Genomic DNA, 113,764 nt, shown 5'->3' on the forward strand with positions numbered 1-113,764 from the left:
TACCGCCAGCGGGTGCTGCACAACCTCAGTCAGCGGGCCAGCAAGCTCGGCATGAAACTCGTCGCAGCAGAACCCGTCTAAAAAACACCTTTGCAAATCAATCACTTGGTTGGTGTTTCTTGAGAGGTGCCAGGCCACTGCAATGGCTGCAACCAAGGCCAGCACCGAAAAGCAGACGGTTGCGACTTCGTTCATAAATGGGGCGATTGAACCAATGAAGCCTCCACACGACGTGCAATCACCGCCGTGTGAGTAGGGCCACGGATAGCCGCGCTCCCACACGCCAACCCAGAAGTAGCGGTCTACCGCATGACTCACGCCGACGGTGAGAAACAAGAACGCCAATGCCTGAGCGCGAACCGCCCGCGCCTTTGCAAAGAAGCAAATAGCGCTTGCCGCCAAAACCAAGGCCGTCGTGCCGAAGTGAAGGGCCAACTCGCTACCCGTGGCCAGAAACACAACCAACACTGCGGCAGCAAGGGCGCCAATGGTCTTGAGCAAGATTAGTAGAGCGCGTGGCACTGGATGGCACCTAACGTAGAGTTAACCGGCGCGCGGCGGCGTGGCACCCTGGCCGTGCGGCCGATGATGAACCAAGGCGGGTGCACGGCCAGGGTGCCATGCCGTTGCGCGTCCGGTTCAACGCCAAGTTAGGCCTCGCCACTCCGATCCGCTGGGTTCACGGTTGGCGCGCTACCGCACCGAGAAGTCGTCAACGGTGAAATCTCTGCTGGATAGATCATTGACGTTGTGAACGAAGCTGGCAGTAAAGTATGGGCGAATCATCGTAGTCAACTGCACTTGCGTCCCGTCTGTGTCTCGCTCGTAGAACCATCCTGAGCCCTCGATCTTCTGGCGGTGCACGAGATAGTCTGATTCGGGTATTGAGATCTTGATCTCGACTCTGCGCAGGTTGTACATACAACTTACGTAGACGTCAGCACCGCCAACCTCACTCGTGGACAAGATGTCAAGGTCTTCAATTCCTTCGGTCACGTCTGCGGATAGTGAGGTTGCATTGGAGAGTGCTGGTGCGCCTGGGGTCAACAACGATTGAAGCTTGGAAATTACTTGTGGCTGAATGCTCTCAAGAAAATTCACACCCTGCTCTTCGACATATTCCCCGAACGACATTTCCGCCCTTGAGTGGTCCAAGGCATGCTCGCTCTTGTCAATGGTCTTGTCGACGAAGTCGAACAGCGAGAGATAGGGCCGAATCACAACGGATGGACACAGTCGATCAATATCCTCTTGGAGGGAGGGATGAAACGCTGGCGTCTTCGAGCTCGGATCATAGAAGTCTGATTTGTTGGCTGATATGAAGACAATCTCGCTACCGGCTGGAAGTCTTGACAAGTGCTCAAGCAATGACAGCCAGATCAAGGTGTCCCTGTAACCCTTCTCATTTTCTTGAAATGGGCGTACTCGCTTTAACGCTCTCTCAACCACGACAGCGTGTGAGATAGATTGATACTCCACCAGCGCAACCGAGTCTAGCTTCAGGCGCAGGGCTTCCAGTAAGTCGTACGGTTCGATGCAAAATGTCGGTTCAGGAGTTGCAACCGGCTGTCCATTTAGCTTTGCAGCTGAGAGGAGATGCTTCTTGACTTCGGAGACGGCGGCGTGCAGATCTCGGTTCCGAATGTTCTCCGCCTCCTGCATGACCGCACGCGAAACGAGAAGTTCGTGGCCCTCGTTATTGATGAAGTGGAACAGATAGCGGAAATTGGCGTTCCGGAGGAACCAGTCCCCATAGAAGACGTTTGTGTCTAGGAAGAACTTCATGGGTGAATGTGAGGCCTAACGGACTAGGTAAGCGGGCCGCCGTAGGCGGATCCGCTTGACCGCCGGGTTAGGTGTGTTAACGGCCACTAAACACCCGATATCCGGCGAAAGTAAAAACGATGCCGACCAATAGCCATAGCAGGCTGCCCAAAAACCCACCAGCGCGAGCACCAAAGAACTGCGTGACCAATAAAGTCAAACCGCAAATGGACTTACAGCTAAGCCCACCGCTCTGCGCCGCACCGCCAAGCAGAAGGTTGGCACTTACCACGAGGGCAAAAATCCCAAGCGCCAGAACGAATGCACCTACCATTTTCGCTTCTCGTCGCATTTGAGCCTAACGTGTTGTATACGGCACCGAGCGACGGATAACACCGGACCGTGCTGCATAAAAACGCAGGGCAAACCTCTGGCAAGTGACTGATGTCATTGAAATTTCCAGCCTGCGCAGGGATGTGGCAGCAGCGTATTCAACCGGCAAAAGCGGCAGTGCGAACGGCGCTGAACCGACGGCTGGTCCGGTGGTGACGCATAACATCGGCCGGCGCCTCATAACAAGCCGGTCCAACATCACGCCAAGTCCCTGTTCCAGCACGTTTTCCTCCCGATTGACTGGGTGTTCACCAGTACTAAATTGACCCCAAAAGCGGCGCCTTGTTGGCTGATTTTGGCGAGGCCCGATGATCTTGCCAAGAGCGACTGGGCATGCACGCCCAAGGGGATTCTCCCCGGGTTGGGGAGGTGCTGAACCGACTCACTGGGACGCACCAGCTGTTGGCCAAGCTGCTCTATGGGCCCAGTTCCTGGTCCGGGGACGGGTCTTTCCCCAGGATGGATCACCCGATCGACCCATGCAGCGGTGGGGGCGCCGACACAAACCCCAAGCACCCGTCAGACATCCCGCCCCTGCCCTGCAAGGCGGCTACCCCTCACGCCAGATCGGTCTCCCCCGCCGGCGGCCAGGCCCGTGCGGGCAGATGGGCCCTCGGCGTGGCGTGCAGGTGCTCGCGGGTGTAGGGGTGCTCCCGGCCGGACAGGGCCAGCGACAGGCGGATCACCAGCGCATGGGTGATGGGCGGCGGGGCCCAGGCCACGCCCACGGCCAGCCACAGGGCCAGGCCCAGCGGGGCCAAGCTCAGGGCCGTTCGCAGGGCTGGGCGGGCGGGCCAGTCCTTGGGCAGCGCGGCCACCACCCAGGCGGAAAGGGCGCCGCCCAGCACAAAGCCGGCAATGGCTTCCGACACCGAATGCGCCCCCACCTCCACCCGGGAGACGGCGATCAGACCGGCCAGCAGGGTGCCCAGCACGGCCCCGGCCCAGCGGCCGCGGCCACTCAGGGCCAGCGCGCAGGTGGCCAGCAGCGGGATCTCCACGCTGGCGGCATACATGGCATGGCCGGAAAAGCCGGTGAAGTCCAGTGTCGCAATGCCCAGGCCCCAGCCCAGGAAGGCCACCTTGCTGGCGGTGGTCACCACCGTGCCCAGCGCCAGCGCCAGCGCCCAGCGCAGCGCGGCGGCGCGGCTGTCCTGGCGCTGGGCCAGCAGCAGCAGGGCCAGCGCGGCAGCCGGCAGCAGGATTTGGGCTTCGCCCAGGCGAGTGATCAGCGGCCAGAGGGTCATCGGGGCAGGGGAGGGATATTGCACCGCATCATAACGACGGGTCTGGCCCGCGTCGGGATGAAAAAAGGCCCCGCCGAAGCGGGGCCGAATCTAGAGGAGTCAGTGGCCCGAAAGCCATTCCCATAACGCGGGGAAAGCGCGATGCGTTGACGGGCTCCCCGGGGTCGCCGGTCGGCCCGCCCGCAGCATGGGGTCAGGCCTTGGCGATGCGCTTGCCGACGATGTGGATCACCTGCACCGGTGCCGTGTCGGTGTCGGCCAGGGCCATCGGCGTGGCGGCGGCCTGGGCCAGTTGCACGTCGCGCACCTGGTGGTCGGCGATGCCGGAGACGCCGCCCAGCAGGGCCAGGCAGGTCACCAACGCCAGGCCCAGCAGGCCAACGCGGGTGGAGGCGGTCGAGGCGGTGAAGGGGGTGTTCATGGTGGGCTCCTGGGGTGGCGGCGGTGCCGTCGTGTTGCGTTGGGATGGACTGTAGGGAGCCCCCTCCGGCGCCACCATGCGCTTGCGACGAAGCGCGCCCCGGCGGTGATGAGCGGCGGCCCGTGTGGATGAACGGCGGCCGCCGGAGCACCCTCAGGGCTGGGCGAGCCAGCCTGTGAGCGCCTGGGCGAGGGCCCACAGCGCGATGGCGCCCAGCAACAGGCCCGAGGCCTGGTTGATGCGCCGCCGCCAGCGGGCGTCCAGCCGGTGGCGCAGCCGGCCCACGGTCCAGGTCAGGCCCCACCACCACAGGGCCGAGCCCAGGCCCACGCCCAGCACCATCCAGCCGGGGGAGGTGGGATGGGCGGCGCTGCCCGCCAGGGCACTGAACACCGCCAGGAACGAGAAGATGGTGGCCGGGTTGGAGAGGGTCAGCAGGAAGGTGCCGCCAAAGTTGCGCAACAGGTCGCCGCCGGTGGCCAGTTCGGCGGCGTGTTCGGCCACCGGCTGGCGCCAGGTGCGCCAGGCCATCCAGCCCAGCACCAGGCCACCCAACAGGGACAGCGGGCCACGCAGGCTGACCAGGGTGCCGATCACCAGTTGCACGCCAAAGGCGCCCAGCGCGCCGTAGCAGGTGTCTGCCGCGGCGGCGCCCAGGCCGGTGGCCAAGCCGGCCCGGGGGCCCTGGGCCAGGGTGCGTTGGATGGTCAACAGCCCGATCGGGCCGACCGGGGCGGCAATCGACAGGCCCACCAGCAGGGCCTGGCCGAAGAGAAGCAGGTTGGAGAAGTCCATGGCGTCATGGTAGAAGCCATGATCGACAGTGCACAGCTTGTTTCAGCGGTAAGTTGGCCAAACAGCTTTCTATTTTTCAGGTGAAACATGAATTCCACGGAAACCCCGGCGGGGCTGCAGCTGGACGAAAAGGCCTGGGCCCTGCTGCAGGCCCTGCAGACCGATGGACGGGCGCCGCTGAAGGTGCTGGCGCAGGCGGCGGGGCTGTCGTTGCCGGCCACGGCGGAGCGGCTGCGCCGGCTGCAGGAGGCAGGGGTGATCCGGGGTGTGCACGCCGTGCTGGAGCCAACGGCGCTGGGTTACGGGGTGCAGGCGGTGGTGGGCATCCAGGTGCCGCAGCCGGGCAAGCGGGCGCTGCTCGACACCTTGCGCAGCCTGCCCGAGGTGTTGGAATGCCACCATGTGAGCGGTGCCGACTCTTACCTGATGACCGTGGTGTCCCGCAACCTGCAGGATCTGGAGCGCTTTCTGGCCCGCATCAACGGCTTTGGCGAGACGCGCACCTCGATCGTCTTTTCCACCCCCATCCCGCGCCGGGGCCTGCAGGCGCCGCGGCAGGGTTGGGAGGATGAGCCCAGCTGATTTGCGCCAGCGCAAAGGGCGGGAATGAACACCGGGATGACCCTGTTGTTCCGCCCTTGCCCGGGGCGTCGCCCTGCGTAGACTGGGTGCACGTGCCACGATCAACCTGACCGCGAGCGCTGCGGGGAGGGGCGCCTTCCCTCGGGCGGTTCTTCAAGATGTTTTTCTGCCTGTCAGCCCCTGCCATGTCCCTGCCTTTTCGACAGCGCCGATCTCGGTGCGTGGAGCGGGCATGAGCCGCGGCGCGTTGTCCAGCCGGATGTGGCCCTGGCACTCCGGCCGTTTTGGGTGGGGCCTGGTGCTGTTCCTGCTGGCCTTGGGCATCCGGTTGGCCTGGTTGCCGCCCGGTCCGCGCGCCAGCTTCGTCACGTTCTATCCGGCCGCCGTGCTGGCCTTCTATGGGTTGGGCACGGGGCCCGGCATTCTGGTGGTGGTCGCCAGTGCGCTGGCGGGGGGCTGGATGCTGTCCCATCCCCACGGGGTGCTGGAGCCGAATGCCGAGGCCCTTTGGTCCACGCTGGCCTTCGCCTTCTTTTCCCTGATGGTCGGTGCGGTGGTGCACGAGTTGCGCAGCACCGGCCAACGCCTGCAGACCACCTTGGGCGCCCTGCGCGCACGGGAGCAGCAGCTCTCCCAGGTGCTGGACAGCCAGGAGGAATTGATCTGCCGCGTGCGGCGCGACCACAGGCTGGTGTTCGTCAACGACGCCTTCTGCCATGCCTTCGGGGCCGACCGCGACCGGCTGTTGGGGCAGGCCTGGTCCCCCAGTGTGCTGGCCGAGGACTGGGCCGAGCTTGTCCTGCGCCTGCGGGCGCTGACACCGGCAACCCCCCGGGTGGGGCTGGACTATCGCTTCCATGGGGCCCAGGGGCGGGTGCGCTGGGGACACTTTGAACACCTGGCCTTTTTCGACGCGGCCGGGCAGCTGACCGAAATCCAGGTGGTCGGGCGCGACATCACCGACCGCAAGGCCCTGCAGATGCAGCTGGCCGAGGCGACTGAGCGCATCCAGGACCTCTATGACAACGCGCCCTGCGGCTACTGTTCGCTCGACAGCGAGGGGCGTTTCGTGCACCTGAATGCGATGGCGCTGTCCTGGCTGGGGGCCCCGCGGGAGGCCCTGGTGGGGCAGCACAGCCTGCACGAGTTCCTGGGCGAGGCCAGCAGCCATTTGTTCCGGCTCTCCTTCCCCTTGCTGCAGGACAGTGGCCAGGTCGGCCCGCTGGAGCTGCGGCTTGAGTCGCGCGATGGCACGGCACGCTGGATCAGCATGACCTCCACCGCGGTGCGCGACGCGGCCGGGCACTATCAGATGAGCCGCTCGGTCATGTACGACATCACCGAGCTGCACGACGCACGCATCCAGCTGCAGCGCCTCAACCGCGAGCAGTCGGCCATGCTCGACAACGAGCTGATCGGCATCGTCAAGGTCAACGGGCGCGAGGTCCAGTGGAAGAACCATGTGCTGGAGCGCATGTTCGGCTACGAGCACGATGAGCTGCTGGGGCAGGACATCCGCGTGCTCTATGCCGACGAGGAGACCTACCGGCGTGTCGGACAGGAGGGCTACCGCGGCCTGCACGAGCAGGGACAGTACCGGACCCAGGTGCGCATGCTGCGCAAGAACGGCGACCCGATGTGGGTGGACCTGAGCGGCACGGTGCTGTCCGAGGACCACGATTCCCTCTGGCTGATGCTGGACATCACCGAGCAGAAGGAGCATGAGGCACAGGTCGAGCACATTGCCTTCCACGACGCGCTCACCGGGCTGCCCAACCGGCTGCTGCTGGTGGACCGTCTGTCGCAGGCGATGGCGGTGGATGCCCGCCTGTCGCGCCACCTGGCGGTGTGCTACCTGGATCTGGACGGCTTCAAGGCGGTGAACGACCAGTATGGGCATGAGGCCGGCGACCGGCTGCTGCAGGACATCGCCCGCCGGCTGGAAACCTGCGTGCGGGCCAACGACACGGTGGCCCGCATCGGCGGGGACGAGTTCGTGCTGCTGCTGTGCTCGCTGGAGGAACCGGCCTCGGCCCAGCCGGTGCTGGAACGGGTCGTCCACGCGGTCTCGCAGCCGGTGGACCTGGGCCACGGCCGGGTGGTGCAGATCTCCACCAGCGTCGGCGTGGCCTTCTTCCCCGGCCATGCCCGCAGCGGTTCGCGTTTGCTGGCGCTGGCCGATGCGGCCCTCTACGAGGCCAAGCACGCCGGGCGCAACTGCATCCGCCAGGCGGTGCAGCCGGAACCGGCGGAAGACCTGGCGGTCCGCTGAACGCCGGCCCCCCCGAACTTCGCAGGCAGGGGGCGGCCCAGGGCTCCTATCATCCGCGGGTTGTTTCAACCGTGATCGCAGATGCTGGGCAGAACCAGAGCATTCATGGGTCTGGGCGCCGTGCTGGCGCTGACCCTGGGCGGCGCCCTGTGGTGGCAAGCCTCCCGCGGTGATGACGGACCGGCCACGAGCCGGCTGCCGGATGCACCGATCCTCCTCCCCGCCCGTGGCGTGCCGCCATCGCCCGATGGCATTGCCCTGGCGCCGGCCCATGCCGGCGCCGTGCGCGAACCGAGCGCCGCGACGGCCTGGGGTGGGCCCCGGCGTGGCGATGAGCCCACGCTGTCCGACCGGGTGGTGCGCTACCAGATCGAGGCCCGGCTGGACCCCGACCGGCACACGGTGGAGGGGCGCCAGCAGCTGACCTGGCGCAACCGCTCGGACCGCCCGGTCCAGTCGGTCTATCTGCATCTCTACCTCAATGCCTTCGAGGGCGAGGGCAGCACCTTCATGACCGAGCAGCGCCAGGGCTTCTCCTTCCGCAGCGGGATGGCGGTGGGCGATGGTGACTGGGGCTACACCACGCTGCGCCAGGTGACACAGGGCGGCCAGGCCGTGCCCTGGCGCTTCGTGCAGCCGGATGGCGGCCCCGTCACCGACCACACCGTGGTGCGGCTGGATCTGCCGCAGGCCGTCGGCCCCGGTGCCAGCACCACGCTGGCCATCGACTTCTTCGACCAGCTGCCCAGGGTGCTGGCGCGCACCGGCTACTTCGGCAGCTTCCACCTGGTGGGCCAGTGGTTCCCCAAGATCGCGGTGCTGGAGCTGCCCGGCGAGCGCGGTGCCAAGGAGGTGCGCTGGAACGCCCACGAGTTCCACCTGAACAGCGAGTTCTACGCCGACTACGGCCTGTACGACGTGAAGATCAACGTGCCCCAGGACATGACGGTGGGCGCCGTGGGCGAACTGCAGGGCGCGCCGGTGGTGCAGGGCGGGCGCAAGACCTACCACTTCATGCAGGGCGACGTGCACGACTTCGCCTGGACGGCCGACCGCCGCTATGCCAAGCCGCTGACCGCGCAGTGGACCGGCCCGGGCAGCCCACCGGTGACGGTGACCGTGCTCTACCCGCCCGAGTACCAGGCCAACGCCCAGCCGGTGCTGCAGGCCACGCTGGATTCGCTGACCTACTTCTCGCGCACGCTGGGGCCCTATCCCTATCGCACCGTCACTGCGGTGATCCCGCCCTACAACGCGGAGGAGGCCGGGGGCATGGAGTACCCCACCTTCTTCACCGCCGAGGGCTATGCGCACGCCGAGCCGGGCACCTGGAATGCGTACAACCTGGACTTCGTGACCATCCACGAGTTCGGCCACGGCTACTTCTATGGCCTGCTGGGCTCCAACGAGTTTGAGGAGCCCATGCTGGACGAGGGTCTCAACGAATACTGGGACCTGCGCATGATCCGCGACCGCGGGCAGCCGATTGCGCTGACCACGCAGCGTCTGCGGCGCCTGGGCTGGGCGCCTCTCATCAGTGCGTTTGACATGGAGCGGCTGATGACGCTGGCGATCGGCGCCACCGATGCGCTGGGCGAGAATTCCTGGGACCGCTACAGCAGCGCGGGCTATGGCAGTGTCTACGGCCGCACGGCCACTGCGCTGCGCGATCTGGAGGCCACGCTGGGCCGGGCCACGGTCGAGAAGGCCTTCCGTGTCTACTACGAACGCTGGAAGTACCGCCACCCCGCCATCGGCGACCTGCAGGCCGTGCTGGCCGAAGTCTCCGGCCGACCCGAGGTGGTCAAGCGCCTGTTCGAGCAGCAGGTGTATGCGGTGCGGGCGGTCGACGACCGGGTCGAATCGCTGCGCAGTGAGGAGCTGCTGCCCGCCGCCGGCTGGCAGCAGGTCCAGGGCCGCTGGCAGCTGCGCAGCCGGGAGGACGTGGACCAGGCGGTGGCGGCACAGCGCCAGGCCTGGCGCCGGGCCCATCCCGGGGCGAAGAGCGGCCTGGGGCCCTTCCCCTGGCAGACCACCGTGATGCTGCGTCGACAGGGCGCGGCCGTGCCGCAGACCGTGCGGGTGCATTTCGCCGATGGCCATGTCGAGCAGCTGACCTGGGATGGCGCCCAGCCCTGGCAGCGTTTCCGCTGGGTCTGGGCGGCGCGCGCCGTGTCGGTCGAGATCGACCCGGAGGGCCGCAACCGTCTGGACAACCGTCTGCTGGACAACAGCCGGCGGCTGGAGGCCGATGGCCAGGCCTCACGCCGCTGGGCGCATGAGATCGCCGTCCTGGCCCAAACCCTGTTTGCCCTGGTGACCACGCTGTGACTGTTTCGCTGACCCTTCATCTGCCCGGGGATCTGCCCCCCTTGCCCCGCACCGGCCTGCTGCGCCAGATGGCACGCGCGATGGGCCACATGGCGCAGTGGCGCCTGCTGCTGGCCTGGTGGCTGGCGCTGGCCGTGCCCACGCTGCTGGTGGCGCTGCCGGTCTGGCAGGGCCTGGCCCGCCAGCTGGACCATTCGCTGCTCGGGCCAACCCTGGCCCAGGGGATGGCGCTGCCACTGCTGGCCGAAGCGCTGGCTGGCCTGTTCCCCTCCCAGGCGGTGGTCGGGCTGGGCACCCTGGGCGTGGCCGGTCTGGCCTGGACCCTGCTCGTGTCGCCCTGGCTGGTGGCCATGGCGGGGGCCGCGGCCCGGCGTTCCGCCCCGCTGGCCTGGAACGAACTGCTGCGCACCGGCTTGGCCGACTATGCGCGCATGGCGCGGCTGCTGGTCTGGAGCTTGTGCCTGTTGGGCCTGGCCCTGGGGCTCGGGGCGGCGCTGATGCACGCGGCCGAGCTGCGGGCCGGGCAGCAGGTGCTGGAGGCCGATACGGTGTGGACGAACCGTCTGGCCGAAGGCGTGACCGCGCTGCTGGTGCTGCTGGCCCAGGTCAGCGTCGAGCAGGCCCGGGCCCGGCTGGTGCTGCAGCCACGCCTGCGCTCGGTGGTGCTGGCCTGGTGGCGCGCGCTGCCCCAGCTGTGGCGTGGCCGCGGCCTGTGGTTGTTCCTGGCCCTGTCGCTGGGGGCGGGGCTGGCGCTGGCCGGGCTGACCGGGTTGCGCCTGGCTTTGGCGGCACCCGGTGTTGGCCATGCGGTCGGGGCCGTGCTGCTCGGTCAGGCCGGGCTGCTGGCCCTGGTGTGGCTGCGCTGTGTGCGTCTGCAAGCCTTGGTGGACGAGGGGCGCCAGCCCGGCCGCTGACCGCGGCACAGGCGGGCGCCATTTCGTCACAGAACGAAGGAGCGCACCAGTTCGTCGAGCTGGGCCGCCTGGTCCTGCAGGGCCTGCGCGGCGGCGGTGCTCTGCTCCACCATCGCCGCATTCTTCTGGGTGGAGTCGTCCATCTGCATGATGGCCACGTTCACCTGTTCGATGCCGGTGCTCTGTTCGCGGCTGGAGCTGCTGATCTCCGAGACCAGCGTACTGACCTGCTGGATGCCGGTGACCACCTGCTGCATGGTGGCGCCCGCGCTGGCCACCATCTTGGCGCCATCGTCCACCTGCGCCACCGAGGTGTCGATCAGGGCCTTGATCTCCTTGGCCGCCTGGGCGCTGCGCTGCGCCAGGGTGCGCACCTCGCCGGCCACCACCGCGAAACCGCGGCCTTGCTCGCCGGCCCGGGCGGCTTCCACCGCGGCGTTCAGCGCCAGGATGTTGGTCTGGAAGGCGATGCCGTCGATGACGCTGGTGATCTCCACGATCCGCTTGGACGAATCGGCAATGTTGTTCATGGTGCTGATGACCTGGCCCACCACCTGGCCGCCCTCGCTGGCCACACCGGAGGCCTGGGCCGCCGATTGATTGGCCTGGCCGGCGCTGTCCGCGCTGAGCTTGATGGCCGAGGTCAGCTGCTCCATTGCCGAGGCGGTTTCCTCCAGCGAGCTGGCCTGCTGCTCGGTGCGGGCGGACAGATCCTGGCTGGCCTGGGCCACCTCGCGGGCGGCCACCGTGATCTGCTGGGCGCCGTTGCGCACCTGGGTCACGATCCGGTGCAGGCCTTCGACCATGCTTTGCAGCGCGTACATCAGCCGGCCGACCTCATCCTGTCCGTGCACCGTCAGCTTGGCGGTCAGGTTGCCCGAAGCGACGGATTCCGCCAGGGCAATGGCCTGCTGGATCGGCCGGGTGATGGAGCGGGTGATGGCGACGGCCACGCCCACGGCCAGCGCCACCGCCAGCAACGCTGCCACGATCATCTGGAGGCGCATGCTGGCCATGCGTTCCTTGGCCTGGGCCACGTCGTCGTTCATGCGCTGCGACTGCATCGCCACCATCTTGTCGATCAGGGCGTAGTAGGCCACTTGAGGCGCCTGCAGCTCGTCGCCATAGACGGCCATGGCCTGTTCACGGTCGCCCGCCTTCTGCAGATCGAAGACCTTGCGCACCACCACGCCGTAGGCCTTGCGGGCCTTGCCCTGCTCGGCAAACAAGGCCTTGGCTTCCGGGTCGGTGAGCATCTTCTCGAAGCGGGCCAGGTTCTCCGTGTTGGTCTTGCGGATGCCGTCGTAGTCGGCCAGCAGCCCCTTGATCTTCTCCGGGTCGGAGGTGAGCAGCAGCTTGGCCAGGGTCTGGGCACCCCGCTCGCCAGCCGATTTGATCTGGCTGCTCAGGGCAATCTGGGCATAGCGGTCCTGGACCATGGTGTCCATGGAGCGGCTGACCTGGCCCAGCACCGAAGCGGACAGGCCCAGGACGACCAGGAGCAGGGCGATCACGGCCGAGAAGGCCAAGCCTAGTCGGGTGCCGATGGAGAGATGGGAGAGCTTCATGCGGATTGTGGAGGCAGAAGAGGGACCACCCGGGCCAGGCCGTCCTGGACAGACTGGGCCGCGGGGCATCACCGGGGCAGCCAGAGCGCGACAGAGATCGCCGCTGGATACGCCGTTTAGCCGGATATCGGCTGGCGTTTCTTGGAGTTAACCCTGATTCAATATGTAAAGAATGCCAAAACACCCCTTGCCGGCATTTAAGACTTTCCCCCAACGGTCGTTTAGCAATCCCCGTGCTCAACGACCCTGTCAGAGTTGACAGGGGGATTTGCACGGGGGGGCGCTCCTATCATGAAAAAAAGCGACCCGCGGCCGGCTTGGTCAGCATGACGGGCGAATGCACAGGAGACACCTGCGCACGGGGATATTCCCGTGCGATCGTTGTTTCACTCGTTGGGGAGAACCGTGTCCACCAAGCCCAAGCAGTACCCGTGGCTTCATCAGAGGAACTTTCTTTTCACGGGCGACCCGCTCAGTGAGTGGCGGGGGCAGCCCCGCGGCACCGCCGACCCGGCCGCGGTGCTGGAATTCGTCGAGGCCCATCGCTGGCATGGGTATCGCTGTGCCAGCCTCGATCCCCTGGGCGCGGCGCTCAGGGCCGATGACGCCCACCTCTCCCCCGAACGCTTTGGCCTGTTCGCCGGGGATGCCCTCCGGGAAGAGGATGTCCAGCGCTTTGGCGTGTCGGACGTGCTGGCCCTGGACCGCTGGGTCAAGGCCACCTACTGCAGCGCCTGGGCCCTGGATTGCAGTGCGCTGCGCGACACGGCGCGCGCGGCCTGGCTGTTCGCCCAGTGGGAAAGCGCCGAGACGACGGCTCCCACCGCGGCCGAGCGCTTGCGGCTGCTGGAGCGGCTCACGCAGGTCCAGGCCTGGGAGGCCCATGCGGCGCAGTGCCATCCCCATGGCAAGCGTTTTTCACTCGAAGGCTGCGAGGCGCTGATCCCGCTGCTGGATCAGCTGGTGGCGCAGGCGGCAGGCCAGGGTGTGCAGGAGGTGGTGCTGGGCATGGCCCACCGTGGGCGCGTCAATGTGCTGGTGAACCTGCTGGGCATGCCGGCGGCCGAGGTCCTGGATTACATCGCCGCCACCCCGGAACATCCGGAGCGCCAGTGCGACCTGATCTATCACCTGGGGCGTGAGCACACCGTGCAGACCGCCGATGGGCCGGTGCACCTGACCCTGGCCTACAACCCGTCCCATCTGCAAAGCGTCTTCCCCGTCGCCGGGGGCATGGCCCATGCTGTGGCCGCCGGCAGGGGGCTGTTCGTCAGCCTGCACGGCGACGCTGCGTTCGCAGGGCAGGGCGTGGTGATGGAGACCCTGATGCTGACCCAGCGCGAGGGCTACGACCTGGGCGGCTCGGTGCATGTCGTGGTCAACAACCAGGTGGGCTTCACCGCGCTCAACCCGATGGACGCCCGGACGCCGCGCTACTGCACGGACATCACCCGCATGATCGATGCCCCCGTGCTGCGGGTGAGCGCGGAGGCCCCCGAGCTGGTGCTGCGCGCGGCCAACCTGGCCCTGGCCTACCGGGCCCGCTTCCACGCCGACGTGGTGATCGATCTGGTGGGTTACCGCCGGGGCGGGCATTCCGAGCATGACGCACAGGCCGTGACCCGGCCGCTGCTGGCCACGCAGGCCCAGAACCAGCCCACCCCGGCGACGGTGTACGCGACCCAGCTGGCCGACGCCGGTGTGGCCAGCCCGGCGGAGCTGGCCGCCCGCATCCAGTCCTGCCAGCAGGCGGCGGTGGCCGCGTGGCAGGCCCCGGCGTCCAGCTCAGCCCCGCAGCCGGCCATGCCGCACTTTCGCCCCCTGAACATCCCGCCCGCAGTGCCGCAGATGCAGGCTTGGCTGCGCACCCTGTGCGCCCTGCCGGCGGGCTTTGTGCTGCATCCCGCGGTGCAGACCGTGCGCGACCAGTGGCTGCGGGCCGCGGAGGGGGACCAGGCGCCAGTGGACTGGTGCCTGGCCGAGAACCTGGCCTATGCCTCGCTGCTGAGCGCCGGGGTGCCGGTTCGGGTGTCGGGCATGGACGTCCAGCGTGGCACCTTCATGCACCGGCATGCCGTCTGGCACGACCAGGCGCAGGCGACCCGCCACGTGCCGCTGCGGCAGCTGGACGGGGCGGCGGCTTTTGACGTCATCAACTCGCCGCTGGCGGAGGAGGCGGTGCTGGGCTTTGAATATGGCCGCAGCGTGCGCGACCCTGCCACGCTGGCGGTCTGGGAGGCGCAGTTCGGCGACTTCGTCAACGAGGCCCAGGTCTATCTGGACCAGTACATCAGCTCGGGCCAGGCCAAGTGGGGCCAGTCCAGCGCGCTGGCGGTGTTCCTGCCGCACGGCTACGAGGGCAATGGCCCCGAGCATTCGACCGGCTACATCAGCCGCTTCCTGCTGCTGTGTGGCGACGAGAACCTGCGGCTGGTCTGCCCGTCCACTGCGGCACAGTGGTTCCACCTGCTGCGGCGCCAGGGCCTGGACCCGGTGCGCAAGCCCTTGATCGCGATGACCCCCAAGGGCCAGCTCTACGGCGAAGCCCTGTCCCACACCACCTTGCAGGCCCTGGCCGAAGGCGAGTTCCAGCCGCTGCTGGGGGACGAGGCCGCCGTGGGCTCACCCTCGGTCACCCGGGCCGTGCTGTGCAGCGGCAAGTTCTATTACGACCTGCTGCGGGCGCGCGAGGACCTGGAGGCCGAGGAAGTGGCCCTCTGGCGGCTCGAACAGCTCTATCCCTTCCCGCGGCGGGCGCTGGAGCAGCAGCTGCGGGCCCTGCCGGGGTTGAAGGAGCTGGTGTGGGCCCAGGAGGAACACCTCAACCAGGGCGCCTGGCAGGGCGTGCGCGACGAGCTGGCGCGGGCCTGCGAGACGGTGGGCGTGCGCCTGCGCCATGTGGCCCGGCGGACCAATGCTGCGGGTGCAACGCCCTCGGCCGTGGTGCACCGGCGCGAGCAGCGTGAGCTGGCGTTCAGTGCCCTGAGCGAGATCCCCACCTGAGGCCGGCTCAGCCGGGAGAACGGTGGGCGAGCGCCCCGCCTGGGCGCAGCAGCAGGAAGCAGCCGGCGGCGGCCGCCGACAAGGCGGCCGCCAGACCAAAGGTCCAGGTGGGCGCCACCGCCCACAGCGCACCGGCCACCAGCGAGGCCGGCAGGTACAGCACCCCGGTCACCGAGTTGTAGACGCCGATGGCCGAGGCCCGGCGCGCCGGCTCCAGGTCGGCGATGAAGGCCTTGCTCTGCGATTCGTCGATGGCGTAGAACAGCCCGTACAGCGCGAACACCGCGATGATCTCTTCGCGGCTGTCGGCCCAGGCCAGCCACAGGTTGAGCAGGCCGTAGACGGCGTAGCCCAGCAGCACGATGCGGGGCCGGCCGATGCGGTCGCCCAGCCAGCCGATGGCCGGTGCCGCGGCCACACACACCGCGTTGAACAGCGCATAGAGCAGCACCACCTCGGCCACGCTGAACCCGATGGCATGGGCCCGCAGCAGGATGAAGCCCAGGCTGAAGTAGGCCAGCGCGAACAGGCCTGCGGGCCACAGAAAACGCTTGAAGCCGGGGCTCAGCTGCTGCCAGTTGTGGCGCACGCTCTCCCGCGGGTGCGGTTCTTCGGGCCGGTCCGGAATGCGGGTCAGCAGCAGCACGCTCAGCAGCGCGGGCACCAGGGCGATGGCGAACAGCCAGTGGTAGGTGCCGGGGTGTTCGCCCAGATGCTGCAGCAGCGCGTAGGCCAGCAGGGGGCCAAGCACCGCGCCGGCCTTGTCCAGCGCCTTGTGCACGCCAAACGCATAACCACGGGTGGCGCGGGCCGCGATGGCCGAGAGCCAGGCGTCCCGCGGCGGGCCACGAAAGCCCTTGCCCAGGCGCTCGATGACCCGGAAGGCCGACAGCGCCAGCACACTGGTCGAGAGCACCAGGATCAGCTTGGCCAGGGTCGAGAAGGCGTAGCCGGCGACGGCAAATCCCTTGCGCCGGCCGCTGCGGTCGGACAGCCAGCCCGCCAGGTAGTTCAGCGACGAGGCCGAGAAATCCGCGAGCCCCTCGATCAGGCCCAGCAGCGCGCTGGAGGCGCCGGCCACGGTGGTGAAGAAGACCGCGAACACCGAGAAGATCATCTCGGAGCTCACGTCGGTCAGGAAGCTGACCAGACCCAGCTTCAGCACGTCTGGCGGAAGCTTGGAGGGACTGGCCGGTTCCGAGAGATCGGCGGGCGGGGAAGGCGGCACGTTCGGGAGCGCAGGGTGGGGATGCCGCATTCTCCGCCAGGTGGCTCAGTGGGCTGGCGTGCCCTGGGGGGCCGTGACGACCCCGGCCTGGGGCAGGCCCAGGGACGGTTCGGGCACCGGCACCTGTTCCACCAGGGCGGCGTGCAGCTTGGCCTCGTCCAGGTGGCCGACCCACTTGGCCACCACCAACGTGGCCACGCCGTTGCCCACCAGATTGGTCAGCGCGCGGGCCTCGCTCATGAAGCGGTCGATGCCCAGGATCAGCGCCAGGCCGGCCACCGGCACATGGCCCACCGCGCCCAGCGAGGCCGCCAGCACGATGAAGCCCGAACCGGTCACGCCCGCGGCCCCTTTGCTGGTCAGCAGCAGCACGGCCAGCAGCGTGATCTCCTGCATCAGGCTCAGCGGCGTGTCGGTGGCCTGGGCGATGAAGACGGCGGCCATGGTCAGGTAGATCGAGGTGCCGTCCAGGTTGAAGGAGTAGCCGGTCGGGATCACCAGACCGACCACCGACTTCTCGGCGCCGGCGTGTTCCAGCTTGCGCATGATGCCGGGCAGGGCCGATTCGCTCGACGAGGTGCCCAGCACGATCAGCAGTTCCTCGCGGATGTAGCGCAGGTACTTCAGGATCGAGAAGCCGTGGAGCCGGGCCACGGTGCCCAGCACCACCAGCACGAACAGCAGGCAGGTGGCGTAGAAGGCCGCCATCAGCTGGGCCATCTGCAGCAGCGAGCCCACGCCGTATTTGCCGATGGTGAAGGCCATCGCGCCGAAGGCGCCGATCGGAGCCACCTTCATGATCGCGCCGACGATTGCGAACAGCACCTGCGAGACCTTCTCGATGAAGGTATAGACCACGTTGCGGCGGCCGCCGAACTTCTGCAGCGCAAAGCCGAACAGCATCGAGAACAGCAGCACCTGCAGGATCTCGCCCTTGGCGAAGGCATCGACCACGCTGTCCGGGATGATGTGCAGCAGGAAGTCGGTGGTGGTGCTCATCTTGCCGGGCGCCACGTAGTTGGCAATGCCCTTGGTGTCCAGCGTGGCCGGGTCCACGTGCATGCCCGCGCCCGGTTGCACCAGGTTGACGATGACCAGGCCGATGATCAGCGCGATGGTGGAGAAGACCTCAAAGTACAGCAGGGCCAGGCCACCGGTCTTGCCCACCTTCTTCATGTCTTCCATGCCGGCGATGCCCAGCACCACCGTGCAGAAGATGATCGGGGCGATGATCATCTTGATCAGCTTGATGAAGCCATCGCCCAGCGGCTTCATCTGGGTGGCGAGGTCCGGGGCGAAGCGGCCCAGCAACACGCCCAGCGCGATGGCGAACAGCACCTGGGCATACAGCGAACGGTAAAAGGGGGCCTTGGCGGGCTGAGTGGCCGCCGAAACAGAAGAGGGGGAAGACATGGTGGAGGGGGGAGGGTGAAGCCGAAATTATCGACCTCCGTCACACCCCTGCCGCATGTGGGCTCTGCGTAATCGGCGCCGTGGTGGCTCAGGCGCCGTGGTGGAGCAGGAATTTCAGCGTCATGCCCAGCCCGGTGGCGATCACGACCGCGCGCACCCAGACGGGCGGCAGCCGGCGGGTCAGCGCGGCGCCCAGGTAGCCTCCGGCGATGGCGGCCAGTGCCATGCCCAGGGCCTGGGGCCAGTGCACCTGGCCCGCCCAGGCAAAGGTCAGCACCGAGACGGCCGACAGCACCAGCGAGTTCAGGTTCTTCAGGGCGTTGGCCTCGCGCAGGTCCTGCACGCCGGTGGCCTGGTAGAGCGCCAGCAGCAGGATGCCCAGCCCCCCATTGAAATAGCCGCCATAGACCGACACTGCCGCCAGCCCGAGCGCACGCTGCCAGCGCGGCGCGGTGGCTGGCGCGCGGGCGGCCGATGGTCGATGCAACTGGCGAATCAGCCAGGGCCCGGCCGCGAACACGGCGGTGGCAAACAGCAGCAGCCAGGGCACGACCGCGACGAACAGCCGGGCCGGCGTGACCAGCAGCAGCCCGGCGCCAGCCAGACCGCCCAGGGCGCAGATCCCGCTGTCGCGCCACAGCAGCGAGGCGGGCAGGCGGGCCAGTTCGGCGCGAAACCCCAGCGTGCTGCCGAGGTAGCCCGGGCTGACGGCGACGGTGCTGGTGGCGTTGGCCGCGATCGGCGGCAGACCGACCTGGAACAGGGCCGGCAGGGTCAGGAAGCTGCCGCCGCCGGCCAGCGCGTTGAGGGCGCCGGCACACAGGGCGGCAGACAGGAGCAGGAACCAAGTGTCAGACATCGGGCGGCATGTTGGCGGCAGGGGGCGGTGTTGGCCACCGGGGTCTGCCCCGGTTCACGGCCGGCGGTGTTCCTGGGTGGGATGCTGACGCCGGCATGCGGTCTCGTCCTACATGGAAACGGCCGTTTGGGAGGGGGCTGGGACCGGCCCCACCGCGCACACTGAAAGCCCAACCATCCCAGGAGACTTCCATGCCCATGCAGACGACGGGTTCTCTTCGCATCGCCCTGGCCGCAGCGTTGGTCGCCACGGCGGCCCTGAGCGTGCTGCCCGGCTGCGCCGTCACCCGCGGCCAGTCCACCGTCGGCGAGTACATCGACGACGCTTCGATCACCACGGCGGTCAAGGCCAAGTTTGTCGAATCCAAGTCGGTGGAGGCCGTGGCCATCAAGGTGGAGACCCTCAACGGCACGGTGATGCTGTCGGGGTTTGCCAAGAGTCAGAACGAGCGGGCCGAGGCTGAGCGCCTGACCTGGAGCGTCAAGGGCGTGAAGGCCGTGCGCAACGAACTGGCCGTGCGCCCATGAACGCCCACCGATGACCCCTCGGGTGGACCCGCACCGCTGTAGGACCGGTCCGACATGTTTCACCGAACTTTGGGGCTGCCACGATGACGGTCTCCCGCCGATAATTTCTTTCCCAGGTCGGCCTGGGTCGATCCGGCAGACCGTTGACACCATGAACGCGATCCCTTCCACCTCCGATCTCGACCCGGCACAACGGGCCTTGCGCTTCTACCTGGTGGAAGACAGCGAGGTGATCCGCCAGAACCTGACCGCGACGCTGGAGGAGATGCTGGGCATGCAGGTGGTGGGCTGGGCCGGCACCGAAGCCGATGCGGTGGCTTGGCTGGCGCAGCCCGGGGCAGGTTGCGACCTGATGATCATCGACATCTTCCTGACCCGCGGGACGGGTCTGGAGGTGCTGCGTCGGGCCCGGGCGGTCTGGCCGGACGCTCGTCTGGTGGTGCTGAGCAACTACGCCACACCCGAGATGCGCCGTCGCTGCCTGGCGCTGGGGGCGGACCGCGTCTTCGACAAGTCGGCCGAGCTGGAGGATCTGATCGCTTATTGCGAGGCCCTGTCCCATGCGCCGCGGGCCTGACCGGGCGGTGCGGCCCAAGGGCGGCGCATGAAGACCAATCTGCAGTCCTGGGGACTGCGCGCGCGTCACAGCATCTTTGTGCTGCCGATGGTGGCGCTGGCGGCGCTGGCCATGCTGGGGTTCAGCGAGCTGGCCTACCAGCAGGCCCGCACGCGGATGGACGATCTGGTGCTGGTCGGTCGCATCCGGCTGGAGCTGATCACGCTGCTGCAGCGCCTCACCGATGCCGAGTCGGGCCAGCGGGGCTACCTGATCACCGGCCGGCCCGAGTACCTGGAGCCGTACCGCCATGCGAGCACCGATGTCCGGGCTTCCCTGGATGCGTTGCAACGCTTCTACCTGGCCGACAGCGACGAGGCCGCGCGCCGACAGCTGGGCGAGTTGCGCGAGGCGGTGGAAGGCAAGCTCAGCGAGATGAGCCTGGTGCTGTCCAAGTACGACGCCGGCAAGCACGGGGTGGCGGCGGACCTCTTCGACAGCGGCATCGGTCTGGACAAGATGCAGTCCATCCGCGGCCTGGTCAACCAGCTCTCCAACCGGCAGAACGCCAAGATCGAGCGGGGGCTGAGCGGCGTGTTCGACACCCTGCTGCTGAACCGGATCGGTGTGGCGCTGCTGACCTTGATGGCCGCGCTGGTGCTGGTGCTGTACCTGCGCCAGCAGCGGGCGCTGGGCGTGGAGCGTCAGCGCCAGGCCCAGCGCCTGCTGGACGAACGCAACCACCTGGAACGCGAGGTGGCCCGGCGCACCGCGGAGCTGACCGAGCTGGCCCGCCACCTGCAGACCGCCCGCGAGGACGAGCGGGCCCGTTTGGCCCGTGAACTGCACGACGAGCTGGGGGCGCTGCTGACGGCGGCCAAGCTCGATGTGGCCCGGCTCAAGCCCCGCCTGGTGGGCGTGCCCGAGGCGCTGGAGCGCCTGCAGCACCTGACGACCACCCTCAACAGCGGCATCGCCCTCAAGCGCCGCATCATCGAGGACCTGCGTCCCTCGACCCTGAGCAACCTGGGCCTGCTGCCGGCGCTGGAGGTGTTGTGCGACGAGTTCGCCCAGCGGGCCGGCTTGCCCGTCCACAGCTCGCTCACCGGGGTGGCGCTGGCGCCGAGTGCCGAGCTCACCGTGTTCCGCATGGTGCAGGAGGCCCTCACCAACACCGCCAAGTACGCCCAGGCCAGCGAGGTCTGGGTCACGCTGGACAGCCAGGGCGAGGAGGCCCGGGTGGAGGTGCGCGACAACGGCTGCGGGTTCGACACGGGCGGGCCGCGCAGCGGCCACCACGGCCTGCTGGGCATGCACTACCGGGTCGAGGCCGAGCATGGCCGGCTGGAGGTGTTGTCCAGTCCGGGTCAGGGCACGACCCTGCGGGCCTGGCTGCCCCAACAGCCGCTGGTCGCCTCCCCCGAGAGTCCTTCGCTTCAGGGATGAGTTCTGGGCCTGCCCAGGGGGCTGGCCCGACCCTTGCCTAGGGGATGTCTGATGCCGCAGTGAACCAATGGCATCAAGACGGGTCTATGGACGACACCCCCAGCACCGGCAACGGGGCGGCGGCGGTGTCAGGGAGTGGACAAAACGACAAGGTGAACGATCATGAACGACGACAAGGATGCATGGCTGGATGAGGTGAAACAGTGGGTGTTCGGTGCCCAGTTGCCGGCTCACATGCGTCCGACGTCCCCGGCCCACGCGCCCAAGGCCGACCAGGAGGCCGCCAACGCCCCCCTGGACACGCCACCGGGCAACCAGATCGCGCGCGTGGCCTGAGGCTCGCGTGTCGGCGCTGTCTGACAGCGCCACGGGTGGCGGGCTGATGGCCGGCCCCGGGCGTCCTTTCTAGAGTGGTGGCCATCGGCGCATCGGGCGTCGATCCGAACCGCTGAAAGGAGCCCCTCCATGACACCCGCCCGTTTGCTCTTTGCTGGCGTGGAAGTGGCCGTGCTGGCACTGGCCTTGTGCACACTCGGCTGGCGCGCGCCCGCAGCAGGCACCGCCCCGGTGCATCGGCTGTCGGCGCCCCTTCCGGAGACGGTCGAGGAACCCGGGCCGCTGGAGTTGCGTGACCTGGTGCTGCATCCGGACATCGAGGAGAGCTTTCCCGTCCACTCGTGCGAGCAGGACGGGCTGGCCGCCGATGACCCTGCGTGCGATGTGCCGCCGTTGCTGACCTGAGAATGCGGCTGTCCCACCCGGCATGCACCGGGGGCGATGGTCTTCACCAGATCTCACCCGAAAGGAGATGCCATGACTCAGCAAAACCGCCGTGTCTGGTCGCGTCGCCTGCTGGGCGTGCTGCTGGTGTACCTGGGCGTCTGTGCGCTGGCCGTCTGGTTGGCCAGCGTGCAGCCCCGCAACGCTGGCGCGATCGAAGAGCATGCGGTGCAGCTGTCCCTCGCGGCCGAGGCGGCCTGGGACGACTGGCTGCCAGTGCCCGGCCCGGAGCAAGCTGCCGACCGGCTGCAGTGAACCCCCGCCGCAGGGGGCGGGCTCACTGGATCAGGCCGTTCTTCAGGGCGTAGTAGGTCAGGTCGCTGTTGGACGAGAGCTTGAGCTTCTCCATCACCCGGGTGCGGTAGGTGCTGACCGTCTTGACGCTCAGCGCCATGCTGTCGGCCATCGCGCTGATGGTCTCGCCCTTGGCCAGACGCAGAAAGACCTGGAACTCGCGTTCAGAGAGCTGCTCGTGGGGCGGCCGGTCGCCGGTGCCGTTCAGGTTGTCGGCCAGCAGTTCCGCCACCGTCGGGGTGATGTAGCGCCGCCCCAGGTGCACCGTGCGGATTGCCTTGACGATCTCTTCCGGGTCGCATTCCTTGTTCAGGTAACCGGCCGCGCCCTGGCGCAGCAGGGTCGTGGCGTAGTGCGCCTCGGGAAAACCGCTGAGGATCAGCACCGGCAGGCTCGGCGCACGGGCCTTGATGGCGGCCAGCGCATCCACACCGCTCTGGTCGGGCATGGACAGGTCCATCAGCATCACGTCCAGATCACCCTGGCGCACCAGGTCCAGGGCCTCGCGCCCGTTGGCGGCCTCGCCGGTCACCCGCAGGTCCACCTCCTCGGACAGGAACTGACGCAGGCCAGTGCGGACAATGGCGTGGTCGTCGACGATGGCAACGCGGATCATGGTGCTCTCCTTGCCTGTCATTGTCCGGGCACCGGACGGCAGGCGTCTGTCGGTCCAATCCTACGAGTTCGTGCATCAGGGGCCACGGTAAGCTGGGCATCTTTTCATTCCAACCTGCAGAGGAGCACACCATGGGCATGTTCGGCGGCCACGGTCTGATCGGCTTGATCATCGGGATCGTCCTCTTGGTCGTCCCCGCCTGGAAGATCGTCGAGAAGGCCGGCTACCCGGGGCCGCTGGCCCTGCTGGTGTTGGTCCCGGTGGTCAACGTGGTGGCGCTGTGGCTGTTTGCCTTCAGCGCCTGGCCGCGCGGTGGAAGGTGACCTGACGACGGTGGCGTCTGCCGGTGCCGCGCGGGAGATGGGTGGGGAATTTCCCTCACTTTTCACTCCTTTGCCTGGCTGGCAACTCCCTGACACTGGCGCGGTTCCGGAGTGATCCGCTCGTCAACCTGAGGGTATCGATGGGCTTCTTCGGTTGTTGTCCGCTTTTTCAGGGACCCCATTCGACGGGGAAGTCACGATGTTCAATCAGCTCAAGATTGGCCAGCGCCTGGGCTTGGCCTTTGGCACCTTGCTGGCGCTGCTGGCCCTGGTGGCCGGTGTCAGCGTCCTCCAGATGAGCCGCCTCGCGGCCAATTCGCAGTTCTATGCCGACAACCTGGTGCCCTCCTACCAGGGGCAGCATGAGATCGCCCTGTTGTTGGGGGATCTGCGGCGCATTTCCTTCGCCCATGTCCTGGCCGACAACGACCAGGACATGACGGATTACGAGACCCGGATCACCCAGGCCCAGGCCCAGCTTGAGAAGGCCTTTGATCACTATGGCAAGGCGCTGGTCGCCGATGACGAGGACAAGCGTCTGCTGAGCGCCGCGCACGAGGCCATCCTGGCCTACGGGCGGTCCTGGGCGTCCGTTCGCGAGGTGTCCCGGCAAACGATCAGCGACCCGTCGAAGACGGTGGAGGCCCGCACCCGGCTGAAGGCCACTCTGCCGAGCTACACCGCGGCCCAGGCGGCCATCACGGCCTGGTGGACCTACAACGTCAAGCTGGCCGATCAACAGGCCGAAGTGGCCGCCGCCACCAAGGAAAGTGCCCGCCTGATCGTCGGGGCCCTGACCGTGCTGGCCCTGGGGCTGGGGGTGGCTGCCGCCTGGGTGATCACCCGCTCGATCACCCGCCCGATCCAGCGCGCGGTGGAACTGGCAGACACCGTGGCCCACGGGGACCTGAGCACCACCATCCGCGCCGAGGGGCGCGATGAGATGGCGCAGCTGCTGCAGGCTCTGGCCCGCATGCAGGCGGAACTGGCCCAGGTGGTGAGCACGGTGCGCCAGAATGCCGAGAGCATTGCCACGGCCAGCACGCAGATTGCCCAGGGCAACCTGGACCTGTCCAGCCGGACCGAGGAGCAGGCCAGTGCGCTGGAGGAAACGGCCGCCACCATGGAGCAACTGGGTTCCACCGTGCGCCACAACGCGGACAACGCCCGGCAGGCCAACCAGCTGGCCCAGGGGGCCTCAACCGTCGCCGCCCAAGGGGGCGAGGTGGTGAACCAGGTGGTCGCCACCATGCAGGGGATCAGCGACAGCAGCCGCAAGATCGGCGACATCATCGGCGTCATCGATGGCATTGCCTTCCAGACCAACATCCTGGCCCTGAACGCGGCTGTTGAAGCCGCCCGGGCCGGCGAGCAGGGCCGCGGTTTCGCGGTCGTCGCCGGCGAGGTCCGGTCCCTGGCGCAGCGCAGCGCGGAGGCCGCCCGCGAGATCAAGACCCTGATCACCCGCAACGTCGAGCAGGTCGAACAGGGCTCCAGCCTGGTCGGCCAGGCGGGGCAGACCATGGACGAGATCGTCGGCTCCATCCGGCGGGTCAGCGACATCGTCGGCGAGATCAGCTCCGCCACGACTGAGCAGAGCAGCGGCATCCAGCAGGTGGGTGACGCCGTCAGTCAGATGGACCAGGTGACGCAGCAGAACGCCGCGCTGGTCGAGGAGAGTGCGGCAGCTGCCGACAGCCTGAAAAACCAGGCCCGTGACCTGGTGGAGGCGGTGGCGGTGTTCCGCCTGGCGCCGGGCATGGGGCAGGCCGCGGCCGCGGCCTCGGCGGCAACGGCCAAGGCGGTGCCGCCGGCGCCCCGGGTGACCCCTGCCAAGCCGAGCGCCGTGGCGCCCAAGGCGACGGTGCAGAGTGCTTCGGTCAAGGGGACAACCACCCAGCCGGTGGCCGCGCCGGCACCGAAGGAACGTGAGTTGGCCCCGGCTGGCGGCAGCGACGACTGGGAAACCTTCTGATCGGGCCGGCCGGCGCCTGCCGTCGGCCGCTCAACCCGCTGCTTCGCTGTGCTCGACACCAAAGGTGTGGCGCAGGTAGCGCAGGAAACGGGCGTCTTCGCACACTGTCTTGCCTTCGGCATCGGAGAGCTTGGCGGTGGGCATGCCATTGCACTCCAGCAGCTTCATCACGATGTTGAGCGCACCGTTGGGGCTGTCGTTGGTCAGGGTGGTGCCGATGCCAAAGCCCACCAGATGGTCGTCCCGCCAGCACAGGGCCTCGTAGATGTCCAGGGCCGTGGTGTCCAGCCGCAGGCCGTCCGAGAACACCTTGCGTTTGCTGCGCGGGTCGATGCCCAGCTGGCGGTAATGCGCATCCACCTGCTCGGCCCAGACCAGCGGGTCGCCGCTGTCGTGGCGCAGGCCGTCGAACAGCTTGGCGAAGAACAGATCGAAATCCTGCAGGAAGGCGGGTGTGGTCACCACGTCGGTCAGCGCGATGCCCAGGTCGCCGCGGTACTCGCGCACCCAGCCATCCAGGGCCGCGACGAGGGACTGGCGCAGCTGCACGCCCGGCATGGCCTGGAAGGTCTGCAGCCATTCATGGGCCATCGTGCCGATGGGGGTGAGGTCCAGCAGGCGTGCCAGGTGCAGATTGGAGGTGCCGCCGAAATGCTCGGGCATGCGCTCACGCAGGGTCTCCAGCACCTCCAGCTGCCATTCGGCGCTGAAGCGACGGCGCAGGCCGAAATCGAACAGGGCGAACGGATGCCGCGGCGGCTGGGGGGAACTCTGCATCACGGCCAGCCGGGCCAGCGCGTGGTCGATCATCGCGTGCAGCCGCCGGCGCATCTGTGGCACCGTGTCCGGCATCTGCAGCCGCTGCTGGTAGAGCGCCTGCACGATGGGCAGCACATAGAGCTCGAAGGGCATCACATGCAGCTGCGGGCCCTCGGCCTCGATCACCAGCCGCTCGCCGTCGGTACGGACCTGGATGAACTCGCGGTTGAGCTGGAACAGGCGCAGGAACTCGATGTAGTCCGGCTTCATGAAGCGCAGCGAACGCACGTAGGCCAGTTCCTCTTTCTGGAAGCGCAGCGTGCACAGCGCGTCGAGCTGCGCGTTGACGTCATCGGCGAGTTCGGCCAGCGGGAAGACCGGCTGGCTGCGGCAGGCGAACACATAGCGGGCCGTGTTGGCCGGCATCTGGTGCAGCATGGCCTGCTGCATCGTGAGCTTGTAGAGGTCGGTCTCCAGCAGCGACTGGACAAGGGAATGCATGGGGTCTCCAGGGGGCTGCGGCATCCTATCCCAGGGGCTGTCCCCACAGCGGCGGATGGGCTCTGCCGCGGCAGGTGGCTAGCATCGTGAGTCCCTGGAACTCCGGGGCCATCCCCAGGAGGAGACGCCATGCAATATCCCGGTCGCGTGATCAAGGTGGGCGAAACCGACGCCCGCGTCGTCAAGGCCCTGAAGACCGCGCTCAACAAGACCCTGGCCTTGCGGGGCGGCGAGGCCCTGACCCTGGACCCCGACAACCCCAGCTTCGGCCCGCGCATGAAGCAGGCGGTGCAGCTGTTCCAGGCCCGCCATGTGGACGCACAGGGCCAGCCGCTCAAGACCGATGGCGAGGTCGGCTCCATCACCTGGGCGGCCCTGTTCGGCGAGACCCAGGTGCCGGTGGTGGAAGCGGTGATCGACCCCTTCCTGGGCGCGGTGCTGGCCCAGGCCGGTGCCGCCGCCGACGCCGGGGTGCGCGAGCAGCCGCGCAACAGCAACCGCGGGCCCGAGGTGGACCAATACCTGAAGCGCGCCGGGGCACCGCTGGGCCTGGCCTGGTGCTGTGCCTTCACCTACTGGTGTTTCGACGAGGCCGCGCAGCACGCCGGCCGACCCAACCCGATGTTCCAGACCGCGGGCTGCCTGGCCCATTGGAACAACGCCACCCGGCGGGGCGCGCGGCGGCTGCTGGCCCGTGACGCGGTGGCCAACCCCGGGCTGGTCCGCCCCGGCATGGTGTTCATCATGGATTTTGGTGGCGGGCTGGGCCACACCGGCTTTGTCGAGCGGGTCGAGGGCGGGTACCTGCACACCATCGAAGGCAACACCGATGCCTCCCAGGGCCGCGAAGGCGGCGGCGTCTACCGCCTGCGGCGCAAGGTGGGCAGCATCAGCAAGGGCTTCATCGACTACGCAGGGTGCTGAGCGGCAATATCTCGGCGCGCTTGGGCCGGCTCAGCGGCGCGTCACCGTGAAATTCAGGCGGATCGGAAAGTCCATCTGACAGGGTTGACCGCCACAGACCGCCGGCTTGAAGGGGATCAGCATCAGAATCCGGGCAACGGCCTGCGTGAGTTCGTTGCTCGGGGACTTGAAAACGCTGACGCTGCTGACATGTCCCGTGTCGTCCACGGTGGCCACGGCGGAGAGCCGACCGCTTTCCAGCAACTTGTCTTGCACCTTGCGGATGGGGTCGTAGATGGCGCGCAATCCCTCTTGCGGGAAAGGTGGCTCGTCGCCTGGTTGGATGTCCTCCCACCAGCTGTTCAGCGCAGCCTTGTCTTCCTCGGACAGTTGGTCATAGGTGCGGTTCAAGGCCACCTCCGACCCCGTCATTTGGTCCTTGCGGATGTTGGTCCCCAACCGGGGGCTGTCCTCCTTGAGGGTGTACCGCGGCGGCGTGATCGGGGCAGCTTGTGCCGGGGTGGCCAGCGCAGGCAGCAGCAGAGAGGCCAGGGCAACGGTCCAGCGAAACGACGACATCATGCAGGTGAGCGCAACAAGGGGAATCGCCCAGTTTCGGTGGCACCAACGAGCAGGACATCCCACAGTGTGAGGATGCTTCGCGACTCAGTCCCATTGCCCACGCAGCCGGGCCCGCAGGTCCAGCAGGCCGGCCGGCGGGGCGGTGGGCAGGGCGCCGTCGGCGCGGGGGGTGATGCGCTCGAAGTGTTCGGCCGCCATCGCGTCGGGGATGAAGCGGCTGCGCGGGCCGTAGAGGTGGCGGTCGCCGTGGCGGCCCTGCTGGGTGACATAGAAGCGCTGCGGCACCATCAGGTCCAGGTGCTGGCGGGCGCGGGTCATGGCCACGTAGAGCAGGCGGCGTTCCTCCTCGATCTCCTCGGGCGTGCCCACGCCCAGGTCGCCGGGGATGCAGCCGTCCACCACATTGAGCAGGTACACCGCCTGCCACTCCTGCCCCTTGGCCGAGTGGATGGTGGAGAGGATCAGGTAGTCCTCGTCCAGCAGCGGGTCGCTGGCGGTGTCGCTGCCGGCCTCGGGCGGGTCCAGCGCCAGCTCGGTCAGGAAGCGCTCGCGGCTGCGGTGGCTGCCGGCGATGGCCGCCAGCTGGGCCAGGTCGGCCAGGCGCGGCACCGGGTGGTCGTTCAGCCGCTCCAGGTGCGGGGCGTACCAGTCGACGATGCGCTGCAGCTCGCCGGGCCAGCCGGTGCCCGCGTCCTGGCGCAGGGCCAGCCACAGCGTGGCCAGGGCCTGCCAGTCGGTGGCCGCGGCCGCGGGCGGCACGTAGGCGCGCAGCGCGGCGGCCGGGTCGCTGGCGGCGTCCATCGCATCCAGCAGGCGGCGGGCATGGGCCGGGCCGATGCCGGGCACCAGCAGCGCGGTGCGCAGGCCGGCCAGTCGGCAGCGTGGGTTGTCGGCCCAGCGCAGCAGGGCCAGCACGTCCTTCACATGCGAGGCTTCCAGGAATTTCAGGCCGCCGAATTTGACGAAGGGGATGCGCCGGCGGGTGAGCTCCAACTCCAGCGTGGCGCTGTGGTGCGAGGTGCGGAACAGCACGGCCTGGCGCTTGAGCGTCATGCCTTCCTCGCGCCGGGCCAGGATCTGCTGGGCCACCCAGCGGGCCTGGGCGGCATCGTCTTCCACCGTCACCAGGCGGGGCTGAGCCGAAGACGCCTTGTCGGTCCACAGCGTCTTGGCAAAGCGCTCCGGGGCCAGCGCCATCACCGCGTTGGAGGCGTCCAGGATGGGCTGGGTGGAGCGGTAGTTGCGCTCCAGTGTCAGCACCCGGGCCGGCGGGCTGAAGCGGGCCGGGAAGTCCAGCATGTTGCGCACCTCGGCGGCGCGAAAACCGTAGATGGACTGTGCGTCGTCGCCCACCACGGTCACGCCCTCACCCGTGGGCTTGAGGGCATGCAGGATGCCGGCCTGCAGCCGGTTGGTGTCCTGGTACTCGTCGACCAGCACATGGTCGAAGCGGGCCGACTGCGCCGCGGCCAGCGTGGGCTCCTGCAGCATCAGCAGCCAGGACAGCAGCAGGTCGTCGTAATCGAGCGCCTGCTGGTCCTGCTTGGCGGCGGCATAGGCCTTGAACAGGCGCTTGAGTTCGTCCTCCCAGTCGGCGCACCAGGGGAAGGCCTGGGCCAGCACGGCCGCCAGCGGGGCCTGGCTGTTGACGCAGCGTGAGTAGATGGACAGGCAGGTGCCCTTCATCGGAAAGCGCCGCTCGGTGGCCGAGAGGCCCTGCTCCTGGCGGACGAGGGCCATCAGGTCCTCGGCATCGCCGCGGTCCAGGATGCTGAACTGCGGCGACAGGCCCAGGGCCTCGGCCGATTCACGCAGCAGCCGGGCGCCCACGCTGTGGAAGGTGCCGGCCCAGGGCAGGGCGGGGGCGGCCTGCGTGCCCTTCAGGCCCAGGGCCCGGTGCAGCAGGTGGCCGGTGCGGCGCTGCATCTCCAGCGCGGCGCGGCGCGAGAAGGTGAGCAGCAGGATGCGCTGCGGGTCGGCGCCCTGCAGCACCAGGTGGGCCACCCGCGCGGCCAGGGTCATCGTCTTGCCCGAGCCGGCGCCGGCCACCACCAGCAGCGGTCCGCCCTGGTGGCAGGCGGCGGCGCGCTGCTCGGGGTTCAGCGTCTGCAGGGGATCATCCAGGGCGGGGGCGGCAACAGGGCTCATCGCAGCCGACAGCATACTGGATGTAACCTCAGTGCCGAGGCCTGGGCGGGGGTGAACCGTGCAAAAGACCGCCGGGAGGCCGGTCTGGGCAATCGCGCACGCCTTGCCGATTCGGGTTACCGGTGCCTTCAGGGGCCAGGGCACCATGCCTTGGCCGGATCTGGCCGGGGCCTCTCGTGCGAGCGGGCTGAGGTGAGATCCGGGATCGATGCTTGAAAGGTGACCGTGTGATCGAAGCTCTTCTTGAACCCCTGCACTTCCCCGATGCCCCTCGTCGGGTGAGCGCCCAGTTCCCCGGCCCCCGCGCCGCGGAGGCCCTGGCCCTGTCGGCCAGCACCGAATCGATGGCCCGTGGTGGCGGTCGCATGCCCCTGGTGATGGACCGGGCCTTTGGCGCCACCTTCCAGGACCCGGACGGCAACACCTTCATCGACCTGTCTGCGGGCGTGGGCGTGAGCAGCGTGGGGCGTTGTCACCCCAAGGTGCAGGCGGCCATCCGAGCCCAGTCCGAGGTGCTGATGCATGCGCTGGAGGTCAACAGCACCCGGCGCACCGAGCTGGCGGTGAAGATGTCCGAGATCGCGCCGGAGGGCCTGCGGGGGGACTGCATCACCTTCTTCACCCAAGGGGGCAGCGATGCGCTGGAGGCGGCCGTCAAGTTTGCCCGGCGGGTCACGGGTCGGCACCAGATCCTGGCCTTCCACGGGGCCTACCACGGGGTCTGGAACGCCTCGGTGGCGCTGACCACCGGCACCGCCTACCGCGCGGGCTACGGCCCCTTCATGGCGGGGGTGATCCATGCGCCCTATCCCTATGCCTACCGCTTTCCCTTCGACACTTCGCGCCAGAGCGCGGAGGAGATCGCCGGGGCCTACGTCGACCACCTGCTGAACACGCCCTACACCGGGGCCGACGACGTGGCCGCGGTGATCGTCGAACCGGTGCAGGGCGAAGGGGGCTATGTGCCGCCCGCGCCGGAATTCCTGCAGCGGCTGCGCCAGGCCTGCGACCGCTGCGGCGCGCTGCTGATCGTTGACGAGGTGCAGTCCGGCGCGGGGCGCACCGGCAAGATGTGGGCGGTGGAGCACAGCGGCGTGCGGCCGGACATGCTGACCTTCGGCAAGGGCATCGGCGGTGATGTGCCGATGGCCGGGGTGATCATGCGCAGCGACCTGGCCGCGAAGATCCCGGACGGCTCGGTGCCCAACACCTTTGCCGCCAATTCGCTGTCGGCCGCCGTGGCGCTGACCAACATCGAGATCCTGCAGGACCCAAACCTGAAGCTCATCGACCGGGCCCATGCCCTGGGGCTGCAGGCGCAGGAGCGCATCCGCGGCTACGGCAGCCCGTACATCGGCGAGGTGCGGGGGCGCGGGTTGATGATTGGCATCGAGCTGGTCGAGGACCGCGACAGCAAGCAGCCCTTGGGCCGGGAGAAGATGGGCCAGCTGATGGGCCACCTGATGAACCACGGCGTGCTGATGGTGCCCTGCGGCCGCCATGGCAACGTGATGCGGGTGATGCCCTCGCTGACCATCACCCGGGCCCTGTTCTTCAAGGCGCTGGACATCTTCGCCGAAGGCTTGGCCACGCTCTGAGCGTGGCGTGAAGACCTCCGTTGCGCAGGCAGCCCTCAGCTGTCCAGCCGGCGGGGGGTGACCGCGCGGGCCGTCCGGGAGGGCGGCTCGCCGAAGAGCTCCTGGTAGTCCGCGGCGAAATGGCTGAGGTGGAAGAAGCCCCACTGGGCCGCCGCATCGCCGATGGAGAGTTCGCGCGGGTGCGTGGAGAGCAGGGCGCGCCGAACGCCATTGAGCCGCACCGAGCGCATGTAGTGCAGCGGGGTGGTTTCGGCCACCGAGCGGAAGCTGTTCTGCACCGTGCGGCGGCTGACCTGCAGCCGCTCGCACAGCTCGCCGACCTTGGGGGCGTTGAGCGCCTGGGTCATGGCCAGACGGTGGCACTTCTCGACAATGAAGCTTTGCGTCGTGCTGCCATGGCGCTGCCGGCGGTCGCAGGCCGGGTCGGTCAGCAGCGAGAGGATCTCCTGCAGCAGGGATGATTCAGGATCCTGGGGCGGGTTGGCTGCGGGAGGCTGCAGGCCGGCGTGGAAGGTGGCCAGCAATCGCTGCCGGCCCACCCGGAAATGATCGGCCGGCAGCTTGATGACCGGCTGGCGCATCAGCGCGCGGATCTCCTGCCCCGCCGGGGTCTGGTCCAGGGCCTGCTCGAACAGCGCGCGGTCGAAGTTCATGGCCAGCAACTCGGTGCCCTGCGGGGTGTGGAACATGAACTCCTCGCCACCACGCAGGACGAAGAGGCTCTCGCCATCGGCCTCGCGGCCCTGGAAGAGGATGGGGCCGGGGGTGTGCACGGGCAGGGCGAAGCAGACCCTGTCCCGCGGCGAGACGCCCTGCTGGACCACGCGCTGGCTGATGTATTCGCGGAACACCTGGTGCCGGGCACCATCCCATTGCAGCAGGGTGCTCTCCAGTCGCCCACTGGTGAGCTGGCTGTAGGTCTGCTCCCAGGCCCGGACGGAGGCCGCATGGACATGCACATCGCAAAACCGCTGGATGCTCGGGTTCATGGGTGGGACTCCGGGGCTGCCGCCAATTGCCAAATACTCGTTTAGATCAAATATTGCAGAAATTGGCTTCAAACCGGCAGAGGGCTAACCCAGCCTTCCGTTCAGGTGATGCAAGCCTTGAGACTGCGGGGGGAGTGAAGCAAGATCTCGGCCAGAAGTGCTGGTTTCTCTTCAAAGCAAAAAGCAACCCCGCACGAAGGCGGGGTTGCGGGGGGATGGCCGGGCGCTGTCCGCCCGTGGCGATGTTCAGAAAGGCACGATGAGCAGCAGCTGGGCATACAGGTTGGTGCCCGCGCGGTTCTGCACACCACCCCGGCTGGCATCGGCGCCGGGGCGGTACAGGCCGATCAGGGGGGAGACCGTCAGGTGTTCGCCGGCCACCCATTCCGCGTACAGGTCGAGCTCGCGGCCGTCCAGGTTCAGGGTCTGCCGCTGGCTGAGCGTGCGGAAGTCGTGGAACAACGCCCCCACGGTCAGAGATTCCAGCGGCTTGGCGCTCAGCGTGATGCGGTGGATGCGGGTGTTGCTGTTGAACGGGCCGGCATAGTTGCTGGCCACCTCGCCCTGCAACCAGCCAAGGTAGCCGCCGGTGAACAACGCATCCCAGTTGCTGCTGTAGCGCGTGAAACGGTAGCTGAGCTTGGGGCCGCCGGGCAGGGCCTTGAACTCATGGCTGGCCTGCAGGTACCAGGCCGTGTCGGTGCCGGCGTCCTTCTCCTGGCGTGCCAGCTCGGCCGCCAGCTCGGTGTCCGGCAGGCCGGCCGACCCTTCGGCGTGCAGGCTGTAGACGTTCATGCCCTTGCGCTGGGCCTGGGCCGGGCTGGCGTAGCGCGCATCCACGCCCAGGCCGCGGATGTAGGCCAGGCCGACGGTGCCGGGCGCGCTGCTGTAGTCCAGGGTGCCCACGGCCAGGCGGGTGTCGGCCTGGGCCTTGTTGTCCGAGCGCAGCCACATGGCGCTGCCGTGCAGGCCCTGGGCATCGCCGAGCTTGAGCACCGCGGTGTTGGCGAAGGCATGGCGGGCACCGATGTAGTAGGCGCCGCCCCGGTCCAGACCGCCGCCGCCCAAGGCCTTGCCGGCGTTCAGGCCGTCGTCGTTGATCAGAAAGCCGCGGCCGACGGCGACCACCTGGCGGCCCACCGAGACATCCAGGCCGTCCTGACCCAAGGCCGGCAGCAGGCCGCCCGAGCGCCAGCCCAGAGAACCTTCTTCCAGGCTGGTGCGGCGTTCGCTGCCATTGCTCACGCCGCCCGCGTCGCCATCGCCCCAGGTGGCCGAGCTCACCAGCGACAGGGCGCCGTAGGTGCTGCCGCCCCAGCGCTCGGTGTGGCCGCTCAGCCCGTACTTGGCAAAGCCCTCTTGCCACCGTGCGGCGCCGGAGACGCCGTCGTAGCGGTCGTGGCTGTCCATGACGCCGAACACGGCCAGCAGGTCGGCATTGAGCTGGTTGCCGTCCTGGCTGTAGAGCGTGTAGGCCGCTGCGGTCGAAGGCAGGACGGCCGAAGCGGCCAGGGCCATGGCGCCAAGCGCCCCTTGGAATGCATGTCGCATGAGAGAGACTCCGCGGAGTGGTGAGATCAGAGCTTGTGGCTGCCCAGCGCGGCAAAGCGCGCGGGCGCGGTGCGGCGCAGGCGCTGGGCCAGCTGCCAGCCCGCCAGCAGGGAGGCGGGGATCACGGCGCACAGGCCGTAGGACAGGGTCTTGCTGGCGCCGGTGAGCACGTCGAAGTGCGCGATGGCGATGCCCAGCACGGCCAGCAGGGCCACGCAGGAGACCCAGGGCAGGGTGTGCACGCGCCAGCGGCCCAGGGCAGGGGCAGGGTGGCGCTGGAAGTAGCGCACGGTGGCCAGCGAGGTCATGGCCATCAGCAGCAGCAGGCACAGCGCGGCCAGGTTCGAGAACCAGGCGAACAGGTGCAGGATGGGGTCGGCGCCGGTGAGCACGAACACCATCACCACCGCCGCCGCGATCAGGCTCTGCAGCGCCGAGCCCATGTGCGGGCTCTGGTGGGTGGGGTGGGTGGTGCCCAGCCAGGCGGGCAGCAGGCCGTCGCGTCCGATGGCATAGAAGTAGCGTGCGGCCGAGTTGTGAAAGGCCAGCAGGCCGGCATAGACACTGACCATGAACAGCACCCGGATCACCGCCGTCAGGCGCGGGCCGGCATAGTGGTCCGACAGGCCGTAGACGAAAGTGGTCGGATCCTGCAGGGCCTGCAGCTGGGGCACGATCTTGTCGGCGCCCGCGCCGATCACGAAGCACCAGATGGACAGCGCGTAGAAGCTGCCCACCAGCAGGATGGAGGCGTAGGTGGCCAGCGGGATGGCGCGCTGCGGGTCCTTGGCCTCCTCGCCGTAGATGGTGGTGGCCTCGAAGCCGATGAAGGCGGCAAAGCAGAACAGCAGGCCGATGGATGGCGTGCCGCTGAAGACATGCTGGGCCGAGAAGGCCGACAGGTTGATGCCGCTGTCGCCGCCGGCGCGCAGGATCGAGATGTCCAGCACCAGCATCGTGATGTACTCGGCCACCACCACCAGGGACAGCACGCGCGCCGACAGGTCCACATTGCGGTAGCCAAGGACGGCGATGCTGGCCATGGCCAGCAGGGCGCACCCCCACCAGGGGGCCTGCAGGCCGAACACCTCGGCCAGGGTGCCCGAGACCACGGCCCCGAACATGCCGTACAGCCCGATCTGCAGGATGTTGTAGGCCATCATCGCCAGCATGCCGGCCGCGCCACCGGCGCTGCCGCCCAGTCCGCGGGAGACGAAGGCATAGAAGCCACCGGCATTGGTCACGTGCCGGGCCATGCTGGTGTAGCCGACCGAGAAGATCAGCAGCAAGGCCAGCATGGCAAGCAGCAGGGCCGGGGTACCGGCGCCGTTGCCCAGCATGATCCCGATGGGAAAGCCACCGGCCAGCACGCTCAGCGGGCTGGCGGCGGAGATGACGAAGAAGATGATGAAGCCCACGTTGAGCGCGTTCTTGCGCAGCGCCGTGGAGCGACCGGGAACCGAGACTTCTGGCATGACGATCCTGGAGCAAAGGCTTGGAAGTGGCGCCATGCTAGGGATCGTCCCGGGCCCACCACTAGCCCAAATCGGCAGCTGATGTCAGCTGCACCAAGACCGCGCGCAAACAGGCGCGGTGCACCAGAAAGGGCTTGGGCGGTGCACATGGCGCCGGCCCCACAGGCTCAGGGGTCGAGCCTGGACTCCGAGGTCTCGGAGATCCGCAGCGTGATGCCCTGCGCGGCCGCCGTCACCAGGCCGGCCAGGTAGTCGCGCCGGAAGGCCTCGAAACGGGCGGCCGGCCCCACCAGCGTGATGCTGCCCAGCACGCGGTGCTTCTCGTCAAAGATCGGCGCCGCAATGCCCGACTTGCCGGGGTCGAGTTCACCCTCGCTGACGCAGAAGCCGTCCTTGCGGATGGTGAGCATGGCCTTGGAGAAGCTGCGCCAGTCCTGGCCCAGCTGGCGGGCTGAGCCTTCCTGCGGTGCGTTGTCGTAGATGCGCCGCAGTTGCCGCGGCAGCAGGTAGGCCAGGATCACCCGCGCCGTCGCGCTGCGGAACAGGTCCATCGGCCGGCCGCGGCCGAAGTTCAGCAGGTCGGGGTCGGCGCCGGGTTGGTGCAGCACATTGATCACGGTGGCCCCGTACAGCTCGCTGATCAGCACGGACAGGCCGGTGAGGGTGGCCAGCTCGGCCACCGGTTGGCGGCTGGCCGCCAGCAGCGGGTCGAACTCGGTCATCTGTCGGTCGAGCTCGATCACCCGCGGGCCCAGGGCGTAGCCACGGGGCAGGCGCACCAGCAGGCCGGCGTCGAGCAGCTCGCGCAGATAGCGGTAGGCACTGGCGGAGGTGTAGCCCAGCTGGGTGCAGATGTGCTCGACCTCGATCACGGGTTGCTCGGGCTTGAAGAGGTCAAGCACTTTCAGCATGCGGCTCAGGCTGTTCATGGGACTCGTCGGGGGCGGGCTGCGGGAGAAGGCGCACAGGTTAGCGGATCGGCCCGGGGGCTGTCGCACCAGGATGGCGCAGCCCTTCGGGTGGGGCTGGGTCGGCGGCAGGGCTTATAGCACATTGATCGCCATTGCGAATTTGAGTTCATCCAATGGTTGATACCAGTGAACAGTACTTGTCAAATTATCGCTATTCGATAAAACTGCAAACAAGCTTCGATTTGATCTGGATCGTGGCGCGCGGTGCAGACGCAGTGGTCTGCGCCTTCTCTCCACCTGGCAGAGCCGCTCTGCCAACGGCGCGGATGTGAGACCGATGAGTTGTTCCAAGTTCTGTAGAGGGGGCGGTGTGCAGACCGCCCTGGCCCCGGTGTCGGGTGGTATGGCGGTTCAGGAGGCACGGGCATGACCGGCGCCGAGCAACTGTTGGCCGCGCTGCATGCGGCGGGGGTGGACACCTGCTTTGCCAACCCCGGCACCACCGAGCTGGATGTCGTGCGCGCCTTCGAGGCCGTGCCAGGCCTGCGGCCGGTCATCGGCCTGCAGGAAAACGTCTGCACCGGCGGGGCCGATGGCTATGCCCGCATGCTGGGGCGGCCGGCCGCCACGCTGCTGCACCTGGGGCCGGGCTTTGCCAATGGCATTGCCAACCTGCACAACGCGCGGCGCGCCCATTCCCCCATCGTCAACATCATCGGGGACCACACCAGCTGGCACCTGCCCTTTGATGCGCCCCTGACCTCGGACATCGAATCGCTGGCCCGCCCGGTCTCCGGTTGGGTGCACCGCATCACCAGCCCGGCCGAGACGGCGGCGGTTGGCGCCGAGGCGGTGCGGCAGAGCCATGCGCGGGGCGGGCAGTCCGCCACGCTGATCTTCCCGGCCGATCACCAGGCCGACCCGGTGCCGGTGGAGGGCGCGGTGGCGCTGCCCCAGGGGGCGGCGGACGGCCTGCCCAACGATGGTGACGACGTCGCCACCGCGCTGGCCCGGCTCAGCCAGGCCCGGCGCATCGTCTTTCTGCTGGGCGGCGGGGACGAGCTGAGCGGTCTGGGCGCACGGGCCCAGTGCGCGGTGGCCCGTCTGTGCCAGGTGCTGCCGGCCACGGCCTATGCCGAAACCTTCCCCTCCCGATCGGAACGCGGTCAGGGCCTGCCGGCCTACGACCGTCTGCCGTACTTCCCCGAGCCGGCCCGCGCCGTGCTGGACCCGGCGGACCTGGTGGTGCTGGTCGGTGCCCCGGTGCCCATCACCTACTTCGGTTATGTGGGCCATCCGAGCCAGCTGGTGCAGGACGACCGCCTGCTGGTGCTGAGCCGGCCTGGCGAGGCGGTGGCCGAGCGCCTGGAGCATCTGGCCGAGATCCTCCAGGCCCCGCCCTATGCGCCGACGGTGCTGCCGCTGCCCGAGGCCCCCACCGGCGCCCTGACCCCGGCGGCCGTGGGCAGGGTGCTGACCGCGGCGCTGCCTGAGCATGCCATCGTCTCGGTCGAAGGCGGCACCTGTGGCTATCCCTTCTATGCGGTGTCGGCAGCGGCCAAGGTGCACACCACCCTGACCAACACCGGCGGCGCCATCGGGCAGGGCCTGCCCGTGGCGATGGGGGCGGCCATCGCCTGTCCCGACCGGCCGGTGCTGGCGCTGCTGTCGGACGGCAGCACCCAGTACACGATCCAGACGCTGTGGTCGCTGGCGCACGAGAAGCTCAACGTGGTGGTGCTGATCACGGCCAACCACCAGTACGCGATCCTGCGCAACGAGCTGCGCCGCAACGGCGCGCCGCTCAGCGCGCAGGCGGCCCACCTGACCGACCTGGGCAGCCCGGCCATCGACTGGGTGGGCCTGGCGCAGGCCTATGGCGTGCCGGCCAGCCGCTCCACCACCGCCGAGGAACTGGCGGCACAGCTGGCCCACGCGCTGGACCAGCCCGGTCCCTTCCTGATCGAGATGGCGCTCTGAGGCGCCCCCGAACCCCAACGCAATCACCCGGGGGCGGCCCAGGCCTGGCCCCCACAGGAGCACACACATGGATCTGAAACTCAAGGGCAAGGTGGCCGTCGTCACCGGTGGCAGTCTGGGCATCGGCCGGGCCGTGACGGAGGCGTTCGCCGCCGAAGGCGTGCGCGTGGCCATCGTTTCGCGCAGCCGCGCCAAGCTCGAAGAAGTGGCCGCGGAAATCTCCGCCCAGTACGGTGTCGAAGTCTTCGCCGCGCCGGCCGACGTGAGCAACACCGAGCAGGTCAACGCGATGATGGACCAGGTGGCGGCCCACTTCGGCCGCATCGACATCCTGGTCAACGGCGCGGCCCACCCGGGCGGTCTGGTGCGCTCGGAGATTGAGAAGGCCGACCCCGAGGGCCTGCTCGAGGACATCAACATCAAGGTGGTGGGCTACATGCGCTGCGCCAAGGCCGCCTCGGCCCACATGCGCAAGAACGGCTTTGGCCGCATCGTCAACATCGGTGGCCTGACCGGCCGCGGCAGCAAGCAGCTCTCGGGTCTGCGCAACGTGGCCATCTGCCACATGACCAAGACCTTGTCCGACCAGCTGGGCCCGCAGGGCATCACCGTCAACGTGATCCACCCCGGTGTGGTCGAGACCCCGCACATCCACGAGCTCTACGAGAAGGAAGCCAAGCTGCAAGGCCTCACAGCCGAGCAGGTCGAGGCCAACTACGCCAAGGCCACGCCGATCCGGCGCGTGCTGCAGCCCAGCGAGATCGCCGACGTGGTGCTGTTCCTGGCCTCCGAGCGGGCCGGCGCGATCACCGGTGAGTCCATCGGTGTGGATGGCGGCATCACCCGCGGCATCTTCCTTTGAGCACAGGAGCAAGCACCATGAAGGGAACCATCCTGGTGGGAACGGCCGGCCAAGGCATTCTGCGCAGCGTGGACGACGGCGCCTCCTGGCACCGCCTGGGCCTGAAGGAAGCCATCGAGTTCGACGGCGTCGTGCGGGCCATCGCGGTCGATCCGGCCCACCCCGAGCGCGTGCTGGCCGGAGCCGATGCCGGCCTGTGCCTGAGCGAGGACGGCGGTGCGCACTTCCGCCGCGTCGAGTCGCCGATGAACGGGCTCACGGTGTGGGCCATCGCCTTCCACCCCGCCAACCCGAAGCTGGTGTTTGCCGGCACCGGGGCGCCGTCGCGGGCCCGCATGTACCGCTCCCAGGACGGCGGCGAGACCTGGCAGGCGCTGGGCGTGGAACTGCCCGAGTTCTGCCAGGGGGTGAACCGCCCGCGCATCCTCACCATCGCCGGCCACCCCGACAAGGCCGAGGAGGCCTGGTTCGGGGTCGAAGAGGGCGGTGCCTGGCGCACCGCCGATGCGGGCGAGCACTGGACCCGCGTGGACACGCCCGAGTGCCCGATCAACAACTCCGACATCCACGCCATCGCGGTGCTGCCGGCCCTGGGCGAGCAAGCCGTCAAGCATGTGGTGCTGACCGTCAACTCGGTGTACGACACCAGCGACGACGGCAAGACCTGGCAGGGCAAGGCCTCGAAGGAGCGCTTTGACGGCATGTACTACACCCGCACCGTGCATGTGGTGGATGCGGCGGGCAGCACGCTGCTGCTGGCCATTGGCGACGGCACACCGGGCACGCGCACTCAGATCTACCGCTCCACCGACCGGGGCGTGAACTGGACACCCGCGCTGCTGCACACCCGTCCCAACTCCACCGTCTGGGCCTTCGGCTCCCATGCGGCCGACCCGCAGCTGATCTTCGCCGGCACCAAGTACGGCGACCTGCTGCGCTCGATGGATGGCGGCGCGAGCTGGTTCAAGGACTGGCGCGAGTTCAGCGAGATCACCGCCGTGGCCTGGACGCCCTTCGTGGCGCCGGTCAAGGCCCATCCCCAATCCATCAACTGAGGCACGCGCGGCCATGAGTACCTCCACCGAGCCCAAGCTCAAGGTCCGTCGGACCCACCTGTCGCTCTTCGTCAAGGACCCCGTGGCCAGTGCGGCCTGGTACGCCGACGTGCTGGGCATGAAGGAAACCGCCCGCGGACCCCAGTGGGTGATGATGTCCTTCGGTCCCAAGCACCATGACATCGCCCTGATCCAGGCTGAGATCCCCGCCGGCACCGAGGTGCTGCGCGGGCCGATCAACATGCAGCACTACGGCCTGGAGATCGATGGGGACATGACCGAGCTGCGGCGTCTCTACGGCATGTTGCTGAAGAAGAACGTCCCCATCGTCAAGACCACCGACCACCTGGTGGGCGTGGGCGTGTATTTCACCGATCCGGACGGGCACCGCCTCGAGTTCTTCTGCGAGGTCATGCACGACGACGCGCAGGCCCAGCGGGCCTTCGGCGAACACCATGGTCCCAGCGATCCGATCACGCTGGAACCCATTTTTGAATGAACGAGCACACCATGAAATCTCCGAACTTCGGCATCTACCACATCCGCAAGTGGTTCCAGTACATCGAGGACACCCAGGCCACCGAGAGCGGCCAGCCGGCGGACGGCCTGCCCTTGCGCAAGTACGTGATCGCCGCCTGCATCCACAACCCCTACGCGGGACGCTATGTGGAGGACCTGAGCGTCTGGATCGAAGGCTCGCCCGAACTGGGGCATGAGTTCGGCCGTCGCATCCAGGAACTGTCGGCCGGGCGCGAGATCCAGAGCTATGGCAAGGCCATCCTGGTCGGTGTGGATGGCGACTACGAGCATGGCAATGCCCTGCTGACCAACCCGGCGGCCAACCCGGTGCGCGACGCCCTGGGCGGTGGCAAGGCCTGGGTGCCCTCGACCGGCAAGCGCGGCGGCCCGGGCACCATCCTGGACATTCCGCTGGCCCACAAGGATGCGCTCTACGTGCGCTCCCACTACGACACGATCAGCGTCAGCTTCAACGACGCGCCCTCGCGCGACGAGGTGCTGATCTGCTGGGCCTTCGCCACCCGCGGCCGTCTGAATGCGCGCCTGGGCGGCATCAAGGCCTCCGAGATCAAAGGCGAGAACGGCCTGGTGTGAGCATGACGATGGAGCGCAGTTCCTTTCAGTTCACCGTGGCCGGGCTGTCGCTCCACGTCACCGCGTGGGGCCCGGCCCAGGGGCGGCCCCTGCTGGCCCTGCATGGCATCCGTGGCTTTGGCGAGACCTTTGCCGGCCTGGCCCAGGCGCTGCAGCCCGAGTTCCGGGTCTGTGCGCTGGACCAGCGGGGCCGGGGGGCCTCCCAATGGGACCCGGCCCACGAGTACTACACCGACCGCTATGTGGCCGACCTGCTGGCCGTGGCCGATGCGATGGGCCTGCAGCGCTTTGACCTGCTGGGGCACTCGATGGGGGGCATCAACGCCATCGTCTTCGCATCGCAACACCCGGAGCGGGTGGGGCGCCTGGTGATCGAGGACGCTGGCCCGGGGGCCTTCGAGCACAGCCCCGGGGCCACCCGCATCCGGCGCGAGATGGCGTCCACGCCGGACCGCTTCGCCAGTTGGGACGCCGCCAGCGCCTTCATGCGGGCCCAGCGCCCCAGCGTCACCGAGGAAGCCCGCCAGCAGCGCCTGCACAGCATGCTCAAGCCGCTGGACGACGGCAGCTTCACCTGGCGCTACGACCATGTGGGCATTGCCGCCACCCGCCTGAACCCGGACCCGGCCCGCGTCGTGGACCTGCGCCCGCATGTGGCGGCCCTGCGCTGCCCGACGCTGGTGGTGCGCGGTGGGCGCTCCGACTACCTGCAAGCCGAGATGGCCGCCGAGATGCGCGCGCTCAACCCGCGCCTGCGCGAGACCGTGATCCCCGACGCCGGGCACTACGTGCACGACGACCAACCCGCCCTGTTCAACGCACAGGTGCGTGCCTTTCTGCTGGAAGCATGACCATGATGATCGAGATGAGAACCTACACCCTGGTGCCCGGGGGGGTGAGGGAGTACCTGCGGATCTACAACGAGACCGGCCGCAGCGTGCAGCTGGAGATCCTGGGTCAGCTGGTGAGCCTGATGACCCCGGAGACGGGTGAGCTCAACCAGCTGGTCTTTCTCTGGGCCTTTCCCAGCTTCGAGGCCCGGCGCGAGCGCCGCGCCCGTCTGATGGCCGACCCCCGCTTCACGGAATTCCGCAAGTCCGTCCGTCACCTGCTGGTGAGCCAGGAGAACCGGCTGCTCAACGAAGTCTGAGCCCGCACGCAGCAAGGCACACAAACATGATCAAGCAAACAGAAGTGCAGGTGCTGGTGGTAGGGGCCGGCCCGGTGGGCGTGTCCCTGGCCAACCTGCTGGGATGCTATGGCGTCCAGACCCTGGTGGTGGACCGCAGTCCCACGGTGCTGGACTTTCCGCGCGCGGTCGGCCTGGACGACGAGGCGCTGCGCACCTTCCAGGCGGCCGGGCTGGCCGAGGACATGTTGACCGACATGATCCAGAACGTGCCGATGCGCATGTACACGGCCGACAAGCGCTGCTTTGCCGAGATCCTGCCGAGCACGCGGGAGTTCGGCTGGTACCGGCGCAACCTGTTCTCGCAGCCGCTGGGCGAGACCACGCTGCGCAAGGGCCTGGCGCGCCACCCGCAGGTGCAGCTGCAGCTCGGCGTCGAGCTGGTGGGCCTGCAGCAGGATGCGAGCGGCGTGACCGCCGAGCTGCGCGATGCCGACGGCGCCATCCAGCGCGTGCGGGCGCAGTACTTGGTGGGCTCCGACGGGGCGCGCAGCACTGTGCGCGAGGGCCTGCTGAAGCTGCCCTACGAGGGGGTCACCCATCCCAACAAGTGGGTGGTGATCGAGTGCGAGGATGACCCGCTGGACGCGCCCTACACGGCCCTGCACTGCGAGCCGGCGCGGCCCCATGTCTGCCTGCGCCTGCCCTATGGCCTGCGGCGCTGGGAGTTCATGCTGTTTCCCGGCGAGGATGGCGAGCAGATGCTGGCGCCCGACCAGGTCCAGGCCCTGCTCAAGGGGCATGTGCCGCACCCCGAGCGGTTGAAGATCATCCGGGCCCGGGTCTACACCCACAACTCGCGGGTGGCGGGCGAATTCGTCCATGGCCGGGTCTGCCTGGCCGGGGATGCAGCCCACATCACCCCGCCCTGGATCGGACAGGGCCTGAATGCAGGCATGCGCGACGCCTTCAACCTGGCCTGGAAACTGGCCTGGGTGGTGCAGGGCCGGATGAAGCCCGAGCAGCTGGCCAGCTACCACCTGGAGCGTCACGCCCACGCCAAGGCCATGATCGATCTGGCGGACATGTTCGGCGCCACGCTGTCGCTGCGCAACCGCCCGCTGGCCTGGCTGCGCGACCGCTTCTTCCTGGCCATCCAGCACATCCCGCGCTTTCGCGACTATGTGCTGCAGATGAAGTTCAAGCCCATGCCCCGTTTCTCCGAGGGCGTGGTGCTCAACAGCGGCAAGGCCCGGCAGGACGAGCGGGTGGGGCGCATGTTCATCCAGCCCCTGGTGGAGGTGAACAACGGCGAGCCCCAGCGGCTGGACGATGTGCTGGGGCCGCGCTTTGCGCTGCTGAGCTGGCGCAGCGACGCGCTGGCCCAGGTCGACGAGGGCCTGAAGGCCCAGTTGCAGCGCCTGGGCTGCGCCGCCTTCGTGGGCGTGCGGGCCCGCAGCAGCGCCAACGAGGTGGCGCAGGTGCTGCGCACGCCGGGCCTGTCCACGGTGGTGCAGGACATGGAGAACGCGCTGCACTTCTGGTTCCAGCAGGCCGGGGTGGACTGGGTGCTGCTGCGGCCGGACCGCTTCGTGGCGGCCGCCGGCCAGGTCGGCGATGCCCCCGACCAGCTACGCCGCTTCTGCGAGGCCGTGCTGCCCGTGGCCCCGGCGCAGCCCGCCGGGGCCGCGCCGCGCACCTCTGCGGCGGTGGCGGCCTGACCGCCTGACCGCCCGATCGACACCGAAAGGACTGCCCATGTACCCGACCCTGGCCCTCTACATCGACGGCGAGTTCATCGACGCCAGCCGCACCGCCCGCGCCCAGGATGTGCGCGACCCGGCCACCCAGCAGCTCCTGGGGCAACTGCCCTGGGCCGAGACGGCGGATCTGGAGCGCGCCGTGCAGGCGGCCGACCGGGCCTGGCGCCAGTGGCGCCGCAGCTCGCCGATGGAGCGCGCCGCCGTCCTGCGCAAGGTGGGCGAACTGGCCCGCCTGCGGGTGGAGGAGATCGCCCAGGCCATCACGCTGGACAACGGCAAGCCGTTGGCCGAAGCGCGGGCCGAGGTGCTCAACAGCGCCGAGCATGCCGAGTGGAACGCGGAGGAGTGCCGGCGCATCTATGGCCGGGTGGTGCCGCCGCGGGACCCGGCGGTGCGCCAGCTGGTGACCCGCGAGGCCATCGGCGTGTGCGCGGCCTTCAGTCCCTGGAACTTCCCGATGGGCCAGGCCATCAAGAAGGTCGCTGCCGCGATCGGTGCCGGCTGTGCCGTGGTGCTCAAGGGGCCGGAGGAATCCCCCAGCGCGGTGCTAGCCCTGGCCCAGCTGTTCCATGACGCGGGTCTGCCCCCGGGCGTGCTCAACGTGGTGTGGGGCGTGCCGGGCGAGATCTCCCAGCACCTGATCACCCATCCGCTGGTGCGCAAGGTGTCGTTCACTGGCTCGGTGCCGGTGGGCAAGCAGCTCGCCGCCCTGGCCGGTGCGCACATGAAGCGGGTCAGCATGGAGCTGGGCGGGCATTCGCCGGTGATCGTGTTCCCGGATGCCGACCTGGATGCGGCTGTCGCCCTGCTGGCCCGCCTGAAGACCCGCAATGCCGGGCAGGTCTGCGTCTCGCCCTCGCGTTTCTTTGTCCACCGGCAGGTCTACCCGGCCTTTCTGGAGCGCTTTGGCCAGGCGATTGCCGGGGTGCGGCTGGGCCACGGCCTGGCCCCCGAGACCCAGATGGGGCCGCTGATCCATGGCCGGCGGCTGCAGGCCATCAGCGAGCTGGTCGACGATGCGCTCTCCTGTGGCGGGGAGCTGGTGACCGGTGGACAGCGCCTGGAAGGGGCTGGCCACTTCTACCGCCCGACGGTGATTGCGGGCGTGCCCGAACACGCCCGCGTGCTGTGCGAGGAGCCCTTCGGGCCGATCGCCCCGGTGATGCCCTTCGACGACACCGAGGAGGTGATCGCCCGGGCCAACAGCGTGCCCTTCGGCCTGGCGTCCTATGTGTTCACCGAGTCGATCAAGACCGCCACCCGGGTCTCCGAGGGCCTGGAGGTGGGCATGGTCAACATCAACCATTCGGGCATGGCCCACCCCGAGCTGCCCTTTGGCGGCATCAAGGACAGCGGCATCGGCAGCGAGGGAGGCACCGAGACCTTCGACGGCTACCTGGTGACCAAGCTGACCACCCAGATCTGAGACCCCGAGACCTGAGACCGAGAACCTCTGCCATGCTTGAACTGAACGATCCCTCCCTGCTGCCTGGTCGCTGCCTGCTGGGCGGTCAATGGCGCACGGCCGAACGCACCATCGACGTGATGAACCCCGGTCGCGGCGGTCTGGTGGGCACGGTGCCCCGCATGGGCCGTGCGGAGACCCAGGCGGCCATCGAGGCGGCGGCCACGGCCTGGGCCGACTGGCGAGCCCGCCCGGCCAAGGAGCGCTCGGCCATCCTGCTGGCCTGGTACCAGGCGGTTCTGGGGGCCCAGGAGGACCTGGCCCGCATCATGACCGCCGAGCAGGGCAAGCCACTGGCCGAGGCCCGCGGGGAAGTGGCCTATGCCGCCTCTTTCCTCCAATGGTTTGGTGAAGAGGCCAAGCGCGTCTATGGCGACACCATCCCGGCCCCATTGCGCTCGCAGCGCATCGTGGTGACCAAGGAGCCGGTGGGCGTGTGCGCCGCCATCACGCCCTGGAACTTCCCCGCCGCGATGATCACCCGCAAGGCCGGGGCCGCGTTGGCCGCGGGCTGCACCATGGTGGTCAAGCCGGCCAGCCAGACGCCCCTGACCGCGTTGGCCCTGGCCGTGCTGGCCGAGCGCGCGGGGGTACCGGCGGGGGTGCTGTCGGTCATCACGGGCTCGGCCAGTGAGATCGGCGACGAGCTGACCCGCAACCCGCTGGTGCGCAAGCTCAGCTTCACCGGCTCCACCGAGGTCGGCCGCACCCTGATGCGCCAGTGCGCGGACACGGTCAAGAAGGTGTCGATGGAGCTGGGCGGCAACGCGCCCTTCATCGTCTTCGACGATGCCGATCTGGACGCCGCGGTGGAGGGGGCGCTGGCTTCCAAGTACCGCAACGCGGGCCAGACCTGCGTCTGCGCCAACCGCTTCTATGTGCAGGCCGGGGTGTACGAGCGCTTTGCCGACAAGCTGGCCGCCGCCGTCTCGGCCCTGCAGGTGGGGCCGGGCGATGAAGCCGGGGTGACGGTCGGCCCGCTGATCGACACCCGGGCGGTGGACAAGGTCGAAGAGCATGTGGCGGACGCCCTGGCCCAGGGGGCTGCGGTCCGCCTCGGCGGCCGGCGCCATGCCCTGGGTGGCTCGTTCTATGAGCCCACCATCCTCACCGGTGCCACGCAGGCGATGAAGGTGGCCCGCGAAGAGACCTTCGGTCCGCTGGCGCCGCTGTTTCGCTTCGAGACCGAGGACGAGGTGGTGGCCATGGCCAACGACACCGAGTTCGGTCTGGCCAGCTACTTCTACGCCCGGGACCTGGGACGCGTCTGGCGGGTGGCCGAGCGCCTGGAGTACGGCATGGTCGGCGTCAACACCGGCCTGATCTCCAACGAGGTGGCGCCCTTCGGTGGCGTCAAGCAGTCGGGCCTGGGCCGCGAAGGCTCGCACTACGGCATCGACGACTACCTGGTCATCAAGTACATCAACATGGCCGGCATCTGAGCCGGGCCGTCATGGGGGCGTCAGCCGCTGGGCCAGGCGCGCCGTGACCTGCTGGGCCGACTGCAGCAGCAGGCGGCCGAGTTCCTCTTCCTTGAAGCGCTCGTAATGGTCGGGATGGAAGATCAGCGTCATGCTGCCGGCGATCTCGCCGGTCGGGAAGAACACCGGTGCGGCGATGCCGACCGCGCCGGTCTCCACCTCCTGGCGCGACACCCAGTAGCCGTTGCGGCGGATGGCCTCCATCAGCGCGGCAAAGGCCGGCCAGTCGCCGCCCAGGGCCTGCACGTCGGGCTCTTGCTGGTGGCTGTTCCAGATGCGCTTGAGCCGGCTGCCGCGCAGGTGGGCCAGGATCACCTTGGAGCTGCAGCTGCGGAAGGTCGGGACGGCCTGGCCGCGGCCGTACAGCAGGTCCGTCCTGGCCACCGGCGCGGTCTGGTGGATGTTGATGATCTGGTCGTTGTACATCGAGGCGAGCAGGCCCATCGAGTAGGTCATCTGCGCGACCTCCGAGAGCACCTCGTCGGCCGAGTTGATCAGCGGGTCCGACTCGCGAATGCGGTAGTCGAACTGGATGATCCGCGGCCCCAGGCCATAGGTGCCGGCGTTGCTGACGAGCAGGCCCGCGTGCATCAGCTCGGCGATGTAGCGGTAGCAGGTGGTGCGGGCCAGATGCAGTTGGTCGGCGATCTGGTCGGCGGTGAGTGCGGTGTTCTCTTTGGTGAAGAGATCCAGCACCGAGAGCATCCGGGTGAGGCTGGACATGCGTTCGGGTGGGTTGTAGAGGCGAACGGGCGCGGATTGTACGAAGCACCCGTGATGCGGGATCGGTCGGTTCACGACAATTAAATCCCGTAATTCGGGACTACACCGGTTGTTTCTGTGGGTGGCCGATGAAAAACTGGCACCAACAGCGACATGTGTTGCGACGAGAGCCCCAATTTGGTGAGAAATGGATCCCAAATTGGAGGATTCAAGCCGAATGAGTGGCTCTCAAGCTGGCACGGTCGTTGCCTTTCATCAAACAAGTCCCTCAATGTGGGACTGATTAGCGGGTTGGGCGAAGACGATTCGCTCTGGATCAAGGTGGCGGCGCGCGGGGTGCTGTTCACCGGTGAAGTGGGATCAGCAAGGAAAGGACAGCTGAGATGAATGAAGTGAGCAAGCGGGCGGTGCAGGCCGCCGTGTCCATCGTCACGGCCCTGGCTGCCGGCATGGCAGGGGCGGCCGAGCCGATCCGCATCGGATCGCTGGCCTCGATCTCCGGGCCGATGAGCCTGCCCGAGTCGTCGGCGGCCGCCAAGGCGGTGTTCGACCGCGTCAACGCGCAGGGCGGCATCCAGGGGCGACCCATCGAGTACATCGTGCTGGACGACAAGGGCGATGCCGGGGCCACGGCCCAGGCGGCGCGCGATCTGGTGGATTCCAAGGGCGTGATGGCTTTTGCCGGCACGGCCAGCCTGCAGGACTGCACGGTCAACGGCAACCTCTACAAGCAGCGTGGCGTGCTCTCGATCCCCGGTGTGGGCGGCGAGTTCAGCTGCTACCGCAACAAGAGCTTCGCGCCGGTGAGCGTGGGTCCGGCCCGCGGCACGCTGGCCACCCTGATGTTCACCTCCGAACGCCTGAAGAAGCAGAAGATCTGCGCCTTCCTGCTGGGCATTCCCGCCCACGGCGCGGGCAATGCCTGGGCGGTGGAGAACTTCGGCAAGCTCACTGGCAAGAAGCTGGCCCTGGTGGACACCACCGTGCTGCCCAACGATGACATGACCCCGCATGTGCTCAAGGCCAAGAAGGCCGACTGCGATGCCATCGTCTTCAGCGGCACCGAGCAGATGGACCTGGCCTGGTACAAGGCCATGAAGACCCAGGGCATGCAGAGCGTGACCGCGGTGTTCCTGACCCCGGCCTACACCACCAACTTCGCCAAGCTGCTGGGCAAGGACGGCGACGGTGTCTACGCCAACTCCGAGTACGAGCCCTTTCTGTCGGACAGCCCGGTGCTGGCCGACTGGCGCAAGCTGATGGCCCAGGCCAAGGTGCCCGAGTCCTCGTTCGCCCAGGGCGGCTATGTGTCGGCCATGCTGCTGGTCGAAGCCCTCAAGCGTGTGAAGGGCCCCATCACCCGCGAGTCGGTCACGGCCGAACTGCGGGCCACCAAGGGTGAGCGCGCCCTGCGCAACCCGATGTTGGGCCAGGCCTTCGCCTTTGACGAGCGCGCGGATGTGCTGAAGACCTCGGCCACGAAGTTCCTGCTGTTGACGGACGGCAAGTGGAACACCGTGACGCCGGAGTTCTTCATCACCACGGCGAAGTGATCGATTCAGCGGGCAGTTCGAGATGATGGATATCCTGGCCTCCGGGCTGATCGTGGGGGCGGCCTATGCCGCCCTCGGGATCGGGCTCACCTTGGTTGCAAAGATGAGCGGGGTGGTGAGCTTTGCGCAATCCGCCGTCGCTTTGTTGGGCTGTTTCACCGGCTTGGTCGTGGCCAAGGCCGCGGACCTGCCCCCCATCGGTGGGGTGCTGATCGGCGTGCTGGTGGGCACCCTGGTGGGCGGGATCTTCGGCGCCATCATCGCCCGCTGGTTCCAGGGGGCCGACGTGCGGGTCAAGTCGTCGGCCACCATCGCGCTGATGATCGGCGGGCTGACCCTCGGGGCCCGCGTCTTCGGTGACGTGCCCCGGGAGGCGCCCAGCCTGGTCGGCGGCGCGGTGGTGTCGCTGGGCGGCGTGCGGCTGGATGCGGGGCTGTTCCTCGCCCTGGGGCTGGCCGCGGGCCTGGCCGTCGGGCTGGACCTCTTCGTGCGCCGCACCCACGCCGGCACCCGCCTGATGGCCTTTGCCGAGCGTCCGGTCACGGCGGAGCTGATCGGCATCCCCTCGACCTTCCTGACCATCGCGGTCTGGGCGGCCGCGGGCGGCATCTCGTCGCTGTCGCTGAACATCATCATGTCCTCGACCGCACGCAGCGCCAACTTCATGTCGTTGAGCCTGCTGATCATCCCGGCGCTGTGCGCGGCCCTGATCGGCAAGTTCCAGGGCTTCTACGCGACCCTGGTCGGCGGGCTGGTGCTGGGCATCCTGGAGGCGGGCCTGCTGGCCTGGCCGGAGGTGGCGTCCTATGCGCAGGCGGTCTATCTGCCGGTGATCCTGGTGGTGCTGTTCTGGATGAACCGGAAGGAGGTGTGGGATGGTCAGCGTGGTTAAGCGTCTGGGCCTGGGCGGGGACCTGGTGCTGCTGGCCATCGGGCTGGGCGGCTTCCTGATGAGCCCCTATTACGTGTTCCTCTTCACCTCGGTGGCCATCACCGCGCTGATCTGCCTGAGCGTGGGGGTGACGACCGAGCGGGCGGGCGTGATCTCGCTGTGCCAGGTCGCCTTTGCGGGCGTGGGGGGTTGGACCAACACCTGGCTGCTGCACCTGTTCCCCGAATCGGCCTGGGCCGTGCCGGTGGGCTTGCTGCTGGCCGGCCTGGTGCCCGCGCTGATGTCGCTGGTGCTGGTGCTGCCCACGCTGCGGGTGCGCGGTGTCCACCTGGCCATCGTGACGCTGGCCTTTGCCCTGGTGGTCAACCTGGTCCTCACCCGGATCAACTTCCCGGGCTTCGACGAGGGCTTCAGCTATCTGCGCAGCGGTTGGCTGGAAAGCGACCCCGCGCTGCTGATGCTGTGCGTGCTGCTGGTCATCGCCATCAGCCGCACCCTGGTGTGGATGGAGCAGCGCCCGGTCGGCGCCGCGTGGTTCGGTGTCAAGTTCAGTGAGCGTGCGCTGGCGGCCTTCGGGGTCAGCGTGCCGGGCGCCAAGCTCAAGGCCTTTGCGGTCGGCGCCTTTGTCGCAGGCATCGCCGGCGGGCTGCTGGAACTGCAGCTGGGTTCGCTGTCGGCGCGCAACTTCGAGCCCATGTCCTCGCTGGTGATCTTCGCGCTGGCGGTGCTGTCGGGCTCGCGCTTCCTGTCCGGGGCGCTGGTGGCGGCGCTGCTGACCTGGTTCGTGCCGGAATTCCTCACCGCCATCGGGCTGGGGGAATGGAAGGACATGGGGGATCTGCTGTTCGCCGCCGGCGCGCTGCATGCCCTGCACGGTCGCATGCGCAGCCATGCGGCGGCCCGCCCGGGTGACAACCCGGTGTCCGGCACGGAACTGCCGGCGCTGGTGGTCTCGGACAAGGCCCAGCCGGCCGAGCTCACGCTGGACCAGCTGACGGTCCGCTACGGGGCGACCCAGGCCGTGTCCGATGTCTGCGTGTCCATCCGGCGGGGCAGCGTGACCGGTCTGGTGGGCCCCAACGGAGCGGGCAAGTCCTCGCTGGTCGATGCCATCACGGGCTTCACCGCTGCCTCCGGCCGGGTCCTGCTGGATGGCAAGGACTACAGCGCGCTGGCGCCGGCGGCGCGGGCGCTGGGGGCGATGCGCCGCACCTTCCAGGTGGGGCGCGCGATCCCGGAACTGACGATCCGCCAGTACGTCAGCCTGGCCAGCGGGCGCGCGCAGGACGACCAGACACTGGGGCCCCTGCTGTGCTGGCTGGGCTGCCCCGCCGCGGACACGCTGATCGCCCAGCTGGATGTGGGCACGCGCCGGCTCATCGAGCTGGCCGCCGCCCTGGCCTCGCGTCCCCGCCTGCTGCTGCTGGACGAACCGGCCGCGGGCATGAGCGCCCACGAGTCGGGGCGGCTGGGCCAGGTCATCCAGGCCATTCCGCAGGTCTTTGGCTGCACGGTGCTGCTGATCGAGCACGACCTGCCGCTGATCCGCAAGGTGTGCAGCGATCTGCTGGTGCTGGAGTTCGGCAAGGTGATCGCCAAGGGACCGGTGGATGAGACGCTGGCCTTGCCCCACGTCGTTGAAGCCTACATCGGAGCATGAGTCGCATGAACGTTCTGGAAATCGATGGCGTGTCGGCCTCCCGCGGGGGATCGCAGGTGGTGCGCCAGGTCAGTTTTGCGATTCCCGACCGCAGCATCACCGTGCTGCTCGGGCCCAACGGGGCCGGCAAGAGCACCCTGCTCGACGGCATTGCCGGCGTGCTGGCGCTGGACGAGGGCACGGTGCGGCTGGAGGGCGACTCCCTGCAGGGGCTCAAGGCGCGCCAGCGCTTTCAGCGCGGCGTGGCCTATGTGGAGCAGGGGCGCACCGTGTTTCCGCGCTTGTCGGTGCGCAAGAACATCGAGGCCGCCGCCCCCAGTGCCCAGGCCGCAGCACGCGGGCTGGCCCAAACGCTGGAGATCTTCCCGGAGCTCGAGAAGCGTCTGGAGGTGCCCGCCGGCATGTTGTCGGGCGGCGAGCAGCAGATGATCGTGCTGGGCCGGGCCTTGATCAACCAGCCACGGCTGCTGCTGATCGACGAGCTTTCGCTGGGTCTGGCGCCGCTGGTGGTGCAGCGCTTCATGCCGCTGCTCACGCGCCTGAAGGCGCAGAGCGTGGCGGTGCTGCTGGTGGAGCAGTACGCCCAGGCGGCGCTGGCCATTGGCGACGACGCGGTGGTGCTGGCCCATGGCGAGGTGGTGTTGCGCGAGCGTTGCGAGCGCCTGCGCGAAGACCCGGCCCTGCTGCAGCGGGCCTATCTGGGGTAAGACAGGAATGACGATCGGGCCCGTTCTCGACATCGTGGACACGGGCCCCTGGCTTGAGGGCAAGGCAATGGAAACCAAGTTTGATTACGTGATCGTGGGCGGCGGCTCGGCCGGCTGCGTGGTGGCCAACCGGCTGTCCGCCAATCCGGCGGTGAAGGTCTGTCTGATCGAGGCGGGGCCGGACGATCGCCAGTTCCCGACCAACCAGCTGGTGAACACGCCGGCCGGCACGATGGGCCTGATGGCCAACCCACGCTACGACTGGATGTACACCTTGCGGGGTGGCCAGGAGGTGGCCCGCCGCGACATCTTCTGCCCGCGCGGCAAGGTGCTGGGCGGCAGCAGTGCCATCAACGGCACCATCTACATCCGCGGCAACCCGCGCGACTACGACCAGTGGGCTCGGCTGGGCAACACCGGCTGGGGCTATGACCAGGTGCTGCCCCTGTTCAAGCGCCACGAAAACCGCCTGGCCGGTGGCAACGCCTTCCACGGCACCGGGGGCGAGCTCAACGTCACGAACCTGCGCAGCCCGCAGGGGGTGAGCAAGGCCTTTGTGGAGGCCGCACTGGAAGCCGGCTACCCCGCCAACGGCGACTTCAACGGCACGACCCAGGAGGGCTTCGGCTTCTTCGAGGTCAACCAGACGCGGGGCGAGCGCATGAGCTCGGCGCGGGCCTTCCTGCACCCGGTGGCCCACCGGCCCAACCTCACCCTCCTGACCGGCACGGCCACACAGCGCGTGGTGCTGCAGGGCCGGCGCGCCACGGGCGTGGAGGTGCTGGTGGACGGGCGCAGGCAGTTGATCGAGGCCCGCCGCGAGGTGGTGCTGTCCGCCGGCGCCATCGGCTCACCGCAGCTGCTGATGCTCTCGGGCATCGGCCCGGCCGAACACCTGCGCAGCCACGGCATTGCCGTGATGCACGACCTGCCCGGCGTGGGCGAGAACTTCCAGGACCACCAGGATGTGCTGGTGATCGCCAAGAGCCAGAGGCACGACCTGTTCGGCTGGTCGCTCGCGGCCCTGCCCTGGATGGCGGCCTCGCCCTTCCAGTTCTACCTGGCCCGGCGCGGCCCCTGGACCTCCAACACCGTGGAGGCGGGCGGCTTCCTCAAGAGCAACCCGACGCTGCAGGACCCGGACCTGCAGTTGATCATCCGGCCCCTGCTGGCCAACCAGCCGCAGCGCAAGATCCCGGTGGGCCATGGCTTCTCGGTGCACATCTCGCTGCTGCGCCCGGCCAGCCGTGGTGCGGTGCGCCTGGCGTCGGCCTCAGCGGCCGACAAGCCGGACCTGCGGCCGAACTTCCTGAGCGAGCGGGTGGATCTGGAGCGTCTGATGTACGGCGTGCGGGCCGTGCGCAAGATCATCCGCACCCCGGCCATGGCCGGCTACTTTGCCGAAGAGCTCTGGCCGGGCGCGGCGGCCGACTCGGACGCCGAGATCGAGCAGTTCGTGCGCGAGCATGTGGCCACCACCTTCCACCCCGCCGGCACCTGCAAGATGGGCGTGGACGAACGCGCCGTGGTGGACCCCCAGCTGCGGGTCCATGGCATCGAGGGCCTGCGCGTGGCCGACGCCTCCATCATGCCCACCATCATCAGTGGCAACACCAACGCACCCACCATCATGATCGGCGAGAAGTGCGCCCAGATGATGCTGGCGGGCGAGACGGTGGCCCGCCCCACGCCGTCGGGCGTGGCGGCCGCGGCCTGAGCCCGTTCCCTTCGGAATTCCTGGAGTACCCCATGTCTCAGTCCCAGATGGTCCTGAACTACATCAATGGCCAATCCGTGCCCGCGCAATCCGGCAGCACCTTTGACAAGGCCGAACCGGCCACCGGCGTCGTGCGCTGGCAGGTGGCCTCCGCCCGGGCGGAGGATGTCGACCAGGCGGTGCAGGCCGCGCAGGCCGCGTTCAAGGGGGCCTGGTCGGCCCTGTCGGGCGCTGCCCGCGGTCGCCTGATCCACCGACTGGCCGACCTGCTGGAGGCCCGCGCCTCGGCCTTTGCCGAGCTGCTGGCCCGTGAGCAGGGCCGCCCGGCCAGCGACCTGATGATGATGGACCTGCCGATGTGCGTGGACACGCTGCGCTACTTCGCGGGTTGGGCCGACAAGCTCGAAGGCCGCACCATCCCCACGGGCGGCTTCATGGGCACGCCCACGTTGAACTACACCCGGCGCGAGCCGGTGGGCGTGGTGGCCTTGATCGTGCCCTGGAACGCACCGCTGATGATCGCCATCTGGAAGCTGGCGCCGGCCCTGGCCGCGGGCTGCACGGTGGTCATCAAGACCTCCGAGGATGCCCCGGTGGCCGTGGGGGCGCTGGCTGCCTTGCTGGACGAGGCCGGCCTGCCGCCCGGGGTGGTCAACATCGTGCACGGCATGGGGCCGGAGGCGGGCGCCTCGCTGGTGGCCCATCCCCTGGTGCGCAAGATCAGCTTCACCGGCAGCACCCAGGTGGGCCGCCTGATCGGCCAGGCCGCTGCCAGCAGTTTCAAGCGGGTGACGCTGGAACTGGGTGGCAAGGCGCCGCAGATCGTGTTCGCCGATGCCGATCTGGACCAGGCGGTGCTGGGCCTGGCGATGGGGCTGTTCGTCAACCAGGGCCAGGTCTGCGCGGCGGGCTCACGCCTGCTGGTCCAGCGCAGCATCCTGCGCGACGTGGAGGACCGGCTGGCGGCCTGCGCGCGCGACATCCGGCTGGTGGGCCACGAGGCCGAACCGGCGCCGCCCTGGGTGCAGATGGGCGCGCTGATCAGCCCCCGGCACCGGGACCGGGTGCAGGAACACATCGACCGTGCCCTGGCCGAAGGGGCCCGCTGCATTGCCGGCGGCGAGGGCGCTCTGCCCAGCGGCGGCTACTACCTGCGCCCGACCCTGTTCACCGACGTGACGCCGGACATGCACCTGGCGCGCGAGGAGGTGTTCGGGCCGGTGGGGGCCATCCTGCCCTTTGACACCGAGGAAGAGGCCATCGCGCTGGCCAACGACTGTGTCTACGGCCTGTCGGCCTCGGTGTGGACGCGCGACCTGGCCACGGCCCACCGCGTGTCCGCCCAGCTGGAGGTGGGGGCCGTGGCCGTGAACTGCTGGAGTCCGCTGGATGCGCGCCTGCCCTGGGGCGGCGTCAAGGACAGCGGGGTGGGCAAGGACTTGTCGCGCCTGGCGCTGGACGCCTACCTGGAAGAGAAGACGGTGACCGTCGCGCTCTGAATCCACTGACCTGTCACTGAAAGACGCCGGCTCCCTCCCTTGCCCGGGGGCCGGTTGCCTGGCAGGCCACACGCTTGACCTGGGAACACACCGCGAAGCCTTTGGCGACGCGGTGAGGGCGAACTCATCTCTGCAATTTGAATTTCGGGGGTTTTTATGTTGAACGAGGAGAGATTCATGCCGGTGGGAATTCGTGCGGTGGCGACCGCGGTGTTGTGCTGTCTGGCGGGTGCCGCCCAAGCCCAGCAGGCGTCGTCGGTGAACATCTATGGCCTGCTGGACGTGGGCCTGGACTACAACAGCAACGTGGGTGGCAAGTCCCAGAAGGACGAGACCACCGGCATCCTGGCGCCCAACATCCTGGGTTTCAAGGGCGAGGAGGATCTGGGCGCCGGCCGCAAGGCCTTCTTCCAGCTCGAAACCCAGTTCGCGGTGGACACCGGCAGCACCATTGGCAACATGTGGGGCCGCCATGCCCTGGTGGGCCTGAAGTCGGCCACGCTGGGCTCGGTCCAGGCCGGCACGGTGTCGGACTTCATGTTCGACAAGCTCGGCGTCGGCCGCTGGGGCGGCGGCAAGATGTTCCCCTACGTCAGCCTGACCTTCACCCGCATGGGCCCGTTCTCGCGCTTCATGCCGACCGGCTCCTTCGACTATGACCGCGTGGCCCTGTCCAGCCGCATCAACAACGCGGTGCGTTACGACAGCCCGGACTACAACGGCTTCAGCTATGGCGCGCTGTACGGCTTTGGCGAGCAGTCCGGCGGCGTTGGCCTGAACAACACCGTCAGCCTGGGGGCCACCTACCTGACCGGTCCCTGGACGCTGCAGGCGGCCGGCACACGCCAGCGCCGCGGGGATGTCAACGACGGGCGCGATGGCCTGCAGACCTTCGGTGCCGGCGGCCGCTACGACTTTGCCAACGGCTCGTCCTTCGACTTCCTCTACACGAACGCGAAGAACACCTTCACCGACGGCAAGATCAATTCCTTCGAGATGGGCTACCTCTACCCGACCTCGGCCAACACCGGTCTGATCGGCCAGTACACCTACATGAAGGGCAATGACGTGATCGGTGGTGCGGGCGCGCACCAGATCAACACCAGCTTCCACTACAAGCTGTCGATGCGCACGCGGGTCTATGCCTCGTATGCCTGGCAGAAGGTGGTGGGCGGCGACGGTCTGGACCATGCCCAGATCATCGCGACGGCGGGCCAGTCCAGCAGCGACACGCAAGGGCTGTTCCGCCTGGGCCTGTTCCACGCCTTCTGAACGTCGGCCCGGCGTCCGTGGGGAGCATCGGTGGCTCAGTCCAAGCTGGCGCGGCACCTCGACTTGGACGAGGCGTTCGCACTGGGGGTGCCGCTGCTGGAGGGGCTGCACCAGGCGCAAGCCCTGTATGCCCGCCAGATGGATGCCCTCCTGCGGTCCCACGGTCTGACCACGGGCACCTGGCTGCTGCTGGCCGAGCTGAAGGACGCGGGGGGCTGCCCCCTGTCCGACCTGGCTTCGCGCATGAGCGTGCACCTGTCGACCCTCACCAAGACGGTTCAGCGCCTGGAGCAGGGCGGGTGGGTCCACCGCAGTCGGCCACCGGGTGACCTGCGGGTGTCCCTGCTTCAGCTCACCGCATGGGGGGGCGAACGTCTGGACGCGGTCAACGGTGCGCTTTCCGGCCCGCTGGCGCCCGGTGCCGTGGGCTTGTCCCCGGCGCAGTGGGGACAGGTGGCGCCGCTGCTGGCGACCCTCGTGCACCCGAGGCGGCGGCCACGGGTTTCACTTTAGGACGAGACCTTGCCCTCAAGGTCTGCTCGCGAGAGCGAGTTCACGGCGGGTGCTTGCACCCGCTTTTTTTTTTGCAGACACAAGCCCCGTTCCTCCGCTTGTCCGCAGATCAAGGAATCGCGCCGGAGAAGGCAGACGTTTGCGCTCCATCAAATTGCTTGTTTTCGTCTAAATGAGAATTCAGCAATTAATTCAGCGGTGGGCGGCCTGCCCGCTGCATCTCTTTCAAAGGAGTGCCGAACGTGAGCGAAGGAACGTGGTTGGTGGGAACGGCCGGGCAGGGGGTGCTGCGCAGTGCCGATGGCGGGGCCTCCTGGCATCGGCTGGGACTGCGGCAGGTGATGGAGTTCGATTCGGTGGTCCGGTCCCTGGCGATCAGTCCCGCCGATCCGGCGACGGTCTATGCCGGCGCCGACATGGGGCTGTGCGTCAGCCACGATGTGGGTGGCCGCTGGGAGCGGGTGTCTGCCCCGTTCGATGGCCAGACCGTCTGGAAGGTGGCGGTGGACCCACAGGATGCCCAGCGCATCTTCGTGGGCACCGGTGCGCCTTCGCGGGCGGTGCTGTGGCGTTCGCTGGATGGTGGCCGCAGCTGGACCCGCGCGCCGGTGGACATCCCCGAGCTCTGCGCCGGCGTGAACCGTCCGCGCCTGCTGGCCTTCGCCTTCGACCCCACCGATCGCAACCGCCTCTGGTTCGGGCTGGAGGAGGGCGGCCTGTTCCGCAGTGCCGATGGGGGCGACCACTGGGAGCGCGTGGACGATCGCCTGTTGTGGGACTTCCACACCGACATCCACGCCATCCATGTGCTGCCCAACCACGGGCGCAAGACGGTGGTGGTGGTCTGCGTCAATGCCGTCTACCGCAGTCACGACGACGGCCAGACCTGGGAAGGCATGCTGCCCCATGACGACTACGGGCTGTACTACGCCCGCACGCTGGGCGCGCCTGCCGGCAGCGAGGACACCCTCTACCTGGGCATTTCGGATGGCACGCCCGGCACCACCAGCCGCATCCTGGTGAGCCGGGACGCGGCCGAGCACTGGGAGGTGCTGCCGCTGCCACAGCAGCCGAACGCCTGCTTCTGGGCCATCGCGGTGAACCCGGCCGATGCGCGCCAGGTGATCGCCGGCACCAAGTACGGCCACCTGTTCACCTCCGGCGACGGCGGGCTGGGCTGGCGCAAGCAGTGGCGTGAGTTCAGCGAGATCAGCGATGTGCTGTGGTCGCCGGCCGTGGCCGACATCCACCCGGCCCACCAGTCGATTGCGCACAAGCGCTGAAGGAGCCGAGCATGAAGCCCACCATCGTGCGCAACCACATTGCGCTGTTCGTCTCCGATCCCGATGCCTCAGCCCGCTGGTACGCCGATGTGCTGGGCATGCAGGAGTGCGGCCGCTCCGAGCACTGGATCATGATGTCCTTCGGTCAGAAGCACCATGACATCGCCCTGATCCAGGCCGAGGCAGGGGCCCACCAGGGCGGCCTGGGCCTGCAGCACTACGGCATGGAGGTCGCTGGCGATCTCGACACGCTGCGGCGCCTGTACGGCATGTTGCTGTCGAAGAACGTGACCATCGTGAAGATCACCGACCGCGAGATTGGCATTGGTCTGTACTTCACCGACCCCGATGGCAACCGCCTGGAGTTCTTCCTCGAGACGGACCACGAGGATGCCCGCGCCAAGGCGCGTTTCCAGGCTGCGGGGGGCCCCAGCCGCCCCATCACGCTCGAACCGATCTTCTGAGCGCGGCCCCCTCACTTTTTCAGGAGCACAGTCATGAAACTTCACAACACCCAAGTGGTCATCGTGGGCGGTGGCCCCAACGGCATTGCAGCGGCTCACCACATGGGCCTGTACGGGCTGGACTGCGTGGTGCTGGAGACGGCCACCGACATCCTGCCGTACCCACGCGCCGTTGGCATGGACGACGAGGCCCTGCGCGTGCTGCAGACCGTCGGTGTGGCCGAGGATGCCCACCAGGACATGATCAGCCACGTGCCGCTGCGCTACTACAACGCCCGCGGGACCTGCTTTGCCGAAGTGAAGCCCACCAGCGTGGACAACGGCTGGCCCATGCGCAACCTGTTCATGCAGCAGCTGCTGGAGGCCACGATGCGCGAGCATCTGGTCCGCCGGCCCAGCGTGGACCTGCGCCTGGGCCACGAGATGACCGAACTCCAGCAGGACGAGGCCGGCGTCACCCTGACGGTCAAGCAGCCCGACGGCGAGCTCTATGCGCTGCGGGCCCAGGTCGTGGTGGGCGCCGACGGCGGGCGCTCCAGCGTGCGCAAGCTGCTGGGCCTGGAGCTGGTGGGCCTGACCCACCCGCGCAAGTGGGTCGTGGTCGATGCGGTGAACGATGAGCTCGACGCCCCCTACACCGCCCTGCATGCCAACCCGCAGCGGCCCTTCGTCTGCATCCAGCTGCCCTACCGCCAGCGGCGCTGGGAGTTCATGCTGATGGAGGACGAGGATGAGGACACGATGTGCGAGGAGGGCAACATCCGGCGCCTGATCCGGGCCCACATCGGCGATGCGGTCGACCGGCTGGAGATCATCCGCATCCGCGCCTACACCCACAACTCGCGCGTGGCCCAGCGCTTCGTCAAGGGGCGGGTGGCGCTGATCGGCGACGCGGCCCACATCACCCCGCCCTGGGCCGGCCAGGGCCTGAACTCCGGCCTGCGCGACGTGGGCAACCTGTGCTGGAAGGTGGCGATGGTGGTGCTGGGTCGGGCCGACGCCGCCATTCTGCAGACTTATGACACCGAACGCCGTGGCCATGCCACCGACCTGATCACCCTGGCCGACAACATGGGGGCCGTTCTGGGCATGACCAACCCGCTGGTCGCCGGTGTGCGGGACTGGCTGTTCCAGGCCGTGGACACGGTCGACAGCCTGCGCGAGCACCTGCTGGAATTCCGCTTCAAGCCGCGCGCCATCCTGACCCAGGGGCTGGTCCACCATGAGCGCCCGCTGGACGTGCGCGAAGAGGACCAGGTCGGGCAGCTGTTCATTCAGCCCTGGGTCGAGGATGCCCAAGGCCAGCGTCAACGGCTGGACGATGTGCTGGGCCCCTGGTACGCGGTGATTGGCTTTCGCACCAACCCCATCGCCCATCTCGGCGAGGAGGCGCAGGCCACCTGGCGGGCCCTGGACACCCGCTTCATCCAGGTCAACCGCTCCCGCAGCGGGTACGGGCGCCACCAGCCGCTGCAGACCGAAGGGGTGGTGTGCGTGGAGGATGTCGACAACCGCCTGGAGCAATGGTTCGGGCAGGTGCGTGACACGGTGGTGGTGGTTCGCCCCGACCGCTTCATCGCGGCCATCACCACGCCCGAGCGGCTGGCGTCGACGCTGGCCAAGCTCAAGCGCCAGTTTGAGGCGGGGCGCGGGCACTGAGCCGGGCCAGGTTCCGGGGCGACCGGGCGGCGGGATGCCCTCACCCGCTTGCTAGGATCGCTGCAAGGGGGGCCGTGGAGGACCTTCACGCCATGGCCACCCGGCCGGCAGCCCCCGGAACCTGCAAGGAACTGGAATGGACATCGATTTTTCGGGGCTGACGGCCTACCAGCGCTACAAGCTGATGGCCAGCTTGATCGTCCCGCGCCCGATCGCCTGGGTCACCACGCTGGGGCCGCAAGGCGTGGTCAATGCCGCGCCGTTCTCGATGTTCAACATGATCGGTGAGGACCCGCCGATCCTGATGCTGTCGGTCAACCGCCTGCAGGACGGTCGGCTGAAGGACACGGCGGCGAACATCCTGGCCCACGGCGAGTTCGTGGTGCACCTGTGTGACGAGCCCCTGGCCGAGCAGATGCACGCCTGCGGCGAGAGCCTGGCGCCGGAGGTGAGCGAGCTGGAGCGCTTCGGGCTGGCGACCGCGCCGTCCCAGTCGGTGCGGCCGCCACGCATCGCGCTGGCGCCGGTGGCCTTCGAATGCACCCTGCACGAGACGATGGAGACCGACAGCCGCTACGTGTTCATCGGCCGGGTGCGCTGGCTGCATGTGCGTGACGGGCTGGTGGACACCGACACCTGGCGGGTGCGGCTGCAGGATTACCACCCGGTGGGGCGGTTCGGCGCCAGCTTCTACGTCAAGACGAACGAGCGTTTCGTGATCGGCGCGCCGGGGGACACGGCGCCCACCCGCACCGCCATTGACGAACTGTGAGCCTGGCCCGGCCCACGGGCGGAATTAGAAGGCGCACTTCTTGCTTACAATTTTCATCAGCCAGGCTGCTTGCCCCAAATGGGTGAGAACCGCTGGGCCAGAAGTCCTCAATCGGAGCGCGGAGGAGACAGATTCCGTTTTGTTCGATTCGAGGTTGTCATGCCATTGCTGAAGTTCAACATCATCCGCGGCCGTTCCCGTCAAGAGATCGACACGCTCCTGGACGCCGCCCACGAGGCCATGCTCGAGGCCTTCAAGGTGCCCGAACGCGACCGCTACCAGATCGTGCTGGAGCACGACGCCCACATGCTGCGCGCCCTGGACACGGGCCTGGGCATCCCCCGCAGCGAGAAATTCGTGCTGCTGGAAGTGGTCTCCCGCCCCCGTTCCAAGGAAGCCAAGCAGGCCTTCTACAAGCTGATGGCGCAGACGCTGGAAAGCCGCTGTGGCATTTCGCCCAACGACCTGATGGTCAGTTTCGTGATCAACAGCGATGAGGACTGGTCCTTCGGCGGTGGCCGGGCCCAGTTCCTGACCGGCGAGCTCTGAAGCCCGCTTGACCACTGCCGCGGCTGTCATGCGACGGCCCTAAGCGGCAGTTGGCCCAACGGCGTTGACCTGACGCAAATCGCGCTGTGCGGTGCCTCTCGCAGAGGCTTGCAACAGCGCCGGGTTGATGCCGTTTCATCCCCCATCGGGATCGGGGCGCTCCCGCCACACTGGGAGGCTGCGACACACGTGCTGCCCATGTTTTCTCGCATCTGACCGCGGGACGCTTCGTGGGCGCCGCCGAGGTGTCGTGCCTGGAACCCAATGGGGAGTGCTTGATGATCGACAGACTGTCATTCCGACAAAAGATATTCGTGCTGGTGGGCGCCGCGGTGGTGGCGGTGTTTGCGCTGGCGGTTCAATCGCTGATCCAGGTCTCGCGCCTGACCGAGGCGGCGCACCGGGGCAAGCTGGTGTCGGCGGTGGAATCCGCCTATGGGCTGGCCGAGGGGTTCCGACAGCAGGTGCTGGCCGGCAAGATGACCGAGGCCCAGGCCCAGGCGGCCGCCAAGGAAGCCCTGCGCCAAGTCCGCTACGGCGATGGGATGAAGGAGTACATCTTCATCTGGAGCACCGAGGGGCGCAGCGTGATGCACGCCGTGAACCCGTCCTGGGAGGGCCAGGTCAAGCTGGGCCAGATCAAGGACGCCCGTGGCGGCGACGTGATCCAGCTGATGATCGATGCGATGGCGGCCAGCCGGACCGGGCGGGCCGAGCTGGACACCGATTTCGTGCGCCCGGGTGAAACCCAGGCCGTGCCCAAGAAGCTCTACCTGATGAAGGTGGAGGGCTGGAACTGGCTGGTGGGCTCAGGGGTGTACACGGACGACGTGCAGGCGGCCGTGCTGGGCGAGCAGCTGCGCACCGGCGCCAAGGTCACGGTGGTGCTGGTGCTGCTGGTGCTCCTGGGCGGGATGATCAGCCGCGGCGTGCTGCGGCAGATCGGTGGAGACCCGGCCGAGGCGTCGCGGGTGATGGATGAGGTGGCGCACGGCAATCTGGCCGTGCAGCTGCCCCAGACGGCGCCGGGCAGCATGCTGGGCCGCCTGGTGTCCATGGTCACCGCCCTGCGGGGCACCGTGACCCAGGTGCGCCAGTCGGTGGACAGCATCTCGGTGGCCGCGCGGGAGATCGCCACCGGCAACACCGACCTGAGTGCGCGCACCGAGCAGACGGCGTCCAACCTGCAGGAAACAGCCAGCTCCATGGAGCAGCTGACCAGCACCGTGCGCCAGAGCGCCGATGCCGCCCGCACCGCCAACCAGCTGGCCTCGTCGGCCGCGGGCGTGGCCGAACAAGGGGGCCGGGTGGTGTCGGACGTGGTGCACACGATGAACGACATCAACCACGCCAGCCAGAAGATTGCCGACATCACCGGGGTGATCGACGGCATTGCCTTCCAGACCAACATCCTGGCGTTGAACGCCGCGGTGGAAGCGGCCCGGGCCGGCGAACAGGGCCGCGGCTTCGCGGTGGTGGCCGGCGAGGTGCGCAGCTTGGCGCAGCGCAGCGCCGAGGCCGCCAAGGAGATCAAGACCCTGATCGGGGCCAGCGTCGAGAAGGTCGAAACCGGGGCCCGCCTGGTGGGGCAGGCCGGAGACACCATGGGAGACATTGTCTCCTCCGTGCGCCGGGTCACCGATGTGGTGGGCGAGATCACCGCTGCCACCGCGGAGCAGAGCCAGGGCATTGGCGAGGTCAACCAGGCCGTCACCAACCTCGACCAGATGACGCAACAGAACGCGGCGCTGGTCGAACAGTCGGCGGCCGCAGCCGAGAGCCTGCGCGAGCAGGCCCAGCGCCTGGCCTCGGTGGTGGCCCACTTCCGGCTGGAGGATGGCGCCGCAGGGGGCGCGGCTGCTCAGTTCGCCACCGGCTCGTCGGCCAGCGTCCAGGCCACGTCCAGCAGCACCTGAGCGCCCTGGGTCAGCTCGCGCGGGGCGGTGTACTCGCGCGGGTTGTGGCTCAGCCCGCCGGCGCTGGGCACGAAGATCATCGCCGTGGGTGCGATGCGGGCCAGCATCTGCGCATCATGGCCGGCGCCCGAATGCAGCCGCCGGCACGCCAGGCTGCGGGTGCGGGCGGCCGTCTCCACCAGGCGCACGATCCGCTCGTCGAACGGCACCGGCTCGAAGCGCGCCAGCCGCCGGCTGCTGATCTGCAGACCCTCGGCCTCGGCCAGTTCGGCCACGCGCACCGCCAACTGGGTCTCGGCCTGTTGCAGCCGGGCCTCGTCGGTGTGGCGCAGGTCGATGGTCAGGGTGGCCGTGCCGGGGATCACGTTGATCAGGTTGGGGCGCAGGCTCAGCGCGCCCACGGTGGCCACCAGGCCCGGGCCCAGGCGCTGCGTCAGTTCGCGCAGGAACACGGCGATGGCCGCGGCCGCATAGCCCGCGTCATGGCGCAGGTGCATCGGCGTGGTGCCCGCGTGGTTCGATTGGCCGCGCAGCGTCACCTCCTGCCAGGAGATGCCCTGCACGCCCTGCACCGCGCCGATCGCCAGCCCTTCGACCTCCAGCACCGGGCCTTGCTCGATGTGCAGCTCCAGAAAGGCGTGCGGCCGGATGCTGCCGCAGGGCAGCGGGCCGGCGTAGCCGATGCGCTGCAACTCGTCGCCCAGGCGCGCGCCGTCGATGGCCACGGTGTCCAGCGCCTGCTGCAACGGCAGGCCGCCCGCATGCACCAGGGAACCCATCATGTCCGGCTGGAAGCGCGCGCCCTCCTCGTTGGTGAAGGCGGCCAGCACCAGCGGGCGCTCGGTCTGCACGCCGTGGGCGTCCAGCCAGCGCAGCACCTCCAGCCCCGCCAGCACGCCGTAGTTGCCGTCGTAGCGGCCGCCGGTGGCCACGGTGTCGATGTGCGAGCCCAGCATCACCGGCGCAGCCTTGGGCTGTCGGCCCGGCCGGGTGCCGAAGAGGTTGCCGATCTGGTCCACCTGCACGTCCAGCCCCTGGGCCTTCATCCAGGCCACCAGGGTGTCGCGGCCGGCCCGGTCGGCGTCGGTCAGGGCCAGGCGGCAGACGCCGCCTTCGGGCGTGGCGCCCAGCGCCGCGTGGGCTTCCAGCCGGTCCATCAGGCTGGCCTCGTCCGGGCCGTGGCGCTGCAGCCAGTGGGTCTGGGCCGAGCGCACCGCGTCGGCCGGCAGGCCGGTCAGGGTGCGGTAGAGGGTGGGGGCCGTGGCGCCCTCGGTGCTGAAGACCAGCACCCGGCTGTGCGCGTCCAGGCCCAGGGCCTGGGCCTGCGCCGGGTGGGCCTGCAGCGCGAGCAGCGCGGCCACGCCCGCCGCGCCGGATTCGCCTGAGAGCACCGGCACATCGCCCTCGGTGGCATGGGCCAGCCGCACCATGGCGGATTGGGCCAGCGCGTCGTCCACGGTCATGAACAGGTCCACGGCCGGCTGCAGGAAGCGCCAGGCCAGCGGCGAGGGCTCCCCGCATGCCAGCCCGGCCATCAATGAATCGACACTGCCGCTGGCGACGGCCGGCTGCCCGGCGCGGGCGCTTTGCAGCAGGCAGTCGGCCTGCTCGGGCTCGACCACGATGAAGCGCGGACGGGCCGCGCCATAGCGCTCCCACAGCGTGCTGACCACGCCGGCGGCCATGCCGCCCACGCCACCCTGCAGCACCACATGGGTCCAGGGGCAGGGCCCGTCGGCGGGCGCCAGGTCCAGCAGCTCGTCGGCCAGGATGGCGTAGCCCTGCATCACGTCGCGCGGTACCGCCTCGTAGCCGGGGTAGGAGGTGTCGGAGACCACGTCCCAGCCGTTCGCGCGGGCCAGCCGCTCGGCCTCTCGCACCGATTCGTCGTAGTTGCCGGCAATGCGCACGATCTCCGCGCCATAGGCGGCGATTGCCTGCTCCCGCTCCTGACTGACCTGGGCGTGCAGCACGATCACGCAGCGGCAGCCCAGGCTTTGCGCGGCGGCCGCCAGGGCCCGGCCGTGGTTGCCATCGGTGGCGCTGATGACGGTGAAGTCACGCAGCGCGGCGGCGTGTCGGCCGCCCAGCAGGTCGGCGGCGCTGAAGCCGGCCTCGGGCCAGCGGCGCTGCACCAGGCGCAGCAGCGCGAACGGCGCGCCCAGGGTCTTGAAGCTGGCCAGCGGCGAGCGGCAGGATTCGTCCTTGAGCGTGAGCTGGCCCAGGCCCAGTGCCGCCGCCAACCGGGGCAGGCGCCAGGCGGGGGTGGGCTGCGGGGCCATCAGCGGCCAGTGCGCCAGATCGGCACGGGCCCGGTGGGCGGCGGACAGGTTCAGCACCTCGGCCAAGGCCGGGTCGTAGGGGCGGCGGGTGGCCGCGGGATTGGCGAAGAACATCGGCAGCGGAAGCGGCGAAGGGTCAGTGGGCGGCGCGCGGCAGTTGCTGGCGCACCAGTTCGGCGAAGTAGCGCGCGCCCACGGGCAGCAGCGCGTCGTTGAAGTCGTAGCCGGCGTTGTGCAGCGGCAGGGCGCCGGGCTGCTCGCCCGTGCCGTTGCCCAGGAAGATGAAGGCGCCGGGCACCCGCTGCAGGAAGGCGCCGAAGTCCTCGGAGATCATCAGCGGCGGGTAGTCCGCCTGCACGTTCGCAGGGCCAACCACGGCCCGGGCGGCCGCCAGGGCGGCCTCGGTGCAGGCCGGCCAGTTCACGGTGGGGGCGAACTCGTGGGTGTACGTCACCGCGACCTGCGCGCCATGGGCGGCACCGACGCCGGTGGCGATGGCGCGGATGCGCTGCGCCAGCAGGGCCTGCACCGCCGGCGTGTAGCTGCGCGTGTCGCCGCGGATCACGACCTGGCCGGGCAGCGCGTTGCGCAGGCCATCGGTCTGGAATTCGGTGCAGGACAGCACGGCGGATTCGCCCGGGTCGACCGCTCGCGCCACCACCGTCTGCAGCGCCAGCACGATCTCGGCGCCGATCACCAGCGGGTCCACCGCCATGTGGGGGCGGGCGGCATGGCCGCCGCGGCCGGTGATGCGGATCTCGAAATTGTCCTCGGCCGCCATCATCGGCCCCGGCCGGGTGGCGATGTGGCCGGCCGCCAGCCCGGGCAGGTTGTGCAGGCCGTAGATCGCGTCCACCGGAAAGCGCTCGAACAGGCCGTCGGCCATCATTGCGGCAGCGCCGCGGCCGTGTTCCTCGGCTGGCTGGAAGATGAAGCGCACCGTGCCGTCGAAGTCGCGCTGCTCGCTGAGCAACTGGGCGGCGGCCAGCAGCATCGCCATGTGGCCGTCGTGGCCGCAGGCATGCATGCGGCCCGGGTGCTGCGAGGCATGGGCCCGTCCCGGCGCTTGCTCGCCCAGGGCCAGCGCATCCATGTCGGCCCGCAGGCCGATCACGCCGCGGCCCTGGCCCACGCGCAGGTTGGCCACCAGGCCGGTGCCGCCCAGGCCGCGGTGCACCTCCAGGCCCAGCACGCCCAGCACCTGGGCCACGTAGTCGGCGGTCTGGCGTTCCTCGAAGCCGGTTTCCGGGAAGCGGTGCAGGTGGTGGCGCCAGCGCACCCAGGTGTCGGGGGCGGGCGCGGGCAGGGGCGGGTTGTTCATCGGCGACTCCGGGGCAGGGCCCCATTGTTGGGGGCCTGCGCTGCCAAGGGGACTCGTTTTGTCCCATTGGGATGCGGCCCCTGTCTCAAGATGGCCGGCAAAATGAGCAGATGTCTCAAGCCCTGGACCGTCTGGATCGCCAGATCCTGGAAGCGCTGCAGCAGGATGCGACCGTGCCGGTGCGCACCCTGGCCGAGCGCCTGCACAGCTCGCCCGCCACCTGCCAGCGCCGCATCGCCCAGTTGCGGGCCCGCGGGGTGATCCGCCGTCAGGTGGCGCTGCTCGACCCCGATTTGGTGGGCCGCCCGCTGACCGTGTTCGTCTCGGTCGAGCTGGACAAGCAGAACGACGCGCTGCTGCGCGCCTTCGAGCAGAAGATGGCGGCCCAGCCGGCCGTGATGGCCTGCTGGGAGGTCTCGGGCGAGTTCGACTTCCTGCTGATCGTCACCGCCGCGACGATGACCGAGTACCACGCCTTCACCCGGGCGTTGTTCTCATCTCACAACAACGTGCGCAATTTCAAGAGCATGTTCGCGATGAACTGCGCCAAGTTCGAGACCCGGCTGCCGCTGGAACTGCCCGAGGCCTGAGCCCGCCTCCCCCGAAATCCGCCGCCGCGGCCCAGAGGCCTGTGTCACACTGGAAAAGTCGACCTGGCCTGGCCAGACGGTGTCCCTCCACAGGAAGTCCGCATGCCCCTCCGGCCTGTTGCAGGTGCCCTCACTTCGTTGCGCCGCTCCCCCGTGGTGGTGGCGGCGGTCGTCACTTCGCTGGTGGCGGTGCTGGTGGTGTCGCTGGCCGGGGTGTCGATCTGGCAGGAGCGCAACCGGCAGCGCGAACGGGCGGCGGCCTCGACCCAGAACCTGGCCCGCCTGCTCGAAGGCCGGGTCGGGGATCTGCTGGCGCGGGTGGACATCCTGCTGCATGTGGCCACCGTGCGCCTGAAGGACGCCTCGTTGCCCCCCTCGCCAGTGCTGGCCCAGGAGTTGGAGGCCATGGCCCGGGCGGTGCCGGTCGTGCGGGGGGTGTACTTGGTGGATGCGCACAACCGGCCGGTCTGGGTCTGGGGTGCTGTTCGCCATTCCCCTCCGCCGCTGCCCGACCTTCAGACGCTGGATTGGCGGCGTTCGAACACGGTGCTGCAGACCGGTCCGCTCTGGAAGCCGTCCGAGCGCGTGTGGGTGCTGTTGTACTCCTGGCCTTGGCACGACGGCGCCGGCCAACTGGCCGGCATGGCCCACGCCGAGGTGGCGGTGGAGGCCTTCGACCCGGTGTTCAAGGGGATCGACCTCGGGCGGACCGGGGCGGCCACGCTGCGCACGGCCAGCCAACTGGCCCTGGTTTACCGCCGTCCCTGGCCGGGCGGCAGCCAGGATGACGTGGGGCGCAGCCAAGTGTCCGACCAGCTGCGGCAGGCTCTGGCCCGGGCGCCTGAGCAGGGCGAGTACGTGGCGGTCGTCCCGGTGGACGGGGTGGCGCGCATCAATGCCTACCGGCGTGTCCATGGTCAGGACCTGTACCTGCTGGTCGGCCTGCCGGAGACGGACTTTCCCAAGGGATGGAACCGGGTGGATGCCAGCGTGCTGGGGCTGGCCCTGGCCGCCATCGGCGTGGCCTTCCTGACGGTGTGGGCCCTGCTGCTGCGCTCGCGGCAGGCGGTCGACGCGGCGCAGGGTCGCAGCGAGGCCATCGTCAACTCCTCGTGCGACGCCATCATCGCCACCACGCCGGACGGGCTGGTCACCGGCTGGAACCCCGCGGCCGAAGCGATGTTTGGCTATACGCAGGCCGAGATGCTGGGCCAGCCGCTGCTGCGGCTGTTCCCCGCCGATCGGCAGGTGGAGGAGCAGGGCCTGCTGGAGCGCCTGCGCCAGGGCGAGGCGATCGAACATCTCGAGACCGAGCGCTTGCACCGGGACGGGCACCGCATCGCGGTGTCGGTGGCCCTGTCGCCCATCGTCGACCGCGAGGGCCGGGTGCTGGGCACCTCGCGCATCGCGCGCGACATCACCCGTCAGAAGGCGCTGGAGCGGCAGGTGCGCGAGATGGCCTTTCTGGATCCGCTGACCCGGCTGCCCAACCGGCGGCTGGTGATGGAGCGGCTGCTGCACATCCAGCAAGGCTGCCGGCGCACCCAGGCGCATGCGGCGGTGCTGTTCGTGGACCTGGACCGCTTCAAGCAGCTCAACGACCGGCATGGCCACGCGATGGGCGACCAGGTGCTGATCGAGGTGGCGGTGCGCCTGCAGGCGGTGGTGCGCGAGAACGACACCGTGGGGCGCCTCGGCGGTGATGAGTTCGTGATCCTGTGCGAAGGCCTGGGCCACAGCGAAGACGAGGCCCTGCGGGCCGCACAGACGGTGCGCGACAAGGTGCAGCGGGCGCTGGACCGCCCCTTCACCTGGGATGGCGCCTGCCACGAACATGGTGCCAGCGTGGGCATCCGCGTGTTCGGCGGCGGGCACGAGGACCTGGACGCGCTGCTGCACGATGCCGACCGCGACATGTACGAGGACAAGGCCCGGCGCCGCGCGGCGCCGGTCGGTTCACTCTGAGCCGGTGCGCGCGGGCAGCACCGTGCCCCGGCATTCGCCCAGGCCGATGCGGCGCCAGCCGGGGCGCTCGCAAAAGCCCCGCAGGACCACGGTGTCACCGTCCTCCAGGAAGCTGCGCTGCTCGCCGTTGCTGAGGCGCAGCGGCTGCTGGCCGCCGGCACTCAGTTCCAGCAGCGAGCCGCCCTGCTCGGGCGCCGGGCCGGACAGCGTGCCCGTGCCCAGCAGATCGCCGCTGCGCAGGTTGCAGCCGTTCACCGTGTGGTGCGTCAGCAGCTGGGCCGGGGTCCAGAAGGCGTCGGCCGCCCTGCTGGTGGAGAGGCGGTCGCCCGCGTGGCCGGCGGCCCGCATCGCGGGCGTCTGCAGCCAGACCTCCAGCTGGATGTCGAGGGCGCCCTGCTGCTGGTTGTCCTCACTGTCCAGGTAGGGCAGGGGCGCGGGCTGGGTGTCCGGCCGCTGCAGTGGCGCGCGGAACGGCGCCAGCGCCTCCATCGTCACCACCCAGGGCGAGACGCTGCTGGCGAAGTTCTTGGCCAGGAAGGGGCCCAGCGGTTGGTACTCCCAGGCCTGCAGGTCGCGGGCGCTCCAGTCGTTGAACAGGGCCACACCGAACAGGTGGGCTTCGGCCTCGCCCAGCGCCACCGGCTCGCCCAAGGCGTTGGGAGCGCCGACGAACAGGCCCAGTTCCAGCTCGTAGTCCAGCCGCCGGCAGGGGCCGAAGCGGGGGCGGGTTCCGCCCTCGGGCGGGCGGGTCTGGCCCCAGGGGCGCCGTACCGGCTGGCCGCTGGCCACGATGGACGAGGCCCGGCCGTGGTAGCCGACGGGCACCCAGCTGTAGTTGGGCAGCAGCGGTTGCTCGGGCCGGAACTGCCGGCCCACCGTGGTGGCGTGGTGGATGCTGGCGTAGAAGTCGGTGTAGTCGCCGATCTCGCAGGGCACGCCCAGTTCCACGCTGGCCTGCGGGTGCAGGGCGGCCGCCCAGTCGGCCTGGCGGGGGCTGCCTTCGTGCAGGCCCTCGAACAAGGCCTGCCGCAGGCGCCGCCGCTCGCTCAGCGGCCAGGCCATCAGCCGGTTCATGTCGCCGTGCGGCACCAGGCCGGCTTCGGCCAGGTCCAGCAGCTGGTCGCCGATGGCCGCGCCCAGGCGCCAGTCGCTGTCGCCGGGCCGGCGCCAGCGGCCGTAGGGCAGGTTCTGCAGCGGGAAGTCGCAGGCCGGCGCATTGGCGCTGGCCACCCAGCTGCGCGCCGCGGCCGCGTGCGTGGCGTCGGGCAGGTAGGTGCTCATCGCGCCGCCTCCGCCGTGCCCAGCTCCCGCGCATGCAGAAAGGCCGCCTGCCGGGGGGCGCGGCGGGTCTGTGCCCACTCGTCCAGCATGGCCCATTTCACCGCGTCCAGCCGGGCCAGCAGGGCGGCCTCGTCCGGGTCGGGGCAGGCCAGTTCCAGCCGGTGGCCGTTGGGGTCGAAGAAGTAGATCGAGTGGAACAGGCTGTGGTCGGTCACGCCCAGCACCTCGACGCCCTGGGCCTCCAGATGGGCCTTGGCGGCCAGCAGCGCGGCCCGGTCTGGCAGCTTGAAGGCGATGTGCTGCACCCAGGCTGGGGTGGCCGGGTCGCGGCCCATCGGCGGCTGGGTGGGCAGCTCGAAAAAGGCCAGCACGTTGCCGCCGCCGGCGTCCAGGAAGACATGCATGTACGGGTCTGGCGCCTTGGTGGACGGCACCCGGTCCTCGGCGATGGCGAGCACGAACTCCATGCCCAGCATCTGGCGGTACCAGAGCACGGTCTCCTGGGCGTCCTTGCAGCGGTAGGCAGCGTGGTGCACGCCGCCCAGCCGGAAGGGCAGCGCGGGCAGGGGCAGGGCGCCGCTCATACTGCCTCCAGCACGCCGCGGCGCAGCTGGTCCCGCTCGATCGATTCGAACAAGGCCTTGAAGTTGCCCTCGCCAAAGCCTTCGTCGCCCTGGCGCTGGATGAACTCGAAGAACACCGGGCCCAGCAGCGTCTGCGAGAAGATCTGCAGCAAGAGACGCGGCGTGCCGCCGGCCGTGCTGCCGTCGAGCAGGATGCCGCGCGTCTTCAGCGCGTTGATCGGCTGGCCGTGGCCGGGCAGGCGCTCGTCCAGCATCTCGTAGTAGGCGTCGTTGGGCGCGGTCATCAGCGGGACGCCGGCCAGCGCCAGCTGGTCGATCGTGCCCAGCAGGTCGTCGGTCAGCAGGGCCACGTGCTGGATGCCCTCGCCGTTGAACTGCATCAGGAACTCCTCGATCTGGCCCGCGCCTTTCTTGGACTCCTCGTTCAGCGGGATGCGGATCAGCCCGTCTGGCGCCGTCATGGCCTTGCTGGTCAGGCCGGTGTACTCGCCCTGGATGTCGAAGTAGCGGATCTCGCGGAAGTTGAACAGCTGCTCGTAGAAGCGGGCCCAGAAGGCCATGCGGCCGCGGTAGACGTTGTGGGTCAGGTGGTCGATCAGCTTCAGGCCGAAGCCCACGGGGTGACGGTCCACGCCCTCGAGGAACTCGAAATCGATGTCATAGATGCTCTTGCCGTCCTCGAAGCGGTCGATCAGGTAGAGCGGTGCGCCGCCGATGCCCTTGATGGCCGGCAGGCGCAACTCCATCGGGCCGGTCGGGATCTCGATGGGCTGCGCCCCCCGCAACAAGGCCAGCGCATAGGCCTGGTGGGCGTCCCGCACCCGGAAGGCCATGCCGCAGGCCGAGGGGCCATGCTCCGCGGCAAAGTAGGTGGCCAGGCTGTGGGGCTCGTTGTTGACGATGAAGTTGATGTCGCCCTGGCGGTAGAGCAGCACCTGCTTGGACCGGTGGCGGGCCACGAGCGTGAAGCCCATGCGGGGGAACAGCTCTTCAAGCTGGCCGACACGGGGCGAGGCGAATTCGACGAACTCGAAGCCGCACAGGCCCATGGGGTTGGAATCGGGCTGAACCATGGTGTCTCCTGGTGATGGGGTGTTCTGCCCGGCCGGCGAGGGCCGGGGCGAAGGCACGTCATCACCGCCGCGGCGGCGCGCCAGGGCGACCCCGCACGCTGCGGGCCAGGTGTTCACCAAGAATGAGCGAGAGGCAAGGGGCGGGCATGGTCCTGGGGCCCCGTCTTGTGGACCAGGCCCGCAGGCAGGTTAGCGCCGCCACCCCAGCCTGCCACCCGGGGTTTGCCCGCGGCCCTGGCTCAGAGCCCGTGGCGGGCCAGGATGGTCTTGGCGTCCGCCGTCTGCAGGAAGGCGCCCAGCGCGCGCACCGTCGGGTCGGCCGTGTGGCCGTCCAGCACGCAGGCCACGATGCGGATGGGCGAATACAGTGCCGGGTCGATTTCCAGGTAGCCGCCGATCTTGTCGCGGATGCCCAGCACGTCGGTCAGGTTCAGAAAGCCGGCATCCACCTCGCCGCTGATCAGGTAGGCCGAGACCTGCGGCACGGTGGCTGCCTGCTGCAGCCGGCCGGCCAGCGGCCCCTGCAGCCCGCTGCGCTGCAGGAACTCGGTGGCGGCGATGCCGTAGATGGCCGCCTTGGCGTCGGGCAGGGCGATGCGGGCAAAGCGGGGTTCGGTGAGCTGCTTCACCTCGCTCAGGCCCGGCCCCTTGGGCCAGGCCAGCACCAGCCGGCCATGCCCCAACGGCAGGGTCTCGGCACAGGCCACACCCGCCTTGTCGAGAAAGGCCTGGTCCCCCAGGATGACCGCGATCTGTCCCGTCTGCCGGGCCTGCGCCACCACGCCGCTCAGGTGGGCATAGAGCGGGTCCACATGGTGGCCGCTCACCTGCTCGAACCGGGCCAGCAGCTCGGTCACCGGGCGTCGGTACCCCGCGCCAGCGCCCAGCATCAGCGTGTCGGCCCAGGCGGGCAGGTGGCAGGCCAGCAGCAGCCCCAGGGCCGGGAGCAGGGTGCGACGAAGGCGGTTCATGTCAGGACTTTCTGAGGGTGTTGAATCGTTCAACATTGTGGTGTTGATTACATAACGGACGGCGAACGCCGCCCGTGTGGGTGGGCTGGGCGGCCAAGCGAATGGCGTGCCAGGCCAGCGGCCACTCGGGGTGGCGCTCCGTCCCCTGTGTTGAGGATGTGTCGGTTTGTGTCGACTCGAACCCGTACACCGGCCTGTGGTGTCATTCGGCTATGGGCCGCTCCGGCGGTTGTCATCCAAGGTGTTGGAAGGTCAGTGCGGTGGCTCACGCCATGCGCCTTGCGGCTTGCAGGATCCCTTCGAACCAACCAGGGGATCTGTTTTGGCCGCGTCCTTGTCCTATTCGCATCTGTCGCCAGCCACCCGCCTGCTGTGGGCCAAGAGCGGTGAACCCCAGGGGCATGGCCTGCTGGCCCACATGCTGGACGTGGCGGCCGTGGTCGAGGCCATTCTGGCGCGCGAACCGCAAACCACCCGCCACTGGGCCGGGCAGGCGCTGGGCTGGCCCGAGGCGGACGTTGTCCGCTGGCTGGCCGCGCTGGTGGGGTTGCATGACTTTGGCAAGGCCATCCCCGGGTTCCAGGTCAAGTGGGACCCGGGCTGGCAGCGCCTGCGGGCTGTGGGGCTGCAGGCGCCTGAACAGGCCCTGCGGGCTGGCAACCACGCCCTGGCCACGGCCAAGCTGCTGGGCCCGCTGCTGTCCGGGCGGGTGGCGGGGGATCTCAGCTGGCTGCGCGCGGTCAGCCAGGCCATCAGCGCCCACCATGGCTACCACTTCCTGCCCACCGAAGTCGAAGGTGGGCACCCGCGCGGCGAGCCCCCCGCCTGGGCGGCCGCCCGCGCCGAATTGCTGAGCGCCTACTGGTCGACCGTGGCGCCGCCCGGGGGGCCGAGCTCGCCCAGCCTGCCGCTGTCGGTGGTGAACTGGCTGGCCGGCCTGACCAGCGTGGCCGACTGGATCGCCTCCAACGTCGCCTGGTTTCCGCTGGGCGAGCGGGCAGACGACCTGCCGGGGCACCTGGCCGCCGCGCGAACCCTGGCCGAGGCGGCACTGGATGCCATCGGCTGGCACGCCAGCCGCCCCTTGCTGCCACCCGCGGACGCTCGCCCGGTCGATGCGCTGATCGCGCAGATGGTCGATCGCCCCGGCCTGACGGCCCGCCCCCTGCAGCAGGCGGGGGACGCCTTGCTGCGGCAGGTCGCTGGCCCTTGCCTGATGCTGGTGGAGGCCCCCATGGGCGAGGGCAAGACCGAGCTGGCCTTTCTGGCCCACCTGCGCCTGCAGAGCCTGCTGGGCCACCGCGGCCTGTACGTCGCCCTGCCTACCCAGGCCACCGGCAACGCGCTGTTCAGCCGGGCCCACGGCTTTCTGGCGCACTTCAGCGCGGCGCGGGTCGACATCCAGCTGGTGCATGGCGGCGCCGCGATGAACGAGGAACTGCGCCACCTGCAGGAGATCGACCACTCGCCCGACGAGAGCGTCTCGGCCTCGGCCTGGTTCGGGCAGCGTCGGCGGCCGTTGCTGTCCCCGTACGGTGTTGGCACGGTGGACCAGGCCTTGTACGGCGTCCTCAACGTCAAGCACCACTTCGTGCGCCTGTGGGGCCTGGCCAATCGCGTGGTGGTGCTGGACGAGGTGCATGCCTACGACAGCTACACCAGCGGCCTGATCGTCGCCCTGCTGCGCTGGCTGCGCGCGCTGGGCTGCTCGGTGGTGCTGATGAGTGCGACGCTGCCGCGGGCGCGGCGCGACGAGCTGATCCGCGCCTGGGGCACCGGGGCAAACGACTGGCCGGCGCTGGACTACCCTCGCGTGTCCCTGGTGGACGCCCAGGGCGTGCGGGGCGAGCACTTCGGGGCCCGTCCGCTGGCGCCCATCACCGTGCACGGGCTGGGTGAAGACGTGGCGGCGCTGGCGGCCCAGGCCCTGGCCTTGCTGGCTCAGGGCGGCTGTGGTGCCGTGATTGTCAACACCGTGGACCGGGCCCAGCAGCTCTACCGCCTGCTGCGCGGGGCGCTGGGGTCACAGGTGCCGGTGATGCTGTTCCACGCCCGTTTTCCGATGGAGGACCGGCAGGCCATCGAGACGCAGGTGCTGCGGTGCTTTGGCCCGGACGGGGACCGGCCCGCCCAGGCGCTGCTGGTGGCCACGCAGGTGGCGGAGCAGTCACTGGACATCGACTTCGACTTCATGCTGAGCGACCTTGCGCCGGTGGACCTGCTGTTGCAGCGGGCCGGCCGGTTGCACCGCCACACCCGCGCACGGCCGGCCGCGCACAGCCAGGCCCGGCTGTGGGTGGCCGGGCTGGTGCCGGGGCACCTGCCCGAGCTGAAGAAGACCGCCTGGGGCTTTGTGTACGAGCCCTACATCCTGTGCCGGACCTGGGCGCTGCTGGCGCAGGAAAGCACCCTGCAGCTGCCGCAGGACATCGACCGCCTGGTCCAGGCCGTCTACGACATCGACACCCCGCTGCCCGAGGGGCTGCAGGCGGCGGTGCAAGACTTCATCGACATCAGTGCTTACGGGGCCTATGTGGCCGGGGTGCACAAGCAGCGCACCGAATCGCGCCTGGTGGCGCTGGATCCGGCCGATGTGCCCGAGGAAGCCTACGCCCACAAGCCCCGCGGGCATGAGGAAGAGGAGGGCGGCATTGGGCTGGAGAACTGCACACGCCAGGGCCAGGATGCCGTCACCCTGGTGCCGGTGGCGGTGCTGCCCGATGGCCGCTGGCAGGTCCGTGCGGGCGGCCCCGTCTTCGCGCCAGACCAAGCGGTGGACGACGCCACCGCGCGGGCCCTCTATGCGCGCCAGCTCAAGGTGTCGCATGGGGCGGTGGTCAAGCATGTCCTGGCGCAGGAACCGCCTGTGGCGTTCAGAGAGCACCCCCTGCTGAAGTACCTGCAGCCGCTGCGCTTGCAGGAGGGGCGCTGCGCCATCGGCCCGCTGCAGCTGCGGTTGGACGCGGCCCTGGGCCTGGTTTATGAACAGGTCGCCCCCCCGGCGGCCGCACCCGAGGAGACTGCATGAGCAAGGACTTCTGCCTGCTCGACGAACCCTGGCTGCCGGTCCGTCTGACCGACGGCCGGGTGGTGGACCTGGGCCTGCGCGAGGTGTTTCAGCGCAGCGGGGAGATCGTGGCCCTGGCCGAGACCGCTCCGCCCAGCCTCGTCGCCCAGTACCGCCTGCTGCTGGCCATTACCCACCGTGCGTTGACGCGGGCGCAAGGGCACTGGCGCCCGGCCGATCGCGTCCGCTGGTTCCGGGACGGGCTGCCCCTGCCGGCCGTGCAGGACTACCTGGACCATTGGCGGGACCATTTCGCGCTGTTCCACCCGCAGCAGCCCTTTTTGCAGGTGGCGGCACTGTCCGAGGCGCCTGCGACCCGGGACAAGCGCAAGCCGTGGACCCAGATCGCCCTGGCCAGCGCGAACGGCAACACGCCGGTGGTGTTTGACCACGCCGTCGACACCCAGCCGACGGCGCTGGCGCCCGCGCAGGCACTGGGCACCTTGCTGGGCTTTCTGCAGTTCACGCCCGGCGGCTTGGTGAAGTGCCTGCGCGACGCCGACAAGGCCGGGCCGCTGGCGAACACGGCCGCCATCCTGCCGGTGGGTGCCACGCTGGCCCAGACCCTCTGCCTGGCGCTGCATCCATCCCCCCGCCCCGGGGAGGAGGACGTGGACCTGCCCGCCTGGGAGCGGCCGCCGCTGACCCTGGCGCAGTTGCAGGGCGAGCCCGTGCCCGCCAGCGGCCCCAACGACCGCTACACCCGTCAGAGCCGGGCCGTGCTGCTGGTGCCTGAGGCCGATGGACAGGTGCGCTGGCTGCACTTTGCGGCGGGCTGGGCGCTGGCCGACGAGTCCCACGCGCCCGACCCGATGGCCTGCTTCCGGGTGGGCAGCCAGGGCCTGGTGCGCGTGGGGTTCACCGAAGGCAGGGCCTTCTGGCGGGATCTGCCGGCCATGGTGCCCATGCCGGCTGCGGCAGAGGGCCTGTCCAGCCAGGCCGCGGCCACCCTGCAGTTCGCGGTGGCCCTGCACCAGGCGATGGGCTGGACCGTGCCCGACCAGCCGCTGCTGGTGGCCGGCCTGGCCAGCGAGAAGGCCAAGCTGCTGCGCTGGCGTTCCGAGTTCCTGACCCTGCCCACGGCCCTGACGGCCAACCCGGACAAAGCCGCCGAGCTGCGCGAGCAGGTAGCCCTGGCCGAGAGCGTGCACCGCGCCGTGGCCCAGCTGGCGGTGGGCCTGTTGGCGGCCACCTTGCCCGACCCGACCAGCCAAGACACCCGGGCCCGCGCCCGGGCCCTGCTGGAGGCCGGCCCCTTCACCGCCAGCTATTACGCCGCGGCCCAGCGTGCCTTGCCCGCCCTGATGCAGGCCCTGGCCCACGACCGGGCCGAACAGGCCCTCAACGCTTGGCAGGCCACGCTGCATGACGCTGCCCTGCAGGCCTGGGATGCCGTCTGGCGCGGCCTGGGCCGCTCGCCCCAGGCCCTGAAGGCCGACGCCTTGTTCTGGCCCCGTCTGCAGGGGGCCCTGAAGCAGCACCTGCCTTGTCATCCATCCCTTGCCACCCCGGAGGAGGCCTGACGTGAACGACTACGCCCCAGCATTCATCCAGCACCTGGCTGGCCTGGCCGACGGCCGGGACCGCGGCGCCCTGGCCACCTTGCGACACAGCCTGGCCTTTCCCCCCGGGCGCTACCCGCCGGCCTATCCCTACGTGGAGCGTTTTGCCAAGCCCGAGTGGAGCGCCCAGGATGGCCGCCGGCTCGCGCTGTATGCGGTGGCCGGCCTCTTCGCCCGGCACCCCAGCCAACGCGCGGCCAGCCTGGCCACCAGCCTGGGTGAGCTGATGCACCACCGCGACAACAGTCCCAGCATCGAGCACCGTTTCATCGCCCTGCTGGGCGCCGACGCCGAGGGCGTGCTGGATCACCTGCGCCAGGCCATCAGCCTGCTGGCCGCCGATGGGCTGGGGCTGGACTACGCCCGCCTGCTGCTGGACCTGCAGGTCTGGCTGAGCCCCCCAGAGGCCTACCCCCAGCAGGCGGACCGGCTCGACGACATCCGCCAGCGTTGGGCGCGTGACTTCTACCGCGCGCTGCACGCCAGTGCCGCGGCGGATGCCGCTGCGGCCCCCGCCACCCCCACCCCCGCCGATTGAAGGGAGATCCACACCATGAGCCTGTTCCTCGAATTCCATCTGATCCAAAACTTCGCCCCGTCCAACCTGAACCGTGACGACACCGGCGCACCCAAGGACGCGCTGTTTGGCGGGCAGCGCCGGGCCCGCATCAGCAGCCAATGCCTCAAGCGCGCGGTGCGGCTGACGGCCCAGGCCCATGAGCTGGTGGCGCCGGAGCACCGGGCCGTGCGCACCAAGAAGCTGCTGGCGCTGCTGCAGGAACGCTTGGCCGGGCGCGACCCCGAGGAGGCCCGGCACAAGATCGAGCTGGTGCTGGCGGGCGTGGGTCTCAAGCTGAAGGACGATGGCAAGACCGAGTACCTGCTGTTCCTGGGACACCGCGAAGTGGCCGGCCTGGCGCAGCTGATCGACCAGCACTGGGACGAATTGACCGCCGTCGGCGGCGAGAAGAAGAGCAAGAAGGAAGCGAAGACCGCGCTGCCCGCCGAGCTCACCAAGCAGGCCACGGCCTTGCTGGATGGTGGCAAGGCGGTGGACGTGGCCTTGTTCGGCCGCATGCTGGCCGACCTGCCCGCCGTCAACCAGGACGCGGCCTGCCAGGTGGCGCACGCCATCAGCACCCACCGGGTGGAGCGCGAGTTCGACTACTTCACCGCGGTGGACGATGAAGGGGATGCCGACGAGACCGGCGCCGGCATGATCGGCCAGGTGGAGTTCAACTCCGCCACGCTGTACCGCTATGCCGTGCTGGACCTGCACAAGCTGCTGTCCAACCTGCAGGGCGATCGGGAACTGACCCTGTCGGCCGTGGCCGCCTTCACCCAGGCCCTGGTGCGGGCCATTCCCAGCGGCAAGCAAAACAGCTTTGCCGCCCACAACCCGCCGGAGTTCGTGGGCGTGTGCCTGCGCCACGCCGCGCCGCTGAGCCTGGCCAACGCGTTCGAGCAGCCGGTCACGCCGCGGGGTGATGCCGCGCTGACGGCACAGTCGGTGCAGCGCCTGGCCGACTACGAGGCCAAGCTGGCCGCCGTCTATGGCCAGCCCGAGGACCGCTGGTTGTTGCTGGACCTGACGGGCCGCTGGCCGGCGGGACACGGCCAACTCCAGGCCAACCTGGCTGCGCTGGCCGCCAGCGCGCAGACCCTGGCCGCAGACGCCCTGGAGGGCTGAGCACCATGACCACATTGCTGCTGCGCCTGCAGGGGCCGATGCAGTCCTGGGGCACCACCAGCCGGTTTGACGAGCGCGACACCCAGCTGGAGCCTTCCAAGTCCGGCGTGCTGGGCCTGGTCTGCGCGGCGCTGGGGCGGGACCGGGCCGAGCCGGTCGACGACCTGGCCGCCCTGCGCATGGGCGTGCGAGTGGACCGCGAGGGCGTGCCCCTGCGCGACTACCAGACCGCCACCGGCGTGGTCATCGCGGCCACCGGCAAGGCCGATCTGACCCGGACCGTGGTCAGCCCCCGGTACTACCTGTCGGACGCGGTGTTCCTGGTCGGGCTGGAGGGCGCTGACACCGCCTTGCTCACCCGCATCCATGCCGCCCTCAAGGCCCCCGTCTGGCCCCTGGCGCTGGGCCGCAAGAGCTTGGTGCCCTCGCGCCCCGTCCACCTGCCCGATGGCCTGGTGGACCAGCCGCTGGAGCCGGCCCTGGGCGGCTACGACTCGGCCGAGATGCCCCGCCCGCCGGGCCTGCTGCGCCTGGTGCTGGAAGACCCGGCCGAAGGCGCGGTGCGGCTGGACCAGCCCGTGGCGCCGTTTGCCCAACGCCGCTTCGGCCCCCGTTTTGTCACCGTTCGTCTTGCTGGAGGGGCGCATGTACCTGACCCGGCTGCGGCTTGACCCGCGCAGTGCCCAGGCCCGGCGCGACCTGGCCGACCCTTACGAGATGCACCGCACGCTGGTGCGGGCCTTCGTGGCCGATGCCACCCAGGCCCCGCCGCGTTTCCTGTGGCGGCTGGAGCCCACCAGCCCCTGGCGGGCGCCCGAGCTGCTGGTGCAATCCAGCCATGCCGCCGACTGGGCGGTGCTGGCCGCGCTGCCGGGCTACCTCCAGGCCGAGTGCCCCTGGGAAACCAAGGCCTTGGCGCTGGACCCCTGGCTGAAGGCCTCGGCCCGTTGCCGCTTCCGCCTGTGGGCCAACCCCACCGTCACCCGGGAAGGCAAGCGCCGTGGCCTGGCCGCCGAAGCGGACCAGCTCGGCTGGCTGCAACGCCAGGGTGCCCGGCACGGCTTCGCCGTCGAGACCGTGCTGGTAACCGGGCAGAACCGGCTGGACAGCCGCAAGGGCGATGCCCGGCTGAGCCTGTTGCAGGTGGGCTTCGAGGGCCTGTTGCAGGTGACCGAGCCCGCGGCCCTGCAGCAGGCGTTGGCGGCCGGCATCGGCCCGGGCAAGGCCTTTGGCTGCGGCCTGCTCAGCCTGGCGCGCTGCCCATGAACCTGCTGCCACCGCTCAAGCCCCTGCCCATGAAAGACCGCATCTCGATGGTCTTCGTCCAGTACGGTCAGGTGGACGTGCTGGACGGCGCCTTCGTGCTGATCGACAAGGTGGGCGTGCGCACCCACATTCCGGTCGGCTCGGTGGCTTGCATCATGCTGGAGCCCGGCACCCGCGTGTCGCACGCGGCCGTCCGGCTGGCCGCCTTGGTGGGCACTCTGCTGGTGTGGGTGGGTGAATCGGGTGTGCGCCTGTATGCCAGCGGGCAACCCGGCGGGGCCCGGGCCGACCGGCTGCTCTACCAGGCCAAGCTGGCGCTGGACGATGAGCTGCGGCTGAAGGTGGTTCGCAAGATGTACGAACTGCGCTTTGGCGAGCCTGCCCCGGCGCGCCGCAGCGTGGAACAGCTGCGCGGCATCGAGGGCGCCCGCGTGCGGGCCACCTACCAGCTGCTGGCCCAGCAGCACCATGTGAACTGGCAGGCCCGCAACTACGACCGCCAGCAGTGGGATGCGGCCGACGTGCCCAACCGCTGCCTGTCGGCCGCCACGGCCTGCCTGTACGGCATTTCCGAGGCGGCCGTGCTGGCTGCCGGTTACGCGCCGGCCGTGGGGTTCATCCACACCGGCAAGCCGCTGTCCTTCGTCTACGACGTGGCCGACCTGTTCAAGTTCGACACCGTGGTGCCGTTGGCCTTCCGCATCGCCGCCCAGTCCCCACCGGAGCCGGAACGCGCGGTCCGCCTGGGCTGCCGGGATCTGTTTCGCAGCAGCAAGCTGTTGGAGCGCATCATCCCGACCATCGAAGACGTGTTGTCGGCCGGCGGCATTGCGCCGCCCGAAGCCCCCGCGGAGGCGGTGCCCCCCGCCATTCCCAACCCGGACAGCCTGGGTGACGCCGGCCACCGCAGCCAATGAGGTCCACGTGACATTTCTGGTCGTCGTCACCGAGAACGTGCCACCCCGCCTGCGCGGGCGGCTGGCCATCTGGCTGCTGGAGGTGCGGGCCGGGGTCTACGTCGGCGACGTCTCGCGCCGCGTCCGGGAAATGATCTGGGAACAGCTGGCCCAAGGCTACGAGGACGGCAACGTCGTCATGGCATGGGCCAGCCCCAGTGAATCCGGCTATGACTTTCAGACCCTGGGTGCCAACCGGCGAGAGCCAGTGGACTACGACGGCTTGCGTCTGGTGAACTTCCTGCCGCCGGACAACCCCGCTCCTTAACAACCCAATCAATCGGTAGAACCCAGGCCTCCCATTTTTCCAAGATGGGACAATGGATTGCATTTGGTGTGTTCCCCGCGAGCGCGGGGATGAACCGGCGGTCTGCTTCGAGGCGACGCCGTTCACCGTGTGTTCCCCGCGAGCGCGGGGATGAACCGTCGCGGGGGTCTATTTGGTCAGCCATGTCAGAGTGTTCCCCGCGAGCGCGGGGATGAACCGTCACCGCGTGTCTATCGGTTCGTGGAAGAGTAGTGTTCCCCGCGAGCGCGGGGATGAACCGGCGAACGACCCGAAATTGTCGTTCGCTTCCGAGTGTTCCCCGCGAGCGCGGGGATGAACCGATGTTCTCGTTGCGGTCCTCGGCCACCTCCACGTGTTCCCCGCGAGCGCGGGGATGAACCGTCCTCGAACAGTGAGCATTGGGGAGTTCTCCAGTGTTCCCCGCGAGCGCGGGGATGAACCGTCACCGGCATGGTCACTGCCAGCAACCTGGCCGTGTTCCCCGCGAGCGCGGGGATGAACCGGTTGTCGGCGCTGTTGCTTCCGCCCTGCGCAAGTGTTCCCCGCGAGCGCGGGGATGAACCGATCAGCGAGATCGTGGAGTTCGAGGCGGCCGAGTGTTCCCCGCGAGCGCGGGGATGAACCGCAGCAACTGGCAATCTCGATTCGCAACATGGCGTGTTCCCCGCGAGCGCGGGGATGAACCGCGCTTCCATGCGTTGATCCAGCCGCCGAAACCGTGTTCCCCGCGAGCGCGGGGATGAACCGATCGTCGGCGATGTGGTGTCACACTATCGCCGGTGTTCCCCGCGAGCGCGGGGATGAACCGTTCGGGTCCGTGCGCGACGGCGACCAGTACGGGTGTTCCCCGCGAGCGCGGGGATGAACCGACTGCAGCGATGTTGCGCACGTAGATGCGGGCGTGTTCCCCGCGAGCGCGGGGATGAACCGGTAGACCCGAAAGTCCTTCGAAATTGCCGTTCGTGTTCCCCGCGAGCGCGGGGATGAACCGCCTCCCTTCGCGCATGGCAGCTCGGCCAGAGAGTGTTCCCCGCGAGCGCGGGGATGAACCGCCTGTCCCGTGTGAGGTGCTGCGGCCCGACGGTGTTCCCCGCGAGCGCGGGGATGAACCGCGCATCACGCCCGAGCTGGAGCGCTACGGCCTGGTGTTCCCCGCGAGCGCGGGGATGAACCGACCTATCAGTTCGCCTTCGAGAACGTCAACCGGTGTTCCCCGCGAGCGCGGGGATGAACCGCCGTTGCGCTCGGACTTCTGGGCCTGGACGGGGTGTTCCCCGCGAGCGCGGGGATGAACCGGAACTCGCCGCGCGCTGGGGCGACATGACGAAGTGTTCCCCGCGAGCGCGGGGATGAACCGCACGCGCAGACGGCGCAGTTCTTCTTGCGCGAGTGTTCCCCGCGAGCGCGGGGATGAACCGGTCGTGTCCGATGCGATTGACGGCAGCTTGCGGTGTTCCCCGCGAGCGCGGGGATGAACCGTGCCTGCGCCGGCATTTGGCCCGGCAAGCCTTGTGTTCCCCGCGAGCGCGGGGATGAACCGCGTAGTAGTCCGGCGTGCCCCAGCAGAGCGAGGTGTTCCCCGCGAGCGCGGGGATGAACCGGCGGTGCACGAGCTGCATTGCCTGCCGACGATGTGTTCCCCGCGAGCGCGGGGATGAACCGCCGACACCGATGACGAAGACGATGCCTCGTACGTGTTCCCCGCGAGCGCGGGGATGAACCGTTGGCGCCACTCTCGGCCATGCAGTTGCGCGAGTGTTCCCCGCGAGCGCGGGGATGAACCGGACTGGTGGGCACGCCGAGCGCAACCCGCAGCGTGTTCCCCGCGAGCGCGGGGATGAACCGGCCGATGTTTCAGGCCATCCGCCGATGGTGAAGTGTTCCCCGCGAGCGCGGGGATGAACCGGCCACAACGGCGGCGGCGGCCATGCTCACGAGGTGTTCCCCGCGAGCGCGGGGATGAACCGCAGGAGGGCGTGCCGGGGCGCGCGCCCCAGGGGTGTTCCCCGCGAGCGCGGGGATGAACCGTAAGCGTGACAGCGGTACAGCGAAATCCGGCGGTGTTCCCCGCGAGCGCGGGGATGAACCGCCGGGATGGTTTGCAGGAATTGCAGTTCTTCGGTGTTCCCCGCGAGCGCGGGGATGAACCGACCAGCGCATCAAGAGCCATGTGCGGCTGCAGGTGTTCCCCGCGAGCGCGGGGATGAACCGCCGATGAAGTTGCGTTGAATGTCAAGCGACAGGTGTTCCCCGCGAGCGCGGGGATGAACCGGCGAATCCTGAGCCCGAGGTGGCTCCGCATCCGTGTTCCCCGCGAGCGCGGGGATGAACCGTGCACCTGATCTCTACCCAGAGAAAAGATGGGGTGTTCCCCGCGAGCGCGGGGATGAACCGCGCGCGGCACTTGGCCAGTGGGTTAGCGGCATGTGTTCCCCGCGAGCGCGGGGATGAACCGCCTCAGTTTTCCGTGGGTCGTCGCGCCAGTGGGTGTTCCCCGCGAGCGCGGGGATGAACCGAACAGTGGCTCGCTGCTGCGCGTGAGATTCAGGTGTTCCCCGCGAGCGCGGGGATGAACCGCCTTCCGCCAAAGCCTGGGCGGCCCCGGCACCGTGTTCCCCGCGAGCGCGGGGATGAACCAGGAAGCGGACCTGATCGACCAGAAAGATACCTCGTGTTCCCCGCGAGCGCGGGGATGAACCGATTCTCCAGTTGATTGTCGGTGAGCGGCTCGGGTGTTCCCCGCGAGCGCGGGGATGAACCGCCGCCCGTGCTCGCGTCAAGGCACATTGCATGGTGTTCCCCGCGAGCGCGGGGATGAACCGAGACGCCCGGATTCATGGGCGGCTGGATCTCGGTGTTCCCCGCGAGCGCGGGGATGAACCGGTAGATGGCCCAGGCACAGTGGCGCTGCAGGTGTGTTCCCCGCGAGCGCGGGGATGAACCGTTCGCCATCAAGTCCAACAGCACCATCAAGGAGTGTTCCCCGCGAGCGCGGGGATGAACCGGCACTCGCGTCGATCGGCACGTCCTCGGGTGGGTGTTCCCCGCGAGCGCGGGGATGAACCGGATCTGATCACCCAGCACGAGAAGTCGGTCAAGTGTTCCCCGCGAGCGCGGGGATGAACCGTGCTTGACCGCGCCGCTGCTGACGCTGCTCATGTGTTCCCCGCGAGCGCGGGGATGAACCGGAGGGCTGAGATCATGACTCTGCAAAGCACTGGTGTTCCCCGCGAGCGCGGGGATGAACCGTTGCTCGATGTGTTCGACAGTGGTGTAGACGAGTGTTCCCCGCGAGCGCGGGGATGAACCGTACTACCAGAACTCCGCCACCTGACCGGCCGCGTGTTCCCCGCGAGCGCGGGGATGAACCGGACTGGTCGGATTACCAGCTAACCCCGCAAAAGTGTTCCCCGCGAGCGCGGGGATGAACCGCCCTCCACCACCAGCACCGAGCCCGCCGGCACGTGTTCCCCGCGAGCGCGGGGATGAACCGAACTCGCGCAGCAGCCCGCCGGCCATCTGGGCGTGTTCCCCGCGAGCGCGGGGATGAACCGATCATTTCCTTCTGGTGGGCCTGCACCATCGGGTGTTCCCCGCGAGCGCGGGGATGAACCGACCTGCTTCGTGGTGTCCGCGGCGGCGAAGGTGTGTTCCCCGCGAGCGCGGGGATGAACCGCACGTCTGCCCCCTGCAGTTCGACATCGTGGACGTGTTCCCCGCGAGCGCGGGGATGAACCGTGCGCAGGGCGGCCGGCAGAGGGCTGTTGTCGGTGTTCCCCGCGAGCGCGGGGATGAACCGGGACATGTGAATCTCCGTTCAATGGGTCTGGAGTGTTCCCCGCGAGCGCGGGGATGAACCGACCTTCAAGGCCCCGCCCCACCCCACGTACTGGTGTTCCCCGCGAGCGCGGGGATGAACCGGAAGCCGAATTTGCCGCTGCCAAGCTATACGAGTGTTCCCCGCGAGCGCGGGGATGAACCGCCATTCCGCCGCTGGGTGCTGGATGTGCTGGAGTGTTCCCCGCGAGCGCGGGGATGAACCGCGCGAGGCGCTGATGGCTCAGCTGCAGCACCTGTGTTCCCCGCGAGCGCGGGGATGAACCGGTCTTGCTCCGTACCTTCCAGCTCGTCACCGCGTGTTCCCCGCGAGCGCGGGGATGAACCGGAAACGCAGCGGTGAGAGAGCGGTTCGGTGCCGTGTTCCCCGCGAGCGCGGGGATGAACCGGTGAGCACGGTGCCAGATGCCGGCGCACTGGCGTGTTCCCCGCGAGCGCGGGGATGAACCGACCAGGCCCGAGGCACGGGGACACCTCCCCGCGTGTTCCCCGCGAGCGCGGGGATGAACCGGTTCGCCATGCTCGCTCGTTTCCTCCGCTGGTGTGTTCCCCGCGAGCGCGGGGATGAACCGTCTTCGAGATGTACGCCCAGCCCAAGGCCACGGTGTTCCCCGCGAGCGCGGGGATGAACCGCACTGGCTATTCTCACCTCTGCCCGGGCATGAGGTGTTCCCCGCGAGCGCGGGGATGAACCGTGGCCAAACCGCCAGCCTGCCCACCCTCACAAGTGTTCCCCGCGAGCGCGGGGATGAACCGCGCTTGCGGCCGGTGAGGATGCACCAGAGCGCGTGTTCCCCGCGAGCGCGGGGATGAACCGGTGGCGCTGTAGGTCACCTCCACAGTCTGGCCGTGTTCCCCGCGAGCGCGGGGATGAACCGCCGACAGATGGAAGCTATGGCCTCCTGATTCAGTGTTCCCCGCGAGCGCGGGGATGAACCGACGACATCTTTCAGCGCGCAAAAGAGCGCATCGTGTTCCCCGCGAGCGCGGGGATGAACCGGGCGTGGTGCGGGCCGGTCTGCCCTCGGTGCAGTGTTCCCCGCGAGCGCGGGGATGAACCGCCGCTGAACTTCGACGTCTGCACTTCGACGTTGTGTTCCCCGCGAGCGCGGGGATGAACCGACGAAGGCCTGGCGGTGCTGAACCGCGACGCCGTGTTCCCCGCGAGCGCGGGGATGAACCGTAGTTGGCCAACTCGACGTGAAATCCATTCACGTGTTCCCCGCGAGCGCGGGGATGAACCGATTGGGATGGTCGAGATCCTTGGGCATGGTGCGTGTTCCCCGCGAGCGCGGGGATGAACCGGTCTCGCTCCGTATGCTGTGACGCCGTCCAAGGTGTTCCCCGCGAGCGCGGGGATGAACCGTTTTCCGGCCTGCATCCCTGATGGCCAAGGCCGTGTTCCCCGCGAGCGCGGGGATGAACCGTGGGTAGCCGTGCCGAGGGTCGTGACTACAGCGTGTTCCCCGCGAGCGCGGGGATGAACCGAAGAGCCAGGAAACCGGCCAGCTGGCTGCCGAGTGTTCCCCGCGAACGCAGGGATGAGGACCGACGCATTTGCCCCAAACACCGTCCACCGGCGCCTTGAACGCCTACCGCGTTGCACGGTCCCGCAGCCTGAACCACAGGGTTGACCACCCTTGACATTCCCACCATGGCAATGAATAGGCTCGCACGGTCAGACTTTGCTGAGCCCTGTGAGCTCTCCTCGCGTTCAGGCCGCTCCGGTGCTGAACGTCATGTCCCACCCGACAGACGAAAGGATGCAGAAATGAACGTCAAACGCGCAGTGATGGCCACCGCCGCGGGGGCCCTGCTGGCCGTGGCCGCCTGGGCCCAGCCCAGCGGCTCGGGCTATGGCATGGGCGGCTACGGCATGGGCCCCGGCATGATGGGGGGGCAGAGTCAGGCCTTTGCCGATCTGAAGCTGAGCGCCGAGCAGCGCAAGAAGATCGACGACATCCAGGAAGAGACCTTCAAGGCGATGTGGCAGCTGATGGGCACCATGCATCAGCAGGGCTACCGCATGCACGATTGGGCCGGGTCGGGCCTGCTGGATGAGGCGGCTGCGCGCAAGGCCTACGAGCAGATGGCTGCCACGCAGAAGTCCATGTTCGAGCTGCAACTGGGGGCGCGCAAGAAGATCGACGCCGTGCTGACCCCCGAGCAGCGCGAGCAGCTCCGCAAGGCCTGGGCCGGTCGCTGACACAGCGCAGGTGGTCTGCCTGGGGCTGGCCGGGCAGGCTGGCCCCGGCGGATGGCAGGCCCGCGCCGGTTGAGCGCGTGTTCATCTGGCTTGACTTTCCTCTTCATTTCCATAATCATAAAAACATGGAAGAGAAGATCGCTGTTGCTTCATTGGCTGCGCTGGCGCAGGAAGCGCGTTTGCGCGTGTTCCGGGCCCTGGTGGGGGCCGGCCCCGATGGCATGACGCCCGGGGCCCTGGCCGCCATGCTGGATGTGCCGGCCTCCACCCTGTCCTTCCACCTGAAGGGGTTGGTGCATGCCGGCCTGGTGACGGTGGAGCGGGAAGGGCGCAATCTCTTCTACAAGCCCAACCTCCAGCAGATGAATGCGCTGCTGGCCTATCTCACGGCGCATTGCTGCCAGGGGCAGCCCTGTGATGCGCCGGTTTCCACCCCGAACTGCGGCACCTCCTGCTGCTGAAGGAACCTCCATGAAGCGCTTTCACGTTCACCTGCACGTTGACGACCTGGGTCAGAGCATTGGCTTCTATTCCAAGCTGTTCGCCGCAGAACCCAGCCGGGTCGAGGCGGATTACGCCAAGTGGATGCTGCAGGATCCGCCGGTGAACTTCGCCATCTCCACCCGTGGTAGCCAGCCGGGCATCGACCACCTGGGCTTCCAGACCGACGACCCGGCCGAGCTGGCCGAGATGAAGGCCCGCGCCGAGGCGGCCGACACGGCACTGCTGGACGAAGGCGAGACCACCTGCTGCTACGCCCGCAGCGAAAAGCACTGGGTCACCGACCCGCAGGGCATCGCCTGGGAGCACTTCCACACGCTGGGCAACATCCCGGTGTTCAAGGAAGCCGGCCAGGCCGACACCTCGCCCTCGGCCTGCTGCGCCCCGGCAGCGGCGCCGGAGCCTGCGGCGGCAGCTTGCTGCACGCCCAGCCGCGGCAAGCCGGTGGGCATTCCCGTGAAGTCCAGCTCCGGCTGCTGCTGAGGCCCACCATGCCCGACACGATCTACAACGTCCTGTTCATCTGCACTGGCAACTCCGCCCGCTCGATCCTCGCCGAGGGGCTGCTCAACGAGATGGGCGGCGGCCGGTTCCGCGCCTGGTCGGCAGGCAGCCACCCCAAGGGGACGGTCCACCCGATGGCCCTGGCCGTCCTGGCGGAGCACGGCATCCCGACCGATGGCTTTCGCAGCAAGGGCTGGGAGGTGTTTGCCCAGGCGGATGCGCCGCGGATGGACTTCGTGTTCACCGTCTGTGACCAGGCGGCTGGCGAGGTCTGCCCCGTCTGGCCCGGCCAGCCGATGACGGCCCACTGGGGCATGCCCGACCCGGCGGCCGTGCAAGGCGATGCCCAGGCGCAGCACCGGGCCTTTCTGGACACCTTCGTGACCCTGCAGCGCCGGTTGCGCCTGATGCTGTCCCTGCCGCTGGCCAGCCTGGATGCGCTGGCCATCAAACAAGAAATCAAGGACATCGGCACGCGCTGAGGCCTCTCCCGACCATGACCACCCACGTTCTGATTCTTTGCACCCACAACTCGGCCCGCAGCGTGCTGGCCGAGGGCATGCTCAACCAGTTGGCCGCCCGGCTGGGCAAGGATGTCCGCGCCCACAGCGCGGGCTCGGCGCCCAGCGGCCGCATCAACCCCTTCGCGCTGGAGGCGCTGGCCAACGCGGGCATCGACACCGGCGGTTTTCGCAGCAAGAGCTGGGACGAGTTCACCGGCCCGGACGCGCCGCCGCTGTCCATCGTCATCACCGTCTGCGACAGCGCCGCGGCCGAGACCTGCCCGATCTTCTTTGGCGGCCATGGCCAGCCGGTGAAGGTGCACTGGGGCTACCCGGATCCGTCCAATGCGGACGGCGTGGGCGACAAGCGCCGCGCCTTCGAGCTGACCCGCCAGGCTTTGGGCTACCGCCTGCTGCAGCTGCTGGCGCTGCCGCTGGAGACCATGGACCACGCCGCGCTGCAGGCCGCCCTGCAGGACATCGCCCGGAGCTGAGATGAACACCGCCACCACCGTGCCGCCGGCCGCCGCGCCGGCCCCCCTGAGCGTCTTCGAGCGCTACCTCAGCGTCTGGGTCGCGCTGTGCATCGTCGCCGGCATCGCGCTGGGCCAGGCGCTGCCTGGCCCGGTGCAGGCCATTGGCCGCATGGAGGTCGCCCAGGTCAACCTGCCGGTGGGCCTCTTGATCTGGGTGATGATCATCCCGATGCTGCTGAAGGTGGACTTCGGTGCGCTGCACCAGGTCAAGGCGCATTGGCGCGGCATCGGCGTCACGCTGTTCGTGAACTGGGCCGTCAAGCCCTTTTCGATGGCGCTGCTGGGCTGGCTGTTCGTGCGGCATGTCTTTGCGCCCTGGCTGCCGGCCGGGCAGATCGACAGCTACATCGCCGGCCTGATCCTGCTGGCCGCCGCGCCCTGCACGGCGATGGTCTTCGTCTGGAGCCGGCTGACCAACGGCCACCCGCTGTTCACGCTCAGCCAGGTGGCGCTCAACGACACCATCATGGTGTTCGCCTTCGCGCCCATCGTGGCGCTGCTGCTGGGCCTGTCGTCCATCACCGTGCCCTGGGCCACGCTGCTCACCTCGGTCGTGCTCTACATCGTGATCCCGGTGATCCTGGCCCAGCTCTGGCGCAAGGCCTTGCTGCGCCGCGGCCAGGCCGCCTTGGATGCCGCGCTGGCCAAGATCGGCCCCTGGTCCATCACCGCGCTGCTGGCCACGCTGGTGCTGCTGTTCGCCTTCCAGGGCCAGGCCATCCTGCAACAACCGCTGGTGATCGCGATGCTGGCGGTGCCCATCCTGATCCAGGTGTTTTTCAACGCGGGGCTGGCCTATTGGCTGAACCGGCGCGTGGGCGAGGCCCACAATGTGGCCTGTCCCTCGGCACTGATCGGGGCCAGCAACTTCTTTGAACTGGCGGTGGCCGCCGCGATCAGCCTGTTCGGCTTTGAATCCGGCGCCGCGCTGGCCACGGTGGTGGGGGTGCTGATCGAGGTGCCGGTGATGCTGCTGGTGGTTCGCTGGGTGAACCACAGCAAGAACTGGTACGAACACCGCACATGAACATCCTTCCGCAAGCCACCCGCTACCTGTTTTTCACGGGCAAGGGCGGGGTGGGCAAGACCTCGCTGTCCACCGCCACCGCCATCCAGTTGGCCGACACCGGGCGCCGGGTGCTGCTGGTCAGCACCGACGCCGCGTCCAACCTGGACGAGATGCTGGGCGTGCCGCTGCGCAACGAGCCCGTGGCGGTGCCGGCAGTGCCGGGGCTGTCGGTGCTCAACATCGACCCGCAGGTGGCGGCCGAGCACTACCGCCAGCGGGTGCTGGACCAGATGCGCGAGGCCTCCGAGGAGGAGCGGGGCACGGTGCGCGAGCAGCTCTCCGGGGCCTGCACGACCGAGATTGCGTCCTTCGACGAGTTCTCCAACCTGCTGGCCTCGGGGGCGCCGGGCTTTGACCATGTGGTGTTCGACACCGCCCCCACCGGCCACACCCTGCGGTTGCTCAGCCTGCCGCAGGCCTGGAGCGGCTTTTTGAAGGACAACGACCGCGGCGCTTCCTGCCTGGGGCCGCACTCGGGGCTGAAGATGCAGGAGTCGCGCTTCAACGCGGCGCTGGCGGCCCTGACGGACCCGGCCCGCACGACGGTGGTGCTGGTGGCCCGGGCCGAGCGCAGTGCCTTGAGCGAGGCGGCGCGCAGTGCGCAGGAGCTGGCGGCGCTGGGGCTGCGCCACCAGCGCCTGGCGGTCAACGGCGTCTTCCATGCCAGCGACGCCACCGATGCGGTGGCCCAGGCCATGGAACGCCAGGAGGCCGAGGCGCTGGCCGACCTGCCCGAGGCCCTGCGCGCGCCGCCGCAGGTGCAGGTGCCGCTGCGGCCCTTCGACACCATCGGTGTGCCGGCGCTGCGCCAGCTGCTGAGTGACGCGCCCTGGGCTCCGGCCACGCCGCCGACAGCCTTGCCGGCCCTGCCGGCGGACCCGCTGGCCAGGCTGGTGGACCAACTGGCCGAGGCCGGCCACGGGCTCATCATGGTGATGGGCAAGGGCGGCGTGGGCAAGACGACGTTGGCCGCGGCCCTGGCGGTGGGCCTGGTGCAGCGCGGCCACGCGGTGCACCTGAGCACCACCGACCCGGCCAACCACCTGGACATCACGCTGGCAGGTTCGCTGCCCGGGCTGAGCGTGAGCCGGATCGACCCCAAGGCCGAGACGGCGCGCTACATCGACAAGATCATGACGGCCCGCTCGCCCGGGCTGGACGCGGGTGAGCGGGCCCTGCTGCTGGAAGACCTGCAGTCGCCCTGCACCGAGGAGGTGGCGGTGTTCCACGCCTTCTCCCGCACGGTGGCCGAAGCGCGCAGCGCCTTCGTGGTGCTGGACACGGCACCGACCGGGCACTCTCTGCTGCTGATGGACGCCACCGGCGCGTACCACCGCCAGATGACGCGCGAGTTCGAGGGCCAGTCTCTGCATGTGGTGACGCCGCTGATGCGGCTGCAGGACCCGGACTACACCCGGGTGATCCTGGTCACGCTGCCGGAGGTGACGCCGGTGTCCCAGGCGGCGGCGCTGCAGGAGGACCTGCGGCGCGCCCAAGTCGAGCCCTATGCCTGGGTGCTCAACCGCTCGCTGCTGGCGGCCGGCACCCACGACCCGCTGCTGCAGGCCCGGCTGGCCGGTGAGCAGCGCCAGGTCGAGCGCGTGGCCGGCGGCCTGGCGCGGCGGCTTTTTGCCGTGCCCTGGCGGCCCGAGCCACCCGTTGGCCTGGCGGCGCTGGGGGCCTTGGTGGCCCCGCAGGGCTGAGCAATGGCCGCCCCGGACGCTCTGGCGCAGGACGGCCTGTCCTGCGTGGCGAGCGCCTGGCATGCGCACGAGCGCGAGTTGCGCGCCTACCTGCGCCACCACCTGGGGGAGAGCGCCCCGGCCGAGGACCTGCTGCAGGAGGTGTTCCTGCGTGCGCTGCGGCAGGGCGAGGCCTTTTGCACCATCGCGCAGCCGCGGGCCTGGCTGTTCCAGGTGGCGCGCCACGCGATGACGGACCACTGGCGGGCGCAGCGCCCCCAGGAGCCGGTGAGCGAGGCCCTGCCCCAGGAAGCGGCCGACCCGCGCGCGCCCGGGCTGGCGCCGGTGGATCACCTCGGCGACTGTCTGCTGCGGGTGCTGGGGGAACTGCGGCCAGACGATGCCGCCATCGTCCGCGCCTGCGACCTGCAGGGGCAGACGGTGCAGGCCTTCGCGCAGGCGCAGGGCCTCAGCCTGCCGGCCGCCAAATCCCGTTTGCTGCGGGCCCGGGAACGCCTGCGCACCCAGATGGTGACGGCCTGCCAGGTCCGCTTCGACAGCGACGGCAGTGTCTGCAGCCACACCCCCCGGGCCGACGCGCCGGCACCCGCCAGAAATTGATCCAGAGCAATTTCTGACGCGGGGCCGGGCTGCGCCCTGCATCCTTTTGCGCGATCGTCGTCTTCTCTTCAGAACAAGGAGAGGCCATGTCAGACGTCAGAGCCCGGCCCTGGGTCCGGATCCCCCAACAACATCCCCGCGCTGGGCTGGCCCTGGCGGCGTTGCTGTGGCTGGGCCTGTACCAGTTGCTGCAGCCGCTGTCGGCGGCGCTGGTGCGGCAGCTGCCGCTGGACCCGGCCAGCCCGCTGGGGTCGGCGGTGGAGTTCTTCTTCTACGACACCCCGAAGGTGCTGCTGCTGCTGACCGGCGTGGTGTTCGTGATGGGGATGGTGAACTCGTACTTCACCCCGGAGCGCACCCGCGCGCTGCTGGCCGGCCGCTCCGAAGGCGTGGCCAACGTGCTGGCGGCCTGCCTGGGCATCGTGACGCCGTTCTGTTCCTGCTCGGCGGTGCCGCTCTTCATTGGCTTCGTGCAGGCTGGCGTGCCGCTGGGGGTGACGTTCTCGTTCCTCATCTCGGCGCCGATGGTCAACGAGGTGGCCTTGACGCTGCTGTTCGGCATGTTCGGCTGGAAGGTGGCCGCGCTCTACCTGGGGCTGGGGCTGAGCGTGGCCATCGTCGCCGGCTGGACACTGGGGCGTTTGCGCATGGAGCGCTACCTGGAGGACTGGGTGACGCAGATGCCGCGCGTACAGGCTGCGGCGCCGGACCAGGGGCTGTCGCTCACCGAACGCATCCAGGCGGGCCGGGACGCGGTGCGGACCATCGTCGGCCAGGTCTGGCCCTACATCCTGATCGGCATTGCGCTGGGCGCGGCCATCCACGGCTGGGTGCCGCAGGACTTCATGGCGTCCATCATGGGCAAGAACGCGCCGTGGTGGGCCGTGCCGGTGGCGGTGCTGCTGGGGGTGCCGATGTACACCAATGCGGCGGGCGTCATCCCCATCGTCCAGGCCCTGCTGGCCAAGGGCGCCGCGCTGGGCACCGTGCTGGCCTTCATGATGAGCGTGATCGCGCTCTCGCTGCCGGAGATGATCATCCTGCGCAAGGTGCTCAAGCTGCGCCTGATCCTGACCTTCGCCGGCATCGTGGCCTGCGGCATCCTGCTGGTCGGCTTCGTCTTCAACCGCGTGCTGTGACACCACAGCCGCCCATCGTCCCCGGCCGCCTGGCGGCGGCCATTTTCAGGAGGAGTTCATCGTGGACATCAAGGTACTGGGCACCGGCTGTGCCAACTGCCGCAACACCGTGCGCGTGATCGAGGAGGTCGCGGCAGAGAAGGGCGTGTCCATCGCCCTGAGCAAGGTCGAGGACATCCCGTCGATCATGGGCTATGGCGTGATGAGCACGCCCGCCGTGGTGATCGACGGCAAGGTGGTGCACGCCGGCGGCGTGCCCTCGCGCGACAAGGTGGGGAGCTGGCTGGGCTGAGCCCGCCTGTCGGCTGCGGCTGGTGTGACCGACGACAGCTGTTCGGCGGTCAGTCCGCCAACGCCAGTGTTTCGGCAAAGAGCCCATTGCCGGGCCACTGGATGGTGCCCAGCCGTCGGGTCGAAATGGACTTGGCCTCCTCGCGATCCAATCCCAGGCCTCGCAAGGCGGCGGCCGCCGCCTGCTCGGCAAAGTCGGGTTCGCAGTCGGGGTGGAGCATGCAGTGCGCCGCACCGATCACCGACCCGGCGACGATGTTGAGGGCCAGGGTGATGGGCATGCGCGCAAAGCGTTTGGCCCGGATACCAGCGCTCAGGTCGCGCCGCACGAACTCGAGCAGCATGTCCTCGCTGTGCACATCGGGCCAGCCCAGCCGCACCAGAAAGGCCGCCATCACCGGCTTGTCGAGGGCTGTTCGTGCCACCAGACGGATGCCCCCGGCCACGCGCTCGGCCGGATCGTCAAAGCCTTGCACCAGCGGCTCGGCCATGCAGACCAACTCATTGGCGATCTGCCGGCCCACGTCCTGCAGCAGCGCGTCGGTGGACGGGAAGTACTTGTAGAAGCTGCCGCGCGAGACCTCCGCGCCCACCACCACATCGTCGATCGTCAGCGCGGCAGGCCCTTTCTCGGCCCCCACGCGCACGGCGGTGGACAGCAGCCGCATGCGCATGCGTTCCCGGCGTTCGGCGGCAACGCGGGGGCGGTGATCTTGGGTGGCCATGGCGACGGTTCCTTGCAGGTCGGGGCGAGGCCCTCTTCTGGGCAGCTGACATTTCCGTCATCTTGAACGGTTCTCCAGTATGAACCAGCCCGTCGGGATGGCGAGGGTGGCCCGTCCGTCCGCTTGACTTCGGGTAAACCCACTTATTCATATTCAACGTTCATGTCAGGATGACAAATATGTCATCTTGAAGGCGTGGCCTGAGATGACGACAAGAGCGACCCACGTTCGCCCATCCCAGGAGACACCATGCAAACATCACGTCAGTTCCAGGCCACGGTCCTGGCCGCAGCCCTGCTGCTTCACAGTGCTGCGCACGCCGTCAACGGCGCCCAATTGGGCGGCAATGGCGTGCGCAATGCCGCCATGGGCGGCGTGTCCATCGCGCTGCCACTGGACGCCAATGCGGGGGCCAACAACCCCGCGGGCATGGCCTTCGTCGGGCGCTCGGCCACGCTGGACGTGCAGCTCTTCCATGGCCAGTCCTCGGCCGACTATGTGCTGCCAGGCAACCGGCTGGACAACAGCCAGACGATCGTCGCCCCGCAGGGGGGCTTCAACTGGACGGTGTCGGACAGCCTGGCGCTGGGCATCAGCCTGCAAGGCGGTGGCGCGGGTGCCGACTACGGCCAGCCTGCCTTGCCCGTGCCGGGCGCGGGCAAGGCCCAGAGCATGCTGCGCGTGGCCGAGTTCATCCCCACCATCGCCTGGAAGCCGCGCGAGGATCTGGCCCTGGGCCTGGGCATCACCCTGGCCCGGGAGGACTTCAAGGCCGATGGCGTCATCGTCCCCGCGCCCGTGCCGGGCGGCCTGGCACCCCTTCCGGGCCATGGCACCGAGTCCACCACCGGCCTGGGCTGGCGCGTGGGCCTGCTCTGGAAGCCCGTGAGCGACTGGTCCCTGGGCCTGAACTACAAGGCCCGCACCGGCATGGGCCGGCTCCAGGGCTATGGCGACGACCTGCTGGCCTACAGCGACGGCAAGCTGGATGTGCCCGAGCAGTACGGCGTGGGCGTGGCCTGGCAGGCGCGGCCCGATCTGACGCTGGCGGCCGACTGGCTGCGCATCCGCTGGGGCGACCTGAAGGTCATGAAGGATCCCAACGGCTTCGGCTGGCGCGACCAGCCGGTGCTGCGCATCGGCGCGGCCTGGGCCCTGGATGCGCACCTGACCTGGCGCGCCGGCTTCAGCCACAACCGCGGCCAGATCGACAGCAGCCGCACGGTGCAGAACGTGCTCGTGCCTTCGGTGAACCAGAAGGCCTGGTCCACCGGCGTGTCCTGGACTTTCAAGGATGGCTCCGACCTGAGCCTGGGCTACGAGCTCAACCCTCGCACCACCTTGCGTGGCACCGGCCCCAGCACCGGCACCGACCTGACCAGCAAGATCCAGCTGCTGATGCTGGGCTGGCAGCAGCGCTTCTGACGGAGGACCTGCGATGAGCAACGCTTCGCGCGCCGTGCTGCGGCAGGCGCAGGCCTGTTTCCAGAGCCTGTTGCCGGCCGACGTGCAGGCGCTGGCGCAGCCCGAGCCCATCGGCCGCGCGGTGGAACTGGCCTTTCTGCGCTGGGAGAAGCGCCGGCTGGCGCCCACCGAGCGCTTCTGGCGCGACTTCGGCTTTCACGTCGTGTCCAGCGATGCGCAGCGCCTGGTCGCCCGCGCCAGCGGCCCGGCACCCTGCATCGCCCTGGCCACCCAGGGGGCGCGCAACCGCTTCGTGGGGCCAGCCTTTCGCATGTCCGAGGACACCGACCTGGCGCGCCTTGTGCGCGAGCTGGGTGGGCAGTGGCTGGCGCCGCAGGACATCCCCGGCGGCGGCGTGGGGGTGGCGCTGACCGACCCTTGCGGCCGCAGCGTGTGGCTGCTGCAAGGACAGCAGGCGCTGGCGCCGCTGCCCACCCGGGCGGCGCTGACGGCCGACACCAACACCGCGCACCACCGGCCGCGCGTCAACCGCATGGTGCGTGCGCCGATCGAGCCCGCGCAGGTGGTGCGGCTGGGCCACCTGGTGCTGCAGACCGTGGACTTTCCCGCCATGGTGGCCTGGTACCAGCGGGCGCTGGGCATCCTGCCCACCGATGTGCAGTACCTGTCCGATGGCAGCCCCGCGCTGGCCTTCTGTCGCCTGAACCTGGGGCCGCAGCCGGCCGACCACCACACCCTGGTGCTGGTGGGCGGCATCGAGGAGAAGCTGGAGCACAGCGCCTACGAGGTGGTCGACCTGGACGCCCTGGGCCAGGGGCAACAGGTGCTGCGGGCCCAGGGGCATCGGCACATGTGGGGCATCGGCCGCCATCTGCTGGGCAGCCAGCTGTTCGACTACTGGTTCGACCCCGACGGCTTCGAGTACGAGCACTACACCGACGGCGACCTCTTCACCGCCGACGTTGAACCCATGTACTCGCCGCTGGAGTTCGGCGGCATCTGGGCCTGGGGCCAGGACGCGCCGGCCTCCATGAAACCTGCCAAGAGCCTGCGCACGCTGTGGCGGGTGCTGGGCCTGCTGCGCAGCAAGCGCATCACGCCCCAGCGTCTGAAGCTCATGAGCCAGGCGCTCGACGCCCCGGCCCGTCCCTGGTCCTGAACCGCACCGCATCATGCCCATCACCCTGATCCGTTACACCCTGGATGACGCGCCCGACTGGGGCGTGCAGTTTGGCCCCCGCATCGCCCCCCTGGGCGTGGGCGGGCTCGGCACCGGCGAGCTGCTGTCCCGCCACTGGGAGCGCATCCACGCCCTGCGCCCCGAGCAGGCCACGCTTGATCGCAACCACGTGCGCCTGCTGGCACCGGTCACCCCCGACCAGCAGTTCCTCTGCCAGGGCGTGAACTACCGCAGCCATGTGCAGGAGTCCGGCCTGAAGCTGGCCGACTTTCCCTTCAACACGCTGTTCACCAAGGCGCCCTCGTGCATCACGGCGGCCGATGCGCCGGTGCAGCGGCCCGCGCATGTGCGCCTGCTGGACTACGAGATCGAGCTGGGCCTGGTGCTGCGCCGCGACCTGCCGGCCGGCACTGTGGTGGACCCGGAGCGGCTGGACCCCTGGCTGGCCGGCGTCACCATCGTCAACGACCTCTCGGCCCGCGATGTGCAGCTGCCCCAGGGCCAGTTCTACAAAGGCAAGAGCTACCGCGGCTTCGGGCCCGTGGGGCCAGGCCTGCTGTTGCTGAGCCCGGCGGAGTGGCGGCGCTGGCCCGAGCTGCACATGCGGCTGTCGGTCAACGGCCAGCCCCGCCAGGACGCCTACTGCCGCGAGATGATCCACGCTCCCGCCACCACGCTGACCGAGCTGGCCGCCCTGCAGGACCTGCGGGCCGGCGATCTGATCGCGACCGGCACCCCGGCGGGCTGCGCGGCGCGCGCCCCGGGCCGGCTGACGATGTTCCTGCTGCGGCACCTGGTGAGCGAATCCACCAAGTGGCGCCTGTTCATCGGCAAGGGCCAGTCCAACCCGGCCTATCTGCGTCCCGGAGACCGGCTGCAGCTGTCGATCCGCACCGACGATGGCGCCATTGATCTGGGCGAGCAGACCACCCTCATCACCGGCTGCTGAGCGGGCCACCAAGGAGACACCATGAGCACCCCCAACCCGGATCTGCGCTGGACGCAGGACAGTGAGCGCATCGAGGCCGACGTCGTCGTCGTGGGCCTTGGGCCGGTGGGCGCCGCGCTGAGCGTCCTGCTGGGCCGCTACGGCCTGCGCGTGCTGGCCATCGACAAGGCCACCGAGATCTTCACCAAGCCGCGCGCCATCGCGCTGGACAACGAGGCCCTGCGCATCCTGCAGATGGTGGGCGTGCGCGATGGCGAGTTCGCCACCGTCGCCATCCCGCAGGTGCAGTACCACTCGCCCTTGTTCGGCCGCTTCGCGCGCATCGGCACCGCCGGCATCATCGACGGCCACCCGATGCTGGTGACCTTCTACCAGCCCGAGCTGGAGGCGCTGCTGCGCCGCAAGCTCAGCGAATGCGCCAGCGTGCAGATGCGCCTGGGCACCGAGCTGCAGATGCTGCACGACGATGGCGAGCATGTGCACGTGCGGCTGCGCGATGCCGATGGCTCGCCCAGGCAGGCGCGGGCCCGCTTCGTGGTGGGCTGCGATGGTGCCAGCTCGCTGGTGCGCCGTCTGCTGGGCCTGGAGTTCGAAGGCCAGACCTTTGCCCAGGACTGGCTGATCGTCGATGCCCTGGACGTGCCCCAGCCGATCGACCACATCGAGTTCCTCTGCGATCCGCGGCGGCCCACGCCGCACATGGTGGCCCCCGGTGGCCGCCAGCGCTGGGAGTTCATGCTGCACCCGGGCGAGGACGCACAGGCCTTCGAGCGGCCCGAGGCCGTGCGGCGACTGCTGGCGCCGTGGTGCGACGCGGACCGCATCCACATCGAGCGCACGGCCGTCTACCGCTTCCATGCCCGCGAGGTCCGCGCCTTCTCCAAGGGCCGCTGCTTCCTGGCCGGTGACGCGGCGCATGTGACGCCGCCCTTTGCCGGGCAGGGCCTGGTGGCCGGCCTGCGCGACGTGGCCAACCTGGGCTGGAAGCTGGCCTGGGTGGTGCGGGGGCAGGCCGATGCCCGCATCCTGGACAGCTATGACCAGGAGCGCCGGCCCCATGCGCGAAAGATCATCAACCTGGCCCGCTTCCTGGGCTCGCTGGTGATGCCGCGCAACCGCGGGGTGGCCTTTGTGCTGCACGGCCTGATCCGCGCGGCACGGCTGCTGCCCCGGGGCCGGGCGCTGTTCGACGACCTCAAGCTCAAGCCCGAGAACACCTTCGACCAGGGTCTCTTCTGGCGCCACCGGCGGCAGGAACGGCTGCGCGCCGGCTCGTCGTTGCCGCAGGCCTGGGTGCGGCCGGCCGGGGGCGCGCCCATGCTCAGCGACGACGCCTTCGGGCCGCACTGGGCGCTGGTGGGCGTGGGGGTGGACCCTGCGGCCCACTTGCGCGCCGACCAGCTGCACCACTGGCGGGCGGCGGGCGGCAAGGTCTGGCAGTGGTGCCAGCGTGCGCAGGCCCAGCACCTGGCCAGCGCCGACCGCCGGCTGGAGGCGCTGGATGAGACGCTGCTGCCGCGCCGTGCGCCACTCGGCTGGGTGTTCATCGTCCGCCCGGACCGCTGCGTGATGGCCGAGGGCCCGGTGGAGGAGGTCGAATTCCTGCTGGACCAGGCGCTGCAGCGCCTGGGCGTGGGCGGGCCGACACCCAAGGCCACCGTGCCGGCCGTGCCGCGCTGGAGTGCCGCCGATGCGGCGTGAGCTGTGCTGCCTGGCCCCGGCCTCGCCCCCGCGGCTGCAGCTGCAGCTGCGCCAGGGGCCGGTGCCCGAGCCTCGGCGAGGCGAGGTGCGGCTGCGGGTGGAGGCCAGCGCGGTCAACCCGATCGACCTCAAGCGGGCCGCGGGCCACGGGCAGCGCCTGCTGGGGCTCAAGGGGGCCGGGCGCTTCCCGCTCATCCTGGGCAACGATGTGGCGGGGCGCATCGAGGCGGTCGGTCCGGGCGTGTCGGCCTGGGCGCCGGACCAGCGCGTTTTCGGCCTGCTGCCCACCGGGCGCCGCGGGGGCGCCCATGCCTCCCAGGTGGTGGTGCCGCAGCAGCTGTTGCAAGCCGCCCCGGAGGCGGCGGACGCCGCGGCCCTGGCCGTGCTGCCCTACAGCTTCACCACCGTGTGGCTGGCCGTGGCCGCCACGGGCCTGAGCCCGGACCGGGCGGCCGGCCGGCGTGTGCTGGTGCATGGTGCGGCCGGCGGCCTGGGGCGCCTGGCCTTGCCGTGGCTGGCCGGCTGGGGTTGTCAGATTACCGCCGTCTGCGCCACCGGCACCACCGAGGCCTGCCGGGCCCTGGGCGCACAGCAAGCGGTCGAGCGTGGGCCCGGGGTGCTGGCGTCACTGTCTGATGACTTCGACGTGGTGCTGAACTTCGCCAGTTGGGACGACGAGCCGGAACTGGCCGCCCACCTGGGCCCGCAGGCCCTGGGCCACGCGACGACCGTGCAGCCCTTGCTGGGCCACTTCGACCGCCTGGGCTGGTGGCGCGGCGCGTTGGCCTGCCGGCGTGACTGGCGGGCGATGCGCGCCGCCGTCGCCCGGCGCAGCCCGGCCGCGCGCTACGCCTGGACGGTGTTCCGGCCCGAACCGGCCGCCCTGGACGCCCTGGCCGCGGGCCTGCGCACCGGGCGGCTGGGCCTGCCGGTGGGCCTGGCCGTGCCCCTGGACCACGCCGAGCAGGCCTTTGCCCATGTGGCCGCCGGCCGGCTGGGCCGGGCTGTGCTGCTGCCCTGAATTCCATCGCCATCCCGACAAGGAACCACCCCATGCAAGGCATTGCCACCCTGGCCGATGTGAGGACCCTGGAAGAGGGCGCCCACGATCTGCCCCCCAGCACCTACGCCATGATCGGCCGCGCCGTCGCGGCCCATCCCCGGGCGCCGGCCCTGTCCTTCTTCGCCCGTGTGCAGGACCACGCGCAGCCCCTGACCTGGGACTACGCCAGCCTGTGGCATGGCATCCACGCCACGGCCAACTTCTTCCACAGCCTGGGCGTCGGCAAGGACGATGTCATCGCCTTCGCGCTGCCCAACCTGCCACAGACCCATCTGGTGATCTGGGGCGGCCAGGCGGCGGGCATCGTCTTCGCCATCAACCCGCTGCTGGAGCCCGCCACCATCGCCGAGCTGCTGAAGGCCGGCGGGGCCAAGGTGCTGGTCACGCTGGCACCCCTGCCCGGTGCCGACCTGTGGCCCCGGCTGCAGGCGGTCCTGGCCGAGGTGCCAACCCTGCAGCACGTGGTGCTGGTGGATCCGCGCCCGCAGGCCGGCCTGGCGGCGACGCCGCCGAATGCCGCGCCGGACGGTGAGGGCCGTATCACCGTGCACGACTTCGCCACCGGGGTGGCCGCCCAGCCGGGGGACCGGCTGCTGAGCCAGCGCGTCATCGCGCCGCAGGACCTGTCCTCCTTCTTCTGCACCGGCGGCACGACGGGCTCACCCAAGATCGCCATGCGCACGCACGCCAACGAGGTGGCCAACGCCTGGAGCGTGGGGCAGGGCATCGGCGAGGGCATCGGCCCGGGCAAGACCCTGTTCTGCGGCCTGCCGATGTTCCACGTCAACGCGGTGCTGATCACCGGCCTGCTGCCCTTCTCCCGTGGGGCCCATGTGCTGCTGGGCACGCCGCAGGGCTGGCGCGGCGAGGGCGTGATCGCCCGCTTCTGGGAGATCGTCGCGCAGCACCGGGTCCACTTCTTCAGCGGCGTGCCCACGGTCTATGCCGCCTTGCTGCAGCAGCCCGTGGACGGGCATGACCTGAGTTCGCTGGAATACGGCCTGTGTGGCGCGGCGCCCATGCCCCAGGAGCTGATCCGCGGCGTGCAGGCCCGTTGCGGGCTGAAGATCCTGGAGGGCTACGGCCTCACCGAGGGCACCTGCGTCAGCACCGTCAACCCACCGCGGGGCGAGCCGCGGCCGGGGTCCATCGGCCTGCGCGTACCGCTGCAGGAGATGAAGGCAGTGCGGCTGGATGAGGCGGGGCGCTACCTGGGGGATTGCGGGCCCGGCGAGGTCGGGCTTCTGCTGATCCGTGGCCCCAATGTGTTTCGCGGCTACATGGTGGCCGAGCACAACGAGGGCCTGTGGATCCAGGCGGGCGAGGGCCCGCCCTGGCTCAACACCGGCGACCTGGGGCGTTGCGACGCGGACGGCTATTTCTACCTGACCGGTCGCAAGAAGGAGCTGATCATCCGCGGCGGCCACAACATCGACCCGGCCGTCATCGAGGAGCCGCTGCACCAGCATGCCGCGGTGCAGCTGGCCGCCGCCATCGGCCGACCCGATGCCCATGCGGGCGAGCTGCCGGTGGCCTATGTGCAACTCCGGCCGGGCGCGCAGGCGCAGGAGGACGAACTGCTGGACTTCGTGCGCGAGCGCATCGGCGAGCGGGCAGCCGTGCCCAAAGCCATCCGCATCGTGGCGGAGATGCCGCTGACCGGGGTGGGCAAGATCTTCAAGCCCGCGCTGAAGCTGCGCGAAACGGAAGACGCCTTGCGCGAGGCGCTGCAGGCGGCGGGCATCTGTGCGCTGGGTGTGCAGGCCCGCCAGGACCCTGCACGCGGGATGTGTGCCGAGGTGAGTCTGGCCCCGGGGACCGACCCTGCCGTGGCCCGGGCCGTGCTGGGGCGGTTTCCGCAGGCCATTGATTTCATTCAACCATGAAAAAAAGGAACGCCGAGGCGTTCCTTTTTTGGCTCCGCGGGGCCGAAGCGGCCCGCGAGAGACAGCGATCAGGCCTTCTTGGCCCAGGCGCTGCACCAGCCCTTGCCGGCCACGGTCTTGCCACCGAACAGGCTGCAGGGGCCGGCGGCGTCGGCGGGCTTGCCTTGGAACAGCGCGCAGCCGTTGCACTTTTGGCTGGCTTGGTGCTGCGGGTACTTCTTGGCGTCGGCCTTGGCCGTGTCGGCCACATAGCCCAGGCTGACGGCTTGCGGATCCTTCTCGTCGAGCTTGGCTTGCGCCATGGCGCGGGCGGCGGTCAGGCCGGTACCGACGGCGGCAACGGTCATCATGAAGACGCGACGATTGGTGGACATGGATTCTCCGTGAGTGAGATGGACAGGCGCTCTAGGCATCGGCAAACCCGCCTGTCGTGAGGGTTCACCAATCACACACAAGACTTTCCGCAGCTAGGCTGCTTTGAAAGCCCTCGTCATATACCCATGACGATTTTGTCTGATCTTACGATGCCTGAACGCCGATGAATTTGATTTGGATGACTTGACGCCGGGTAAGTCAGGGTTTTCGATCGGGTATTTAATTAATGCGAATCATTATCAATTCGATACCGATCCCGAATATCCCAGCCTCTGGCGGCGTGATTCAGTCCTCGCTGGGCGGAAAGGCCTCGCGCAGGGCTTCGCAAAAGGCGGGGCCGCCGCTCAAGGTCAGGGCCAGCGTGTGGCGCACGCCCTGGGTGTCGCTGGCCTGGCTGCTGAACTGCCGGCGCGCCGTGTCGTAGCGCAGGCCTTCGTCGGCCGACCATTCCCGGCTGGCACTCAGCTCGAACTGCCATTCGTTGCCGTCTTCCAGCGGGCCGGGGCCGTTGGGAAAGCTGTCCAGCGCCCAGTTCAGCACCTGCGCGGTTTCGGCTTGCAGGGCCAGCCAGTGGGGGGAGCCGACCGACGCCATGGCATCGAAGACGCCGTGGCCGTCGGTGTCCTCGCTGAAGTCGAAGTCGAGAAATTGCAGCAGAGGTGACATGGCAGGCAGGAGGTAACCAGCGGTAAGCATACGCCTTGAGACACGGAGCGGAGACAATCTCCCCATGCGCATCGCCGATCTTCGCCAACGTCTGCAGGCCCTGGGGGCCCTGCCGGTCCACCAGGACCGGGTGCTGCGCCATTGGGTGCAGGCCAAGCCCATGGAGGCCAGCCGGCGCAAGATCGAGCACTTTCTTCCGCAGGCCGTGCGCGAGGACCTGCCGGCGCTGATGGCCACGCTGGACGGGCTGGTGCGCCTGCAGTCCGAGCATCCGGCCGAGGATGGCGCGGCCCGCCTGCTGGTGGCCTTGCAGGACGGTCAGACGGTGGAGAGCGTGCTGCTGCCGCGCGACGGCCTGTGCGTGTCCACCCAGGTGGGCTGTGCGGTGGGCTGCCGCTTTTGCATGACCGGGCGCGATGGCCTGTTGCGCCAGGTGGGCAGCGCGGAGATCGTGGCCCAGGTGGCGCTGGCCCGTCAGCGCCGGGCCGTCAAGAAGGTGGTGTTCATGGGCATGGGCGAGCCGGCCCACAACCTGGACAACGTGCTGGAGGCCATCGAGCTGCTGGGCACGCTGGGCAACATTGGCCACAAGAACCTGGTGTTCTCCACCGTGGGGGACGAGCGCGTGTTCGAGCGGTTGCCGCAGGGCCGGGTCAAGCCGGCCCTGGCCTTGTCGCTGCACACCACGCGGGCGGACCTGCGCGCCGAGCTGTTGCCACGCGCGCCGCGCATTTCGCCGGCCGAGCTGATGGCGCGCGCCGAGGCCTATGCCCGCGCCACGGGCTACCCGCTGCAGGTGCAGTGGACGCTGATCGAGGGCGTGAACGACAGCCAGGCCGAGATGGACGCGCTGGTGGCCTTGTTCCAGGGCCGTTACGCGATGCTCAACATGATCCCGTACAACGCGGTGCCCGATCTGCCCTACCAGCGGCCGGCCTGGGAGAAGGCGGCCGCGCTGGCGCGCCATCTGCACCGCCGGGGCGTGCTGACCAAGCTGCGTCATTCGGCCGGGCAGGACGTGGACGGTGGTTGCGGGCAGTTGCGCGCGCGCCAGGCTGCCGTGACCGAGGCGCCGGTGACGCTGCGGCCGCGGGCCGTGGCGTCTTCCTGAGCCCCCGCTTTACTTCCAGCCCAGGTGCTGGCGCAGTTGGGCGGCGCTGGTGTTGATCGGTTGGTCCAGCACGCTGGGCAGGGTCAGCACCGCATCGGCCTGCGGGCGCAGCGGCTGGGCGCCCAGCACCGCCGCATGGCGGATGGCCCAGCCGGCCTGCCGCAGCGCCGCCAGGTAGGTCAGGGCGTCCGGCCAGGCTTCGGGGTCGTTCGGGTGCGGGCCGGGCCAGAGCGAGAACAGCACGTGCTGGCAGCGGCTGCGGGCCACTTCCTCCTGGAAGGCGGCCACCGTGGTGCGGCTCTCCTGCAGCGCGGAGGCGCGGGCGTAGAGCTTGAACTTCTGGCCCTGCACGGTCTCCATATCGCGCACGCTGCGGTTGAAGCAGCCACTCAGGCAGCGCAGCAGCGTGGATTTGCGGGTGTTCGTGTTGCCGATCAGGACATGTGCTTCCACCATGGGCCGAGTGTAGCGGCCTCATCCGGTCGGCCCGGCGGCCGGTTCAGTCGGCCCAGCGCAGCACCGATTCGTCGCGCCAGTAGGCCAGGGCGCTGTAGTAGCCCTCCCAGACGCAGCCGATGCAGCCGCGGCCGCAGCAGGTGGTGGGTTCGTCGGGCGGGGCCGGCAGCGCGATGGCGTGCTGGCTGGCGCTGGCCTGCACCGCCGCGATCAGGGCCTGGGCCTCGGCGCGGTCGGTTGGGTTCCAGGCCAGCAGGGCCTCGTCGGGAATGCGCATCAGGCGCCCTCAACCCAGGCGCTGCGCGCTGACGTAGTCCTGGCGGAAGGTCTCGAAGTCCAGTGTTTCGCCGGCCTCCAGCCGGGCCTGCTCGGCGAGCGATTCCTGCGCCATGCGGGTCCAGCGGTCCTGCGCGGCCGGGTCCAGTTTGCGGCCCTGGAAGGCCTGCCAGACGGCGTCCGAGCGCTGGCGCACGAAGTCCACATACTCCAGCGCGTGCTGCTGCAGTGTGGACACCACCCGGGCCGAGGGCGTCAGCGCCGGGTCGGCCAGCCGCTGGCGCGCTTCGGTCAGCGCCGTCTGGTGGCCGCTGCCCAGTGGTGAGCTGTCCAGGTAGCGGGCGATGGGCTCCAGCTCGGCCAGCAGCTCGGCCGCCCAGTCGGTCAGCAGCACGGTCTGGTCGCCGCGCTCCAGCAACAGGCCGGGTTCCCGGCCACGGGCGGCGGTGCGGTGCAGGTTCAACACCATGGCGCTGAGCTCCTCGGGTGTGTCGTCCGGGCTGTCGCTGAGCGCGCAGTGCAGCAGGAAGATGTCCAGGAAGCGCGAGGTCAGCGCATTGATGCCCAGCGGCTCGAAGGGGTCGAGGTCCATGCAGCGCACCTCGACGTACTCGACGCCGCGTTCGCGCAGCGCGTGCAGCGGCCGCTCGCCCGAGCGGATGACGCGCTTGGGGCGGATGGTGCTGTAGAACTCGTTTTCGATCTGCAGCAGCGTGGTGCCCAGTTGCAGGTACTCGCCCTGGCCATCCTGGATGCCCATGGCTTCATAGGCCGGGTAGGGGCGGGTGAGGGCGTCCTGCAGCGAGGCGGCGTAGCTGTTCAGGCAGTTGTAGCTGACCCGCAGGCTGGCCTGCGCATCGCTCTGGTAGCCCAGCCGGCCCATGCGCAGCGAGGTGGCGTGCGGCAGGTACAGGCTGTGGCGGCCGAGCTTTTGCAGGCCGTGCGGCCGGCCGGCCACGAAGCCCTCGTCCACCGCCGGCGAGGCGCCGAACAGGTAGAGCAGCAAAAAGGAATGGCGGCGGAAGTTGCGGATCAGCGCGAAGTACTCGGCGCTGCTCAGGCCGGGCAGCGACCAGTTGTAGTGGATGCCGGAGATGGTCTGCATGCGCCGGCCATAGCGGTGGCTCAGCCCCATGCGGTAGACCGTCTTGGCCTGCGCGATGTTGGAGGTGCCGTAATGGGCCACCGGGATCTCGTCGTCCGGCGGTAGGTGGCAGGGCATGCTGGACACCCACAGCCGCTCATTGCCGATGGCCTGGTAGGTCAGCTGATGCAGGTGGTCCAGCTCGGCCAGACAGTCCAGCGCGGTGGGGTGGGCGCCGGTCACCAGCTCGACCTGCGACTCGCTGAAATCGGTCGTGATGTACGGATGGGTCAGGGCCGAGCCGAGCAGTGCCGGATGCGGGGTGAGCGCCAGCGAACCGTCGGGCAGGCTGCGCAGGCTCTCCTTCTCGATGCCACGGCGCAGGCCGGCCAGGCGTTCGGGGGTGAGCTCGTTCAGTCGGATGGGCATGCGGGAATCGGCGCTGGTGAGAAGGAAACACAGGGGCGCGTCAGGAACGGCGCCGGGCGACATTGGACGCCAAAATCAAGACGCTTGCATGGCAGGGCGGCAGTGCCCCTGCCCCGCGTCGGGGAGAGCGCCGGCCAGCTTAGGCGATCTGCGTCTGTGGCAGGCTGAGCGGCGTCAAGGGGTCGCGCACGGCCTGGCGCAGCAGGTCGCAGGTCAGCTGGATGTGGGCCTCCAGGGCCAGGGCGGCGCGGGCCTCCTGGCGCGCGATGGCGGCCTGGTAGATGTCGGTGTGCTCGCGGTGTACGTCCCGGTGGCGGGGCGTCTGGGCGCCCAGGCGGATCGCCACGTGCCGGTAACGCTCGGCCTGGCGGTAGAGGATGCTCAACAGGTACTTGGTCCAGGGCGAGCGGTGCGCCGCGATCAGGGCCTCGTGGAAGCGTTTGTTGGCCTGCTCCCAGGGCAGGGGATCGAGGCCGCCGCGGCGCTGCTCGGCCTGGCTGAGGGCCTCGAAGGCGTCGTTCAGCTGCTGTTCCCAGGCCGCATCGCCATGGCGGATGGACTGACGCAGCGCGTCGGTCTCCAACATCACGCGGGTGGCGGTGATGTCTTCCAGGTCGGCCAGCGAGATGGACGTGACCCGGAAGCCGCGCTGGCCTTCGGCCACCACCAGCGCGTCCGACAGCAGCAGGGCCAGGGCCTCGCGCAGGGTGCCGGCGCCCACGCCGTAGTGGTCCTTCAGATGCTCGACCCGCAGCCGGGCGCCCGGGGCCAGCGTGCCACTGATGATGTCCTGCCGCAAAGCCAGGTAGGCCCGCTCCACCAGGGTGCGCGGGGCCTGGGTGTCGCTGGACAGGCGGTGGGCGGAAAAGCGCTCGGGGGGCAGCATCAGGGTTCCTCGACGTCGTGGGCGAGCGTGGCTTCGCTGGCCTGGCGGCGTTTGAGCCGGTAGGCCAGTTGGGGGCGGGTCAGCTGCAGCAGGCGGGCCGCGCCCGACAGGTTGCCCTGGGCGCGTTCCACCGCCAGGTTCAGCAGCAACTCCTCCAGCGTGTCCAGCGAGACCCCGCTGTCGAGGATGCGCTCGCACAGCACCTGCTCGTCCGGTGTGGGGGCCGCGGCCAGCCGGCCCTGCGGGTCCAGCGCATCGCTGTCGGTGTCACGGAAGTTGGGGAACAGGTGGGCCACGTCGATGGTGCCGCCGGGCAGGGCGAGGATCACGCCGCGCTCGACCAGGTTCTCCAGTTCACGCACATTGCCCGGCCAGTCATGGGCCTGCAGCGCGGTCAGCGCGCGGTCGCTGAAACCCAGCAGGCGCTTGTGGTGCTGGGCTGCGTAGCGCTGCAGCAGGTGCTGGGCCAAGGGGGCGATGTCGGCCGTGCGCTCGCGCAGCGCCGGGATGGGAATGGGGTAGACGTTGAGGCGGTAGAGCAGGTCGCGCCGGAAACGGCCGGCCGCCACCGCGGCCTCCAGGTCCACGTTGGTGGCGGCCACCAGGCGCACATTGACCTTGCGCGGCTGCTCGGCCCCCAGGCGCTCCACCTCGCCTTCCTGCAGCACCCGCAGCAGCTTGGCCTGGGCCGGCAGCGGCATGTCGCCCACCTCGTCGAGGAACAGCGTGCCGCCATCGGCCCGCTCAAAGCGCCCGGCCCGGGTGGCATGGGCGCCGGTGTAGGCGCCTTTCTCGACGCCGAAGAGCTCGGCCTCGATCAGCTCGGCCGGCAGGGCGGCGCAGTTGACCGCCACGAAGGGGCCGCTGGCGCGGTCCGACAGCGCATGCAGCGCGCGGGCGAAGCGCTCCTTGCCCACGCCGGTCTCGCCGGTCAGCAGCACCGACACCTGGGTGGCGGCGGCCCGCCGCAGCAGGTCATGGGCCTGCTGGAAGGCCGGCGAGCTGCCCACCAGCATGCCGGCCTCGGCGTCGGGCTCGGTGGTGGTCAGGGCCTCCACCTGGCGGCTCAAGGCCTCGATCTTGTCCAGCAGCGAGTCGTCCTCGAAATAGGTGCGGTGCTGCTCGCCGTCGGGCCAGTCCTCGATGGGGCGGCCTTCGATCAGGCAGTGGTCGGCGCCGCAGGCGGCGCACTGCGTCTCCTTGAACAGGATGAGCCGGCCCATGAAGGCGCTGGTGTAGCCGCTGGCATAGCCCAGCAGGGTCCAGCAGACCGGCTCCTCGGCGGGGCCGAACAGCTGGCGGTGGGCATGGGCCTCCCAGGAGTCGTCCCAGCGGTAGCGGCCGTGGTACTGGCCGGTGAGAACGTTCAGGGTCAGCGAGATCTGGGACACGCGGGCGCCGCCTTCGAGCATGTGCAGTTGCGGGCCGACCTGGAACATCTCCTCGGCGGGCCGGTCGGGCCGGCGGCGGCGGGCGAACTCGGCATCGCGCAGCCCGCAGGCGTAGCCCATGCGGGTCAGCAGACGGCGGGTGTGCTCGGGGCCCACCGAGCCCAGCAGGTCGCGCCGCAGGGCGCTGAGTGCCTGGGTGTCCATCAGCACCATGCGGTGCTCACCCAGCCAGATGGCGCCGCTCTCGGGGGAGAAGCGCAGCAGGCGCCTGAGGTCGTCATCGGTCGGGGGGCGGTTCTTGGGGGCGGCCACGTTGTCTCCATCTCGATCGTGCAAATCTCGAGATTTGCACGACATGCCGTCAATCACGGTTCTGGCGGACCTCGGGCTGTTTTTGATCATTTGATGAAGTCCGCCAAGAGATTGTGCGTCATTTTATCCAACAAGTCCAAGTCACAGCAGGGAAATCCCCGGCTTGTCGCCCAGGGCTTCGCTTGTTCAGCACTGCTGGCGTGGGCCGATGAGGGGCCGAAATTTCGGGGTTTTCCCTTTGAATATCGAGATTTCAGGGTCAAGCTGCCGTACTTGGCACGGCCTTCGCAATTCATCCGGCATCCACCGACCGGAGGCCCGCCGTGAATCCCGAAACCGCCCACACCGCCGACACCGTGCAACAGACCCCTGCGGTCATGCGCAAGTTCGTGCGGGTGCAGTCGGTCCGGGGGGATGGGCTGGTCAGCTTCGACTTCGCCATCGGCTGGCCGGAGTTGTCTGTGGAACTGATGCTGCCCGGGCCCGCCTTCGAGGCGTTCTGCGCGACCCACCGCGTCGAACGGCTCGATGGCCCCGAGGACGGCCGCTGACCCACCAGGAGACAAGCCCCATGAACATCGATCTGCAGGCCCGCGAGATCCAGCCCCTGCGCCACACCTTCAGCCATGTGGCCCAGGCCCAGGGCGGCGACAAGCCGGCCTCGCGCTATCTGGAAGCCACCCTCGGGGCCCAGGCCCTGACCAACTTCCATTACCGGCCCACCTGGGATCCGGCCCACACCCTGTTCGACCCGGCGCGCAGCGCCATCCGCCTGGCCGACTGGAACGTGCTGCGCGACCCGCGCCAGTACTACTACGCCACCTGGACCATGGCCCGCGCCCGCCAGCAGGAGGCGATGGAGGCCAACTTCCAGTTCGTCGAGCAGCGTGGCCTGGCCGACCGCATGCCCGAGGCCGTGAAGGCCCAGGCCCTGACCCTGCTGATGCCGCTGCGCCACGTGGCCTGGGGCGGCAACATGAACAACGCCGCCATCTGCGCCTACGGCTTCGGCACGCCCTTCACCGCGCCGGCCATGTTCCATGCCATGGACCAGTTGGGCGCGGCCCAGTACCTGACCCGCGTGGGCCTGACCCTGGGCGGGCCGGAATCCCTGGACGAGGGCAAGGCCGCCTGGATGGGCGCGCCGGCCTGGCAGCGCCTGCGCCACTACGTCGAGGACAGCTTCGTCGAGGCCGACCCGATGGCCCTGTTCGTGGCCCAGAACCTGGCCCTGGACGGCCTGCTGTACCCGCTGGTCTACGGCGCCCTGGTGGACGACCACCTGAGCCTGCAGGGCGGCACCGCGGTGGCC

At 69.2% G+C, this 113,764-nt stretch carries 100 protein-coding genes and 1 CRISPR repeat array (1 of these 101 cut by a window edge); of the genes, 68 read left to right on the forward strand and 32 right to left on the reverse strand.

Annotation, left to right across the window (positions count from 1 at the left end):
* The 5 genes from KGA65_RS03085 to KGA65_RS03105 all read right to left on the reverse strand — a co-directional run.
* The coding region (locus tag KGA65_RS03085; RefSeq protein ID WP_225861686.1) for a hypothetical protein at positions 1-501 on the reverse strand (501 nt) is incomplete at its 3' end.
* A 192-nt stretch (positions 502-693) separates the two neighbouring features.
* A complete protein-coding gene (locus KGA65_RS03090; RefSeq protein WP_225861687.1) occupies positions 694-1,785 on the reverse strand; it encodes a PIN domain-containing protein in 1,092 nt (363 codons plus the stop codon).
* Positions 1,786-2,714: 929 nt separating this feature from the next.
* Positions 2,715-3,404 carry a phosphatase PAP2 family protein gene (locus KGA65_RS03095; protein ID WP_225861688.1) on the reverse strand — a complete coding sequence of 230 codons (690 nt, stop codon included), beginning with the start codon at positions 3,402-3,404 and terminating at the stop codon, positions 2,715-2,717.
* A 193-nt stretch (positions 3,405-3,597) separates the two neighbouring features.
* Positions 3,598-3,825, reverse strand: coding sequence for a hypothetical protein (locus KGA65_RS03100; RefSeq protein ID WP_225861689.1), 228 nt, complete (start codon positions 3,823-3,825; stop codon positions 3,598-3,600).
* 153 nt (positions 3,826-3,978) lie between these two features.
* The gene (locus KGA65_RS03105) at positions 3,979-4,620 is read right to left on the reverse strand and encodes a LysE family translocator (RefSeq protein ID WP_225861690.1); all 642 of its coding nucleotides are present in this window, start codon (positions 4,618-4,620) and stop codon (positions 3,979-3,981) included.
* Positions 4,621-4,707: 87 nt separating this feature from the next.
* Here KGA65_RS03105 and KGA65_RS03110 point away from each other — a divergent pair, with 87 nt between their 5' ends.
* The 4 genes from KGA65_RS03110 (at position 4,708) to KGA65_RS03125 (ending at position 10,719) form a co-directional block, all read left to right on the forward strand.
* Positions 4,708-5,202 (forward strand): Lrp/AsnC family transcriptional regulator, encoded by a 495-nt coding sequence (locus KGA65_RS03110; RefSeq protein ID WP_225861691.1) that lies wholly within the window; start codon positions 4,708-4,710, stop codon positions 5,200-5,202.
* A gap of 232 nt (positions 5,203-5,434) precedes the next feature.
* A complete protein-coding gene (locus tag KGA65_RS03115; RefSeq protein ID WP_225861692.1) occupies positions 5,435-7,474 on the forward strand; it encodes a diguanylate cyclase domain-containing protein in 2,040 nt (679 codons plus the stop codon).
* Positions 7,475-7,579: 105 nt separating this feature from the next.
* Positions 7,580-9,805, forward strand: a complete 2,226-nt coding sequence (locus tag KGA65_RS03120) for a M1 family metallopeptidase (RefSeq protein ID WP_225861693.1) — start codon at positions 7,580-7,582, stop codon at positions 9,803-9,805.
* Positions 9,806-9,846: 41 nt separating this feature from the next.
* Entirely contained in the window at positions 9,847-10,719 is an 873-nt protein-coding gene (locus KGA65_RS03125; RefSeq protein WP_225861694.1) for a hypothetical protein, read from the forward strand.
* A 26-nt stretch (positions 10,720-10,745) separates the two neighbouring features.
* Here KGA65_RS03125 and KGA65_RS21000 read toward each other — a convergent pair whose 3' ends face one another.
* Positions 10,746-12,287 carry a methyl-accepting chemotaxis protein gene (locus KGA65_RS21000; protein WP_310740930.1) on the reverse strand — a complete coding sequence of 514 codons (1,542 nt, stop codon included), beginning with the start codon at positions 12,285-12,287 and terminating at the stop codon, positions 10,746-10,748.
* Positions 12,288-12,692: 405 nt separating this feature from the next.
* Here KGA65_RS21000 and KGA65_RS03140 point away from each other — a divergent pair, with 405 nt between their 5' ends.
* Complete coding sequence (locus tag KGA65_RS03140; RefSeq protein ID WP_225861695.1) at positions 12,693-15,290, forward strand: 2-oxoglutarate dehydrogenase E1 component; 2,598 nt, start codon at positions 12,693-12,695, stop codon at positions 15,288-15,290.
* A 7-nt stretch (positions 15,291-15,297) separates the two neighbouring features.
* Here KGA65_RS03140 and KGA65_RS03145 read toward each other — a convergent pair whose 3' ends face one another.
* The 3 genes from KGA65_RS03145 to KGA65_RS03155 all read right to left on the reverse strand — a co-directional run bounded on the left by KGA65_RS03145 (position 15,298) and on the right by KGA65_RS03155 (position 18,790).
* A complete protein-coding gene (locus tag KGA65_RS03145) occupies positions 15,298-16,455 on the reverse strand; it encodes an MFS transporter (protein ID WP_225861696.1) in 1,158 nt (385 codons plus the stop codon).
* 108 nt (positions 16,456-16,563) lie between these two features.
* Positions 16,564-17,931 (reverse strand): dicarboxylate/amino acid:cation symporter, encoded by a 1,368-nt coding sequence (locus KGA65_RS03150; protein ID WP_225861697.1) that lies wholly within the window; start codon positions 17,929-17,931, stop codon positions 16,564-16,566.
* An 88-nt stretch (positions 17,932-18,019) separates the two neighbouring features.
* The gene (locus tag KGA65_RS03155) at positions 18,020-18,790 is read right to left on the reverse strand and encodes a sulfite exporter TauE/SafE family protein (RefSeq protein WP_225861698.1); all 771 of its coding nucleotides are present in this window, start codon (positions 18,788-18,790) and stop codon (positions 18,020-18,022) included.
* Positions 18,791-18,981: 191 nt separating this feature from the next.
* On the opposite strand from KGA65_RS03155, the gene KGA65_RS03160 reads away from it, so the two are divergent.
* From KGA65_RS03160 to KGA65_RS03185, 6 genes are all read left to right on the forward strand, one after another.
* The gene (locus KGA65_RS03160) at positions 18,982-19,317 is read left to right on the forward strand and encodes a BON domain-containing protein (protein ID WP_225861699.1); all 336 of its coding nucleotides are present in this window, start codon (positions 18,982-18,984) and stop codon (positions 19,315-19,317) included.
* Between the two features lie 151 nt (positions 19,318-19,468).
* A complete protein-coding gene (locus tag KGA65_RS03165; RefSeq protein WP_225861700.1) occupies positions 19,469-19,894 on the forward strand; it encodes a response regulator in 426 nt (141 codons plus the stop codon).
* Between the two features lie 27 nt (positions 19,895-19,921).
* On the forward strand, positions 19,922-21,319 hold the full coding sequence (locus tag KGA65_RS03170; RefSeq protein WP_225861701.1) for a CHASE3 domain-containing protein: 1,398 nt from the start codon (positions 19,922-19,924) through the stop codon (positions 21,317-21,319).
* A gap of 162 nt (positions 21,320-21,481) precedes the next feature.
* Positions 21,482-21,655: a hypothetical protein gene (locus KGA65_RS03175; RefSeq protein ID WP_225861702.1), complete on the forward strand. Its 174-nt coding sequence runs from the start codon at positions 21,482-21,484 to the stop codon at positions 21,653-21,655.
* A gap of 129 nt (positions 21,656-21,784) precedes the next feature.
* Positions 21,785-22,060 (forward strand): hypothetical protein, encoded by a 276-nt coding sequence (locus tag KGA65_RS03180; protein WP_225861703.1) that lies wholly within the window; start codon positions 21,785-21,787, stop codon positions 22,058-22,060.
* Positions 22,061-22,132: 72 nt separating this feature from the next.
* Positions 22,133-22,354 carry a hypothetical protein gene (locus KGA65_RS03185; protein ID WP_225861704.1) on the forward strand — a complete coding sequence of 74 codons (222 nt, stop codon included), beginning with the start codon at positions 22,133-22,135 and terminating at the stop codon, positions 22,352-22,354.
* A gap of 22 nt (positions 22,355-22,376) precedes the next feature.
* Here the strand turns inward: KGA65_RS03185 and KGA65_RS03190 are convergent, their stop codons facing one another.
* Positions 22,377-23,009: a response regulator gene (locus KGA65_RS03190; protein WP_225861705.1), complete on the reverse strand. Its 633-nt coding sequence runs from the start codon at positions 23,007-23,009 to the stop codon at positions 22,377-22,379.
* Between the two features lie 131 nt (positions 23,010-23,140).
* Between KGA65_RS03190 and KGA65_RS03195 the strand changes: the two genes are divergently transcribed.
* Both KGA65_RS03195 and KGA65_RS03200 read left to right on the forward strand, forming a co-directional pair.
* Positions 23,141-23,332, forward strand: a complete 192-nt coding sequence (locus KGA65_RS03195; protein ID WP_225861706.1) for a hypothetical protein — start codon at positions 23,141-23,143, stop codon at positions 23,330-23,332.
* 199 nt (positions 23,333-23,531) lie between these two features.
* Positions 23,532-25,307 (forward strand): methyl-accepting chemotaxis protein, encoded by a 1,776-nt coding sequence (locus tag KGA65_RS03200; protein ID WP_225861707.1) that lies wholly within the window; start codon positions 23,532-23,534, stop codon positions 25,305-25,307.
* Between the two features lie 30 nt (positions 25,308-25,337).
* On the opposite strand, the gene pncB is transcribed toward KGA65_RS03200, so the two are convergent.
* A complete protein-coding gene (gene pncB / locus KGA65_RS03205; protein WP_225861708.1) occupies positions 25,338-26,567 on the reverse strand; it encodes a nicotinate phosphoribosyltransferase in 1,230 nt (409 codons plus the stop codon).
* 129 nt (positions 26,568-26,696) lie between these two features.
* Between pncB and KGA65_RS03210 the strand changes: the two genes are divergently transcribed.
* Positions 26,697-27,491, forward strand: a complete 795-nt coding sequence (locus KGA65_RS03210; RefSeq protein WP_225861709.1) for a CHAP domain-containing protein — start codon at positions 26,697-26,699, stop codon at positions 27,489-27,491.
* 30 nt (positions 27,492-27,521) lie between these two features.
* Here KGA65_RS03210 and KGA65_RS03215 read toward each other — a convergent pair whose 3' ends face one another.
* Positions 27,522-28,052, reverse strand: coding sequence for an energy transducer TonB (locus tag KGA65_RS03215; RefSeq protein WP_225861710.1), 531 nt, complete (start codon positions 28,050-28,052; stop codon positions 27,522-27,524).
* An 84-nt stretch (positions 28,053-28,136) separates the two neighbouring features.
* Complete coding sequence (locus KGA65_RS03220; RefSeq protein WP_375142608.1) at positions 28,137-30,212, reverse strand: ATP-dependent helicase; 2,076 nt, start codon at positions 30,210-30,212, stop codon at positions 28,137-28,139.
* A gap of 215 nt (positions 30,213-30,427) precedes the next feature.
* Here KGA65_RS03220 and KGA65_RS03225 point away from each other — a divergent pair, with 215 nt between their 5' ends.
* Entirely contained in the window at positions 30,428-31,798 is a 1,371-nt protein-coding gene (locus KGA65_RS03225; RefSeq protein WP_225861712.1) for an aspartate aminotransferase family protein, read from the forward strand.
* A gap of 35 nt (positions 31,799-31,833) precedes the next feature.
* On the opposite strand, the gene KGA65_RS03230 is transcribed toward KGA65_RS03225, so the two are convergent.
* The 4 genes from KGA65_RS03230 to KGA65_RS03245 form a co-directional block, all read right to left on the reverse strand.
* A complete protein-coding gene (locus tag KGA65_RS03230; RefSeq protein WP_225861713.1) occupies positions 31,834-32,787 on the reverse strand; it encodes a helix-turn-helix domain-containing protein in 954 nt (317 codons plus the stop codon).
* A gap of 246 nt (positions 32,788-33,033) precedes the next feature.
* Positions 33,034-34,338 carry a hypothetical protein gene (locus tag KGA65_RS03235; RefSeq protein ID WP_225861714.1) on the reverse strand — a complete coding sequence of 435 codons (1,305 nt, stop codon included), beginning with the start codon at positions 34,336-34,338 and terminating at the stop codon, positions 33,034-33,036.
* Between the two features lie 26 nt (positions 34,339-34,364).
* The gene (locus KGA65_RS03240; protein WP_225861715.1) at positions 34,365-35,813 is read right to left on the reverse strand and encodes an APC family permease; all 1,449 of its coding nucleotides are present in this window, start codon (positions 35,811-35,813) and stop codon (positions 34,365-34,367) included.
* 167 nt (positions 35,814-35,980) lie between these two features.
* Positions 35,981-36,724 carry an IclR family transcriptional regulator gene (locus KGA65_RS03245; protein ID WP_255650424.1) on the reverse strand — a complete coding sequence of 248 codons (744 nt, stop codon included), beginning with the start codon at positions 36,722-36,724 and terminating at the stop codon, positions 35,981-35,983.
* Positions 36,725-37,150: 426 nt separating this feature from the next.
* Between KGA65_RS03245 and KGA65_RS03250 the strand changes: the two genes are divergently transcribed.
* From KGA65_RS03250 to KGA65_RS03295, 10 genes are all read left to right on the forward strand, one after another.
* Positions 37,151-38,704 carry an acetolactate synthase large subunit gene (locus KGA65_RS03250; protein ID WP_225861717.1) on the forward strand — a complete coding sequence of 518 codons (1,554 nt, stop codon included), beginning with the start codon at positions 37,151-37,153 and terminating at the stop codon, positions 38,702-38,704.
* A gap of 67 nt (positions 38,705-38,771) precedes the next feature.
* Positions 38,772-39,566, forward strand: a complete 795-nt coding sequence (locus KGA65_RS03255) for an SDR family NAD(P)-dependent oxidoreductase (protein WP_225861718.1) — start codon at positions 38,772-38,774, stop codon at positions 39,564-39,566.
* Positions 39,567-39,583: 17 nt separating this feature from the next.
* The gene (locus KGA65_RS03260) at positions 39,584-40,621 is read left to right on the forward strand and encodes a WD40/YVTN/BNR-like repeat-containing protein (RefSeq protein WP_225861719.1); all 1,038 of its coding nucleotides are present in this window, start codon (positions 39,584-39,586) and stop codon (positions 40,619-40,621) included.
* A 13-nt stretch (positions 40,622-40,634) separates the two neighbouring features.
* Positions 40,635-41,120 carry a VOC family protein gene (locus KGA65_RS03265; RefSeq protein WP_225861720.1) on the forward strand — a complete coding sequence of 162 codons (486 nt, stop codon included), beginning with the start codon at positions 40,635-40,637 and terminating at the stop codon, positions 41,118-41,120.
* 11 nt (positions 41,121-41,131) lie between these two features.
* Positions 41,132-41,734 (forward strand): amino acid synthesis family protein, encoded by a 603-nt coding sequence (locus KGA65_RS03270; protein WP_225861721.1) that lies wholly within the window; start codon positions 41,132-41,134, stop codon positions 41,732-41,734.
* 8 nt (positions 41,735-41,742) lie between these two features.
* Positions 41,743-42,585, forward strand: coding sequence for an alpha/beta fold hydrolase (locus KGA65_RS03275; RefSeq protein ID WP_225861722.1), 843 nt, complete (start codon positions 41,743-41,745; stop codon positions 42,583-42,585).
* Positions 42,586-42,587: 2 nt separating this feature from the next.
* Positions 42,588-42,884, forward strand: coding sequence for an NIPSNAP family protein (locus tag KGA65_RS03280; RefSeq protein ID WP_225861723.1), 297 nt, complete (start codon positions 42,588-42,590; stop codon positions 42,882-42,884).
* A gap of 26 nt (positions 42,885-42,910) precedes the next feature.
* A complete protein-coding gene (locus KGA65_RS03285) occupies positions 42,911-44,584 on the forward strand; it encodes a bifunctional 3-(3-hydroxy-phenyl)propionate/3-hydroxycinnamic acid hydroxylase (protein ID WP_225861724.1) in 1,674 nt (557 codons plus the stop codon).
* A 37-nt stretch (positions 44,585-44,621) separates the two neighbouring features.
* Positions 44,622-46,052 carry an NAD-dependent succinate-semialdehyde dehydrogenase gene (locus tag KGA65_RS03290; protein ID WP_225861725.1) on the forward strand — a complete coding sequence of 477 codons (1,431 nt, stop codon included), beginning with the start codon at positions 44,622-44,624 and terminating at the stop codon, positions 46,050-46,052.
* A gap of 32 nt (positions 46,053-46,084) precedes the next feature.
* Positions 46,085-47,533 (forward strand): NAD-dependent succinate-semialdehyde dehydrogenase, encoded by a 1,449-nt coding sequence (locus KGA65_RS03295; RefSeq protein WP_225861726.1) that lies wholly within the window; start codon positions 46,085-46,087, stop codon positions 47,531-47,533.
* 9 nt (positions 47,534-47,542) lie between these two features.
* Here the strand turns inward: KGA65_RS03295 and KGA65_RS03300 are convergent, their stop codons facing one another.
* A complete protein-coding gene (locus KGA65_RS03300; RefSeq protein ID WP_225861727.1) occupies positions 47,543-48,295 on the reverse strand; it encodes an IclR family transcriptional regulator in 753 nt (250 codons plus the stop codon).
* Between the two features lie 383 nt (positions 48,296-48,678).
* On the opposite strand from KGA65_RS03300, the gene KGA65_RS03305 reads away from it, so the two are divergent.
* From KGA65_RS03305 to KGA65_RS21005, 14 genes are all read left to right on the forward strand, one after another.
* Complete coding sequence (locus KGA65_RS03305) at positions 48,679-49,848, forward strand: ABC transporter substrate-binding protein (protein ID WP_225861728.1); 1,170 nt, start codon at positions 48,679-48,681, stop codon at positions 49,846-49,848.
* Positions 49,849-49,870: 22 nt separating this feature from the next.
* On the forward strand, positions 49,871-50,740 hold the full coding sequence (locus tag KGA65_RS03310; protein WP_225861729.1) for a branched-chain amino acid ABC transporter permease: 870 nt from the start codon (positions 49,871-49,873) through the stop codon (positions 50,738-50,740).
* A complete protein-coding gene (locus KGA65_RS03315; protein WP_225861730.1) occupies positions 50,724-52,400 on the forward strand; it encodes a branched-chain amino acid ABC transporter ATP-binding protein/permease in 1,677 nt (558 codons plus the stop codon). The genes KGA65_RS03310 and KGA65_RS03315 overlap by 17 nt, the downstream gene beginning before the upstream one ends.
* Positions 52,401-52,405: 5 nt before the next feature.
* Positions 52,406-53,107, forward strand: a complete 702-nt coding sequence (locus tag KGA65_RS03320; protein WP_225861731.1) for an ABC transporter ATP-binding protein — start codon at positions 52,406-52,408, stop codon at positions 53,105-53,107.
* Positions 53,108-53,174: 67 nt separating this feature from the next.
* Positions 53,175-54,824, forward strand: coding sequence for a GMC family oxidoreductase (locus KGA65_RS03325; RefSeq protein WP_225861732.1), 1,650 nt, complete (start codon positions 53,175-53,177; stop codon positions 54,822-54,824).
* Between the two features lie 32 nt (positions 54,825-54,856).
* Positions 54,857-56,323, forward strand: a complete 1,467-nt coding sequence (locus KGA65_RS03330) for an aldehyde dehydrogenase family protein (protein ID WP_225861733.1) — start codon at positions 54,857-54,859, stop codon at positions 56,321-56,323.
* Positions 56,324-56,500: 177 nt separating this feature from the next.
* On the forward strand, positions 56,501-57,595 hold the full coding sequence (locus KGA65_RS03335) for a porin (RefSeq protein WP_225861734.1): 1,095 nt from the start codon (positions 56,501-56,503) through the stop codon (positions 57,593-57,595).
* 30 nt (positions 57,596-57,625) lie between these two features.
* Positions 57,626-58,108, forward strand: coding sequence for a MarR family winged helix-turn-helix transcriptional regulator (locus KGA65_RS03340; protein ID WP_225861735.1), 483 nt, complete (start codon positions 57,626-57,628; stop codon positions 58,106-58,108).
* Between the two features lie 242 nt (positions 58,109-58,350).
* Positions 58,351-59,391: a beta propeller repeat protein gene (locus KGA65_RS03345; RefSeq protein WP_225861736.1), complete on the forward strand. Its 1,041-nt coding sequence runs from the start codon at positions 58,351-58,353 to the stop codon at positions 59,389-59,391.
* Positions 59,392-59,402: 11 nt separating this feature from the next.
* Complete coding sequence (locus KGA65_RS03350; RefSeq protein WP_225861737.1) at positions 59,403-59,855, forward strand: VOC family protein; 453 nt, start codon at positions 59,403-59,405, stop codon at positions 59,853-59,855.
* A gap of 33 nt (positions 59,856-59,888) precedes the next feature.
* Positions 59,889-61,514, forward strand: coding sequence for a bifunctional 3-(3-hydroxy-phenyl)propionate/3-hydroxycinnamic acid hydroxylase (locus tag KGA65_RS03355; protein WP_225861738.1), 1,626 nt, complete (start codon positions 59,889-59,891; stop codon positions 61,512-61,514).
* Between the two features lie 136 nt (positions 61,515-61,650).
* A complete protein-coding gene (locus tag KGA65_RS03360) occupies positions 61,651-62,286 on the forward strand; it encodes a flavin reductase family protein (RefSeq protein WP_225861739.1) in 636 nt (211 codons plus the stop codon).
* Positions 62,287-62,445: 159 nt separating this feature from the next.
* Positions 62,446-62,835, forward strand: a complete 390-nt coding sequence (locus KGA65_RS03365) for a tautomerase family protein (protein WP_225861740.1) — start codon at positions 62,446-62,448, stop codon at positions 62,833-62,835.
* Between the two features lie 278 nt (positions 62,836-63,113).
* Positions 63,114-64,751 (forward strand): methyl-accepting chemotaxis protein, encoded by a 1,638-nt coding sequence (locus KGA65_RS21005; protein WP_310740931.1) that lies wholly within the window; start codon positions 63,114-63,116, stop codon positions 64,749-64,751.
* On the opposite strand, the gene KGA65_RS21160 is transcribed toward KGA65_RS21005, so the two are convergent.
* Together KGA65_RS21160 and KGA65_RS03385 are read right to left on the reverse strand one after the other, a co-directional pair.
* Entirely contained in the window at positions 64,697-67,147 is a 2,451-nt protein-coding gene (locus KGA65_RS21160) for a diaminopropionate ammonia-lyase (protein WP_225861741.1), read from the reverse strand. The two genes, KGA65_RS21005 and KGA65_RS21160, sit on opposite strands and share 55 nt — an antisense overlap.
* A gap of 22 nt (positions 67,148-67,169) precedes the next feature.
* Entirely contained in the window at positions 67,170-68,354 is a 1,185-nt protein-coding gene (locus tag KGA65_RS03385; RefSeq protein ID WP_225861742.1) for a M20 aminoacylase family protein, read from the reverse strand.
* Positions 68,355-68,464: 110 nt separating this feature from the next.
* Here KGA65_RS03385 and KGA65_RS03390 point away from each other — a divergent pair, with 110 nt between their 5' ends.
* Complete coding sequence (locus tag KGA65_RS03390) at positions 68,465-68,944, forward strand: Lrp/AsnC family transcriptional regulator (RefSeq protein WP_225861743.1); 480 nt, start codon at positions 68,465-68,467, stop codon at positions 68,942-68,944.
* A 138-nt stretch (positions 68,945-69,082) separates the two neighbouring features.
* Positions 69,083-70,909, forward strand: coding sequence for a diguanylate cyclase domain-containing protein (locus KGA65_RS21010; protein WP_310740932.1), 1,827 nt, complete (start codon positions 69,083-69,085; stop codon positions 70,907-70,909).
* On the opposite strand, the gene fahA is transcribed toward KGA65_RS21010, so the two are convergent.
* The 4 genes from fahA to modA all read right to left on the reverse strand — a co-directional run bounded on the left by fahA (position 70,901) and on the right by modA (position 74,818).
* Positions 70,901-72,190: a fumarylacetoacetase gene (gene fahA, locus KGA65_RS03405; RefSeq protein ID WP_225861744.1), complete on the reverse strand. Its 1,290-nt coding sequence runs from the start codon at positions 72,188-72,190 to the stop codon at positions 70,901-70,903. The two genes, KGA65_RS21010 and fahA, sit on opposite strands and share 9 nt — an antisense overlap.
* Positions 72,187-72,774 carry a VOC family protein gene (locus tag KGA65_RS03410; protein WP_225861745.1) on the reverse strand — a complete coding sequence of 196 codons (588 nt, stop codon included), beginning with the start codon at positions 72,772-72,774 and terminating at the stop codon, positions 72,187-72,189. The genes fahA and KGA65_RS03410 overlap by 4 nt, the downstream gene beginning before the upstream one ends.
* Positions 72,771-73,847, reverse strand: a complete 1,077-nt coding sequence (gene hppD, locus KGA65_RS03415) for a 4-hydroxyphenylpyruvate dioxygenase (RefSeq protein WP_225861746.1) — start codon at positions 73,845-73,847, stop codon at positions 72,771-72,773. The genes KGA65_RS03410 and hppD overlap by 4 nt, the downstream gene beginning before the upstream one ends.
* A 239-nt stretch (positions 73,848-74,086) precedes the next feature.
* Entirely contained in the window at positions 74,087-74,818 is a 732-nt protein-coding gene (gene modA, locus KGA65_RS03420) for a molybdate ABC transporter substrate-binding protein (RefSeq protein WP_225861747.1), read from the reverse strand.
* 334 nt (positions 74,819-75,152) lie between these two features.
* Between modA and cas3 the strand changes: the two genes are divergently transcribed.
* The 18 genes from cas3 to KGA65_RS03510 all read left to right on the forward strand — a co-directional run bounded on the left by cas3 (position 75,153) and on the right by KGA65_RS03510 (position 96,538).
* Positions 75,153-77,846: a CRISPR-associated helicase Cas3' gene (gene cas3 / locus KGA65_RS03425; protein ID WP_225861748.1), complete on the forward strand. Its 2,694-nt coding sequence runs from the start codon at positions 75,153-75,155 to the stop codon at positions 77,844-77,846.
* Positions 77,843-79,408 carry a type I-E CRISPR-associated protein Cse1/CasA gene (casA, locus tag KGA65_RS03430; protein ID WP_225861749.1) on the forward strand — a complete coding sequence of 522 codons (1,566 nt, stop codon included), beginning with the start codon at positions 77,843-77,845 and terminating at the stop codon, positions 79,406-79,408. Before cas3 ends, casA begins: the two co-directional genes overlap by 4 nt.
* Before the next feature lies 1 nt (position 79,409).
* Complete coding sequence (gene casB / locus KGA65_RS03435) at positions 79,410-79,985, forward strand: type I-E CRISPR-associated protein Cse2/CasB (protein WP_225861750.1); 576 nt, start codon at positions 79,410-79,412, stop codon at positions 79,983-79,985.
* A gap of 15 nt (positions 79,986-80,000) precedes the next feature.
* Entirely contained in the window at positions 80,001-81,137 is a 1,137-nt protein-coding gene (gene cas7e / locus KGA65_RS03440; protein WP_225861751.1) for a type I-E CRISPR-associated protein Cas7/Cse4/CasC, read from the forward strand.
* 5 nt (positions 81,138-81,142) lie between these two features.
* Positions 81,143-81,808 carry a type I-E CRISPR-associated protein Cas5/CasD gene (gene cas5e, locus KGA65_RS03445; protein ID WP_225861752.1) on the forward strand — a complete coding sequence of 222 codons (666 nt, stop codon included), beginning with the start codon at positions 81,143-81,145 and terminating at the stop codon, positions 81,806-81,808.
* Complete coding sequence (gene cas6e, locus KGA65_RS03450) at positions 81,783-82,403, forward strand: type I-E CRISPR-associated protein Cas6/Cse3/CasE (protein WP_225861753.1); 621 nt, start codon at positions 81,783-81,785, stop codon at positions 82,401-82,403. Before cas5e ends, cas6e begins: the two co-directional genes overlap by 26 nt.
* Positions 82,404-82,432: 29 nt before the next feature.
* Positions 82,433-83,320 (forward strand): type I-E CRISPR-associated endonuclease Cas1e, encoded by an 888-nt coding sequence (cas1e, locus tag KGA65_RS03455; protein ID WP_225862171.1) that lies wholly within the window; start codon positions 82,433-82,435, stop codon positions 83,318-83,320.
* Between the two features lie 7 nt (positions 83,321-83,327).
* On the forward strand, positions 83,328-83,627 hold the full coding sequence (gene cas2e, locus KGA65_RS03460; RefSeq protein ID WP_225861754.1) for a type I-E CRISPR-associated endoribonuclease Cas2e: 300 nt from the start codon (positions 83,328-83,330) through the stop codon (positions 83,625-83,627).
* Positions 83,628-83,695: 68 nt separating this feature from the next.
* A CRISPR array of direct repeats spans positions 83,696-88,973; the repeat unit is 29 nt; unit sequence GTGTTCCCCGCGAGCGCGGGGATGAACCG.
* A gap of 283 nt (positions 88,974-89,256) precedes the next feature.
* Entirely contained in the window at positions 89,257-89,691 is a 435-nt protein-coding gene (locus KGA65_RS03465) for a Spy/CpxP family protein refolding chaperone (protein WP_225861755.1), read from the forward strand.
* A 125-nt stretch (positions 89,692-89,816) separates the two neighbouring features.
* Positions 89,817-90,152 carry an ArsR/SmtB family transcription factor gene (locus tag KGA65_RS03470; RefSeq protein ID WP_225861756.1) on the forward strand — a complete coding sequence of 112 codons (336 nt, stop codon included), beginning with the start codon at positions 89,817-89,819 and terminating at the stop codon, positions 90,150-90,152.
* A 10-nt stretch (positions 90,153-90,162) separates the two neighbouring features.
* Entirely contained in the window at positions 90,163-90,675 is a 513-nt protein-coding gene (locus KGA65_RS03475; RefSeq protein WP_225861757.1) for an ArsI/CadI family heavy metal resistance metalloenzyme, read from the forward strand.
* Between the two features lie 8 nt (positions 90,676-90,683).
* On the forward strand, positions 90,684-91,178 hold the full coding sequence (locus KGA65_RS03480) for an arsenate reductase ArsC (RefSeq protein ID WP_225861758.1): 495 nt from the start codon (positions 90,684-90,686) through the stop codon (positions 91,176-91,178).
* Positions 91,179-91,192: 14 nt separating this feature from the next.
* Complete coding sequence (locus tag KGA65_RS03485) at positions 91,193-91,693, forward strand: arsenate reductase ArsC (RefSeq protein ID WP_225861759.1); 501 nt, start codon at positions 91,193-91,195, stop codon at positions 91,691-91,693.
* A gap of 1 nt (position 91,694) precedes the next feature.
* On the forward strand, positions 91,695-92,762 hold the full coding sequence (gene arsB, locus KGA65_RS03490) for an ACR3 family arsenite efflux transporter (protein ID WP_225861760.1): 1,068 nt from the start codon (positions 91,695-91,697) through the stop codon (positions 92,760-92,762).
* A complete protein-coding gene (gene arsA, locus KGA65_RS03495) occupies positions 92,759-94,507 on the forward strand; it encodes an arsenical pump-driving ATPase (RefSeq protein WP_225861761.1) in 1,749 nt (582 codons plus the stop codon). Before arsB ends, arsA begins: the two co-directional genes overlap by 4 nt.
* Positions 94,508-94,510: 3 nt before the next feature.
* Positions 94,511-95,107 (forward strand): sigma-70 family RNA polymerase sigma factor, encoded by a 597-nt coding sequence (locus KGA65_RS03500; protein WP_225861762.1) that lies wholly within the window; start codon positions 94,511-94,513, stop codon positions 95,105-95,107.
* An 86-nt stretch (positions 95,108-95,193) separates the two neighbouring features.
* A complete protein-coding gene (locus tag KGA65_RS03505; RefSeq protein WP_225861763.1) occupies positions 95,194-96,246 on the forward strand; it encodes a permease in 1,053 nt (350 codons plus the stop codon).
* A 58-nt stretch (positions 96,247-96,304) separates the two neighbouring features.
* The gene (locus KGA65_RS03510; protein WP_225862172.1) at positions 96,305-96,538 is read left to right on the forward strand and encodes a thioredoxin family protein; all 234 of its coding nucleotides are present in this window, start codon (positions 96,305-96,307) and stop codon (positions 96,536-96,538) included.
* 49 nt (positions 96,539-96,587) lie between these two features.
* On the opposite strand, the gene KGA65_RS03515 is transcribed toward KGA65_RS03510, so the two are convergent.
* Positions 96,588-97,262, reverse strand: coding sequence for a TetR/AcrR family transcriptional regulator (locus KGA65_RS03515; protein ID WP_225861764.1), 675 nt, complete (start codon positions 97,260-97,262; stop codon positions 96,588-96,590).
* 249 nt (positions 97,263-97,511) lie between these two features.
* Here KGA65_RS03515 and KGA65_RS03520 point away from each other — a divergent pair, with 249 nt between their 5' ends.
* The 6 genes from KGA65_RS03520 to KGA65_RS03545 are packed head-to-tail and all read left to right on the forward strand — an operon-like array spanning position 97,512 to position 105,466.
* The gene (locus KGA65_RS03520; protein WP_225861765.1) at positions 97,512-98,687 is read left to right on the forward strand and encodes an OmpP1/FadL family transporter; all 1,176 of its coding nucleotides are present in this window, start codon (positions 97,512-97,514) and stop codon (positions 98,685-98,687) included.
* 13 nt (positions 98,688-98,700) lie between these two features.
* The gene (locus tag KGA65_RS03525; protein WP_225861766.1) at positions 98,701-99,846 is read left to right on the forward strand and encodes a VOC family protein; all 1,146 of its coding nucleotides are present in this window, start codon (positions 98,701-98,703) and stop codon (positions 99,844-99,846) included.
* Positions 99,847-99,859: 13 nt separating this feature from the next.
* Positions 99,860-100,816 carry a fumarylacetoacetate hydrolase family protein gene (locus KGA65_RS03530; RefSeq protein WP_225861767.1) on the forward strand — a complete coding sequence of 319 codons (957 nt, stop codon included), beginning with the start codon at positions 99,860-99,862 and terminating at the stop codon, positions 100,814-100,816.
* A gap of 21 nt (positions 100,817-100,837) precedes the next feature.
* Positions 100,838-102,517, forward strand: coding sequence for a bifunctional 3-(3-hydroxy-phenyl)propionate/3-hydroxycinnamic acid hydroxylase (locus tag KGA65_RS03535; protein ID WP_225861768.1), 1,680 nt, complete (start codon positions 100,838-100,840; stop codon positions 102,515-102,517).
* Positions 102,507-103,538: an alcohol dehydrogenase catalytic domain-containing protein gene (locus tag KGA65_RS03540; RefSeq protein WP_225861769.1), complete on the forward strand. Its 1,032-nt coding sequence runs from the start codon at positions 102,507-102,509 to the stop codon at positions 103,536-103,538. The genes KGA65_RS03535 and KGA65_RS03540 overlap by 11 nt, the downstream gene beginning before the upstream one ends.
* Positions 103,539-103,570: 32 nt before the next feature.
* The gene (locus KGA65_RS03545; protein WP_225861770.1) at positions 103,571-105,466 is read left to right on the forward strand and encodes an acyl-CoA synthetase; all 1,896 of its coding nucleotides are present in this window, start codon (positions 103,571-103,573) and stop codon (positions 105,464-105,466) included.
* Positions 105,467-105,534: 68 nt separating this feature from the next.
* Here the strand turns inward: KGA65_RS03545 and KGA65_RS03550 are convergent, their stop codons facing one another.
* Both KGA65_RS03550 and KGA65_RS03555 read right to left on the reverse strand, forming a co-directional pair.
* A complete protein-coding gene (locus KGA65_RS03550; RefSeq protein WP_225861771.1) occupies positions 105,535-105,840 on the reverse strand; it encodes a high-potential iron-sulfur protein in 306 nt (101 codons plus the stop codon).
* A gap of 286 nt (positions 105,841-106,126) precedes the next feature.
* Entirely contained in the window at positions 106,127-106,507 is a 381-nt protein-coding gene (locus KGA65_RS03555) for a hypothetical protein (RefSeq protein ID WP_225861772.1), read from the reverse strand.
* A gap of 64 nt (positions 106,508-106,571) precedes the next feature.
* On the opposite strand from KGA65_RS03555, the gene KGA65_RS03560 reads away from it, so the two are divergent.
* On the forward strand, positions 106,572-107,618 hold the full coding sequence (locus KGA65_RS03560) for an RNA methyltransferase (RefSeq protein ID WP_225861773.1): 1,047 nt from the start codon (positions 106,572-106,574) through the stop codon (positions 107,616-107,618).
* Between the two features lie 9 nt (positions 107,619-107,627).
* Here the strand turns inward: KGA65_RS03560 and KGA65_RS03565 are convergent, their stop codons facing one another.
* The 5 genes from KGA65_RS03565 to KGA65_RS03585 all read right to left on the reverse strand — a co-directional run bounded on the left by KGA65_RS03565 (position 107,628) and on the right by KGA65_RS03585 (position 112,452).
* Positions 107,628-108,074, reverse strand: a complete 447-nt coding sequence (locus tag KGA65_RS03565; protein WP_225861774.1) for a hypothetical protein — start codon at positions 108,072-108,074, stop codon at positions 107,628-107,630.
* 43 nt (positions 108,075-108,117) lie between these two features.
* A complete protein-coding gene (locus tag KGA65_RS03570) occupies positions 108,118-108,351 on the reverse strand; it encodes an oxidoreductase-like domain-containing protein (RefSeq protein WP_225861775.1) in 234 nt (77 codons plus the stop codon).
* Positions 108,352-108,360: 9 nt separating this feature from the next.
* Positions 108,361-109,863: a glutamate--cysteine ligase gene (gene gshA, locus KGA65_RS03575; RefSeq protein WP_225861776.1), complete on the reverse strand. Its 1,503-nt coding sequence runs from the start codon at positions 109,861-109,863 to the stop codon at positions 108,361-108,363.
* Positions 109,864-110,002: 139 nt separating this feature from the next.
* The gene (locus tag KGA65_RS03580) at positions 110,003-110,749 is read right to left on the reverse strand and encodes a GntR family transcriptional regulator (RefSeq protein WP_225861777.1); all 747 of its coding nucleotides are present in this window, start codon (positions 110,747-110,749) and stop codon (positions 110,003-110,005) included.
* Positions 110,749-112,452: a sigma-54-dependent Fis family transcriptional regulator gene (locus KGA65_RS03585; protein ID WP_225861778.1), complete on the reverse strand. Its 1,704-nt coding sequence runs from the start codon at positions 112,450-112,452 to the stop codon at positions 110,749-110,751. Before KGA65_RS03585 ends, KGA65_RS03580 begins: the two co-directional genes overlap by 1 nt.
* Before the next feature lie 323 nt (positions 112,453-112,775).
* Here KGA65_RS03585 and KGA65_RS03590 point away from each other — a divergent pair, with 323 nt between their 5' ends.
* Both KGA65_RS03590 and KGA65_RS03595 read left to right on the forward strand, forming a co-directional pair.
* Positions 112,776-113,003, forward strand: coding sequence for a phenol hydroxylase subunit (locus tag KGA65_RS03590; protein ID WP_375142603.1), 228 nt, complete (start codon positions 112,776-112,778; stop codon positions 113,001-113,003).
* 20 nt (positions 113,004-113,023) lie between these two features.
* Positions 113,024-113,764: the 5' portion of a ferritin family protein gene (locus KGA65_RS03595; protein WP_225861779.1), read on the forward strand. Its footprint extends 255 nt past the window's final position; only the first 741 of its 996 coding nucleotides appear in the window; it begins with the start codon at positions 113,024-113,026; its stop codon lies beyond the right edge, outside the window.

Source organism: Ideonella benzenivorans, assembly GCF_020387415.1.
In the GTDB taxonomy this organism is placed as follows: Bacteria; Pseudomonadota; Gammaproteobacteria; order Burkholderiales; family Burkholderiaceae_C; genus Ideonella; species Ideonella benzenivorans.

Bases quoted from the DNA above. Each gene is read 5' to 3' on its own strand.
- KGA65_RS03100 (WP_225861689.1), bottom strand. From the start codon at position 3,825: ATGAACACCCCCTTCACCGCCTCGACCGCCTCCACCCGCGTTGGCCTG.
- KGA65_RS03115 (WP_225861692.1), top strand. From the start codon at position 5,435: ATGAGCCGCGGCGCGTTGTCCAGCCGGATGTGGCCCTGGCACTCCGGC.
- KGA65_RS03350 (WP_225861737.1), top strand. From the start codon at position 59,403: ATGAAGCCCACCATCGTGCGCAACCACATTGCGCTGTTCGTCTCCGAT.
- KGA65_RS03200 (WP_225861707.1), top strand. From the start codon at position 23,532: ATGTTCAATCAGCTCAAGATTGGCCAGCGCCTGGGCTTGGCCTTTGGC.
- KGA65_RS03485 (WP_225861759.1), top strand. From the start codon at position 91,193: ATGACCACCCACGTTCTGATTCTTTGCACCCACAACTCGGCCCGCAGC.
- KGA65_RS03095 (WP_225861688.1), bottom strand. From the start codon at position 3,404: ATGACCCTCTGGCCGCTGATCACTCGCCTGGGCGAAGCCCAAATCCTG.
- KGA65_RS03240 (WP_225861715.1), bottom strand. From the start codon at position 35,813: ATGCCAGAAGTCTCGGTTCCCGGTCGCTCCACGGCGCTGCGCAAGAAC.
- arsB (WP_225861760.1), top strand. From the start codon at position 91,695: ATGAACACCGCCACCACCGTGCCGCCGGCCGCCGCGCCGGCCCCCCTG.
- KGA65_RS03150 (WP_225861697.1), bottom strand. From the start codon at position 17,931: ATGTCTTCCCCCTCTTCTGTTTCGGCGGCCACTCAGCCCGCCAAGGCC.
- KGA65_RS03550 (WP_225861771.1), bottom strand. From the start codon at position 105,840: ATGTCCACCAATCGTCGCGTCTTCATGATGACCGTTGCCGCCGTCGGT.
- KGA65_RS03545 (WP_225861770.1), top strand. From the start codon at position 103,571: ATGCAAGGCATTGCCACCCTGGCCGATGTGAGGACCCTGGAAGAGGGC.
- KGA65_RS03480 (WP_225861758.1), top strand. From the start codon at position 90,684: ATGCCCGACACGATCTACAACGTCCTGTTCATCTGCACTGGCAACTCC.
- gshA (WP_225861776.1), bottom strand. From the start codon at position 109,863: ATGCCCATCCGACTGAACGAGCTCACCCCCGAACGCCTGGCCGGCCTG.
- KGA65_RS03320 (WP_225861731.1), top strand. From the start codon at position 52,406: ATGAACGTTCTGGAAATCGATGGCGTGTCGGCCTCCCGCGGGGGATCG.
- KGA65_RS03165 (WP_225861700.1), top strand. From the start codon at position 19,469: ATGAACGCGATCCCTTCCACCTCCGATCTCGACCCGGCACAACGGGCC.
- KGA65_RS03310 (WP_225861729.1), top strand. From the start codon at position 49,871: ATGATGGATATCCTGGCCTCCGGGCTGATCGTGGGGGCGGCCTATGCC.
- KGA65_RS03385 (WP_225861742.1), bottom strand. From the start codon at position 68,354: ATGAACAACCCGCCCCTGCCCGCGCCCGCCCCCGACACCTGGGTGCGC.
- KGA65_RS21000 (WP_310740930.1), bottom strand. From the start codon at position 12,287: ATGAAGCTCTCCCATCTCTCCATCGGCACCCGACTAGGCTTGGCCTTC.
- KGA65_RS03500 (WP_225861762.1), top strand. From the start codon at position 94,511: ATGGCCGCCCCGGACGCTCTGGCGCAGGACGGCCTGTCCTGCGTGGCG.
- KGA65_RS03270 (WP_225861721.1), top strand. From the start codon at position 41,132: ATGAAATCTCCGAACTTCGGCATCTACCACATCCGCAAGTGGTTCCAG.
- KGA65_RS03325 (WP_225861732.1), top strand. From the start codon at position 53,175: ATGGAAACCAAGTTTGATTACGTGATCGTGGGCGGCGGCTCGGCCGGC.
- KGA65_RS03535 (WP_225861768.1), top strand. From the start codon at position 100,838: ATGAGCACCCCCAACCCGGATCTGCGCTGGACGCAGGACAGTGAGCGC.
- KGA65_RS21160 (WP_225861741.1), bottom strand. From the start codon at position 67,147: ATGTTCTTCGCCAATCCCGCGGCCACCCGCCGCCCCTACGACCCGGCC.
- KGA65_RS03330 (WP_225861733.1), top strand. From the start codon at position 54,857: ATGTCTCAGTCCCAGATGGTCCTGAACTACATCAATGGCCAATCCGTG.
- casA (WP_225861749.1), top strand. From the start codon at position 77,843: ATGAGCAAGGACTTCTGCCTGCTCGACGAACCCTGGCTGCCGGTCCGT.
- KGA65_RS03470 (WP_225861756.1), top strand. From the start codon at position 89,817: ATGGAAGAGAAGATCGCTGTTGCTTCATTGGCTGCGCTGGCGCAGGAA.
- KGA65_RS03215 (WP_225861710.1), bottom strand. From the start codon at position 28,052: ATGATGTCGTCGTTTCGCTGGACCGTTGCCCTGGCCTCTCTGCTGCTG.
- KGA65_RS03290 (WP_225861725.1), top strand. From the start codon at position 44,622: ATGTACCCGACCCTGGCCCTCTACATCGACGGCGAGTTCATCGACGCC.
- KGA65_RS03090 (WP_225861687.1), bottom strand. From the start codon at position 1,785: ATGAAGTTCTTCCTAGACACAAACGTCTTCTATGGGGACTGGTTCCTC.
- KGA65_RS03515 (WP_225861764.1), bottom strand. From the start codon at position 97,262: ATGGCCACCCAAGATCACCGCCCCCGCGTTGCCGCCGAACGCCGGGAA.
- KGA65_RS03580 (WP_225861777.1), bottom strand. From the start codon at position 110,749: ATGCTGCCCCCCGAGCGCTTTTCCGCCCACCGCCTGTCCAGCGACACC.
- KGA65_RS03195 (WP_225861706.1), top strand. From the start codon at position 23,141: ATGGGCATGTTCGGCGGCCACGGTCTGATCGGCTTGATCATCGGGATC.
- KGA65_RS03190 (WP_225861705.1), bottom strand. From the start codon at position 23,009: ATGATCCGCGTTGCCATCGTCGACGACCACGCCATTGTCCGCACTGGC.
- KGA65_RS03105 (WP_225861690.1), bottom strand. From the start codon at position 4,620: ATGGACTTCTCCAACCTGCTTCTCTTCGGCCAGGCCCTGCTGGTGGGC.
- KGA65_RS03260 (WP_225861719.1), top strand. From the start codon at position 39,584: ATGAAGGGAACCATCCTGGTGGGAACGGCCGGCCAAGGCATTCTGCGC.
- KGA65_RS03315 (WP_225861730.1), top strand. From the start codon at position 50,724: ATGGTCAGCGTGGTTAAGCGTCTGGGCCTGGGCGGGGACCTGGTGCTG.
- KGA65_RS03175 (WP_225861702.1), top strand. From the start codon at position 21,482: ATGAACGACGACAAGGATGCATGGCTGGATGAGGTGAAACAGTGGGTG.
- KGA65_RS03305 (WP_225861728.1), top strand. From the start codon at position 48,679: ATGAATGAAGTGAGCAAGCGGGCGGTGCAGGCCGCCGTGTCCATCGTC.
- pncB (WP_225861708.1), bottom strand. From the start codon at position 26,567: ATGCATTCCCTTGTCCAGTCGCTGCTGGAGACCGACCTCTACAAGCTC.
- KGA65_RS03230 (WP_225861713.1), bottom strand. From the start codon at position 32,787: ATGAACCCGAGCATCCAGCGGTTTTGCGATGTGCATGTCCATGCGGCC.
- KGA65_RS03300 (WP_225861727.1), bottom strand. From the start codon at position 48,295: ATGTCCAGCCTCACCCGGATGCTCTCGGTGCTGGATCTCTTCACCAAA.
- KGA65_RS03255 (WP_225861718.1), top strand. From the start codon at position 38,772: ATGGATCTGAAACTCAAGGGCAAGGTGGCCGTCGTCACCGGTGGCAGT.
- KGA65_RS03365 (WP_225861740.1), top strand. From the start codon at position 62,446: ATGCCATTGCTGAAGTTCAACATCATCCGCGGCCGTTCCCGTCAAGAG.
- KGA65_RS03560 (WP_225861773.1), top strand. From the start codon at position 106,572: ATGCGCATCGCCGATCTTCGCCAACGTCTGCAGGCCCTGGGGGCCCTG.
- KGA65_RS03520 (WP_225861765.1), top strand. From the start codon at position 97,512: ATGCAAACATCACGTCAGTTCCAGGCCACGGTCCTGGCCGCAGCCCTG.
- KGA65_RS21005 (WP_310740931.1), top strand. From the start codon at position 63,114: ATGATCGACAGACTGTCATTCCGACAAAAGATATTCGTGCTGGTGGGC.
- arsA (WP_225861761.1), top strand. From the start codon at position 92,759: ATGAACATCCTTCCGCAAGCCACCCGCTACCTGTTTTTCACGGGCAAG.
- KGA65_RS03530 (WP_225861767.1), top strand. From the start codon at position 99,860: ATGCCCATCACCCTGATCCGTTACACCCTGGATGACGCGCCCGACTGG.
- cas6e (WP_225861753.1), top strand. From the start codon at position 81,783: ATGTACCTGACCCGGCTGCGGCTTGACCCGCGCAGTGCCCAGGCCCGG.
- KGA65_RS03565 (WP_225861774.1), bottom strand. From the start codon at position 108,074: ATGGTGGAAGCACATGTCCTGATCGGCAACACGAACACCCGCAAATCC.
- hppD (WP_225861746.1), bottom strand. From the start codon at position 73,847: ATGGTTCAGCCCGATTCCAACCCCATGGGCCTGTGCGGCTTCGAGTTC.
- KGA65_RS03265 (WP_225861720.1), top strand. From the start codon at position 40,635: ATGAGTACCTCCACCGAGCCCAAGCTCAAGGTCCGTCGGACCCACCTG.
- KGA65_RS03155 (WP_225861698.1), bottom strand. From the start codon at position 18,790: ATGTCTGACACTTGGTTCCTGCTCCTGTCTGCCGCCCTGTGTGCCGGC.
- KGA65_RS03180 (WP_225861703.1), top strand. From the start codon at position 21,785: ATGACACCCGCCCGTTTGCTCTTTGCTGGCGTGGAAGTGGCCGTGCTG.
- KGA65_RS03170 (WP_225861701.1), top strand. From the start codon at position 19,922: ATGAAGACCAATCTGCAGTCCTGGGGACTGCGCGCGCGTCACAGCATC.
- KGA65_RS03390 (WP_225861743.1), top strand. From the start codon at position 68,465: ATGTCTCAAGCCCTGGACCGTCTGGATCGCCAGATCCTGGAAGCGCTG.
- KGA65_RS03285 (WP_225861724.1), top strand. From the start codon at position 42,911: ATGATCAAGCAAACAGAAGTGCAGGTGCTGGTGGTAGGGGCCGGCCCG.
- KGA65_RS03120 (WP_225861693.1), top strand. From the start codon at position 7,580: ATGGGTCTGGGCGCCGTGCTGGCGCTGACCCTGGGCGGCGCCCTGTGG.
- KGA65_RS03250 (WP_225861717.1), top strand. From the start codon at position 37,151: ATGACCGGCGCCGAGCAACTGTTGGCCGCGCTGCATGCGGCGGGGGTG.
- cas1e (WP_225862171.1), top strand. From the start codon at position 82,433: ATGAAAGACCGCATCTCGATGGTCTTCGTCCAGTACGGTCAGGTGGAC.
- KGA65_RS03160 (WP_225861699.1), top strand. From the start codon at position 18,982: ATGCCCATGCAGACGACGGGTTCTCTTCGCATCGCCCTGGCCGCAGCG.
- KGA65_RS03505 (WP_225861763.1), top strand. From the start codon at position 95,194: ATGTCAGACGTCAGAGCCCGGCCCTGGGTCCGGATCCCCCAACAACAT.
- cas5e (WP_225861752.1), top strand. From the start codon at position 81,143: ATGACCACATTGCTGCTGCGCCTGCAGGGGCCGATGCAGTCCTGGGGC.
- KGA65_RS03210 (WP_225861709.1), top strand. From the start codon at position 26,697: ATGCAATATCCCGGTCGCGTGATCAAGGTGGGCGAAACCGACGCCCGC.
- KGA65_RS03335 (WP_225861734.1), top strand. From the start codon at position 56,501: ATGCCGGTGGGAATTCGTGCGGTGGCGACCGCGGTGTTGTGCTGTCTG.
- KGA65_RS03475 (WP_225861757.1), top strand. From the start codon at position 90,163: ATGAAGCGCTTTCACGTTCACCTGCACGTTGACGACCTGGGTCAGAGC.
- KGA65_RS03465 (WP_225861755.1), top strand. From the start codon at position 89,257: ATGAACGTCAAACGCGCAGTGATGGCCACCGCCGCGGGGGCCCTGCTG.
- modA (WP_225861747.1), bottom strand. From the start codon at position 74,818: ATGAACCGCCTTCGTCGCACCCTGCTCCCGGCCCTGGGGCTGCTGCTG.
- KGA65_RS03410 (WP_225861745.1), bottom strand. From the start codon at position 72,774: ATGAGCGGCGCCCTGCCCCTGCCCGCGCTGCCCTTCCGGCTGGGCGGC.
- KGA65_RS03555 (WP_225861772.1), bottom strand. From the start codon at position 106,507: ATGTCACCTCTGCTGCAATTTCTCGACTTCGACTTCAGCGAGGACACC.
- KGA65_RS03110 (WP_225861691.1), top strand. From the start codon at position 4,708: ATGAATTCCACGGAAACCCCGGCGGGGCTGCAGCTGGACGAAAAGGCC.
- KGA65_RS03570 (WP_225861775.1), bottom strand. From the start codon at position 108,351: ATGCGCATTCCCGACGAGGCCCTGCTGGCCTGGAACCCAACCGACCGC.
- KGA65_RS03295 (WP_225861726.1), top strand. From the start codon at position 46,085: ATGCTTGAACTGAACGATCCCTCCCTGCTGCCTGGTCGCTGCCTGCTG.
- KGA65_RS03280 (WP_225861723.1), top strand. From the start codon at position 42,588: ATGATGATCGAGATGAGAACCTACACCCTGGTGCCCGGGGGGGTGAGG.
- KGA65_RS03525 (WP_225861766.1), top strand. From the start codon at position 98,701: ATGAGCAACGCTTCGCGCGCCGTGCTGCGGCAGGCGCAGGCCTGTTTC.
- fahA (WP_225861744.1), bottom strand. From the start codon at position 72,190: ATGAGCACCTACCTGCCCGACGCCACGCACGCGGCCGCGGCGCGCAGC.
- KGA65_RS03185 (WP_225861704.1), top strand. From the start codon at position 22,133: ATGACTCAGCAAAACCGCCGTGTCTGGTCGCGTCGCCTGCTGGGCGTG.
- KGA65_RS03360 (WP_225861739.1), top strand. From the start codon at position 61,651: ATGGACATCGATTTTTCGGGGCTGACGGCCTACCAGCGCTACAAGCTG.
- KGA65_RS03245 (WP_255650424.1), bottom strand. From the start codon at position 36,724: ATGCTGAAAGTGCTTGACCTCTTCAAGCCCGAGCAACCCGTGATCGAG.
- cas7e (WP_225861751.1), top strand. From the start codon at position 80,001: ATGAGCCTGTTCCTCGAATTCCATCTGATCCAAAACTTCGCCCCGTCC.
- KGA65_RS03275 (WP_225861722.1), top strand. From the start codon at position 41,743: ATGGAGCGCAGTTCCTTTCAGTTCACCGTGGCCGGGCTGTCGCTCCAC.
- KGA65_RS03355 (WP_225861738.1), top strand. From the start codon at position 59,889: ATGAAACTTCACAACACCCAAGTGGTCATCGTGGGCGGTGGCCCCAAC.
- KGA65_RS03235 (WP_225861714.1), bottom strand. From the start codon at position 34,338: ATGCGACATGCATTCCAAGGGGCGCTTGGCGCCATGGCCCTGGCCGCT.
- KGA65_RS03540 (WP_225861769.1), top strand. From the start codon at position 102,507: ATGCGGCGTGAGCTGTGCTGCCTGGCCCCGGCCTCGCCCCCGCGGCTG.